The sequence below is a fragment of the Dyadobacter sp. CY345 genome (assembly GCF_021502725.1).
In the GTDB taxonomy this organism is placed as follows: domain Bacteria; phylum Bacteroidota; class Bacteroidia; order Cytophagales; family Spirosomataceae; genus Dyadobacter.
The window spans coordinates 115,344-230,686 of record NZ_JAKFFS010000007.1; the positions used below are offsets into that span (position 1 = coordinate 115,344).

104 protein-coding genes and 1 tRNA gene (2 of these 105 cut by a window edge) are annotated in these 115,343 nt (G+C 39.9%); 75 read left to right on the plus strand and 30 right to left on the minus strand.

The window, feature by feature from the left end:
• The 5 genes from tilS to L0657_RS25815 all read left to right on the plus strand — a co-directional run.
• Nucleotides 1–384 carry the 3' end of a tRNA lysidine(34) synthetase TilS gene (gene tilS, locus L0657_RS25795; protein WP_235153669.1) on the plus strand. The gene continues 966 nt to the left of window position 1, outside the view, so 384 of the gene's 1,350 nt are visible here — the last part of the coding sequence; the start codon falls outside the window, past its left edge; it ends in the stop codon at nucleotides 382–384.
• A 177-nt stretch (nucleotides 385–561) separates the two neighbouring features.
• Nucleotides 562–646, plus strand: a tRNA-Ser gene (locus tag L0657_RS25800).
• A 757-nt stretch (nucleotides 647–1,403) separates the two neighbouring features.
• Nucleotides 1,404–1,679: a carboxypeptidase-like regulatory domain-containing protein gene (locus L0657_RS25805; RefSeq protein WP_235153670.1), complete on the plus strand. Its 276-nt coding sequence runs from the start codon at nucleotides 1,404–1,406 to the stop codon at nucleotides 1,677–1,679.
• A gap of 54 nt (nucleotides 1,680–1,733) precedes the next feature.
• Nucleotides 1,734–2,063, plus strand: a complete 330-nt coding sequence (locus L0657_RS25810) for a hypothetical protein (protein WP_235153671.1) — start codon at nucleotides 1,734–1,736, stop codon at nucleotides 2,061–2,063.
• Between the two features lie 210 nt (nucleotides 2,064–2,273).
• Entirely contained in the window at nucleotides 2,274–2,681 is a 408-nt protein-coding gene (locus L0657_RS25815; RefSeq protein WP_235153672.1) for a hypothetical protein, read from the plus strand.
• A 284-nt stretch (nucleotides 2,682–2,965) separates the two neighbouring features.
• On the opposite strand, the gene L0657_RS25820 is transcribed toward L0657_RS25815, so the two are convergent.
• The 5 genes from L0657_RS25820 to L0657_RS25840 all read right to left on the minus strand — a co-directional run bounded on the left by L0657_RS25820 (nucleotide 2,966) and on the right by L0657_RS25840 (nucleotide 9,472).
• Nucleotides 2,966–3,670, minus strand: a complete 705-nt coding sequence (locus tag L0657_RS25820) for a LytTR family DNA-binding domain-containing protein (RefSeq protein ID WP_235153673.1) — start codon at nucleotides 3,668–3,670, stop codon at nucleotides 2,966–2,968.
• Nucleotide 3,671: 1 nt separating this feature from the next.
• Nucleotides 3,672–4,793 (minus strand): sensor histidine kinase, encoded by a 1,122-nt coding sequence (locus L0657_RS25825; protein ID WP_235153674.1) that lies wholly within the window; start codon nucleotides 4,791–4,793, stop codon nucleotides 3,672–3,674.
• Nucleotides 4,794–4,869: 76 nt separating this feature from the next.
• Nucleotides 4,870–5,805 (minus strand): DUF4249 domain-containing protein, encoded by a 936-nt coding sequence (locus L0657_RS25830; RefSeq protein WP_235153675.1) that lies wholly within the window; start codon nucleotides 5,803–5,805, stop codon nucleotides 4,870–4,872.
• Nucleotides 5,806–5,822: 17 nt separating this feature from the next.
• The gene (locus L0657_RS25835) at nucleotides 5,823–8,225 is read right to left on the minus strand and encodes a TonB-dependent receptor (RefSeq protein WP_235153676.1); all 2,403 of its coding nucleotides are present in this window, start codon (nucleotides 8,223–8,225) and stop codon (nucleotides 5,823–5,825) included.
• Complete coding sequence (locus tag L0657_RS25840; RefSeq protein ID WP_235153677.1) at nucleotides 8,222–9,472, minus strand: hypothetical protein; 1,251 nt, start codon at nucleotides 9,470–9,472, stop codon at nucleotides 8,222–8,224. Before L0657_RS25840 ends, L0657_RS25835 begins: the two co-directional genes overlap by 4 nt.
• A 207-nt stretch (nucleotides 9,473–9,679) precedes the next feature.
• Between L0657_RS25840 and L0657_RS25845 the strand changes: the two genes are divergently transcribed.
• Complete coding sequence (locus L0657_RS25845) at nucleotides 9,680–10,048, plus strand: DUF4180 domain-containing protein (protein ID WP_235153678.1); 369 nt, start codon at nucleotides 9,680–9,682, stop codon at nucleotides 10,046–10,048.
• A gap of 70 nt (nucleotides 10,049–10,118) precedes the next feature.
• Here the strand turns inward: L0657_RS25845 and L0657_RS25850 are convergent, their stop codons facing one another.
• Complete coding sequence (locus L0657_RS25850) at nucleotides 10,119–10,736, minus strand: hypothetical protein (protein WP_235153679.1); 618 nt, start codon at nucleotides 10,734–10,736, stop codon at nucleotides 10,119–10,121.
• Nucleotides 10,737–10,888: 152 nt separating this feature from the next.
• On the opposite strand from L0657_RS25850, the gene L0657_RS25855 reads away from it, so the two are divergent.
• The 7 genes from L0657_RS25855 (at nucleotide 10,889) to L0657_RS25885 (ending at nucleotide 19,906) form a co-directional block, all read left to right on the plus strand.
• Entirely contained in the window at nucleotides 10,889–11,068 is a 180-nt protein-coding gene (locus tag L0657_RS25855) for a hypothetical protein (RefSeq protein ID WP_235153680.1), read from the plus strand.
• A 141-nt stretch (nucleotides 11,069–11,209) separates the two neighbouring features.
• Nucleotides 11,210–11,611 carry a hypothetical protein gene (locus tag L0657_RS25860; protein ID WP_235153681.1) on the plus strand — a complete coding sequence of 134 codons (402 nt, stop codon included), beginning with the start codon at nucleotides 11,210–11,212 and terminating at the stop codon, nucleotides 11,609–11,611.
• A 228-nt stretch (nucleotides 11,612–11,839) separates the two neighbouring features.
• The gene (treZ, locus tag L0657_RS25865; protein WP_235153682.1) at nucleotides 11,840–13,687 is read left to right on the plus strand and encodes a malto-oligosyltrehalose trehalohydrolase; all 1,848 of its coding nucleotides are present in this window, start codon (nucleotides 11,840–11,842) and stop codon (nucleotides 13,685–13,687) included.
• Nucleotides 13,680–17,903: a malto-oligosyltrehalose synthase gene (treY, locus tag L0657_RS25870; RefSeq protein WP_235153683.1), complete on the plus strand. Its 4,224-nt coding sequence runs from the start codon at nucleotides 13,680–13,682 to the stop codon at nucleotides 17,901–17,903. The genes treZ and treY overlap by 8 nt, the downstream gene beginning before the upstream one ends.
• A 26-nt stretch (nucleotides 17,904–17,929) precedes the next feature.
• A complete protein-coding gene (locus L0657_RS25875; RefSeq protein WP_235153684.1) occupies nucleotides 17,930–19,132 on the plus strand; it encodes a DUF748 domain-containing protein in 1,203 nt (400 codons plus the stop codon).
• Between the two features lie 21 nt (nucleotides 19,133–19,153).
• Nucleotides 19,154–19,330, plus strand: coding sequence for a hypothetical protein (locus L0657_RS25880; RefSeq protein ID WP_235153685.1), 177 nt, complete (start codon nucleotides 19,154–19,156; stop codon nucleotides 19,328–19,330).
• A 33-nt stretch (nucleotides 19,331–19,363) separates the two neighbouring features.
• Nucleotides 19,364–19,906 carry a hypothetical protein gene (locus L0657_RS25885; protein WP_235153686.1) on the plus strand — a complete coding sequence of 181 codons (543 nt, stop codon included), beginning with the start codon at nucleotides 19,364–19,366 and terminating at the stop codon, nucleotides 19,904–19,906.
• A 13-nt stretch (nucleotides 19,907–19,919) separates the two neighbouring features.
• On the opposite strand, the gene L0657_RS25890 is transcribed toward L0657_RS25885, so the two are convergent.
• On the minus strand, nucleotides 19,920–20,852 hold the full coding sequence (locus L0657_RS25890; RefSeq protein ID WP_235153687.1) for a glycerophosphodiester phosphodiesterase family protein: 933 nt from the start codon (nucleotides 20,850–20,852) through the stop codon (nucleotides 19,920–19,922).
• A gap of 314 nt (nucleotides 20,853–21,166) precedes the next feature.
• Between L0657_RS25890 and L0657_RS25895 the strand changes: the two genes are divergently transcribed.
• Nucleotides 21,167–21,859 (plus strand): hypothetical protein, encoded by a 693-nt coding sequence (locus L0657_RS25895; RefSeq protein WP_235153688.1) that lies wholly within the window; start codon nucleotides 21,167–21,169, stop codon nucleotides 21,857–21,859.
• Between the two features lie 32 nt (nucleotides 21,860–21,891).
• Here the strand turns inward: L0657_RS25895 and L0657_RS25900 are convergent, their stop codons facing one another.
• Nucleotides 21,892–24,186 (minus strand): hypothetical protein, encoded by a 2,295-nt coding sequence (locus tag L0657_RS25900; protein ID WP_235153689.1) that lies wholly within the window; start codon nucleotides 24,184–24,186, stop codon nucleotides 21,892–21,894.
• A 198-nt stretch (nucleotides 24,187–24,384) separates the two neighbouring features.
• On the opposite strand from L0657_RS25900, the gene L0657_RS25905 reads away from it, so the two are divergent.
• The 12 genes from L0657_RS25905 to L0657_RS25960 all read left to right on the plus strand — a co-directional run bounded on the left by L0657_RS25905 (nucleotide 24,385) and on the right by L0657_RS25960 (nucleotide 38,379).
• Nucleotides 24,385–24,894 (plus strand): RNA polymerase sigma factor, encoded by a 510-nt coding sequence (locus L0657_RS25905; RefSeq protein WP_235153690.1) that lies wholly within the window; start codon nucleotides 24,385–24,387, stop codon nucleotides 24,892–24,894.
• A 3-nt stretch (nucleotides 24,895–24,897) separates the two neighbouring features.
• A complete protein-coding gene (locus L0657_RS25910; protein ID WP_235153691.1) occupies nucleotides 24,898–25,470 on the plus strand; it encodes a hypothetical protein in 573 nt (190 codons plus the stop codon).
• A 9-nt stretch (nucleotides 25,471–25,479) separates the two neighbouring features.
• Nucleotides 25,480–26,388 carry a hypothetical protein gene (locus tag L0657_RS25915; RefSeq protein WP_235153692.1) on the plus strand — a complete coding sequence of 303 codons (909 nt, stop codon included), beginning with the start codon at nucleotides 25,480–25,482 and terminating at the stop codon, nucleotides 26,386–26,388.
• Nucleotides 26,389–26,415: 27 nt separating this feature from the next.
• Nucleotides 26,416–27,678, plus strand: a complete 1,263-nt coding sequence (locus L0657_RS25920) for a hypothetical protein (RefSeq protein ID WP_235153693.1) — start codon at nucleotides 26,416–26,418, stop codon at nucleotides 27,676–27,678.
• 28 nt (nucleotides 27,679–27,706) lie between these two features.
• Nucleotides 27,707–29,008 (plus strand): hypothetical protein, encoded by a 1,302-nt coding sequence (locus L0657_RS25925; RefSeq protein WP_235153694.1) that lies wholly within the window; start codon nucleotides 27,707–27,709, stop codon nucleotides 29,006–29,008.
• Between the two features lie 172 nt (nucleotides 29,009–29,180).
• Nucleotides 29,181–29,570, plus strand: coding sequence for a hypothetical protein (locus tag L0657_RS25930; protein ID WP_235153695.1), 390 nt, complete (start codon nucleotides 29,181–29,183; stop codon nucleotides 29,568–29,570).
• A 268-nt stretch (nucleotides 29,571–29,838) separates the two neighbouring features.
• Complete coding sequence (locus tag L0657_RS25935) at nucleotides 29,839–30,393, plus strand: RNA polymerase sigma factor (protein WP_235153696.1); 555 nt, start codon at nucleotides 29,839–29,841, stop codon at nucleotides 30,391–30,393.
• Nucleotides 30,371–31,114 carry a hypothetical protein gene (locus L0657_RS25940; protein WP_235153697.1) on the plus strand — a complete coding sequence of 248 codons (744 nt, stop codon included), beginning with the start codon at nucleotides 30,371–30,373 and terminating at the stop codon, nucleotides 31,112–31,114. The genes L0657_RS25935 and L0657_RS25940 overlap by 23 nt, the downstream gene beginning before the upstream one ends.
• A 36-nt stretch (nucleotides 31,115–31,150) precedes the next feature.
• The gene (locus L0657_RS25945) at nucleotides 31,151–32,221 is read left to right on the plus strand and encodes a hypothetical protein (RefSeq protein ID WP_235153698.1); all 1,071 of its coding nucleotides are present in this window, start codon (nucleotides 31,151–31,153) and stop codon (nucleotides 32,219–32,221) included.
• Nucleotides 32,222–32,806: 585 nt separating this feature from the next.
• Entirely contained in the window at nucleotides 32,807–36,937 is a 4,131-nt protein-coding gene (locus L0657_RS25950; protein WP_235153699.1) for a PAS domain-containing protein, read from the plus strand.
• Nucleotides 36,934–37,365, plus strand: coding sequence for a response regulator (locus L0657_RS25955; protein WP_235153700.1), 432 nt, complete (start codon nucleotides 36,934–36,936; stop codon nucleotides 37,363–37,365). The genes L0657_RS25950 and L0657_RS25955 overlap by 4 nt, the downstream gene beginning before the upstream one ends.
• A 6-nt stretch (nucleotides 37,366–37,371) precedes the next feature.
• Nucleotides 37,372–38,379: a PAS domain S-box protein gene (locus L0657_RS25960; RefSeq protein WP_235153701.1), complete on the plus strand. Its 1,008-nt coding sequence runs from the start codon at nucleotides 37,372–37,374 to the stop codon at nucleotides 38,377–38,379.
• 36 nt (nucleotides 38,380–38,415) lie between these two features.
• Here the strand turns inward: L0657_RS25960 and L0657_RS25965 are convergent, their stop codons facing one another.
• Nucleotides 38,416–38,931, minus strand: coding sequence for a DinB family protein (locus tag L0657_RS25965; protein WP_235153702.1), 516 nt, complete (start codon nucleotides 38,929–38,931; stop codon nucleotides 38,416–38,418).
• Between the two features lie 332 nt (nucleotides 38,932–39,263).
• On the opposite strand from L0657_RS25965, the gene L0657_RS25970 reads away from it, so the two are divergent.
• The 3 genes from L0657_RS25970 (at nucleotide 39,264) to L0657_RS25980 (ending at nucleotide 44,533) form a co-directional block, all read left to right on the plus strand.
• Nucleotides 39,264–43,412, plus strand: a complete 4,149-nt coding sequence (locus L0657_RS25970; protein WP_235153703.1) for a hybrid sensor histidine kinase/response regulator — start codon at nucleotides 39,264–39,266, stop codon at nucleotides 43,410–43,412.
• A 229-nt stretch (nucleotides 43,413–43,641) separates the two neighbouring features.
• Complete coding sequence (locus L0657_RS25975; RefSeq protein ID WP_235153704.1) at nucleotides 43,642–43,944, plus strand: Ada metal-binding domain-containing protein; 303 nt, start codon at nucleotides 43,642–43,644, stop codon at nucleotides 43,942–43,944.
• Nucleotides 43,945–43,951: 7 nt separating this feature from the next.
• The gene (locus L0657_RS25980) at nucleotides 43,952–44,533 is read left to right on the plus strand and encodes an alpha-ketoglutarate-dependent dioxygenase AlkB (protein WP_235153705.1); all 582 of its coding nucleotides are present in this window, start codon (nucleotides 43,952–43,954) and stop codon (nucleotides 44,531–44,533) included.
• A 6-nt stretch (nucleotides 44,534–44,539) separates the two neighbouring features.
• On the opposite strand, the gene L0657_RS25985 is transcribed toward L0657_RS25980, so the two are convergent.
• The 3 genes from L0657_RS25985 to L0657_RS25995 form a co-directional block, all read right to left on the minus strand.
• Nucleotides 44,540–45,439 (minus strand): DNA-3-methyladenine glycosylase, encoded by a 900-nt coding sequence (locus L0657_RS25985; RefSeq protein ID WP_235153706.1) that lies wholly within the window; start codon nucleotides 45,437–45,439, stop codon nucleotides 44,540–44,542.
• A gap of 163 nt (nucleotides 45,440–45,602) precedes the next feature.
• Nucleotides 45,603–46,649 (minus strand): Atu2307/SP_0267 family LLM class monooxygenase, encoded by a 1,047-nt coding sequence (locus tag L0657_RS25990; RefSeq protein ID WP_235153707.1) that lies wholly within the window; start codon nucleotides 46,647–46,649, stop codon nucleotides 45,603–45,605.
• 344 nt (nucleotides 46,650–46,993) lie between these two features.
• Nucleotides 46,994–47,188, minus strand: a complete 195-nt coding sequence (locus L0657_RS25995; protein ID WP_235153708.1) for a hypothetical protein — start codon at nucleotides 47,186–47,188, stop codon at nucleotides 46,994–46,996.
• A 406-nt stretch (nucleotides 47,189–47,594) separates the two neighbouring features.
• Here L0657_RS25995 and L0657_RS26000 point away from each other — a divergent pair, with 406 nt between their 5' ends.
• From L0657_RS26000 to L0657_RS26060, 13 genes are all read left to right on the plus strand, one after another.
• Entirely contained in the window at nucleotides 47,595–48,197 is a 603-nt protein-coding gene (locus L0657_RS26000) for a TetR/AcrR family transcriptional regulator (protein ID WP_235153709.1), read from the plus strand.
• Between the two features lie 649 nt (nucleotides 48,198–48,846).
• Complete coding sequence (gene spt, locus L0657_RS26005) at nucleotides 48,847–50,052, plus strand: serine palmitoyltransferase (protein WP_235153710.1); 1,206 nt, start codon at nucleotides 48,847–48,849, stop codon at nucleotides 50,050–50,052.
• A complete protein-coding gene (locus tag L0657_RS26010) occupies nucleotides 50,049–51,173 on the plus strand; it encodes a hypothetical protein (RefSeq protein WP_235153711.1) in 1,125 nt (374 codons plus the stop codon). The genes spt and L0657_RS26010 overlap by 4 nt, the downstream gene beginning before the upstream one ends.
• Complete coding sequence (locus L0657_RS26015) at nucleotides 51,170–52,162, plus strand: NAD(P)-dependent oxidoreductase (protein ID WP_235153712.1); 993 nt, start codon at nucleotides 51,170–51,172, stop codon at nucleotides 52,160–52,162. The genes L0657_RS26010 and L0657_RS26015 overlap by 4 nt, the downstream gene beginning before the upstream one ends.
• A 194-nt stretch (nucleotides 52,163–52,356) precedes the next feature.
• Nucleotides 52,357–52,815: a phosphatidylglycerophosphatase A gene (locus L0657_RS26020; protein WP_235153713.1), complete on the plus strand. Its 459-nt coding sequence runs from the start codon at nucleotides 52,357–52,359 to the stop codon at nucleotides 52,813–52,815.
• Nucleotide 52,816: 1 nt separating this feature from the next.
• Complete coding sequence (locus L0657_RS26025) at nucleotides 52,817–53,188, plus strand: GtrA family protein (protein ID WP_235153714.1); 372 nt, start codon at nucleotides 52,817–52,819, stop codon at nucleotides 53,186–53,188.
• A gap of 74 nt (nucleotides 53,189–53,262) precedes the next feature.
• Nucleotides 53,263–55,818: a DUF5686 and carboxypeptidase-like regulatory domain-containing protein gene (locus L0657_RS26030; RefSeq protein ID WP_235153715.1), complete on the plus strand. Its 2,556-nt coding sequence runs from the start codon at nucleotides 53,263–53,265 to the stop codon at nucleotides 55,816–55,818.
• A gap of 16 nt (nucleotides 55,819–55,834) precedes the next feature.
• Nucleotides 55,835–56,566 (plus strand): CDP-alcohol phosphatidyltransferase family protein, encoded by a 732-nt coding sequence (locus tag L0657_RS26035; protein WP_235153716.1) that lies wholly within the window; start codon nucleotides 55,835–55,837, stop codon nucleotides 56,564–56,566.
• Nucleotides 56,544–57,113, plus strand: coding sequence for a DUF4833 domain-containing protein (locus tag L0657_RS26040; RefSeq protein WP_235153717.1), 570 nt, complete (start codon nucleotides 56,544–56,546; stop codon nucleotides 57,111–57,113). The genes L0657_RS26035 and L0657_RS26040 overlap by 23 nt, the downstream gene beginning before the upstream one ends.
• A 7-nt stretch (nucleotides 57,114–57,120) precedes the next feature.
• Nucleotides 57,121–57,756: a sterol desaturase family protein gene (locus tag L0657_RS26045; RefSeq protein ID WP_235153718.1), complete on the plus strand. Its 636-nt coding sequence runs from the start codon at nucleotides 57,121–57,123 to the stop codon at nucleotides 57,754–57,756.
• Nucleotides 57,749–58,672, plus strand: a complete 924-nt coding sequence (locus tag L0657_RS26050) for a phosphatase PAP2 family protein (RefSeq protein ID WP_235153719.1) — start codon at nucleotides 57,749–57,751, stop codon at nucleotides 58,670–58,672. Before L0657_RS26045 ends, L0657_RS26050 begins: the two co-directional genes overlap by 8 nt.
• Nucleotides 58,673–58,806: 134 nt before the next feature.
• A complete protein-coding gene (locus tag L0657_RS26055) occupies nucleotides 58,807–60,195 on the plus strand; it encodes a hypothetical protein (RefSeq protein ID WP_235153720.1) in 1,389 nt (462 codons plus the stop codon).
• An 81-nt stretch (nucleotides 60,196–60,276) separates the two neighbouring features.
• Nucleotides 60,277–61,170: a glycosyltransferase gene (locus L0657_RS26060; RefSeq protein WP_235153721.1), complete on the plus strand. Its 894-nt coding sequence runs from the start codon at nucleotides 60,277–60,279 to the stop codon at nucleotides 61,168–61,170.
• Here the strand turns inward: L0657_RS26060 and L0657_RS26065 are convergent, their stop codons facing one another.
• The 3 genes from L0657_RS26065 to L0657_RS26075 are packed head-to-tail and all read right to left on the minus strand — an operon-like array spanning nucleotide 61,171 to nucleotide 64,956.
• Nucleotides 61,171–62,133 (minus strand): glycosyltransferase, encoded by a 963-nt coding sequence (locus L0657_RS26065; protein ID WP_235153722.1) that lies wholly within the window; start codon nucleotides 62,131–62,133, stop codon nucleotides 61,171–61,173.
• Nucleotides 62,134–62,193: 60 nt separating this feature from the next.
• A complete protein-coding gene (locus L0657_RS26070) occupies nucleotides 62,194–63,129 on the minus strand; it encodes a glycosyltransferase family 2 protein (RefSeq protein ID WP_235153723.1) in 936 nt (311 codons plus the stop codon).
• Entirely contained in the window at nucleotides 63,130–64,956 is a 1,827-nt protein-coding gene (locus L0657_RS26075; RefSeq protein WP_235153724.1) for an ABC transporter ATP-binding protein, read from the minus strand.
• Between the two features lie 258 nt (nucleotides 64,957–65,214).
• Between L0657_RS26075 and L0657_RS26080 the strand changes: the two genes are divergently transcribed.
• Both L0657_RS26080 and L0657_RS26085 read left to right on the plus strand, forming a co-directional pair.
• Nucleotides 65,215–66,144 (plus strand): aldo/keto reductase, encoded by a 930-nt coding sequence (locus L0657_RS26080; RefSeq protein ID WP_235153725.1) that lies wholly within the window; start codon nucleotides 65,215–65,217, stop codon nucleotides 66,142–66,144.
• 274 nt (nucleotides 66,145–66,418) lie between these two features.
• Entirely contained in the window at nucleotides 66,419–68,512 is a 2,094-nt protein-coding gene (locus L0657_RS26085) for a M43 family zinc metalloprotease (protein WP_235153726.1), read from the plus strand.
• A gap of 125 nt (nucleotides 68,513–68,637) precedes the next feature.
• Here the strand turns inward: L0657_RS26085 and dinB are convergent, their stop codons facing one another.
• From dinB to L0657_RS26100, 3 genes are all read right to left on the minus strand, one after another.
• On the minus strand, nucleotides 68,638–69,741 hold the full coding sequence (gene dinB, locus L0657_RS26090; protein ID WP_235153727.1) for a DNA polymerase IV: 1,104 nt from the start codon (nucleotides 69,739–69,741) through the stop codon (nucleotides 68,638–68,640).
• Nucleotides 69,742–69,765: 24 nt separating this feature from the next.
• Complete coding sequence (locus L0657_RS26095; protein WP_235153728.1) at nucleotides 69,766–70,368, minus strand: DUF1684 domain-containing protein; 603 nt, start codon at nucleotides 70,366–70,368, stop codon at nucleotides 69,766–69,768.
• Between the two features lie 94 nt (nucleotides 70,369–70,462).
• Nucleotides 70,463–70,993, minus strand: coding sequence for a hypothetical protein (locus tag L0657_RS26100; RefSeq protein WP_235153729.1), 531 nt, complete (start codon nucleotides 70,991–70,993; stop codon nucleotides 70,463–70,465).
• Between the two features lie 251 nt (nucleotides 70,994–71,244).
• Between L0657_RS26100 and L0657_RS26105 the strand changes: the two genes are divergently transcribed.
• Complete coding sequence (locus L0657_RS26105; protein WP_235153730.1) at nucleotides 71,245–71,667, plus strand: OsmC family protein; 423 nt, start codon at nucleotides 71,245–71,247, stop codon at nucleotides 71,665–71,667.
• 66 nt (nucleotides 71,668–71,733) lie between these two features.
• Here the strand turns inward: L0657_RS26105 and L0657_RS26110 are convergent, their stop codons facing one another.
• Nucleotides 71,734–72,231 (minus strand): DinB family protein, encoded by a 498-nt coding sequence (locus L0657_RS26110; protein ID WP_235153731.1) that lies wholly within the window; start codon nucleotides 72,229–72,231, stop codon nucleotides 71,734–71,736.
• Nucleotides 72,232–72,617: 386 nt separating this feature from the next.
• On the opposite strand from L0657_RS26110, the gene L0657_RS26115 reads away from it, so the two are divergent.
• Nucleotides 72,618–74,072, plus strand: a complete 1,455-nt coding sequence (locus L0657_RS26115; RefSeq protein WP_235153732.1) for a choice-of-anchor A family protein — start codon at nucleotides 72,618–72,620, stop codon at nucleotides 74,070–74,072.
• Between the two features lie 80 nt (nucleotides 74,073–74,152).
• Here L0657_RS26115 and hemW read toward each other — a convergent pair whose 3' ends face one another.
• The gene (gene hemW / locus L0657_RS26120) at nucleotides 74,153–75,277 is read right to left on the minus strand and encodes a radical SAM family heme chaperone HemW (RefSeq protein WP_235153733.1); all 1,125 of its coding nucleotides are present in this window, start codon (nucleotides 75,275–75,277) and stop codon (nucleotides 74,153–74,155) included.
• Between the two features lie 181 nt (nucleotides 75,278–75,458).
• Nucleotides 75,459–77,525: a TonB-dependent receptor gene (locus L0657_RS26125; protein ID WP_235153734.1), complete on the minus strand. Its 2,067-nt coding sequence runs from the start codon at nucleotides 77,523–77,525 to the stop codon at nucleotides 75,459–75,461.
• Between the two features lie 283 nt (nucleotides 77,526–77,808).
• Between L0657_RS26125 and L0657_RS26130 the strand changes: the two genes are divergently transcribed.
• On the plus strand, nucleotides 77,809–78,267 hold the full coding sequence (locus L0657_RS26130) for a hypothetical protein (protein ID WP_235153735.1): 459 nt from the start codon (nucleotides 77,809–77,811) through the stop codon (nucleotides 78,265–78,267).
• A gap of 61 nt (nucleotides 78,268–78,328) precedes the next feature.
• On the opposite strand, the gene ctlX is transcribed toward L0657_RS26130, so the two are convergent.
• Together ctlX and L0657_RS26140 are read right to left on the minus strand one after the other, a co-directional pair.
• Entirely contained in the window at nucleotides 78,329–79,285 is a 957-nt protein-coding gene (ctlX, locus tag L0657_RS26135; protein ID WP_235153736.1) for a citrulline utilization hydrolase CtlX, read from the minus strand.
• A gap of 74 nt (nucleotides 79,286–79,359) precedes the next feature.
• On the minus strand, nucleotides 79,360–80,811 hold the full coding sequence (locus L0657_RS26140) for an arginine deiminase family protein (protein ID WP_235153737.1): 1,452 nt from the start codon (nucleotides 80,809–80,811) through the stop codon (nucleotides 79,360–79,362).
• Nucleotides 80,812–81,077: 266 nt separating this feature from the next.
• Here L0657_RS26140 and sufC point away from each other — a divergent pair, with 266 nt between their 5' ends.
• From sufC to L0657_RS26180, 9 genes are all read left to right on the plus strand, one after another.
• Nucleotides 81,078–81,845, plus strand: coding sequence for a Fe-S cluster assembly ATPase SufC (sufC, locus tag L0657_RS26145; protein ID WP_235153738.1), 768 nt, complete (start codon nucleotides 81,078–81,080; stop codon nucleotides 81,843–81,845).
• A 78-nt stretch (nucleotides 81,846–81,923) separates the two neighbouring features.
• Nucleotides 81,924–83,243 (plus strand): Fe-S cluster assembly protein SufD, encoded by a 1,320-nt coding sequence (sufD, locus tag L0657_RS26150; RefSeq protein WP_235153739.1) that lies wholly within the window; start codon nucleotides 81,924–81,926, stop codon nucleotides 83,241–83,243.
• A gap of 87 nt (nucleotides 83,244–83,330) precedes the next feature.
• Nucleotides 83,331–84,557 carry a cysteine desulfurase gene (locus tag L0657_RS26155; RefSeq protein WP_235153740.1) on the plus strand — a complete coding sequence of 409 codons (1,227 nt, stop codon included), beginning with the start codon at nucleotides 83,331–83,333 and terminating at the stop codon, nucleotides 84,555–84,557.
• Between the two features lie 58 nt (nucleotides 84,558–84,615).
• On the plus strand, nucleotides 84,616–84,804 hold the full coding sequence (locus tag L0657_RS26160) for a hypothetical protein (protein ID WP_235153741.1): 189 nt from the start codon (nucleotides 84,616–84,618) through the stop codon (nucleotides 84,802–84,804).
• Nucleotides 84,792–85,082, plus strand: coding sequence for a type II toxin-antitoxin system RelE/ParE family toxin (locus L0657_RS28220; RefSeq protein WP_409015104.1), 291 nt, complete (start codon nucleotides 84,792–84,794; stop codon nucleotides 85,080–85,082). Before L0657_RS26160 ends, L0657_RS28220 begins: the two co-directional genes overlap by 13 nt.
• A 3-nt stretch (nucleotides 85,083–85,085) precedes the next feature.
• The gene (locus L0657_RS26165; RefSeq protein WP_235153742.1) at nucleotides 85,086–85,505 is read left to right on the plus strand and encodes a SufE family protein; all 420 of its coding nucleotides are present in this window, start codon (nucleotides 85,086–85,088) and stop codon (nucleotides 85,503–85,505) included.
• A 59-nt stretch (nucleotides 85,506–85,564) separates the two neighbouring features.
• A complete protein-coding gene (locus L0657_RS26170; RefSeq protein ID WP_234647503.1) occupies nucleotides 85,565–85,876 on the plus strand; it encodes an SUF system Fe-S cluster assembly protein in 312 nt (103 codons plus the stop codon).
• A gap of 112 nt (nucleotides 85,877–85,988) precedes the next feature.
• The gene (locus tag L0657_RS26175) at nucleotides 85,989–86,417 is read left to right on the plus strand and encodes a BrxA/BrxB family bacilliredoxin (protein WP_235153743.1); all 429 of its coding nucleotides are present in this window, start codon (nucleotides 85,989–85,991) and stop codon (nucleotides 86,415–86,417) included.
• A gap of 94 nt (nucleotides 86,418–86,511) precedes the next feature.
• Nucleotides 86,512–87,621: a VWA domain-containing protein gene (locus L0657_RS26180; protein ID WP_235153744.1), complete on the plus strand. Its 1,110-nt coding sequence runs from the start codon at nucleotides 86,512–86,514 to the stop codon at nucleotides 87,619–87,621.
• A 24-nt stretch (nucleotides 87,622–87,645) separates the two neighbouring features.
• Here L0657_RS26180 and L0657_RS26185 read toward each other — a convergent pair whose 3' ends face one another.
• Nucleotides 87,646–90,123, minus strand: coding sequence for a PIG-L family deacetylase (locus L0657_RS26185; RefSeq protein WP_235153745.1), 2,478 nt, complete (start codon nucleotides 90,121–90,123; stop codon nucleotides 87,646–87,648).
• A 68-nt stretch (nucleotides 90,124–90,191) separates the two neighbouring features.
• A complete protein-coding gene (locus tag L0657_RS26190) occupies nucleotides 90,192–90,815 on the minus strand; it encodes a 4'-phosphopantetheinyl transferase superfamily protein (RefSeq protein WP_235153746.1) in 624 nt (207 codons plus the stop codon).
• Nucleotides 90,816–90,901: 86 nt separating this feature from the next.
• On the opposite strand from L0657_RS26190, the gene L0657_RS26195 reads away from it, so the two are divergent.
• The 16 genes from L0657_RS26195 (at nucleotide 90,902) to L0657_RS28225 (ending at nucleotide 104,938) form a co-directional block, all read left to right on the plus strand.
• Entirely contained in the window at nucleotides 90,902–92,587 is a 1,686-nt protein-coding gene (locus L0657_RS26195; protein WP_235153747.1) for a C45 family peptidase, read from the plus strand.
• A 31-nt stretch (nucleotides 92,588–92,618) separates the two neighbouring features.
• Nucleotides 92,619–93,878, plus strand: coding sequence for a phenylacetate--CoA ligase family protein (locus tag L0657_RS26200; protein WP_235153748.1), 1,260 nt, complete (start codon nucleotides 92,619–92,621; stop codon nucleotides 93,876–93,878).
• A gap of 164 nt (nucleotides 93,879–94,042) precedes the next feature.
• Entirely contained in the window at nucleotides 94,043–94,672 is a 630-nt protein-coding gene (locus tag L0657_RS26205; protein ID WP_235153749.1) for a hypothetical protein, read from the plus strand.
• A gap of 121 nt (nucleotides 94,673–94,793) precedes the next feature.
• Nucleotides 94,794–95,516 (plus strand): YdcF family protein, encoded by a 723-nt coding sequence (locus tag L0657_RS26210; protein ID WP_235153750.1) that lies wholly within the window; start codon nucleotides 94,794–94,796, stop codon nucleotides 95,514–95,516.
• Between the two features lie 8 nt (nucleotides 95,517–95,524).
• Nucleotides 95,525–96,586: a methyltransferase gene (locus tag L0657_RS26215; RefSeq protein WP_235153751.1), complete on the plus strand. Its 1,062-nt coding sequence runs from the start codon at nucleotides 95,525–95,527 to the stop codon at nucleotides 96,584–96,586.
• Nucleotides 96,587–96,643: 57 nt separating this feature from the next.
• Nucleotides 96,644–97,126 carry a hypothetical protein gene (locus L0657_RS26220; RefSeq protein WP_235153752.1) on the plus strand — a complete coding sequence of 161 codons (483 nt, stop codon included), beginning with the start codon at nucleotides 96,644–96,646 and terminating at the stop codon, nucleotides 97,124–97,126.
• Nucleotides 97,127–97,156: 30 nt separating this feature from the next.
• Entirely contained in the window at nucleotides 97,157–98,059 is a 903-nt protein-coding gene (locus L0657_RS26225) for a hypothetical protein (protein WP_235153753.1), read from the plus strand.
• Between the two features lie 60 nt (nucleotides 98,060–98,119).
• Nucleotides 98,120–99,262: a beta-ketoacyl-ACP synthase III gene (locus tag L0657_RS26230; protein ID WP_235153754.1), complete on the plus strand. Its 1,143-nt coding sequence runs from the start codon at nucleotides 98,120–98,122 to the stop codon at nucleotides 99,260–99,262.
• Nucleotides 99,263–99,291: 29 nt separating this feature from the next.
• Entirely contained in the window at nucleotides 99,292–99,690 is a 399-nt protein-coding gene (locus tag L0657_RS26235) for a hypothetical protein (RefSeq protein WP_235153755.1), read from the plus strand.
• A gap of 4 nt (nucleotides 99,691–99,694) precedes the next feature.
• Nucleotides 99,695–100,726 carry a BtrH N-terminal domain-containing protein gene (locus L0657_RS28090; protein ID WP_235153756.1) on the plus strand — a complete coding sequence of 344 codons (1,032 nt, stop codon included), beginning with the start codon at nucleotides 99,695–99,697 and terminating at the stop codon, nucleotides 100,724–100,726.
• A 28-nt stretch (nucleotides 100,727–100,754) separates the two neighbouring features.
• Nucleotides 100,755–101,504, plus strand: coding sequence for an ABC transporter ATP-binding protein (locus L0657_RS26245; RefSeq protein ID WP_235153757.1), 750 nt, complete (start codon nucleotides 100,755–100,757; stop codon nucleotides 101,502–101,504).
• 4 nt (nucleotides 101,505–101,508) lie between these two features.
• Nucleotides 101,509–102,786 (plus strand): ABC transporter permease, encoded by a 1,278-nt coding sequence (locus L0657_RS26250; RefSeq protein ID WP_235153758.1) that lies wholly within the window; start codon nucleotides 101,509–101,511, stop codon nucleotides 102,784–102,786.
• 5 nt (nucleotides 102,787–102,791) lie between these two features.
• A complete protein-coding gene (locus tag L0657_RS26255) occupies nucleotides 102,792–103,058 on the plus strand; it encodes a phosphopantetheine-binding protein (protein WP_090334929.1) in 267 nt (88 codons plus the stop codon).
• Complete coding sequence (locus tag L0657_RS26260; protein ID WP_235153759.1) at nucleotides 103,042–104,262, plus strand: beta-ketoacyl-[acyl-carrier-protein] synthase family protein; 1,221 nt, start codon at nucleotides 103,042–103,044, stop codon at nucleotides 104,260–104,262. The genes L0657_RS26255 and L0657_RS26260 overlap by 17 nt, the downstream gene beginning before the upstream one ends.
• Nucleotides 104,263–104,328: 66 nt before the next feature.
• Entirely contained in the window at nucleotides 104,329–104,538 is a 210-nt protein-coding gene (locus L0657_RS26265; RefSeq protein WP_235153760.1) for a hypothetical protein, read from the plus strand.
• Complete coding sequence (locus L0657_RS28225; protein WP_409015105.1) at nucleotides 104,528–104,938, plus strand: PIN domain-containing protein; 411 nt, start codon at nucleotides 104,528–104,530, stop codon at nucleotides 104,936–104,938. Before L0657_RS26265 ends, L0657_RS28225 begins: the two co-directional genes overlap by 11 nt.
• 3 nt (nucleotides 104,939–104,941) lie before the next feature.
• Here L0657_RS28225 and scpA read toward each other — a convergent pair whose 3' ends face one another.
• Nucleotides 104,942–107,086, minus strand: a complete 2,145-nt coding sequence (gene scpA / locus L0657_RS26270) for a methylmalonyl-CoA mutase (RefSeq protein WP_235153761.1) — start codon at nucleotides 107,084–107,086, stop codon at nucleotides 104,942–104,944.
• Nucleotides 107,087–107,131: 45 nt separating this feature from the next.
• Nucleotides 107,132–108,505 carry a methylmalonyl-CoA mutase family protein gene (locus L0657_RS26275; RefSeq protein ID WP_235153762.1) on the minus strand — a complete coding sequence of 458 codons (1,374 nt, stop codon included), beginning with the start codon at nucleotides 108,503–108,505 and terminating at the stop codon, nucleotides 107,132–107,134.
• 253 nt (nucleotides 108,506–108,758) lie between these two features.
• Here L0657_RS26275 and dnaA point away from each other — a divergent pair, with 253 nt between their 5' ends.
• Entirely contained in the window at nucleotides 108,759–110,213 is a 1,455-nt protein-coding gene (dnaA, locus tag L0657_RS26280; RefSeq protein WP_235153763.1) for a chromosomal replication initiator protein DnaA, read from the plus strand.
• A 6-nt stretch (nucleotides 110,214–110,219) separates the two neighbouring features.
• Entirely contained in the window at nucleotides 110,220–111,224 is a 1,005-nt protein-coding gene (locus L0657_RS26285; RefSeq protein ID WP_235153764.1) for a GNAT family N-acetyltransferase, read from the plus strand.
• Here L0657_RS26285 and L0657_RS26290 read toward each other — a convergent pair.
• The 3 genes from L0657_RS26290 to L0657_RS26300 form a co-directional block, all read right to left on the minus strand.
• Complete coding sequence (locus L0657_RS26290; protein ID WP_235153765.1) at nucleotides 111,190–111,987, minus strand: DUF3108 domain-containing protein; 798 nt, start codon at nucleotides 111,985–111,987, stop codon at nucleotides 111,190–111,192. The two genes, L0657_RS26285 and L0657_RS26290, sit on opposite strands and share 35 nt — an antisense overlap.
• Nucleotides 111,988–111,999: 12 nt before the next feature.
• Nucleotides 112,000–113,064 (minus strand): aminopeptidase, encoded by a 1,065-nt coding sequence (locus tag L0657_RS26295; protein WP_255718390.1) that lies wholly within the window; start codon nucleotides 113,062–113,064, stop codon nucleotides 112,000–112,002.
• Between the two features lie 148 nt (nucleotides 113,065–113,212).
• On the minus strand, nucleotides 113,213–113,959 hold the full coding sequence (locus tag L0657_RS26300; protein WP_235153766.1) for an acyl-CoA desaturase: 747 nt from the start codon (nucleotides 113,957–113,959) through the stop codon (nucleotides 113,213–113,215).
• A 226-nt stretch (nucleotides 113,960–114,185) separates the two neighbouring features.
• On the opposite strand from L0657_RS26300, the gene L0657_RS26305 reads away from it, so the two are divergent.
• On the plus strand, nucleotides 114,186–115,343 hold the 5' portion of the coding sequence (locus tag L0657_RS26305; RefSeq protein ID WP_235153767.1) for a hypothetical protein. The gene runs 327 nt beyond the window's last position; 1,158 of the gene's 1,485 nt are visible here — the first part of the coding sequence; the start codon lies at nucleotides 114,186–114,188; the stop codon falls past the right edge of the window.

A 115,343-nucleotide genomic window follows, 5' to 3' on the forward strand; every position in this document is an offset into this window, starting at 1 on the left:
CGACCTTCCGGAGAATATCAAATGGGGGATGTTGTTTTTTTATTAAACGCCATATCAAATATCCCGGATCTCACACCGGGATCAGATAAATCCATGGCGTATTTGAACCTGGACAAACTCGAATTTCCTTTGTCTATCAGATCCTGGGAAAAGGGAGACAGCTTTTGCCCGTTTGGTATGGCCGGTAAAAGAAAAAAAGTCAGCGACCTTATGATTGATTTAAAATTAAGCCTAAATGAAAAGCAAAAAGTGAAAGTTTTGGTAAATAAAAACGGGGATATTGTTTGGGTCGTCGGATTTAGGCTCGATGATCGATATAAAGTTGTGAAAGAGGCAACTGAAATTTTATTGATTACGCAACAATTGAATAGTGCGGCGCCATGAAAAACATAATTTAATATTTTCATAAAAATATTTTTCCAGAAGGTGTTAAAAAACAAGTGCTTAACCGCGGAGACAGCCTTTTGTCGAAAAAAACATTTCGAATTATTTTCCTCCACTATTGCAAGTATAACTTTTCTTTCTACCTTTGCACCACGTTTCGGATACGCCGAAGCACACAGAGAGATGGCAGAGTGGTCGAATGCGGCGGTCTTGAAAACCGTTGTAGGGTAACCTACCGGGGGTTCGAATCCCTCTCTCTCTGCATTTTTACCATCATGAGGCGTAATCGCGATCTAAACCACATATGCAAGTATGTGGTTTTCTTTGTTTTAAGCCAATTCTTAAAAAGAAAATTCCCTAGGTTCTGGGATCAGTCAAAAATTTATGGAGCTTATATGATTCTTCTTGGTTTGTGTTATAAATCAAACCTATTTGTCTTAGAAAATTTCTTGCCCCTTATTGAGTAAATCTTACCAAATTTTATAATTCAAAATTACGTACTGACTCATGTAAAGAAGTCAGAATGGCTCTTTTGAAAGAGTCAATGGCAAAGACCTTTTACGTCAGTTCCGTGGTTTTAAAGATTGGGACCAAAGAGGTCATGAAAAAAAGGCTTCTTTAACTCAAGAACCTAGGTCAACTCCTTTCGATTGATGCAACCAGTGTTTCTCGTGGTGAACTTTACACAATTCTAACAAACAAATCTGCAAAAGGTGGTAATGGAAATATAGTTGCCATTGTGGCTGGCGGCAAGACAGAAATTGGATATAGCAACCAGTACAGGACCATTAGCCAAAGAATGTTTTCCAAAAAGCACTGCAAATGACAGACGCTTTCCTGTGCAGCAGTTAAATATGGACGCTTTTCAAGAAATCCGAATAATATGTCGCTGGGATGCTCTGGATGAAGAAAACAGTGCTATTGCTTGAGTTGCTTTTAGAACGACCATTTAACTGGCACAAATACAATTGTACTTGGTGAATTGCCTATCTTTATGAGCCCATAACTAGGAAAATTACATGATACGATTTGCCATCTTTTACCTCTCATTGTTTGCATTTAATATCACCTGCGCGCAAACCAATACGGGCCAGATTGAATTAAAAGGAGTACTGGTTGATGAAAAAGATCGGACGCCCTTGTCGTATGTAAATATTGGTGTTCTCAATAAATCACTCATAACAATCTCCAACACTACCGGCAGATTCTCTTTGAATCTGAAAGAGGAAAATTTGACAGACAAGTTGCAGATCAGTCGCATTGGATATCATACAATTAAGGTTTTTGTTAATTAAGAAACTACTGAGGTGGTGGGTAGAACCAAATCAGGTGGATTTATTCAAATAGCCATGCATCCCAAGAAACAGATTGTGCTGGGTACAGAAATTGGAATGAGGTTCCAGCCAGAAAAATTTCCGGCAGTGATAAAAGATTTCAGTTGGTTTTTTTCTGCAAATAATTTCAGCAAGATCAAGCTGCATGTGAATATTTATTCACTAAAAAACAATTTTCCCGACAAGCAACTTCTTAATACGGATTTGTATGTCGACATTGTAGATTTTAAGACAAGCTGGATCAAAGTTGATATGGTGAGTACAATGTTGTTTTTGAAACCGATTTTGCTATCTCCATACAATACAATGGCTGGAGCACACCATCAAAGAAGGAGAGAATGCTAAAATATTTATTCCCGGAGCAATGTCATCTGGTAATTCCAGTTATTTTCGAATTGCAAGGCAGGATAAATGGACGAAAACAAAAATGAATCTTTGCTACTTTGTTACTTTACTGAACTAATGAGGCCGTTATCGATTATAGCAACGGTTAAAGTACGTATGCTCTTTATTTTGCTAGGTTTACAAACGATTTGTTGCGGACAGGAGTGTTTAATGTTTCAAAAAAATAGGGGAAGAACTGCTTTTTATAAAAAAGGTGATCCAATCAGTTTTCGCCTTCATAACGATAAAACGACATATACGTTTCAGATTTTAGGATTTGAGGATAGCGTATTCGTTGTCAGTAATTACAAAATCAATCCCAAGGAAATCAGTCACCTATATGTCGACGAGAAAACGAAGATATGGTATGTTTTTAAATATAAGTACGAGAAGATTTTCTTTCTGGCTAGTATAGGTTACTTCTTAGCGAGTGTGATAAACGAGAAAACGGTGACCAAGGAAGCTGCCACCATCAGTGGTAGTTTAGGAGGAGCGGCTATACTAGCCCGATTGCTCGTGAATAATAAAATACGAATAAAAGGTAAAAGAAGGTTGGTAATTTCAGATAATTGTCCATAACGACCTTAACAGCAAACTGGCCAGCCGGCACTTACATCATCAAACATGGCGACTTGTCGAAGAAGATCTTTATAGTGAAATAGACCATTATCAACAGTTTTTTTTAATATCAGACAACAGAAGGCCGTTCGGTGTTACGAACCGCCTTTTGTTGTTCATATGAAGTTGTTTTTATTAATGATTGTTTAGAAAGGTAACATTTTCAATTATCGGGACGGAGAAATTTGGGGATCTTGGTTTTTATTCTGGCCGGGACTAATTTAAAAATTAACAAAATACCTTTATCATTTTTTTGATTGGTAAATGGTATTGAAATTGTTGGAGAACTGGTTTCCAACAGGTATCTCTTTGTCAGTAATCCATATTTTTCTCTTTTGAAATGCTTCGATTTTTTCGATAGACACGATGTATGATTGATGCACCCGGCAGAAAAGATTAGCTGGGAGGAGCGAAAGAATTCCTTTTACGTTCATCCTTGTAAGCAACGGGGCAGATCTCGAAATGGTAAATATTTTAACGTAATCCTTCAAACCTTCAATATACAAAATATCAGAATGAAGAATTTTAATTGTCTGATATTCAGACTTGACAAATAGCGCTGCCAGCGGATCTGCTGAATGCTGTTGGGGTATTTTTAATTGACGCATTGAAAGCGCTTTGTCGGCTGCTGCGATGAGCCTTTCAAAAGAAATTGGTTTCAGCAAGTAGTCGATAACATTTAGTTCGAATGCCTTAACTGCATATTGCTCGAAAGCAGTTGTAAGAATCACCATCGGTGGCTTTTGCATTTGCGATAGCAGTTGTAATCCGGACAGTCCAGGCATTTGTATATCTAAAAAGATAAGATCAAAATCCATATAATCAAGAACCCTCCTGGCATCCGATGCGCTTCGACATGTTCTGACCAGATCCAGCGTTTTAATTTTGCTGATGTCATCCGCCAGGATTTCTAATGCAAATGGCTCATCATCGACCGCCATACACCTCATTTTATTCATGTTTCAAGCTTAATTTCAATTCAACAGAAAAAAAATGTTCGTCGTGATTTATCGTTAAAGTGTGCGTTTGGGGATAATGAAGTTCAAGCCTTTTTTTTACATTTAGCAGTCCCTGGCCAGTTCCGGTTATTTCTTCATCATTTGCCAACTCAAAACACTGATTTTTGCATCTAAATAAAAGTTCATAATCTTTCACTGATAAGTAAATTGATATTTTTGGGGAATGGTCAGGATGCAGCCCAAATTTGAAAGCATTTTCGACAAAAGGCATGAAAAGAAGAGGTTCAATCCTAACGTCCTGATGATCACCAACACAGGAAATATCGATTTCCGCCTTGGGATGAATTCTTAATTTTTGCAGATTTACGTACCTTTTCAAATACATAATTTCATCGTGCAGATTCACCTGATGATGCGTTACCTGAAAAAGCATATATCTGAGTATTTCAGATAATTCCATCACCGAAGTTTCAGCCAGATCAGACTTAATCCGCGTGAGCCAGCGAATATTATTGAGTGTGTTAAAAAGAAAATGTGGACTGATCTGAAGACGAAGTACCGCCAATTCCGCGCTTGTTTTTTCATACAACATTTGCTGACTAAATTCCTGCTGACGCATTCGGTCTGTCAAAACTGCCCACAACGAACTGGAAAGTATGATCAGCGCAAACATGATCAGATTAGCGAAAAACTGGGGCGAAGTAAAAATAGTATTTTCATTCAAATCCCTAAAAAATAAATCGTTTTCAACTATATCCGAAAAATACATTTGCAGATCATTTTTGATATTTCTTAGCAGCAGGTTATCCAGCAGTATCATCATCGAAAATAATACTGCGAGATATAATAAAAATTGGATTAAGCTTCTGTTTAACAGCAATTTAGGTGTTAAACGAAGAAGGTTAAGATAAAAAATTCCAACGAGTATCAGGTTGATTATAACTCTGGTAATGAACAGATAATTGACATAATATTCTGGCAGATGCTCAAAAATAGGAATAGGCAAAATTAAGGGAGCAGCGAAAAACGCAGACCAACCGGTTACATGTAACCAAAACCGATAATCTAACAGAAAGCGCTTTTGGGTAAGCCGTTGCCCGTCTAAAATGGCCATAATCAAAAGATAATTTGTTGCCTGTACCTGTTAAATGCTCATTCTGTTGCAAAGTCTTGAATTGTAGTTACTAAAATCAGAAGTAAAATTTCTTCCCCAATCCTGATACGGCAGCCACGTTAAAAAAGCCGACAACCAAAGATCCGTTCGGATTTGAATTCACAATGTTTGTTGATACGTTGGCCAATGGAGCTGAAGTGAACAATTCTGAAATTCCACCCATTCTGTCCGCCTGCGAAACGACTTCGGCCAGATAGTTAAATGATACGAGATTGATCGAATGAATTTCTACATAAATTGAATCTCCATTGGCCAAGGGAGATTCCGGCCTGTCGTCTTCATCAAAGTCGTTTGCGTTGATCCCGATTCTGATTGGTGAAATGAAAGTTACACCATCGAAGCCGCTTCCCGAAGAAGTTCCGGCGTCGTATGCTGTTGTAACTTCACTCGCTTTATTAAGCAGCTGCCCGTTTTTGTATGCCCGGATCCAATAGCTATCACCTTTGCCTGACGGATCTGTTGCCCAAAACTCTGCGCGGTAACTGTCGTCCATCATTCCCTGTCCCTCCTGATACGACAAGGTAAGACTGTCTACGGGCGGGACGCGCTTCATGACAGATGTAGCCGTGAACGTTTCGCCATTATAGACAACATTTAAAGTATAGCTTTTGCCGACATTACCTAGTTTTCCACCCTTGCCCGGCTGCCAGCTGTAGGCGCCGTTTACATTGTTACTTTCTTCGGTAAATTCATAAATGTTCCCTTCATCGTCTGTAACGGTCACTTTTGCTCCGCGAACTACCGGCGGAAGACTGTTATTTTCGAAATAATCCTGAGTGAACGTCAGATAAATACGCTGGGTTTCGGGCTTGTCGTTTATCCAGGCATCTATGTTGATTATTGGATCAGCCGAAGAAACTGTCAAATCAATTTCGTCGTCACAAGCCCATAAAAAAGGGATGGTGAGTAAGCATAGATGTCGTAAACAGATGCGAATGGCTTTGGATGACATATTAAATGTAAGGCTTTTTAGAATTTAAAATTGTAAGAAACGGACGGCACCATGGATCCAATGATCGATACCCGGTGCGCCTGCGTTTGTATGGCCTGAGATGAAGTAACCCTATCAGACGATTGCGTGAAATAAGTTGAAAAGGCATTTCTACGCCCGTAAGCATTGTAAATTGAGAAAACCCAGTAATCCCGGTTCTTTCTTATCTGACCATTATTTTTGTGTGTTTTTCCTTCCATTCTAAGTGAAAGGTCAAGACGGTGGTAAGGTGTTAATCTTGCGTCGTTTCTGGAATTGTTTGTGTTATAAGGTATCAGAATGCCCTGTGAGAGATATCGCTGATTGGGGTAGGTGGTAGGAGTTCCGGTTGTAAATGCAAAATCCGCAGTGGTCGACCATTTTGGGTTGATCGTATAAGAGCCGACGATTTTCAGGTTATGGGTTTGGTCAAAACGGGTCGGGTACCAGCTCCCGTTGTTGACCCCATCTACTTTGAGTTCCGAGCGGCTCAGCGTGTAACTTACCCAACCCGTGATCAGTCCCTTTTTCTTTTGCAGGTAAAGTTCCAGACCGTATGCCCTTCCGTTTCCGCTCAGCAAATCACCTTCCAGACGGTCGTTGTTCAAAAGCTCAGCGCCATTGATATAGTCGATTTCGTTAACTGTATTGCGGTAAAACATTTCCGCAGAAAACTCATACTCCGCATTTTTACCCAAATCGCTGAAATAGCCAAGCGTGTATTGATTGCCAACGGCCGGCTTAATATTGTTGGTGCTCGGTGTCCAGATATTGAGCGGGTTTGAAGCACTGGTGTTTGAAATAAAATGTACATATTGAGCCGTTCTGCTGAAACTCGCTTTTAGTGAAGTTCTTTCGTTTAGCTGATATTTTGCTGATATCCTTGGTTCCGGATTATTATACGATGCGATTGACTCTCCGCTTTTGTATTGCCGCTCAGCGATTGCCGTACGCTTTCTACCAGGAATGGTGTCGTTGTAAGTATATGCTGTCCCTGGTCCAAGATAGTTAAAATAAGAAAACCGAATTCCATATTGAACTTCCAAATTTGAACCCACTTTCAGCCGATGGCTTACGTAACCAGCCAGTTCCAAAGCATATTTTTTCGGCTGACTGCTATCAACAGTTTCTCCATTCGTAGTTCCCACAGTTTTCGAAGGGTTGAACTGATAATAAGAACTTTCCAGACCAAATTTTAACTCTGAATTGCTATTGATGAAATAACTAAAATCCGGTTTGAATACATAATTGCTGATAGAGGAATTCCAGCTGTACTTATTGTTCTCATCCTGATTGAAGCCAAGGTTATAATTGTAATTGCTGAATATGGCGGAAACGTTAGCGAACAACTTGCTATTGATAACCGTGTTCCAACGCAGCGTTCCGGATTTATTTCCCCAGTTAAATTTTGCATCATCCGACAGACCGAAATTGTCGCGACCGAAGAAACCTGAAAGATATAACCGGTTTTTCTGGTTTAAAGTATAGTTTGTTTTTAGGGTTATATCATAAAAATTCAAACCGAAATTGTTACTGGTCAGCAGCGTGGACAGACCATCAATGTAGGATCTTCGCACTGCAATCAGATAGGAAGATTTGTCTTTCACAAGCGGTCCCTGAATGGCCAGCCTGCTGAAAATAAAACCTACGCCACCATCTACCTCGGTTTTTTTGTTGTTTCCTTCCTTCAATCGAACATCGAGCACGGAACTGATCCGACCGCCATATTCGGCCGGAATTGCGCCTTTATATAATTTTACATCCTTAACGGCATCGGGATTAAAGACCGAAAAGAAGCCGAGCATGTGGGAGGAATTGTAGACTGGCGCCTCGTCGAGTAATACAAGATTCTGTCCGACACTGCCTCCCCGGACATTAAAACCTGACGAACCTTCGCCAACCTGGCTTACTCCTGGCAGAAACTGCAAACTTTTGACAATATCAACCTCACCCATAAGTGCCGGGAGTTTCTGAATAGTTTTGATATCCATCTTATTGACGCTCATTTCAAAATTACGAGAAGTGGAAATTCTGCTTTCGTCAACAACTTTGACTTCATCCAGCACTCTTGATAATACCGGCAATTCTATGTCCACAATGGTATTACTCGTCAGAACAATTTTTTTGACTACCTTCTCATAACCCAGATACGAATATTCCAGTGTGTAAGAACCTTGCGGCAGCGTAACTGAATAAAACCCGTAAACATTGGTAACAGCGCCCGATGACTGGCTTTCCATTACAAAAATGCTTGCTCCAATCAGCGTTTCTCCGTTGGATTTATCTTTCATTGTTCCACTGATGGTAAATTTGTTTTGTCCAAAGGCCGTGGTGGCTACGATGAAAAGCAGTAAGAAACTGCTACCGATACTTCGAAAAAAGAAAATAGAATACTTGTTCATTTTTTGTTACTAAGTGGAAACGGAAGCTTTTTGAGACTGTTGGCGTTAATAATGTAACCCAAACCGACATTGAGATTAAATCCTCGTATAGCGTCGACCTTGCCGGCACTTTCAAAATTTGCGGAGTGTATGTAGCGAACGTGAGCACCAAACGTGAAACGCTTTGCAAACCTGAGATCAACGCCGGTGCCGATTGTGGTGTGGAAAACCATTCGCATTTCAGCATTAAAATTCGGTCTGGCGCCTGAAGTCATGGCACCGGGATTTAGCCTGCCGCCGAAAACCATAACCTGCATGATACCTGACCCTAACATAAAATAAGGATGGGCCCTGACTCTTGGAAGTGCATATTTGAGACCAATTGTGAGCGGCATAATCATTCCGCCGCCTGTTCTGATACTTCCGCCTGTGGTGGCCTCCTGTGTTTGCGGCACACTCAGTCTGCCGATATCAATAAACCAGGCGATTGAATCATTCATCCATTTCGTCAAATGTATATCTAACAAGGAGTGAGCGTTGTACAACTTGGCATAGGTCCCGTCTGAAATCCCAGTCTTCACAGAGCCTAACATGGCAAAACCGCCGTATCTCATTTCAAGAACCAATCTGTTATGCAACCGGTAACCTTTCAGAGAATCTATCGGATCCATCTTTCTTTTCACCATAGGATCGTCCCATAGCGAGTATGTTGTATCGGTTTTAACCGTTTTATTCAGCAGATTCTGAACATTGTTGAGAGCTAGTAGACTGTCATTCTCAATACCATTTTTCCATCTTTCGAAAGCGTTAACCACTTTTGGATACTGCTGCTGAAACTTTTTGACAACACATTCACTATCCTTGTCGCTAACAATAAATACGCGGTTTCGGTTGTGGTGGAAATTGTTATAAGTTTCCGTAAGAATGAACTTTAAAAACTGTACGTCATTATCAAGCGAGGCCTCGTCCTGGCAATTCCATGTGCTTTTGACGGCGTTCGGAAAAATTAGGATAGTCGGCTCTTTCAGCGATTTCCAGGCTGCATTAGAGAAAGCATCTCTGGCGGTTTTTCCATTTTTATGTAAAACAATTACAACAGGTTTGTTGCTGTTATAATCGTTGTTGATGGAGTTGGAATAATGCAGGTGACTGCGGTTTACGCCGCCAATAACATTCACAAAAACACGTTGTGCCGAACTTTCAACTGAAATGAAAACGAGTAAAAATAGTAAGATTCGCGCTTGCTGCTTGTTTAGAAATAGCGGCATAAGTAAAGGATATAGTATTGCTTGATTCAATATCCACAGGTACTTACTTTCAATCCTGATTCGTTAAATGTGTAGATAAGCAAAGATTAAGTGTAGATATACGACTCCCCAATATCGAATCAGATGACTCCTTTGTCCGGCAATGAATATACCTTTATTGTATTATTCCGTTTTGCCAATTTGAAATAATCAAATGAAAATCTTAGTATGACCATTGAAGAACATCAAGTTGGCGATTTAAAAGTTGCCGAAATTATTTCCAACAAACTCGTCGTAGCGTCTGTAGAGGATTGCCTGGAACTGCTGGGGAATTTGTATTACCAGGGATTCGATAGGAATATTCTTGACGCAGAAAATATCACACAGGATTTTTTTGATCTCAAAACAGGAATGGCCGGAGAGATTCTTCAAAAATTTTCCAATTACCGCATGGGGCTTGCTATTATTGGTAATTTTGATACTATCGGCAGTAAAAGCTTGAATGACTTTATCTGTGAGAGTAATAAACTGGGGCACATCAACTTCGTGAATTCCACAGCGGAAGCCATTAAGCGATTTTCTAAAAAACAGCTATAATTCTATTATAATAAAGATTGTTAATGAGTGGAAACGTTGAGTTTTGATAATAGACAATTAACTTAATTTATTAATCATTATTTCGCACAAGCCCGTCGGTAAGGCTTTGCCATTGGATTTTGGAAAAGGCAAGAATTCCTGCTGTTCCGGTCAAAATGTTTCTTATTTTATCAAGAAAGCTTTGATCGTCTGTATTGGGTTTGGTATTCCGGTCGAAAACTGCTGCGGTCACGGTGGTATTTTCACGTGTAACTGTAAAAGTACTTGTCGTTTGAGCCGAATAGAAATGAGCAACTTCCTTGTCATTATTTGTTGGATTCGGAGCCGGCCTTACGCGTATACCCAAACTTTCTATATCTTCCAGCTGATACTCACTGATTTTTTCGACCTTCACCCAATCGAAACCATCACCCGTTTCGGAGCCCGGACCAGGGATATCAATTCGAAAAAACATTCCCTCTTCAACCGGACCGGTCATCAGATTTCCCTTCGAATCACAAAGCTTGAAGTCTGCTACCGGGTATTCCGAAATTTCTTTCCAGCGGTTGACGTCTAACAGTCTTTTTCTCGCCAGTGTAAATAATTCTTTTGCAGCAGCCAGGTTGTGTAATTCCACAACTCTCTCTGCATTGATATTCCCGCCATCAAATTTTTCGGGAATTGTCTTGGTGTAATTTTTCTCTTCCATAGATTAAAATTTTTTGCGGGTGGTTACTAAAAATCTGTGCCATCCATATGTGGGATTACGTGTTGATTTTAAGATAGTTATTTTATGATATAGCAAACATAGCCTGGCATTATTTTAATTAGCACTGGCATACAAACTTTAATAAAAAAAATATGAAACCAACGGATATTCCCGACAATGGCGCTCTTGTTAAATTCAGAAGAATGGATGAAGATCAGTGGAGGGATGGAGAATTTGATCTTGAAAATCAGATGTACATTGAAATATATTCTGCTGAATTAACTACCCACAATTTAAATGATATCGCAGAATGGAAATATATCAAGGAATAGGAAAAAACAGCCCTTTTACTCAGATTTTATGATATCAGATTGCAGTTCATCGACAGAGAATGAAAATTTCGTAAAGCAGAAATATGTGTTTTGTAAGGCATACTTTTTTTAACATGACCTGACATCTAAAACTTTAACGTCATGGCAACAGCAACAGCTAAAAATACAAAGCAGTCTTCTGAAACAGACAAACCAAAGGCAGCAGCTAAAAAAACGACGGATAAAAAGACAACTGCAAAGGCGAGCACAAAAAAAGAATCGGCTGATGCTAAATCTCTGACCACAAGGGATCATAAAAAAATTCAGAAGTGGGTAGAAAAACGAGGCGGAAAACCAGCCACCGTTAAAGGAACGGAGGAGAAAGATGAAACCGGAATTTTGAGGATTGATTTTCCGGGGTATTCAGGAAAAGATTCCCTTGAAGAAATAAATTGGGAAGACTTCTTCGCAAAGTTTGACGAAAGTAACTTGGAATTTTTATATCAGGAAAAAACAGCCGACGGGAAGGAAAGCCGGTTTAGCAAATTTGTCTCGAAAAAATAAGGTAGTGAAAGTCTGATTCGTTGGGCTGAGAACAGGTTGAGGAGATTTTTTCGATTCAAGTAATGTGTGATTTCGTAGGTAGTTAACAGGAAGGCTAATTTAGCTTTCCTGTTTTTTTTGAAAATTGGTAACATACGCTTTGGCATGAAGTAAGTACCTGACTGGCACAGTAATTTATTACGCACACCATGGCTGAGCATCGATAAAATTCAGTCATAAGCATATCGTATGGAAAAAATTGATGTAGACAAACGCAAATTAGGAGTAAATTTTAACGAAAACGGACAGGCCGAAATCGTCCTATGGGCGCCTAAAGTTGAGCTCGTCGAGATATATTATGTTAATGAAAATAGAAGCGAGCCGCTTTTCGGTGGTGAGCAGGGATTATGGACACTAACGTCGGATGCCCTAAAACCCGGAGATCTTTATTTTTTTAAGCTGGACGGAAAAGTTCAATTTCCTGATCCGGCTACACTTTCCCAGCCAGATGGCGTACACGGCGCATCACAAGCAACTGATATCGAAGAATTCAGCTGGACAGATGATAAATGGAAAAACATCGGACTGAAAGATTATATATTTTATGAACTGCATGTAGGCACTTTCACCGATGAAGGTACTTTTGCTGCCCTTGAAGAAAAACTGGATTATCTGATTGATCTGGGTGTTACGGCGATTGAAATTATGCCGGTAGCACAGTTTTCAGGAGAACGGAACTGGGGATACGACGGCGTTTTTCCGTTCAGTGTTCAGAGCTCTTACGGTGGAGCAAAAGGGTTGCAACAACTTGTCAATACTTGCCATAATAAAGGCCTCGCAGTAGTTCTTGATGTTGTATATAATCACATCGGTCCGGAAGGAAATCATTTCGAAAATTTTGGGCATTATTTTACCGAGAAATATCACACGCCCTGGGGAAACGCTATCAATTTTGATGATGCCTGGTGTGACCATGTGCGGAATTATTTCATTGAAAATACACTGATGTGGTTCCGGGATTTTCATATTGACGGGTTGCGTATGGACGCCGTTCATGCCATCAAGGATTTTAGTGCGCTTCATATTTTACAAGAAATAAAGTTGCATGTCGACGAGCTGATCCAAAAGACCGGACGGAATCATTATCTGATTGCCGAGCTTGATTTAAATGATACACGATACATAAATCCGATCAGTAAAGGAGGATTTGGGCTCGATACACAATGGATCGATGAGTTTCATCATGCTTTGCGGGTAAGCTCGGGCCAACCGCAAACCGGATATTATTCAGATTTTGAAGGTGTTGTTTCACTGGCCAAATCATACGAAGATGCTTACGTATACGATGGCGGTTATTCTGAACATCGCAAGAAAAAATTTGGGACAAAAGCGACTGAAAATCCGGGACAGCAGTTTGTCGTTTTTTCTCAAAATCATGACCAGACGGGCAACCGTATGCTTGGCGAGCGGACCAGTGCTTTGGTGAGTTTTGAAATGCAGAAGTTACTCGCCGGAGCGGTATTGGTCAGTCCATATTTGCCCATGTTGTTCATGGGAGAAGAATATGGAGAAACCAATCCATTCCAATATTTCGTAAGCCATACCGACCCGGAACTTGCGGAAGCAGTGCGAAAAGGACGAAAAAAAGAATTTGAAGCATTTCATATTGAGGGTGAGGCACCTGATCCAATGTCTGAAGAAACCTTCATGAATTCGAAACTTCAATGGCAGTTGATTGAGCAGGAACCGCATAAAACCATGCTCAGCTTTTATAAAAAATTAATTACACTTAGAAAAGAGCAGGCAGCTTTGCATGTGCTTAACCGGAAAGATGTTTCGGTAGAATGCATGGCTGAACAGGAGGTGATTATTTTACAAAGACAGCATAAAATTCAGCATACGATCTGTATGATGAATTTTTCAAAACTTCCACAGCAGGTTAAAGTTCCGGTTTATTCGCCGGTTTGGCACAAATTAATCGCGTCATCCGATCTGAAATGGAAAGGACCAGAAGATTTGCCCAGAACAATTGCAGAAGAAATTTCCCTGGTTTTACCACCAGAATCTTTTACCCTTTACAGCAACGAGCATGAATAATCCAATCGCTACATATCGCTTACAATTTCATAAGGAGTTTACTTTTAATAATATTGAAAAGCTTATTCCATATTTAAAAAAGCTTGGAGTCAGTACGATCTACGCCTCACCGATTTTTAACTCCACTGCCGGCAGTATGCATGGTTATGATGGTGTGAACCCAAATAAAATTGATCCTGAAATCGGGAGTCTGGATAGTTTGAAATCAATCAGTGGGCAGCTGAAAAATGAAGGAATGGGTTGGCTTCAGGACATTGTACCTAATCACATGGCATTCCATTCTGAAAATTCCTGGCTGATGGATATTCTGGAAAAGGGAGAACAATCCATGTATTCAACGTTTTTCGACGTGGCCTGGAATAGCCGGCTTTTTCAAGGAAAATTGATGGTTCCTTTTCTTAGCTCAGATCTTGATGAATTAATTCAAAAAGGGGAAGTTAAAGCTGAATATGATTCCAACCGTCTGGTAATCAGATATGAAGAATCAGTATTTCCTGTTAACCCAAAATCCTATCTGACGATCTTGTCCGAAGAGCCTGTTTCGGAAAATCAGGCAGTTCAGCAGATTATCTCTCAAATTAAGGAAGCCCGGGAAATTGAGGAGTCATATTTATTTTCGCAGCGATGGAATGAAATTCTTCTTCAATTGAAATCTTTGCTGACAGACGAAAAAGTTAAAAACTGGCTTGACGAAAAACTGGCTAAAACCAATGCTGACGAGGCAAAACTTCGTGAGCTTATTGATCATCAGACTTACGCCTTATGCCACTGGCAGAAAACGGAGCAGCAGATTAATTTTCGCCGTTTTTTTACTGTAAACGGTTTGATTTGTTTGAATATCCAGAATGAAGAGGTTTTTAATGAATATCATCAACTGACGAAAACGCTGATTGACGAAGGAGTTTTTCAAGGTATTAGGATCGATCACATCGATGGATTATTTGATCCTGATCTATATCTGGAAGAATTGCGGGCATTGGCTGGAGAAGAATCTTATATTGTGGTTGAAAAGATTCTTGGGCAGGACGAAAAAATGCCTGAAAACTGGCCTATCCAGGGAACGACAGGTTATGAATTTTTGGCATCTGTTAATAACGTTTTAACCAATAACGCGGCTGAAAAGCAATTCACTGATTTTTACCACGAACTGACAGGAGAGCAGGACAAGCCGAAAAGCCAGCTGCTGGAAAAAAAGGCGATCATCCTGTACGAACACATGGGTGGAGAGCTTGAAAATTTATATCAGCTCTTTGTTGAATTAAATTTGACTCAACCTGAAAACATTGAGAAGCTGGGCAAGGAAAATGTCAAAAATGCCATCGGTGAGTTTCTGATCCACTGTCCCGTTTACCGTTATTATGGATCAATTCCATTTGAAAAGGATGTGAAAACAGCGCTGGGAAATATTTTCAAAGATGTAAGGACAGTTCATCCCCAATTGGCTGACGCTGTCTCATTACTGGAATCCTGTTTTCTTTCGGTATCCGAATTGGGCGATGAAAATTATAACGAAAGGCTGTTGGAATTTTATCATCGTTGCATGCAATTCACCGGCCCGATTATGGCAAAAGGCGGTGAAGATACTTTGATGTATACCTACAACCGCTTTATCGGTCATAGCGATGTTGGAGATTCGCCGGAAAGCTTTGGTATGACTGTGGAGGATTTTCATAAAAAGATGAAATACCGGCAAAAAAACTGGCCATTATCTCAGAATACAACCTCAACGCATGATACAAAAAGGGGAGAAGATGTGCGGACCCGATTAAATGTGCTGACTGATCTTGGCGAAGACTGGTTTTCAAATGTGAGAGAATGGCAAAAACTCAATGCTCCGCTTAAACAAAAGTATTTTTCGCCGGATACGAATGATGAATATTTTATATATCAAAACCTGGTCGGAGCCTATCCAATGCCGGACGAAGATGAGGATGATTTTGGAAACCGTTTTGAAGAGTATCTTGAAAAAGCATTTCGGGAAGCTAAGGTTAATACCAATTATACCGAGCCCAACGAAGCATACGAAGCAGGTGTCAAGAGTTTCGCAAAAGAACTGCTAAACAAACAAAACCCGTTTTGGGAGAAGTTTTCAGCTTTCCAGGAACAGATTGTAGACCATGGTATTATAAATTCACTAAGCCAGCATTTATTGAAATTTACATGTCCGGGTATACCAGATGTCTATCAGGGATGCGAAATGTGGGACCTGAGTCTGGTTGATCCGGATAACCGCAGGCCGGTGGATTATGCAAAGAGACAGCAGATTTTAAGTGAATTTGATCATTATGACGATCATGGTAAATTGCTGGATAAGCTGTGGGAAAGCAGAACAAATGGCGCTGTCAAACTTTGGCTGACGCACCAGCTTTTCAATTTACGTAAACACAACGCAGCACTTTTTGCCGAGGGAAATTATGTTTCATTGAAGGTTGAAGGACTTTACAAGAAAAATATTCTTGCGTTCGCGCGTGCTCACAAAGAGTCGATTGTGGTTACGGTGGTGCCATTACATACAGCGGCGCTTTGCAAGGAACAGAACACGGATTGTTTTAGTCTGGATTGGGGAAATACGAAAGTCGTATTGCCGGAAGGTTTCAATAGTGACTGGGAAAATATAGTTTCAGGAATTCGGGAAGAGTATCAGCATAAAATTGGCGCAGGAGAATTATTCAAACAACTTCCGGTTGCATTACTAAAAGGAACCAAGGTCGATAACGAGCGTGGTGCTGGCATTTTAATCCATATTTCTTCGCTGGCTTCACCGTTCGGCATTGGTGACCTTGGACCTGAGGCTTATGCTTTTGCCGATTTTTTACAACGGAGTAACCAGAAAGTATGGCAACTGCTTCCGCTGAATCCTACCGAATCTGCGCAGGGGAATTCTCCTTATAGTGCGCTTTCCAGTCGGGCTGGGAATCCGGTTCTGATCAGCCCAGAAATGCTCGCAAAGGACGGTCTCTTGCCGGATGTTGATCTTACTAAATATCATTTACCCGAAACAGACAAGGTCGATTACAATGCTTCGGAAAAAATAAAAATGGAGCTTCTGGAAAAAGCGTATGTTGTTTTCAACCAAACTAATAATACCGTCGATACGGCAGATTTCGAAAAATTCTGTGAGGATAACGTAGAATGGCTGGATGATTTTTCTATGTATATGGTCATCAGAAACCACCATGACGAAAAACCCTGGATCGAGTGGGAAGATAATTTTAAACTTCGGGATACTGAAACTCTGGAAACTTTAAAACAGACGGACGCTGAGAATATCCGTTTTGTGAAATGGGTTCAATATATTTTTGACAAACAATGGAAAGCGCTGAGGAAATATTGTAATGAAAATAATATTGAATTTCTCGGAGACCTTCCGTTTTATGTCAGTTATAATTCTGCGGATGTCTGGGCTCACCGGGATTTGTTTTTGCTGGATGAAAACGGAAAAATAACCGGAGTTGCCGGCGTTCCACCTGACGCCTTTTCAGAAACCGGGCAATTATGGGGCATGCCCGTTTTTGACTGGGAAGCGTTGAAAGAGCAGCAATATCAATGGTGGATCGACAGGCTGAAAAAAAATATCGAGCTTTTTGATTTTATCAGGCTAGACCATTTTCGCGCTTTCGCCGATTACTGGGTCGTATCCGGAGATGAGGATACTGCTGAAAATGGCGAATGGAAACCAGGGCCGGGTGAAGAATTTTTCGAAGTACTAAAATCTGCGCTGGGTAGTTTGCCTTTTGTGGCCGAGGACCTGGGGGAAAGCAGCCCGGCTGTGTCCGCGCTTCGTGATAAGCTAAATCTTCCTGGCATGAAAGTATTGCAGTTTGCTTTTGAGGAGAATATGTCGCAGTCAGAATATATCCCTCATCGCTATAAACCCAATTGCATAGTCTACACAGGCACACATGATAATAATACAATCCGTGGATGGTTTAGGCAAGGTATTGATGGTGAGACGAAAACAAGGCTGGAAAGTTATGTAGGAATGCCTTTGAATGAGGAAAACATTTATTCAGTTATGGCAAGACTTGCATACTCCTCAGTAGCCGAAACTGCAATTTTGCCAATTCAGGACGTTTTAAATCTTGACGAAAATAGCAAAATGAACAGCCCTGGTTCGCAGGATGGAAATTGGCTATGGCGACTTACACCCGGTCAAGTTAAGCAGGAGAGCGAAGATTTTTTAAAACAATTAACCATATTATTTGATCGCGATTGAATATTCAGGAACAAAACTGACAGACTATGGAAACACGCAAGCCAAGGCATCGCAAACGAAAGGCATTTTATTTCTTTATTGGATTCATCGTATTGATGGTAATTGTCAGAATAATTTTGCCCTATGTGGTACTTCATCTCGTGAATAAAAATCTGGCGACCATGAAAGGTTACTATGGTCACGTGAAGGATATCGACCTGGAAATAATCCGCGGTGCCTACAAGGTTGATAGCATTTATCTGGATAAAAAAGACACTATAACAAATAAACAAACACCATTTTTTGCAGCTTCCATGATTGATCTTTCCGTTGAATGGAAAGCTTTGTTCAAAGGGTCGATTGTTGGTGAGGTGGCGATGCAGGAGCCGATGATACGGTTTACCAAAGATAAGGTGGAACCCAAAGATCTGGCTAAGGATTCGTCAGCTTTAAAAGAATTGCTGGATGATTTTATGCCGCTTCAAATTAACCGGTGTGAAATTAATAATGGCAGACTCCAGTATATTGACGAATCAACAAAACCAAAGGTAGATCTTCAAATGACAGATCTTCACCTACTGGCTGAAAATTTACGGAATAGTTACGACTCGGCTGTCGTCTTGCCAGCTACGATTGATGCGTCCGCGAATGTTTACGAAGGAACTTTGACATTTGATGCCAAGGCTAATCCGTTGTCCGTTTCCCCGACATTTGATATGAGTGCGGAACTGAAAAACACGAACATGGTCAAATTGAATGACTTTTTTCAGGCGTATGCGAAAATTGATGTGAACAAAGGTATTTTCGGATTGTATACTGAGGTTGCTGCAAAAGATAAAAAGTTTGCCGGATATGTAAAACCGATCATCAAAGACCTGGATGTGCTTGGAAAAGAGGACAGGAAAGATAATCTTTTGCAAAAATTATGGGAAGGCGCAGCAGGAACAGTAGCTGAAATTTTTGAAAATCAATCAAAGGACCAGCTTGCTACAAAAATTCCTTTCAAAGGTGACATGGATGAGCCGGATACGAATGTCTGGTATGCTTTATCAAATGTTTTGCAAAATGCATTTATTCACGCACTTCAACCGACGATCGACAATGAGATTACAATTGGCTCCGTGAAAGTCGGTAAGGATGAAAACAAAACTTTCCTGCAAAAAATCTTCTCAAAAAATGATAAGGGCAAGAAAAAGGATGATAAAAAGGAAAAAAAGAAAGACAAAAAGGATAACAAGAAAAACGATTAATCAACGAAAAACCATACGACTATGAGCAAGCCAACATTTGAAGAAGGAGCCTGGGTTAAAGAAAAAATGGGTACAAAAGGAATGACGGTTGTCAGTGTGAGCGATGGAGAAGTTCGCTGCTCATTCGACGACGAAGAAGGTGAGCCTATTGAAGAAACCTTTCGGGAGGAAGATCTGGAAGCACTTGACCAAAAATAATGATCTGGCCAACAATGATAAATTAAGAATTCTATGGCAAATTCTGGTTCTCCGGCTGGTACTCTCGGAACTGTCTCCGCAGTATTTTTCACAAAAAAAGATGCTGACAATGCTTACAATGCGCTACTTAAACGAGGACATACCCCTGACGACATTTCAGTATTAAAATCGGATGAAACGTTGAATAAGCCCGAAGACCAGGTTGTTCAAACTTCGGATGATCAGGGAGAACCAGAGCCTGCCATTAGAACGACTTCAGATGTTATTGCAGATACAATCGTATCGATCACGTCAATGATTTCACTTCCCGGATTGGGGATTGCTATTTCCAAAACTCTTTTTAAAAGAATTCCCATAAAAAGACCGGGGAAGGCAAACACAGAAATTGCCGATAAAGAATACTCAAAAGCAAAAGCGGAGAAAGCAGATCCTGCTGGGCTTAGTATGAAAGAAGGCGGCATAATAGTCAGCGTAGATCCCCGGAATTTTGAAGAAAAAAACGCTATCATAAAAGATTTTCATGATAATAACGGGCATGATATCCTTGGTGATGACGGTTATACGGAATTAGATTAGCAAGGCAAAATACTTACTCTTTTCCAAAGAATTTTTCCTTAGATTTCCCCCTTTTTTGAAATTCCCGGATGGCCTCAGCGGCTTCAATCGGCCTGTCAGATTCAAGAACTGATGCGCCGTCGTTCGCGATGGAAATATAGGCAACTTTACGCTCCTCGGGAGTTTTCAATTTATCGTAGGACGAAGCTGCTGAAATCATACACATGGTTCCCTTTTTATGCAGGAGCGCATACAACTCCCGATTTTCCGGTTTCACCAAAGGCCCGATATAGGCGATCATTTGTGAAAACGATACACCGGATTTTTCGTATTCTTGGAACTCCTTAACATTTCGGATGAATGCTGAAAACATTCGATCTTTGTTATCAGTGAGATAAAAATTTGCTTCGGCGAAACTGTGGACGGTCACCATCATGAAGGCGTCAGCCTTATGTTTTCTTAATAAGTCAGCCGTTATTTTTAGTGGTACATCTTTATGATCAAGATTCAAAACAGTCTTGCCACGAGCCCATGTTATGGTTTCTTCTAGGGTTGGTATGCCAAATTGGGTAACATTTCCTTCTGCATCTTTTAAACGAAATTGTTTCAGTTCTTCAAAAGTGTAGTCTGATAATTTCCCTTTTCCAGTCGTTGTTCTGTCCAGAGTGGCATCATGAAGTAACACAATCACACTATCTTTCGTCAGGCGCGGATCGATCTCGAAAAACGCTGGTGTGTGTTTGAGCGTATTTTCAAATGTTGCAATGGAGTTTTCAGGAAAACTTGTGACCATACCGCCTCTGTGCCCTGCAATTAATACAACATCATGATTCGTATAACTGAAAAGTTCGTGCAGATCTTTCGCAGTTCTTAATTTTAAAATATTCATTTTATCCTGCGCGTTCACGAACAAAGTTGAAGACAACAAAATGGATAAGGTTAATATTTTGAGCTTTAATATTTTCATTTATTAAGGTTTTGGCAATCGGTAAAGCACGCAATATTGCTATAATTTCGAAATGGCGGACGTTAACAAATTGTGATGGTTTAAAATAAGTTGAGGCTTAGCGCTTTGGATATTTACCGAAGTTGACAATTTCAATTCGTTTTCGCCAAACTGAATCACTTCGATGAAATTATATTTTTTAAAATAGAGTATAACACATTAAAATTCACATCCTTAAATAAAACCGCGCTTTTAGCATTAAAATTAGAAAAAGTACGAATAAGCATGCCTTTTTGATTTTCAGACCAACCTCTTAAAATTTAAATAGACTGATCATGAAACGGATAACTTTGCTTGTATGTATGCTTATTTTCTTTTCGCTGGTCTGCATTGCTGTCAAGCCAAAAAAAAGTTGCCCTGAGCTGAGTACTATGGAGATGGGCAAATATCAATTTAAGGAATTTAAGGAAGGGAAGGTTTATTTTAAGAACGGAAAATTCACGAAGGTAAAATTAAACTATAATTATCTCCACGGCGCGATTGAATATATTTCTCCAAACAAAGATACGCTGATTATGACGAATAAAGAGCGTATCGATTTTATTGCCCTCGATGAACGAATGTATTATGCTCAAAAAGAACATGGAGATATCGAGGTCGTGGCGGAGTTTGGCAAGGTTAAACTTGCGAAAAAAACGCATTTGGTTTTAAGAGGGAACAAAACAAATGCCTCAGAACAGAAATATTCGGCAAATCCTGAGAGCGCTACACCGACATCATTATTGATTTCAAATCAAGCCGGTGAATTTGGCTGGCAAAATACTACGACGAAGCCGGATTATAAATTTAAAACTGACTATTACTTAATTGATCAAAACCGAGTGTTTCATCCGGCTAAAAAATCAAGTTTTATGAAGGTATATGGCAAACAAAAGGACTCTTTGTCTTATTATTTCCATAAAAATAATGTTGATTTTAGCGATCCGGAGCAATTAAAATCGCTACTCCGGTTTTGTAATGACTTGTAATGGGCAAAACAGACAAACCTGTTCATTTTTTATTAATGCAGGAGTTTTAAACGTATCGCTTTAAGTCCTGAAAGGCCCTGCAAGTCTTCAATGTCAAAATTTTCTATTGTTTGATCCAGCATGTTTTCTGCCTGGAGTGTATTAATATATCCAACATATTCTTCCAAATGGCTTTCATTCGAATAAACGATTGTGATATGTCCAACCTGTGTAATCCGTTCGCTGGTTCCCGCGATACATGCCTTATCGATCCGTTTTTTTACAATCTCGAAACGCGTGTTATAACTTCCATGCACGTCAAAGCGCTTTTCATCCATCCGGAAACGGATGTCGATTGTCGAATGGTAAACCAAAATCAGTGTTGTGACGTCAAGTGGATAGGGTAGATAAGGTTTGATATGCGAATGGGCAATTTCCATTTCGCAAAGTACACGAAGCTGCCATAATCGAATTGCGTGAATCCTCTCTAAGTCAAATGGTATTTTGGGTGCGATTGATGGACCGATGTACAGGTTATGTTCGACACCATCCGTTTTAAAACGTTCATAGTAATGAGGATAAACAGACTGCGCGTCTATTTGTCGTTTATCAAGTATGGCCGCGACTTTATTGTTGATTTTGGAAATAGTCGTTTCATATTTTCTTCGCGCAATATGAAAATCTCCGTTTTCCTTTTGAGTCTGATATAGATAGTTCTGTATCAGCGGTACTAATTCCGGGTTGGAAATGCCTATGAGTTTCTGATAAATATCACCATCGAGATAATTGCTGATATATTGTTCAGTACTGGCCTTAACTGAGAGAGCCAACTCAGCAAGATAACTTTGGATGCGCTTTGTTTCAAGTTGAAATTTCTCAGCTGTTTCAGTATAATTATCAAATTCCTGTAAAATTAGAAGCAAAGATTTTAGCTGGTATTTCAGATCTTTTTTAACGCTCAGATTCCTGGCTTCAGAAGAACCTTTTATATCAATCTGGCCATAAAGCGGAAAAACGTCCGGAAAAGTAATTTCCTTCAATTCATATTCTTCTCCAACCTGACGGTGATCAATTAATTTTTGAGCTTCTGAATGAAATTTCCAAAATACGCTGTCGTGGATCGAAGTGTATTTGTCCTGGATCACAGCCTGAACCTGATTTTGCAATTCATAAGCTAGCCTTTCAATTGTGTCGACCAGAAACGGCATCACAATTTCAAGCTTTTTGACATTGACACTATGCAATTCTTTCTTGCGATGAGATACAACTTCCAATATCCCGAAGAGTCTCCCGTTTTTTGCGACCGGAGCTAAAATGAAACTTTGTATATTTTGAGATAAGAAATTTTTAGCCAGCGAACTGTGTGGTTTTTTAGCGAGAAATCCCTCCGTATCTGACACTGCAAAATCCTGTTGTTTTATAATTAGCATTTCCTTCGATTCATCACAAAGCATATTTCTGACATCAGCGGATTTGTTTTGTTGTAAAATAAAACTTGGCATCTGCTGACCAAATGTGTCCGGGCTCAATTTGTCTTCTTCGTGATTAAAAACAGTAAAGCCAACCTGAATTCCGGGTATTTGATAAATGGACTGAAAAATGGATTCGATGCTCTCCCGAAACCCGGAAGCGTTGATCGCGAGCAATTTTTCTTTGAGAAGAGAAACTGCACTTTCGATAGTAGCATCAAATAATGTCATGATGGAAAAACCTTTTAGCAGCCAGCTGTCTTTCGGAAATTTCGATTTCCACAAATCCAGATTGTCATAACTATCCATCAGCAAATCGATATCTTCCTGCGTAATAGGAAGCGATTTTTCAGTTGGAAAAATTTCCAGGAAGTCCCCATTGTACAGAATCCTGTAATGTTTTATTATTCCTTTCGCCGTAGGAATATCATAAAAAAATGGTCGGTTGAAATCAAGACTTGCGCCGTAATGGTCATACAATATCATACAGCAGCTGAAAACGTAGAATTGATGTTCATCAAAATCCCGGATGAGGATATTAAAATCAGGTCCCGCAGCTTTCAAAATATTTTTAAACCGCTGCGTGTGGTTGAAAACCATCTGCGCATAAGGAATATTAACTGCTTTTATCTCATTTAATGTAAGATCTTTGGCGAAGTACGGAGCAAGTAACCGGGCAATAATATCTTCATGCTCATTAATCTGGGACATGTCTGTAATGCCATTTCTTAACTCAGGATATTGCAGTACTTCATCCAGCAAAGCCTTGTCGCGTGCCTGATATTCATTTGCCGGATCAACAGCTGATTTTTCAAGTTTTTCGATAACCTGATCAAAGCAAAGTTGAAGTTTGAATGGAGTTTCTAATGGCAGATTCATGGCGGTGAAATTAACTTACCGGTAAAAGTATACCATAATTTGTCCGGTATGATAAAATTAAATATTTACCCGAACTTTAAAAAGTATATCTGAACAACCAAAATTCCATTTACAGGAGTTTTGGGAAATTATTTTTAGCCGCATACAACCATTTGGTATGCGGCCTGCCTCTTTGAAACAAATACTTAAAAACTTCCTATGACGACGGAGGCAGAATTGATTACTGGTTGCCTGTTACATGATCGGATTGCACAGCGGCACTTGTACGACCGGTACAAGAATGCGATGTATACGCTTGCTTACCGCATCACGGGCGATTACGATGATGCGAATGACGTGTTGCAGGATGCTTTTTTAGAAGTATTCAAACATCTTGACCAGTTCAGGGGAGAAGCGACCCTGGGCGCGTGGATCAAGCAGATTGTTATCAGGAAGTCAACAAAAAAGAAGAAAATAATTATTTGGCAAAATATCGAGGAAGAGCATGGTGAGAATATTGACTGGGCAGAAGTCGATATCAATGTTGCACATCTGCAAACGGCAATTTTATCGCTTTCCGACGGGTTTCGAACCATTTTTGTGCTGGCAGAAATTGAGGGATATACACACAGGGAAATTGCTGTGATGCTTAATATTTCGGAGGGCACATCGAAGTCGCAGCTCTTTCATGCCCGCAGAAAGTTACGCAGTATGCTAACGTCGAGATAACCTATGGAAAAGAATATCAATATTTTAAGAGAGGCGCTTTCGAAACTTCCATCATCCGGTCCTTCCGACTTTATATGGACTGAAATTGATCGGAAATTGAATGAAATTCCGCTTAAAAAAGCTCTGGAGAACCTGCCGGAATTTGAACCAGACGAATTTGTTTGGGAAGCCATTGAAAGCAAAACTGCGCGTTCGAAAGTTAAGAATACGCATTGGTGGTATGCTGCGGCTGTATTTCTCGTTGCTGGCATTGGCGGATTGTGGATGATACCTGGAAGTTATCCTACAATTGCCTTTTCACAGGAAGTGATTGATGTTCGTCTTCAGCCTAAAAATGAGCAGATTACCGACGAACAATATTCAAAACTGAAAGCCTATTGTGAAGCTGAGACAACGGTATGCAGCAATCAGAATTTTAAACGATTGCAGCAGGAGTATGAAACACTTCAAACGGCTGCGCACCAATTGCAGCAGGCAATGGGGCAATATAATACGGAGCCCGAATTGGTTCGTCAATTCAGTGTTGTGGAGCAGGAAAAAGCAGAAGTGTTGAATGAAATGGCTAAAATGATTTAAATCAGGATCATGAATTTGTATAAAAATATTTTTCGAAAACTCGCAGTTCTTACATTCCTCTTTTATTGGGTTGCTGTCAACGGTTTTCAGTTGGTTAAAGGTCAGGGCGTATTACAGGTTGCTACCAAATCAATTGAAAAGACCGTGACAGCGCATACTATACGCACACTTTTCATCAATGCTGAAAAAGCCGACATTGAACTTATTGCCTGGGATAAAGCGGAAATACTCGTCGTTATGGAATTATCCGCAAGGCATCCTGATAAGCGGACGGCAGCTTCGGATCTTGGAAAAATTCAATACATAGCCGATCGAAGCGGGAAGGATTATTTTTTAAGAAATTACATTTTGTTGAAAGAAGGGGAAAGTAAACCGTTATCAAACTTGAAAGCGCGTTATACGATTCATCTTCCGCCGACCTGTTCGGTAGATCTGAAAAATACGTTTGGAACAATTCAGATGAAAGGGCTGACCAACAACCTGAAACTGAGCGCTGATTTTTGCACAACCTCACTGGCGAACATTAAAGGAAAAGGACTTTTAGAAACAACTTTCGGAGAATTGAAAGCCATTGAAATTTCCGGGACTTTTTCATTTACAAGTGATCATACCAATCTCCAATTAGAGAACATAGGTGGTGTCGTACGCATGAACACTCTTTATGGAAACGTCGAAATTTCCCCTTCTGCCGGATTGACAAGCCTCGCAATTCAGTCGAAAAAGGCAGTGATAACAATGGTTACAAAAAACTGGCAGCGTTTTGATTATGATATCAACAGTGCCTATACGACGATGAAACTTCCGAACGGGTTTAAATGGAAACGTAATACGCCGGATTTTAAGGATGCTTTCTTTTCCAAAAACCGGCTCGCCAATGTGCAGATCAGCGCCGAATTTGGTAACCTGACCATTAAATAGTGCCCCGCTTACCCCTGACTATTAGCCATGAAAAAAAGTATCCTTTTTTTGATTTCATTATTTTTATTTAAATCAGTATTTGGACAAGATTCAACAAAAATCATTTTCACAGAAGAACCGGATACACTTGTAAAGCAACGTTTTATTGACAGGTATGACAATGTTTTCATGACGAAGGTACCGACGCGGCATATGTTTAAAATTGGGATTTCGCAGTATTATCAGCCAATTCAATTTTCGCTAAGTGACGATAAAATTCTAAATAACTCGTCGTTGATGCTCGGATATGAGTTTAAGTTTCTACCTGCTTTTTCCATTGCGCTTTCCAGTCATTTACCGGTTTATTCAGCAGAAATACCTTCCAGGTATATCGGATATAACTTTGTATATGATGCCCAATTAAAGTGGTTTTTTGATATGAAAAATAGAATCAGGGAGGGGAAAAGCGCAAACAATTTTAGTGGCAACTATATTGCTGTAAATTACACTTTGACAGGCGAGCCGGTAGATCGGAAAAATGATGAGACGATCGGCATAAAAGTTGGTTTTCAACGGAGGGTACTGAATTCTGGATTTCTTGACTTTGCGTTTGCTTTTCAACAGCAAGATATCGGATTCAGCTATGGCATTACCAAACTATGGCAATTTTCAACTCAAATAAGCTTCGGATATGCTTTTGGCGACTGGGTAAGCTCCAAAAAACGGCCATTGTGTGACATTCTGCTCTGTGAAGAAGAAATCGCAAATCAGTGGAAGATCAAAGTCCCTGAATTGACTTTTGGTTATTATCTGAATCGCATGAGATATGGTGTAGCGTATGAACACATGATCAAACGTACGCCATTTTCATTAAACTGGCAGTATGACCTTAATTTAATGCAGGGGTATAGCTATACAAAAGGTTCTGTATATCCCACTGTATTAGACACCTATGGCTCTGTTGTTACCAAAGAGATCACCCAATTTTTTACGTTGCAGCCACGATATTACTTTCTTCAGAAAAGAAATCAAAGGCGAGGGCGCAACACTAATTCACTATCGGGATTTTATGCAGGGATTAACGCCGAGTATGCAATGCATCACGGTCACCATAATACAATGAGCGGGCAACCTGATGTCAACTTGGCCAAATATACAATTTATTCCGGATTGCTATTAGGCATTCAACAACGTTTGTTCCAACATGGCTATCTGGATTTTAACACATCCTTTAATCATAAACACGAGTTTTCATCTTCCGTTAATTCTACCGGATTCAGAGGCAATCTGGGTCTTGGATTTGCCTTTTAACAATACTTAAAAATATCAACGTGATCCAATGGAAAAGATAGTAGCCCTGATTTTTTTTAGTTTGCTAATAAACATATCCTTCGCGCAGGATACCACGAGAATATTTTTTACAGAGGAAAGTGATACGCTTATAAAACAGCGTTTCATTGACAGGTATGAAAACGTTTTCATGACGAAGGTACCGACGCGGCATATGGTGAAGGTTGGTTTATCACAATACTACCAAGTGGTCCCTTACCCATTGACCGACGATAAGACATTGAATAACCTGTCGCTTCACGTCGGTTATGAGGTTAAATTCCTTCCTGCATTTTCATTGGCATTATCAGGTCATTTCCCTTTGTATGGAATTCAAAGACCCGTTAAAGAGTCTTTTCAAAATACTGTATTAGACGCGCAGCTGCGTTGGTTTGTCAATATGCGCAAAAGAATCAATATGGGCAAAAGCGCGAATAATTTTAGCGGCAACTATATGGCCCTCTTTTACAATATTCCAGGAACACTCAATAATGATCCCAAGGCAGGACTTAAATTTGGGTTTCAAAGAAGGTTTTTGAATCATGGATTTATGGACTTTTCATTTGCTGTGTTCAAACCCGTCTCTGATTACTACTCCTATGGGTTTGGAACCCTTGGGTTACAATTTTCAACACAAGCCAGCTTTGGCTTTGCTATTGGAGATTGGAAGAAATCATCTACCGCCCCATTTTGTGATATCTTACTCTGTGATGAGTTCCAGGGGCAGCAATGGAAAATCAGGCTTCCTGAACTTACTGTCGGCTATTATTTAAATAGAATTCAGACTGGTGTAGCTTTTGAACGGAAAATCAAAACTTCTCCCTGGACTATCAACGTGCAATTGGACGCAGCAATGAACAATGGCTTCAATTATCTTCGATATGACCATGAGGTAACAATTGGATATGGCAATAACGACCAACGCATTACGAAGATATTTCCTTATGCGAACGTTTATTCCCGCGAAAAAATCCTGATTCTGTCGTTGCAGCCAAGGTATTATTTTATGCAAAAAAGCAAAAGGCTCAAAGGAAAGGGAGGCAATGGACTTTCAGGTTGGTACGCCGGCTTGCATACTGAATATAACTATTATAAAGGCAAGCATAGTGGCTCGGCAATTCCAGACGAGGATTTGATCAGTGAAACAAATATTGTCCAGGCCGGCCCTTTGGTAGGCTTCCAACTTCGAGTATTCCGGCGCGGATATCTGGACATAAATACTTCCTACAACGTCAAAGACCAACTGAAAAGTGCGGAAACCTCATTCGGTTTAAGAACAAATATTGGCATCGGGTTAGCACTTGGACGTTAATAATAGAGACAACCGGTCAAATTAAAAGAAAGGGGAAAATCGTTGAATTAGCGAATCTGGCCAAGATTCTTTCATTACCGGTTTTGGATTAGCGTTTTAGTTTATATATGCATATTTCGTAAATTGAATGCCAAAGTTTTCCAGTTATACATTAGCCATAATCATTTTAATCATGCTGTCAGTAGTCACTTATTTACATAATCGGAGTGATGTTACGCCGCCGGTTAGCAAAAGAAATCCTAACGGATACAGATTTTATGCCGGGGTCACGAAGATTAATGAGTACCTTTTTCACCTTGGTAACGAATGCCGTCGAGGCCAGTTTGAAGTCGCCCAGAATACTTTCCTGGATATGCAGCAGGATTGGCAGCGGCTGGATGTGTTGGTTAAATCAATTCCGGATACAAGTTTTCAAAAAAATTACTGGCCGTCGGACAGTCTTCATAATCTTGAAAAATATCTGAATGAACTTTATTTGACGAATGATCGTGAGCAACAACCGATGACGATCATTAAAGAGATAAAACGAATAAATAGTAAAATTGACAGAATGCGGAAGTGAAAATTTTGTCTAAATGAGCTCAAAGATTTCAAATGTCTATTTCTTTTTCCAGACCCTTAATCCGAGTTTCAACTCATTGCGATTAAGGGTTTTTTTATGATAAAGTTTTTTACGATTCGAGATAAGGATTGTGTTGTCTTTAAAGGTTCTGAAAGTAGACTGATCCTATGCTATTTTTCAATCCAGTAGGTATTTAGATAGTTTTCCGTATACCAGGCAACCTTTTCTATTGCCCAATTCTTATTGTAGTAATTCGTCCCTGACAATTTTGATAACACTTTCCAACATTTACGATGCTCAAAAAAATGATGTTCGTGCGCATCGGATAATTTTTGATACCTATGGAAAGTCGCTATACCGGTTGGCAAAACGGTATTTATCCGTGTCTGACAAAGCTGAGGACGCAGTGGCGGAGTCATTTTTTATCATTCTAAAAAAGATAAATACTTGTCATTTTCTGGCAATACCTCCATTCGAAATGTGGATGAGGAAAATTGTTGTCAATGAATGTCTTAGAATTTTGAAGAAAGATAAACGATTTGAGATATTGTCCGAAACTGAGGATTTGAGTTTTGTTGTCGACGACGAAACAATTGAAAACCTAACCGCAGAGGAAATTTTAAAGGTTATCGGAGCGTTGCCGACAGGTTACCGTACAGTATTTAATCTGTATCAAATAGAAGGATATTCTCATTCGGAAATTGCTGAAATGTTGAATATTACGATTGGGACTTCGAAGTCTCAGTTGAGCAAGGCAAAGAGTTTATTGCAAAAGAAAATTATTGAGCTTGACCCGTCTTATGCAAAACGAAAAGTTATTTAAAAAAATAAAAGATATCGTGCTCCGGAAAACTAACGATTCAGACGATTGGGATCCGGAAAAGGTATGGCTGAAAATTGAAAAAAGGCAGAACCGGAAACTTGCGTGGCTTTGGTTATCAGCCCTTGCTGCCTGTCTGGTATTAGGTATTGGTATATCGTTTATTATTCTCAAAACAACTGATAATCAATTATCTAAGTCCAGTTTAGCCGGCAAAACCCCAGATGTTCTTAAACGGGAAAGACTTGTTAAAAACTTACCTGACAAGTCGAGTGAAACAATAAATGCAAAATTAAGACCCAGCCTTAAAGTAAGCCTTCGTCACTTGATCGCAGATGGAGATAAAGGACGCGGACGTCACTTGGTTCAAGAGAATGACTCTGCACAGGAAGACTCCTCTTATCGTGTTTTAGCAAGTTCTCTTCAAGTATTTGAGCCACCAAAAGACTCCATAACGAGGGCAGAGAATGAGCCGTCTGGCAATCTGTTCAGGCCGGAAAAAGTACTCATAGCAGAAATTGAACTTCCTAATGATAGGGCAGAAGAAGCACCATCAATAAGACGGATGTTTGAGACTGCAAAGAAGGAGCGGGAATCCAGAAAAATACGCGTGAACCTTGGCGCCCATAGAAAAAAAACGGCCCTGTGGTCATTTGTTCAGCATAGTTTTATCGAAAATTCTACTCATCCGGATTCAGGGTTTCTTTTTAAAAGAACATATTAAATTTTAGAAAACGCAACCACTTTTTACTTATTAGCCATGAAAATTTTATTATTATTTCTTTGTGCAGCGCTGCTTACACCTGCCCACGCAATCGTTCCTGACACTATCATTTTAAACGCCGGGAAAAACAGCAAGGTAATTTTCTACGGGAAATCGGCTCAGGACTTGAAAAATCTTGAAATGCTGGATCTCAACAAAATTATCAGGGAACTTAACCAGAGGCAAAATGGCGCTGATACGATTTCCAGACAGTTAGTGAAACTGGATGAGAAGGGTTATTTAAATCCATCACTCGGTGACCCAAAAATATCCTGGAAGCAAAAGTATATGGCAAACACGTACCTCAATCTTTATGTTGGCAGGGGAAATGACCACGGGCGATATATTTTTTTTCAGCCTCCACCGGCGCTCTTAAATCATCAGACTGCTAAATTGACAAGTGAAATTATCATGCAGAATAAGCTGAGCACTAGTTTAGCAGTTGTCCACGATATAATAATAGCAGATGGAACAAAATATACATTTGGGCTTCGTTACGGTTTGGGCGTTGGATTCAATTTGAATCGTTATGTTCATTGGACATTATTACAGTCTGTCGGCAGTGCCGAGGTCGTTGAAATTGCTCAAAGATCTCAGAATTTGATTAAAAATGAAAAAATAGAGGCTTTGCAATCTGATTTCAGTGCTTTTCAAAGTTACTTTCAGATTGCTCCAAAACTTTCAATTAAGAATTTGAAAGGGCAAACGACCTTCTTCCTGAGCGCAGGAGCCAGATTAAATTATGACAGGTTTTTTGAAAATGTTAATCCAGCAGCTTATTCGTCAGGTATGTCTATAAATTCCACGCGAGGAGTGATTACCACTTCACACGGTCCCGTTATAAGTGGTGGAAGATATAGCGCTTATAGTGAAAAAAACAGTGTTGGCCTGAGTTATATGGCAGAAGTCGGTTACAAGTGGATTGGCATATTTGTCAACCTCTATCCTGAAAATGTGATTTTGACAACCAGGCTAATGGACAAGACTGATCGTCCTGAATCAGGTTTCGTTAAAGACAAAAAGGGGAAAATAGGTTATATTTCTTTTGGTATCAAATTAGGACGCTAACAATAATCTTCCAATTAACATAGGTTAAGTTATTCCCTCTATTCTCATCACTATTACAGTGAAATAAATTTCAGTTTAACCTATAACAGTTTAACTGAAATTTGTCTTATTCCTCGTCTTATGCTTCTTGATCAGTCGCAGAGCATTTACATAAATACTCCTTGAAGGAGTAAGGTTAACATAAACATGGCTCAAAATCGTTAGTAAAGTGTATTCAGGACACTATTTATAACGCTCTTTATTTCTTTTCGTATATAGCATAGCGGTAATTTCTGTTAAGCTGTTTTTGTATTTTAGAAGTATTCTGTTTTTGGTTTACGATCAGGATGCTAACGTGTTATATAGTGCAACTTGAATTTTGGAGATTTTCTAAATAAGACGAAACTTAGGTTATGTTTGGATATTATACGCTAATAATCTATTTAATTCCTAAATTCGTACTACGTCGGATAGAAAAAGTTTTATGCAAACTTTTTTAATTTTAATCTTTATGATATTATTACGTAGAAAATGTTTGCGCTTTACCCACTGATGAAGATACTTATTGAATAGTTGAAATTGCTTTGCGATTAACAAGGAAAAAAAATGGTGGACCAGAATTTTTCGAACTCGGTATTTAAAGCCCTGCCGACGCCGACGATTGTTTTACTGCCAGATGCTCCTACATTCACTGTTGTCTGTGCGAATGATGCTTATCTGGAAATGGTGCAACTGGGCGAATCCGACCTGGAAGGGAAAGGTTTTTTTGATGCTTTTCCAAACCATCCTTATGTGAAACCGCCGGAGTGGAAAAGCCTTTTTGAAAAACTTCTACAAGACAAACTTCCAAATAAAACACCTGTTTTTGAATTTCCGGTGCCTGATAAGGCGACGCACCTTTTGCAAATCAGAAACCTTATTTCATCAAATACGCCGATATTTGATGATAACAATGAGGTAAAATATATCATCCGTTCAGTGTCTGATATCACGGAGCTCGTAAAAACGGAGATAAATGAAAAAACGTCGGCAGCCAGCCTGGATAAAAATGAAAAGTTTCTGATAGAGACGCAAAGAATAGCAAAAGTTGGAAGTTGGGAGGTTGATATGGAAAGCCGCTTATTGAAGTGGACGGATGTCGCTCGGGAAATTCATGAGGTTGAATCGGGGAATGAGATTGATTTTGATACAGTAAGTAGTTTTTACAGTCAGGGAAAAGACTGGGAAGCCCTGAGTTTTGTCATCCAGCGAGCCGCTCAGCAGGGAGAGTTTTTCGATCTGGAGGTAAGTATGATCAGCGCGAAAGGAAATTTGAGGTGGGTGCGGACAACAGGTCTTGGAGAACTGAAAGACGGTAGGTTCGCTCGTTTGTATGGCACTATGCAGGATATTACTGATCGCAAGGTCATTGAAGAAGAACTTCTGGAAGCAAAAAACAAATTCGAATCACTGATTCAAACCGTTGATGGAATTGTTTGGGAAACGGATGTTGTTACGCATGAATTTACATTTGTAAGCAATCAGGTCAAAACAATTCTTGGTTATTCTCCGCAAGAGTGGATGGATACTCCTCATTTTTGGGAGAATCACATCCACGTGGATGACCGTGAAGAAGCCATTCGATTTTGCATAGAAAAGTCGAAGATATCCCGAAATTATGATTTCGATTATCGGATGATTCATGCGAACGGAAGTCTTGTCTGGATAAAGGACATGGTTTCGGTGATTCAGGAAGGTGGAAAAAATACGAAACTGCGCGGAGTAATGATTGACATTACCGAAGCGAAACGTTTTACGGAATTGGAGCGACTGGAAAAAACCGTTCTAGAACTTAATTCTCAGAAAAATTCTACAATCACCGAAGTTTTGACGACTTACATTTTAGGGATAGAACAAATTTTCCCAAAAATGCTTTGTTCCATTCTCCAGGTTAAGAACAGGCAACTTTATAACTGGGCCTCTCCCTCATTGCCTGCGGTTTATATTGAATCCATCGAAGGTATTCCGGCGTTAGAAAATGTCGGATCATGCGGAACGGCGGCTTTTCTTAAAGAAATAGTAATTGCCAGTGATATAGAAAATGACAGCCGCTGGGCCGGATTCAAACAATTGGCACTTCCTTTTCAACTTCGTGCTTGCTGGTCTCATCCGGTTATTAATTCCGAGGGAGAGGTGATGGCTACTTTTGGAATTTATTATAATGAAATAAGATCGCCGCAATCAGAGGAAGTTGAGACAATTGATCGGTTTACGGCGATCCTAAGAATTATTTTGGAAAACAGGCATAATTCCGATCTTTTGGAGGAAAACACCCAGTTGATGAAACAGGGACAGGAACTGGCTCATTTTGGCAACTGGCAATGGGATTTTTACAATGATAAAGCAACCTGGTCTGATTCGCTTTTCGCAATTTATGGACTCGATAAGGTCAATTTCAAAGCTTCATTTCAAAGTTATCAGGAGATTTTACATCCAGACGACAGGCAAAATGTAGTGGACAAAATTAAGGGCGTCCTGAATACAAGAAAAGATATTGTTTTTGAAGAAAGAGTCATACGTCCGACTGGCGAGATCCGTCATTTAAAATCCTGGGGCCGACTAAAAACTGATTTGAACGGGATGCCGGTAAAAATGATTGGCGCTTGTCTGGATATTACAGAAGGAAAAAAGGTCCAAAGGGATTTGAAAGCAAGCGAATCCCGCCTATTGACGCTCGTAGAGGAGTTAAAATCAAGTAATGCCAGATATGAATACGTGAACAAAGCCACGCGTGATGCTATTTATGACTGGAACATGGCGACAGATCATATTGCCTGGGGTGATGGTTTTAACCGGCTATTTGGCTATGAAGTAAATCGTGAGCGGTATCCTGTTAATAAATGGGCGAGCCTGATACATGAGTCTGATGTCGATTTTGTTGGTAAAAGTTTATCAGCTGCATTGCAAAATCGAACTCAACATAACTGGCGTGCTGAGTATCAATTCCGAAAAGCGGATGGCACGTATGCTTTTGTTCAGGAGAATGGTTATATAATTCGTAACCCGGAGGGGGATGTCATCCGGATGATCGGAGTGCTTCGGGACGTGTCACAAAGGAAAAAAACGCAGCTAAAATTAGTTCGAAAATCGGCGTTGCTTGCTGCAATAGCTGAGGTTAATAGCAGTCTTCTGCAATATGATAACTGGCTCAACGCAATTGATCATTCCTTCGCCATTGTTGGTGCTGCCATAAATGTGGACAGGGTTTATTATTTTGAGAATTTCACAGATCCTGTATCAGGGAAAATTTACTGTAATCAGCGGCTGGAATGGAATTCCGGCAGATTTGAGTCTCAGGCGAATAATCCGGAATTGCAAAACGTGCCCCACGAAACGCTGGCGGATCTTGTTTCACCTCTCGAAAAAAACAAGCCCTATATTGGAATCGTAAGCAACTTGCCGGATTCGGAATTCAAAAGTAGCTTGATAGCGCAAGAGATTAAATCGCTTTTGATATTTCCGGTTTTTGCGAAAAACAAATTTTACGGATATATCGGTTTTGACGATTGTCAAAACGAAAGGAAATGGGACGAGGACGAAAGGTCTTTTTTGAAAACCATCGCAGTAAATCTTGCCAAAGCAATCGAAACGGATGAGGCCGATAAGGCACTTGTGTCCGCTTTTGAAGAGAAAAACAGAATACTGGAAAGTATCCAGGATGGGTTTTTCGCAGTATCGAAGGACTGGATCGTCACTTACTGGAATAAGGAAGCTGAAAGTCTCACAGGTATCAAACGCGAAGAAATTGTCGGTAAAAGTATCTGGAAGACCTATTACCGCAACATACCGCTGCGATTTTACAATTTGTATCTTAAAGCCACGCAGGAAAATATTCCTGTACGTTTTGAAGAACAGCTTCTTCGCCTGGATAAGTGGTTCGAGGTCAATGCCTATCCAACAACCGACGGCCTTACGGTTTATTTTAAAGACATTACGGAAAGGAAAATAACAGAGGCTCAGTTAAAAGAAATGCATCAGGAACTTGAAAAACATATAAAAGTTTTGGCAGTTTCAAACGCTGAACTGGAACAGTTTGCTTACGTAGCGTCGCATGATTTACAGGAACCATTGCGTATGGTTACCAGTTTTTTGACCTTGCTCGAAAAAAAATATGGAGAGTCGCTTGATGAAAAAGCCAGGGTATATATCTATTACGCGGTGGACGGCGCCAAGAGGATGCGCCAGATAATTCTGGATTTACTGGATTTTTCCAGAGTAGGAAAAAACAAGGAAAATCCGGAAAAAGTGAATGTTGATGAGGTGATCTGTGAGATTCTTACTTTGTATCAAAAAAAGATAAAAGACAAAAAAGCTAAAATCGAATATTCCGAAATGCCACAAATCATGGCATTCAAGGCTCCCTTGCGGCAGGTCTTTCAAAATCTGATTAGTAACGCTTTAAAATACCAAAGAAAAGACCAGAGCCCGCATGTCAAAATTGTCAGTATAGACACGCCGACGCATTGGAAATTCAGTGTGACTGATAATGGATTAGGCATTAATAATGAGTATTTCGAAAAGATTTTCGTTATCTTTCAACGTCTTCACAACCGGGAAGATTATTCCGGAACTGGAATGGGGCTGGCAATCACGAAAAAGATTGTGGAAAGCCTGGATGGTGAAATTTGGGTGGAATCAGAAGAGGGAAAGGGAAGTACTTTTTATTTTACTATTGCTAAGCATTTTACAACGTTATGAACGGTATTCATATTTTATTGGTAGAAGATAATGAAGGTGACATTTTGCTGACCACCGAGGCATTGCAGGAAGGAAAGGTATCCAATAAAGTCAGTGTTGTCCGCGATGGAGAAGAAGCTCTGGATTTTCTTGATAAAAAGGGTAAGTATGCGTCGGAGGAAGTGCCGGATTTGATTTTATTGGACGTAAATCTTCCAAGAAAAAACGGTCATGAGGTGCTGCAATATGTAAAAACAAACGAGAATATCAAGCATATCCCCGTGATTATGCTTACAACTTCTTCTTCGAACGATGACGTTAGAAAGTCATATAACAATCATGCGAACTGCTACATTACCAAGCCGGTAGAGTCAGAGGGCTTTTTAAATGTCCTGAATAGCATAGAAAATTTTTGGATGAATGTCGTAAAACTTCCTTCAATCAGATAACAGATTATGGAAAAGGACAAAAATCCGTACCGTATTTTGGTTATTGAGGACAATCCAGGAGACTTTACGCTGATAGAAGATTTTTTGGAAGATCAGATTTATCTGCCTCAGATTTATCAGGCCAAAACCTTTAAAGAAGGGGAGCTGTTTTTGACGGAATCTGGTGAACATGTGCATGTCATCTTGCTCGATCTTTCTTTACCAGACAAAAGCGGGGAAGAATTAATCACGGAGATTCTTGGTATAAGCTCAGGAATTCCAATTGTAATTCTGACGGGGTATCCAGATGTGGCTTTTAGCGTAAAGTCGCTGTCTCTGGGCGTAGCTGATTATTTGGTAAAGGACGATCTGTCGGCATCATCTCTGTTTAAAAGTATCCTTTATAGCATTGAAAGGAAAAAGAAAACCCAGGAGCTTGAAGAATCTCAACGACGTTATAGTGACCTTTTTCAACTCAGTCCGCAGCCCATGTGGGTTTATGATACGCAAACGTTGAGATTTTTGAATGTCAATAGTGCCGCAATTAAGCATTACGGATATAGTTTTGAAGAGTTTCTATCCATGACCATCAGGGATATAAGGCCCATTGAAGAGCTTCCGAAACTTGATGAACAGTTAGAACGGCTGCATCAAAACGAAAACAGCGCTTTCAGTGGTGTTTATCGTCACTGTAAGAAAAATGGCGAAATAGTGTGGGCAGAGATTCAGAGTAATGTCGTGATTCTTGATAACATTTCTGCGCGGGTCGTCTTGGTAAATGATGTCACCGAACGTCTGAAATATATTCAGGAAATTGAAGAGAAAAATAAAAAATTACAGGAAATTGCCTGGATGCACTCCCATGTTTTTCGGGCACCTGTTGCCAGATTGATGAGCCTGATCGACCTGGCGACGAATTATGAAAATTCAGAGACGGAGCAGCGGGAGTTTCTCGACCGGATGCTTGCTTCTGTTCAGGAGTTGGACAAGGTCATTCGATGTATTGCGGGAAAGACAGACGAAATCGATCAATAGCCCGGTTTAAATTGGGCTATTGATCGATTCTAATTATTAACTTCTATCCCAGAATGCGGGTGGTTCGATACCGAGCGCACGCAGATAAACATAACCCTGTCCACGGTGATGTATTTCGTTATCGATGACGTAGAACAACATGTATTGGATCGTGCCCTCGTACATACCAAATGCCAGATCATTTTCCTGAAACCTGCCAACTGGAATCTGCGGCCAGAGCGTATTGATTTCGTCAGTAACCGAATCCCATAATGTCAGAATCTCGTTTTTTGTTGCAGGTGGCGGCGTGGAAAAATCGAATGGAAATTTTTCCGAAGTCCAGTTTCCTGAAACGATTCCGTTAATACCAGGAGCTGACAAAACGATCATTTCCATCGTCAGTTGCGCAAAAGAGCGCATTCCACCGATTGAAAAGTTATAAAGATCGTTTTCCGGGAAAGCTTCAATTACCCGACGGGTTAGGCGGCGATGTGCTTGCCAATGTTCCAGTAACAAATCGGGAGTGATAATAACTTGCTGTGATGATTCCGGCGAATTGACATTTGTTTCCATGATTCTTTATCTTGATTTATAATGATATACAAAAGACACATCCGGCAATGACAACAGTATGTCAGTAGTAAAAAATAATTTTACGATTATATTTTAGTGGCAGCGTAGTCTTATTTTTGTTAGTATTTTATTGTAAAAAGATAGTATTATTATTTAAAGGGACCCGGTAATTCGGTATGAATCGTTAAATAAAATATTAATAGATAATGCGACTGCTCGATTTTGAGAATTGAGAAATTTTTGTCAAATTAAGATCAATTAGATATATTCTTATCCTGATTTGAATACACGTTTATTCTCGTTACGTACAGCAGACACATTGGTCACACTATATGAAAATAATATTATCATTTACCGTTTTCTGGCTGCTATTTTCAGGAATTTGCTCCTCTTTCGGGCAAACGCAAAATTTCAGATTTAAACACTTAACCACGAATGACGGATTGTCTCAAAGCCAGGTTAGCGCTATCTTGAAGGATAAGCGTGGGTTTATGTGGTTTGGAAGTGAAGATGGTCTGAACAAGTACGACGGTTATAAATTCACACATTACAAGCATGACCCCAATGACGAGGCAAGCATAGCCGATAGTTACATTCAGGATCTCCTTGAAGATAACGCAGGAAATTTATGGATCGCCACTTCAAACGGCCTCGATCGTTTTGACCGGGATAAAAATTGTTTTATCCATTATAACGATAGGTCTGTACAGTACGATATTCAGGATATCTTTCAGGATAGTAAAAATAGAATCTGGCTTGCTACAAATCAGGGTTTATTTTTATTAAATACTCAAACCGGCGCATTTAAGTCTTATCAGCATGTGGGGAAAAGAAAGTATGGCTTAGCCTACCCTTACGTATACAATGTCAAAGAAGATAATAACGGGGCTTTGTGGTTAGGAACGGACGAGGGTTTATTTCGTTTTGATGTGCAAACAGGAAAGGTTAAGGAATATTTCAAAGGTGACGGAGATGAAAAAAGCCTGGTCAGTGATTGGGTTATGGCTTTGTACAAGGACCAAAAGGGTAATATTTGGGTTGGAACACATGGGGGCGGTGTATCATTGTACAATTTCAAAACAGATGATTTCAGAACTTTTCTCAATAATCCCAGGGATAATAATAGCCTGGCCCATAATGATATTCTTTGTATCAATGAAGGATTTGACGGCAAAATATGGATTGGTACTGAAAATGGGGGTTTGAGTATTCTTAATCCTGACAAAAATATATTTTCAAACTTCGCTCATAATCCCAACGATCCGGCAACACTCAGCAACAATTCGATTTACTCTATTTACAACGATGATGCAGGGAACGTTTGGCTCGGGACATACGCAGGTGGAGTAAATTTCTTGCCGAACTTCGGAGAAAAATTTACTTCGTATCACGAAATTTCAGGTAACCCAAATAGTTTGAGCAACAACACAGTATTGGCCATACAAGGGGACGCTGACGGAGACAAAATTTGGATTGGAACGGATGGTGGCGGCCTGAATTTATTTCACAGAAAAACCAAAACGTTTAAACAATTCCGGAACGACCCAAACAACAAAAATTCTATAAGCAACGACTATGTAATTTCTATTATTCAGGTCAGCCGCGATGTGCTTGGGCTCGGTTTTCATAATGGCGGCTTTGACCTCTTTAATGTAAAAACGGGAATTGCTGAACACCATATTTCGATAGAAAACGATCAGAACACGCTGTCTATTTCAGATGTCAATAATATGTTTAAGGATCGTGATGGAAATATTTGGCTTGGAACCTGGAAGGGAGGACTTAATTTTTTCGATGTCAAGACTGGGAAAGTGACGCGTTACAGACACAATCCACTTGCTAAGACCAGTTTGAGCGGCGACATTGTAACCACTGTTTTTCAGGATAAGACCGGCAATATCTGGGTCGGTACATACAACGGTCTTAATCTGCTAAGTTCTGATCGGAAGCAGTTTATGCATTATCAACACATTATGGGGGACAAAAATGGTCTGTCACATAATAAAATCCAGTCGATTCTGGAAGATGAAAAAGGCAATTTATGGCTGGGAACCGTAGGAGGTGGATTAAATTATTTTAATCGTTCAACGAAGACTTTTACAGCATACACTGAAAAAAATGGATTGCCCAGTAATGTTGTTTTCGCTATTCAGCGAGATGCCAAAAATAATCTGTGGCTAAGCACGAACAAAGGGATTTCCTGTTTTAACCCACAGAAAAAAACGTTTAAAAATTTCACAACTTCTGACGGATTGCAGGGAAATGAATTTCGGGATAATTCGGCTTACCAGGCCTCGGACGGACAAATGTTTTTTGGAGGAGTGAACGGTTTCAGTACTTTTTACCCGGATAGTTTGAAAGAAAATAATTTTATTCCTCCGATTTACATAACAGGCTTTCAGATATTTAACAAGCCAGTTACAGTAGGTGACAAGAGCGGGACGCTCGAAAAAGACATTACTGAAACAAAAAAGATAATGCTAACCTACGACCAGTCTGTGTTCACATTTGAATTTGCAGCGCTGAGTTACTCTGTCCCGGGCAAAAATCAGTATGCGTATAAATTGGAGGGTTTTGATAAGGTATGGAATTATATCGGCGGCAACCGAACAGCGACCTATACCAATTTAAATCCGGGAACCTATACGTTTAGAGTTAAAGGTTCTAATAATGATGGTGTCTGGAATGAGCTTGGGAATTCTGTTGAAGTGATTATCATGCCACCGTTTTGGTTGACGTGGTGGTTCAAGCTGGCGGGAATTTTGGTGTTGATCAGTGCGTCAATTGCCTTCTATCGTATGAGGACGTTCGCTATTCGGGAGCAGAAAAGGATACTGGAACGGCAGATCATGGAGAGGACAGAGCAACTCGAATTTTCGATCGCTGAAGAGAAAAAAGCAGTTCAAAAGGCAGAGTTGGCAAACAGAGCGAAAAGTGCATTTTTGGCCATTATGAGTCATGAGATCAGAACGCCAATGAATGGGGTGATTGGCATGGCAGCTTTGCTTGCCGAAACTCCTTTGAATGAAGAGCAGCAGAATTTTACAAAATCAATTCAGACTTGTGGACAGGATTTGCTGGTCGTTATCAATGATATTCTTGATTTTTCAAAAATTGAATCAGGGAATATGGAATTGGATAGAGGAGATTTTAGTTTGCGCACTTGTGTTGAAGAGGTTATGGATGTTTTTGCAGCCAGCGCCGCAGAAATGAAACTTGACCTGATTTATAAAATTGAAAATGATGTTCCGGTTTTTGTGATTGGTGACAGTCTCCGCCTTCGACAAGTACTTATCAATCTTGTTGGGAATGCTTTAAAGTTCACAAAGAAAGGGGAGATATTTCTTCGCATAGCCTTAGTTAAAACTGTTGATGACAGTCAGTTTGAAATTAGTTTTGAAGTGAGCGACACTGGGATTGGAATTCCAGAAGATAAAATGGATCGCCTTTTTAAGTCGTTCTCTCAGGTTGATTCATCCACAACCCGCCAGTATGGTGGAACCGGTCTTGGACTTGCAATTTGTGAAAGATTGGTTGGTCTGATGGGTGGAAATATTGCGGTGACGAGCGTTGAGGGTAAGGGCAGCACATTCTATTTTTCTATTATCGTCCAAAAAAGTAGTCTGCCGGTTAAGCAGGATACCCGCAATTTGGAAGAATTTAAAAATTACAAAATTCTTATCGTCGATGATAATCAGACGAGTTGTGATATCCTTGCAGAACAACTGAACAATCGGGGTTTTAAAACCGAAACTTCCTTGTCCGGAGCCAAAGCACTTCATATTTTAACCGAGAATAATGATTTCAGATTGGTGATCGCAGATTCCGAAATGCCAGAAATGGATGGTATTGAGCTTGGTCAGAAAATAAATAAATTATATAGCGATTTGCCAGTAATCTTATTGAGCACGAGGGGGAATGAAATACAAAATAATTATCCGGGAATATTTTGCGCAATTTTACCTAAACCTGTAAAGCAGGATATTCTTTTAGAAATACTAATCGATGAATTTAACAGACAAAAAACGTTAAGACGAACACTTCCTCTGAAATCGACCATTTCTAAAAATCTGTTACATAAAGATTTCTCTGCCAAACACCCGCTATCAATTCTTGTTGCAGAGGATAATAAGGTGAATCAGATTTTTATCATGAACGCGCTTGGAAAGCTTGGGTATAACGCCGATCTGGTAGTGGATGGCTCAGAGGCAATCAAATTTGCGGACCAAAAGAATTTCGATATTATTTTCATGGATATACAGATGCCTGTTATGGATGGCTTGGAAGCGACGGAGATAATCAAGAAAAAGCATCCTGTTCAACCTTATATTATTGCAATGACAGCAAATGCGTTGCACGAAGACAAAGAGCGTTGTCTTGCAGCTGGTATGGACGACTACATCAGTAAGCCCGTCAAATTGGAAGAGTTAATTGTAATGCTCGAAAAGTGGTCGATTCAATTGCAGACTGAATCACCCTGAGTATTTATCAAATGCAAATAATTTAAAATTCATTAAGTCGGTTGTTTCCGTACAGAGTTGTCTGTTTAATCTTTTTAGCATATTCCTTTGTTTTAACAGTGTCTCATTTTTGCTTTAAAGTTTTGTCAAGACCGTGTAACGCCGGTGCTACATTTGATTTTTATTGTGGTATGAATAATTATATTTTTAGCAAGATTCAGGTTTGGCCAGATTAAAGGATTTTCTATTTTTGAGAGAATTATTTGAGGGAATTATGATCAGACATATCGGGCTGGGAGAGAATCCGGAAGATCGGAAAAGCCGTCTGGCTAAGCTGATCAGGCAGGGCGAGGTGACTTTGGGTGGATACAGAAAAACGAAAATCTACGGGACTTTACATTGTGGTTCGGGCAAGCGAATGAAATTAGAAAATCGCGTTTTTTTCAAAGATGAACATGAAGCAATAAGTGAAGGATATCGCCCGTGCGGAAATTGTTTATCCGAAAAATATAAAATTTGGAAAAGCAAATCAAAATATAATTTGATACTGTAAGACCTTTATGAGACCAGAAAATTTATTGCCGCAGGATGGTGAAGTATATTTTTATCCTCAATTTTTTAGTGAACAGGAAAGTGCTGATTTTTTCAAGACATTGCAGGATACCATCAACTGGAAGCAGGAGCCAATAAAAATCATGGGTCGTGAGATTATGCAGCCGAGGCTTACGGCCTGGTACGGTGAGCCAAAAGCCTATCGATATTCAGGAATTACAATGACGCCACAGCCCTGGACAGAGGAATTAATGACAATCAAATATCGAATTGAAGAAGAGTCCGGCTGCTATTTCACGAATGTTTTGTTGAATTATTATCGAAACGGAAATGATAGTATGGGCTGGCACAAAGACAATGAAAAAGAGTTGGGAATAAATCCTGTGATAGGCTCAGTCAGTTTCGGTGTTTCCAGAAGTTTCAATTTTAAAAATCAATCGGATAAAAATTTGAAAGAAAAACTGGTGCTGACCGACGGAAGTTTTTTGCTTATGGCTGGAAACACGCAGCATCATTGGTATCACAGTATACCCAAAGAGCCCAAAATTTCGGGAGCGCGGATCAATTTGACTTTCAGAAAAATTATTTAGCAAAGATCATTTCTTTGACAGACTTCTCCATAAATAAAAAACGAGATAACTCTCCCAGCCGGCGTAATGTTCGAAAAACTTCATGACAGGAACTGTATCCTTTTTGTGATCAATGATTTGATGGTTGAATAAGGCCTGCATTAATCCCGTGTCTCCGTAAGGAATGCTGGTTTGTTCTTTCAGACTTTTCATCAAAGCATAATTGGCGGTCCAGATTCCGATTCCTCTGATGGATATCAGCGTTTTTTGACGTGAGGCCAGATCAGGTAAGTTTTTTAATAGGCCCTTACTCAGTTTTCCATTTTTAAAGATTTCAGCCAGTCCGACAATATACTCCGCTTTCTTAGAAGAAAATTGCATCCCTTTCAAATCTTCCGGATCAACTGCTGAAAGTCCTTCAACGCTCGGAAAAATGTGATAAACTTCATTTTCAAATTCTGTGCGTGTTCCAAATTTTTCTACGAGCCTTCGTTTTAATCTGTAAGCGAAAGTTAGATTTATTTGTTGTCCGATAATACCCCAGCACAACGCCTCAAAGAGATCAGGTATGCCAACAAGTCTTAAACCTTCGAAGGATTGCTCCATGTAAGAAAGGCGTTCATCCTCTCTGAGCAGTTCATAAAAAGGAGAAATATCCCGGTCAATATCCAGCCATTCTTTAACATAAGCGAGCAGTTCAGATTTATCTTCCTCCTGATAGTCACCCCGGAGGATTTTTATCTGCAAAAAATCGTCCTTTTGTACAATTTCAATCAGAATCGGTTTGTTGTTTATCAGCAGTGCTTTTCTAACTCGATTTTCAAAAACAGTATGGAGGCAATCGTCAAAATTCCGGTTTAAAAACCATAAGGATTCATTGAAATTGAATGTGGAAGCAATCGGTATCAAAAGAATATTGTCCGGCATGAGCGGTGTAAAATACGAGCTAAGTTGAACTCTAAAATTAACTGATTTCTCTTTGATTAATAACCCGAATCTTGCGCTGATAACTCTAAAACTATTTCATCTTAATTGCAAATTTTGCTCTAAAAAACCGTATCAGGCAAAATTTGCAATCTGAACCAAACTCTTAGGCTGTTTTTGCCACGACGTTCAGCTCCTTCCTAATGACGGGCGCCACTTTCGTTCCATATAACTCAATGGCGCGCAATACATTTTTATGGGGAATATATCCTGTTACCAATTGAGCTAAAAAGCGGGTATTGTTGAAGAGTTGGTGTTGGTAAAGAATTTTGTCAATCACTTGTTGTTCGTTTCCAACCATAAGTGGACCGTCGCTTCGCATATATTCAAACTGGGGACGGCTCAAAGGTGACCAACCTCTTTCGCGGCCAACACGATTCATCAAAATTTCATAAGAAGGATAAAATTCTTCGACAGCACGTTGCTCGTTATCAGCCACGTAAAATTGTGAACTGATCGCTAATTGTAACTTGCTGACGTCATGACCGGCATTTTTTGCAGTCTCCCTGTAAAGATTCACAAAAGGAACGAACTGGTCAGCTCTGCCGCCTAGTAGCGCAACCGTCATCGGAAGATTCAATTTTCCTGCCCGAATCGCAGACGCGGGCGTTCCTCCGACTGCGAGCCATATCGGTAACTTTTCCTGCAAAGGCCTTGGATATACCCCTTTGTTATCAATCGGTGCGCGTAATTTACCTTTCCAGGATACCTTCTCGCTTTGATTAATTTTAATGAGCAAATCGAGCTTCTCAGTAAATAATTCATCATAATCATTCAGATCATAACCGAAAAGTGGGAACGATTCTATAAAAGAACCGCGGCCTGCCATAATTTCTGCGCGGCCGTCTGACAAGAGGTCAACGGTTGCAAAATTTTGGAAAGTCCGGACAGGATCTGCGGAGCTCAGAACAGTCACGGAACTTGATAATTTTATATTTTTGGTAATCGCCGCCGCAGCACCAAGAATTACCTCTGGTGCTGAAATTACAAAGTCGGGACGGTGATGCTCTCCAAATGCGAAAACGTCGAGACCTACTTCGTCAGCAAGTTTGACTTCCTCTAATAATTCCTTCATGCGCTGGTGCGCATTGAAAGCTTTTCCGGAAACACCATCTGGTTTTACCTCTCCAAAAGTACTTATACCTAATTCCATTGTCGTAATAATCGTAAGTGGCAGTCTAAACTTTTGCCAAAATTCAAAATTTCTGTATTACGACAACACAAAGTGTATTATGTCAGTTTAGTTTGAACAGTAAAATTTTATGAGGGCAGGAAATATTCTGGTATGGTTTGGGAAGAGCATTTGGCGGGAGTTGCTAAAAACGGCTGGCAGATCGGCCTAAATTCAAGATTTGTTATTTCAAGGAAGAATAATGTGATAGCGAAATGAATTTTGGGGAATATCTGAGAAAGGCAAATTATTGAGGAATTTGATATGGTTTGAATCAAACTCAGAAAGTATAGTGTGTGCTAAGTGCTCTGAGTGTTATTGGTCTGTTAGCTTAGTGCTTCGGATGTTTTTTTCAGCCTGCCGCCTGGGACAAATTCCCCTTCGATCCAGCGAACAAAATTTTTCGCATGCGTTAGATAAATGTTAGCTGCAAGTGGCTTCAATTCGGACGACTCAATTTCGGTCATGTACGTTTCGAGGAGCCGATTAATTTCGGTAAATGATGTTTCGTCAGTTTTCATACGTCTGGGTTAAATAGTTAAAATGGTTACCTGTACTTTATCAAGAATATTGCTGGTTTTGAATTAAGCGTCAATTTGGATTTTATTTATTTAATTGCCTAACCGTTAAATAACTAGGGTTACTTATTTGCTGGTTTTTTAGCACAATTGAGTCATTCTCGTCAACTTTCTAAAAGTCGATTTCACAATACTACACACCATTTAGAAGGAATTTTACGTGCAAACCTCCGCTGTGCATAAGTACTATTACGGAAAGGATTTGATTTTTCGTTTTTAATAATCAGGAGACTTTTTTGCACTTTACTTATAATGATCGAAATTATTATGAAAAGTATATTGTTCTGTTCAGCGTATGAGTTAATTTTAGACCGTAATACGGTTTTAGTCGAAAAAATAGTTAAGACCAATGTCAAATAAGGATGAAATAATTAAGGCGAAAATTTTGGAGGGTGCTGACAAGTTATTCCAGCGATATGGTTTAAATAAGACCACAATGGAAGATATTGCCAAGGATGCCGGGAAGGGGAAAAGCACGCTTTATTATTATTTCAAAAGCAAAGAAGAGATTTTCGACGCCATTATCGGCCGGGAAAAAGATGAGTTTTTCCAGATGTTAAAAGGCGAAATTTCAAAAGCTCCGACTGCGCTTGAAAAGTTCAAAACGTTTTATGTAAAGCGTTTTGAAATGATGAAGAAAATGGCCAATCTATACACCGTTCTGGTGTCGGAAACCAGGGACGCGATGTTTTCGGTTGGAGGAGATTGCACCTGGCGAAAAAAATATGATGAGAAGGAGATGATTATCCTGAAAAGTATTCTTGAATACGGAATGATCAGCGGAGAGTTTAGGATATTAAGTGAAAACGAACTTGAAAAATTAGCGTTTGTCCTGGCCAGTGCTCAAAGGGGAATTGAGTTCGATCTTCTCATGTACGATAAACTGGAAGAAATGCATGACTATCTAAGTTTGCTTATGGAGCTGATCATGAATGGTATTAAGAAATCATAGTTCGAAGAAGATTCGTCTAAGTTATTTTATAAATTGTCATTTCCGGACAAGGACCGCCAGCTTTTTTTTACAGGTTTCATTTTTACTTCGAAATTAAATAGATATTAAAATAACCATAATCTAACGTATTAAACGGGTTTAGTAATTTAAATGCGTTTTCTTTGTCGGTTAATAAATTCTTATTGATTAGTTAATATTGTTTTCAGTGAGAAACGAATTAATTGAAGTATGGAACGTATTAAAATACAATTTATCTATCTTTGCAGTTACTGTATTATAACACTTCTAAATAGTGATATTTCATAGCAAAAATAATAGGTAATTCCGTGATTATGACTGCTATTTAAGCCAAGTAATGTGTAAACAGCTATTTATGAAGTCAATGGGAAAGACGATAAATTGTCTTAAAACAATTCGTTAATTTTCCCGGTATTTCAATAAAAACTGTTTTTGTTATAAATTTTTTAAATAAATCAATTCAAGTAAAAACCTTTATTGAAGTAAACATGTTAGGTAATGCAGGCGAAACGTTGCGTTAATATTGCCGAAATCTGATAAAATTACTTTTTTAATGACGAACATGATACATAACCCGCTTGAACGAGTTGAAAATCTGGAAGTAGGTGCATGTTTCTGACACTAAATATTTATGGGGAATAAACTACATGCCCGGGTTTCTGAATTTAGAGACTCGAAGGTAATTAAGGAGAAGGGGCTGTACCCTTATTTTAGACCAATTGAGTCAGGTCAGGATACTGAGGTAATCATCCACGGCAAAAAGGTGCTGATGTTTGGTTCAAATTCATATCTCGGATTGACGAACCACCCAAAGGTTGTGGAAGCAGCTCGTGAAGCGATCACTAAATACGGAACAGGGTGCGCAGGTTCCCGCTTCTTAAATGGTACGCTTGATATCCATGAAGAATTAGAGGAGAAATTGGCAGTATACACTGGCAAAGGCGCTGCTGTGCTTTTCAGTACAGGTTTTCAGGCTAATTTAGGTGCTTTGTCCTGTATTACAGGCAGAAATGATTATTTGATTCTCGACGACGCCAACCACGCATCTATCATCGATGGCAGCCGTTTGTCGTTTTCAAAAGTGGTTAAGTATCAGCATAATAATATGGCCGATCTTAGAAATAAGCTTCGGAATCTTCCTGAGGATGCCATTAAATTAATAGCGACTGATGGTATCTTTAGTATGGAAGGCGATATCGTGAAACTTCCTGAAATGGTTAAAGTTGCGGAGGAATTCGGGGCAAATATCATGGTAGATGACGCACACAGTTTGGGTGTTATCGGTACTGACGGTGCCGGAACTGCTTCGCATTTTGGTCTGACTGACAAGGCGGATCTTATTATGGGTACATTCAGCAAGTCTTTTGCATCCCTTGGTGGATTTATTGCTGCTGATGCCGAAACGATAGAGTTTTTGAAACACCGTGCCCGCTCATTGATGTTCAGTGCGAGTATGACGCCTTCGTCAGTTGCAAGCGTTTTGGCTTGTCTTGAAATTGTACAGACTGAACCTGAACATATAGAAAAGCTTTGGGCAAATACACATTATGCCAAGAAATTATTGCTTGAATGCGGATTTGATCTTGGTCGCACCGAAAGTCCTATTTTGCCGATTTATATTCGTGATAACGAAAAGACTTTCCATATCACAAAACTATTGCAGGAAGACGGTGTATTTGTTAATCCGGTAGTATCGCCAGCTGTTCATACTTCTGACTCATTAATTCGGTTCTCATTGATGGCTACCCACACTTTTGACCAAATTGAAGAGGCTGTCGATAAAATGGCGAAGGCTTACAAACAAATATATTCGTATCCCGTTACTGAAACCGTATGACCAGAGTTTTACCCGTTACCTCTAAAAAGGATTTAGACCGGTTCGTTGATTTTCCTCATGACCTATATAAGGACGATGTAAATTACGTACCGGAAATTTTTATCGGACAAAGAGATCTTCTAACACCTGGTAAACATCCTTTTTACGAACATTCAAAAGCGCAGTTATTTTTGGCTTTTGATGGCGAGAAGATAACGGGACGAATTGCTGCGATAAATAATAGAAATCATAACGAATTTATTGGTGCCAAGGACGGTTTTTTTGGCTTTTTCGATTGTATTGACGACCAGGAAACAGCTAATTTGTTGTTTGAAAGTGCAATTAATTGGTTGAAAAGCGAGGGGCTTAATAGAATACAAGGACCTGCAAATCCTTCCACAAATGACGTTTGTGGAATGTTGGTAGAGGGTTTCGATATGCCGCCCGTTGCAATGATGCCCTACAATGCTCCGTATTATCTGAGGCTTGTAGAGAATATTGGTTTGAAGAAAAAAACAGATTTGCTCGCTTATAGAGTAATGCATGAATCTGTAAATGATAAGGCGATCAGAATGTTGGATACGCTTCAAAATCGTTTGCTGGAAAGACATGGAATCGTGATTCGTAAGGTAAATCTGAAAGATTTCAAAAATGAGGTAGTTAAGATCCGGGAGATATATAACATCGCTTGGGCCGAAAACCTTGGGTTTGTACCAACGACAGAAGCAGAATTTGAATATTTGGCAAAAGATCTGAAAATGATCCTGAACCCTGATTATTGTCTGCTTGCTGAGAAGGATAATAAGATCGTAGGTTTTATTCTGGCCATCCCGGATATAAACCAGATTTTGATAAAGATTAAAAAAGGACGATTGCTGCCAACTGGTATCTTCAAACTTCTGTTTTTGAAGAAAAATATTGATATGTTACGCATACTCACGCTGGGGGTAATTGACGGTTATCGAAAAATGGGTATCGAGGCGTGTTTGTATGGTGGGATCATCAAAAATTCGAAGGGCACTAAAATCAAAGGCGGAGAGTGCTCCTGGATGCTGGAAGATAACCACATGATGAACCGTGCACTGGATCAGATGAACGGAGAGCTTTATAAACGTTACCGGCTTTTTGAAAAGGAAATATGAGCGAAAGAATCCTGATAACTGGTGCTAGCGGTTTTATAGGATATCATCTTATAAAAGCTGCAAAAAAGGCGGGCCTGGAAGTCCATGCTGCCGTGCGTGCTTCAAGCAAGTTATCACAACTGGATTCTCTTTCTCCAAAATATGTATACCTTGATTTCAGGTCGAAAGATTCGCTTATTAAAAGTCTGGAAGATGGACAATACGAATACATCGTTCATGCTGCCGGAGCTACGAAAGCAAAAGACGAAATGGAGTATAATCTTATCAATGCTGACTACACCAAAAATCTGGCGTTAGCAGCGGCGGAAGCAAATATTCCGCTTAAAAAATTTGTATTTTTAAGTAGCCTTGCGGCTCTGGGGCCGTCTGCATATCACGACCATCATCTTTTTAAAGAAGACAGAACACCGAATCCGGTAACTGCTTATGGTAAAAGTAAGCTTTTAGCCGAGCAATATTTAAAGGAAATTAATTTACCAAAAGCTGTGTTGCGACCAACAGCTGTCTACGGGCCGGGAGAAAAAGATCTGTTCATTGTTTTTAAAATGTTGCAGGATGGCCTTGATGCCTACATTGGCGATAGTCCGCAGCGTTTCAGTTTCGTGTATGTGCAGGACTTAGTAAATGCCACAATGTTGTCATTGAAGGCTGAAAATAATAAGGAGTATACCTATAATATTTCGGACGGTAATGTTTACAACCGATATGAACTCGCGGATACTTTTAAGGATCTGACAGGTAAAAAAACGATGCGTTTGCACATTCCCGAAGGTGTAGTGAAAGTAGTGGCAAATATTCTGGAACTGGCTTATTTAAATTCCAGGAAAATGCCGGTTCTAAATCAGGAAAAGTTGAATGAACTAACGGCGCCAAATTGGGCTTGTAGTATTGAAGCAGCGAAAAAAGATCTGAATTATCGGCCTGTTTATAATTTGAAAACAGGATTGGCGGAGTCGTTGCCTTGGTATACAGAGAAAAAATGGCTTTAAAATCACCTCTTATTTGAAAATTTATGATTGATCCAGACCAGCACATCAGACCACCGGGAATCTAACCCCAATTATGCTTCCCTGACTTGGGGCATAATGATCATGAAATAGAAAAAAAGGTCAGTGAAAAAAGATTGGTTCGCTTGCTCGTATGAGATGCCGGAACCTTGTAGTGCAGAATTAACCTGAAAATAATGAGTCAGTTGCATAAATTAATTGCAACATCCTTAGGAATAGGATACGTCGGAAAAGGTGGAGGGACAGTTGCCGCTGTTTTCACATGTATTTGCTGGTATTTTTGGCATGAGCATTTTGTGCCTGGCCAGTGGCTGACCTTGGGAGTAACGCTTGTTATAACTATAATCGGAATAATATCTTCGGATGCTGTTGAGCCTTTTTGGGGAAAAGATGATAAAAAAGTGGTGATCGATGAGGTCGCGGGGATGTGTGTCAGTTTATTATTTTTACCTGCATCAATAGCTTATATCGCCGCTGGGCTGGTACTATTCAGGTTCTTTGATATTGTAAAACCTTTGTATATCAGCAAGGCAGAAAAATTACCCGGTGGGTTGGGCGTTATGCTTGATGACGTGTTGGCTGGTATTTGCGCGAACATTCTTCTACAAATCGTATTCAGATTCAATCTCTTGTAAAATGTTAACGTTTATCAAGGCGCAAGCTTCTTCTTTGACAGCAACATTTATCGACTTTTCGACTACAATCGTTCTGGTGAACTTTTTTTTACAAGAACCGTTTATGAGTAGTGTAGTCGGTACAACCTGTGGAGGCTTAGCTAATTTCATAATAAACCGTTATTGGGTTTTCGACGCGACAGAGAATAAAATAAGTACTCAGGCTTTCAAATATTTTCTCGTTTGGGTCGGGAATTTGGCATTTAATGCCTCAGGTATGTATTTGATCTTACACGTTACAGAATGGAATTACGTAGTTTCAAAGGCATTGGTAGCACTTGTTGTAGGTTTTGGCTATAACTATGTCTTTCAGAAAAAGCTTGTTTTCAGATAGCACATGAATAATGAAATCAGATGAAGGTGCTCCTGCCTTAAAGCCCGCAGCAGGAGACGCAAAAAAAAATAGAAATGTTAGTACGATTTAAAACAATTGCCCTATTCTTCCTGATTCTGTTTGGAGCAGACGTTGTCAGCGCACAAACTACAATCATCAGGGGAGTACTGACCGACTCCGCATCAAAGGAGACGTTACCTTACGCGAATGTCCTGATACCAGGGACCACGATTGGTGTGCTGGCTGATGACGAAGGCCGTTACGCTATCAAGCTAGAAGGTACTTATTCGAAAATTCAGTTTGGTTATATTGGTTACAACACCGCCGTGAGAGCGATTGAGCCTGGTAAAGAGCAGGTTATCAATGTAAAACTGAGCGTTAATACTTCCATGCTTACTGAGGTTGTTATCAAAGGCAAGGCGCGTTACAGAAACCGTAATAATCCTGCTGTTGAACTTATCCAGAAAGTGATTGACCACAAGAAGGAAAATCAGATGGAGGCGAATGAGTATGTTCAGTATGAGCAATATGAGAAAATATCGCTGGCACTGAGTAACTTATCTGATAAATTTCGTGAAAAAAGAATTTTCAGAAACTATCAGTTCCTTTTCACAGAACAGGATTCAAGTACCATTGGCGGTAAGAATATGCTGCCTGCTTATTTAAGAGAACGTCTTTCGCAGATATATTATCGTAAAAATCCATACAAAAAGAAGCAGCGCGTTCTGGCCGATCAACGGGCAGAGTATGACGCGCGATTCATTGATAACGATGGTCTGAGTACTTATTTTAATCGGCTTTATGAAGATATTAATATTTACAATAATAACATTTCGGTAGTTACTAACCTGTTGCTCAGTCCGATAGCAAACAGCTCGCCGACTTTCTACAAGTTTTTTATTACTGATACGATCAAAACCCAGCAGCCCTGGTTAATTGAGCTGAGTTTTATTCCCCGTAATAAAACGGATCTTCTTTTTCAAGGTAAATTATATATTACCCTGGACGGCCATTACGGTGTTCAACACGCGTATCTGACAGTAAATAAGGATATTAACCTAAACTTCATGCGTGACCTTGAAGCCAAACTTGAATTTGAAAAGAGTTCGGACGGTAGGTATCACATGAGTAAAAGCACGCTCGGGATGGAATTTGCCTTTGGAGACAAGGGCGGAGGGCTATATGGTGAGCGCACGGTTACTTTTAAGGATTACGAGATAAATAAAGCGCAGAAGGATAGTGTTTATCAGGGGCCGGCTGAGGAAATCATGTATAATCCTGAAGAAAAGAAGAATCCGGACTTCTGGGTGAACTCACGCCACATCCCGCTGGAACGCCGCGAAGTTGAAATTTATAAAAACGTAGATACGCTTCAGACAATAAAATCCTTTAAACGTACAATGGATATCGGTACGTTATTGTTTGCGGGTTACAAGTCCCTCGGACCACTCGAAATCGGGCCGGTCAACACATTTTACAGCTTTAATCCAGTTGAAGGTTTAAGGTTACGTTTTGGCGGAAGAACGACGCCACAGTTCAGTAAAAGACTTTATTTTGAGACTTATGCCGCGTACGGGTTTAAGGATATGAAATGGAAATATTTTGTGAGCGGTACGTATTCACTGAACAATAAATCTGTATATCATTTTCCACTTCATTACTTCCGGGTAAGTTACCAGCATGACACCAAAATACCGGGACAGGAATTACAGTTTGTTCAAGAAGACAATTTTCTTTTGTCATTTAAAAGAGGAAATAACGATCGCTGGTTATACAACGACATATACAAATTTGAATACGTCAGAGAATTCCCAAGCCGAGTTTCATATAAATTTGGCTTTACACAGTGGGCTCAGAGCCCTGCCGGAGCTTTGGAATACCAGCGATATGACACAACGAGCGATGGATTGATCAATATTCCTAAATTATCCAATTCGGAGGCAAGTTTGGAACTTCGGTATGCGCCGAAAGAACAATACTATCAGGGGAAATTATATCGTATTCCAATTCCTAACAAATATCCTGTTTTCACCTTCCGTTATGCAGCGGGTATCAAAGGTCTGCTCGACGGTGAAACGAGCTATCATAATTTCACAGGAAATATCGCCAAACGATTTTTCCTTTCACAGTTCGGTTATGCCGACGTGACCGCAGAAGGTGGATATTTGATTGGCAAGAATATTCCTTTCCCGTTACTGACAATCCATCGGGCAAACCAGAGTTATGCATATCAGCTGAGTTCTTACAATCTTATGAACTTTTTAGAGTTTGTCAGCGATCATTATGCAAGTTTAGGTGTTGAATATTATCTGAATGGATTTCTTTTTAATAAAATACCTCTGTTGAAAAGATTAAAACTTAGAGAAGTCGTAGCATTCAAAGGGTTATATGGCGGATTAAGAAATGAGAACAATCCGGCTAATAATCCGGAATTATACCGCTTTTTGAGAAATGATGACGGGACATTAGCCACATATTCTCTCAATAAAGAACCTTATATGGAAGGAAGTGTAGGGATCGCGAACATTTTTAAATTATTAAGAGTTGATTTGGTTAAGCGCTTCAACTATCTTGACAACCCTAATGTTTCAGAATGGGGAATTAGGGCAAGAGTAAAGTTGGATTTTTAGTATAAAACCAAGTAAGATGAATAAGGACGAGTTAAGAGTAGCTTTACAACAAGGCATATATAAAGTGATCAATCCGTTTGTCAGGTTTCTGATCAAAGCCGGACTTACACCCAACATGGTAACAACCATCGGTTTGGCCCTGAACATCGGGGTTGCGGTGATTTTTATCCTGGGTGTCGAAGAAGGAAACAGGGGAGATTTTGCCTATGTAGGCTGGGCTGGATTTCTGGTATTGTTCGCAGGAATCTTTGATATGCTCGACGGACAAGTGGCCAGACTGGGAAATATGAGCTCCACTTTCGGTGCTTTCTATGACTCTGTTTTGGACAGGTACAGTGAAATGGTGATGTTTTTGGGTATTTGTTATTATCTGGTAGGTCATCATTATTTCTTTAGTTCGCTGTTCGCATTTATCGCTTTGATCGGATCCGTAATGGTGAGCTACACGCGCGCCAGGGCAGAAGGCCTCAGAGTTGAATGCAAAGAAGGGCTAATGCAACGTCCTGAAAGGGTTGTTTTGGTAGGAATATCAGCAATTTCCTGCGGCGTGGCATCTGCCTATATTGGTGGGGATTACAAACTTTTTATCCCCGGAATACCTTTCCATGTATTTGAAACAATGTCAATTTTTACAATTCCCATTACAATCATGGCCGTTCTCACCAATATCACTGCTGTTAATCGATTGTTAAGTGTAAAAAAAATATTGGACAAAAAAGATTCCGATGAGATTTCTATTAATCGTTAGTTTGTTTGCTTTCTTCGCAACAACTAACAATGCCTTCGCAGACAAAAACAAACGGGAAAACGTAGCGGCTATGGCCGTAGATACTTTCCCGGTTCCAAGAGTTCCTAATCTTCTTTTTTATATTCAAAGAGATCCGAACACCAACACGATTTGTTATGAACTCAATGTTGATAACAAGGGCAAGTTAAATGAGGAAAACCCGGTTCACCCTTACTGGATACTATACCCAACAGGAGGAGCACGAAAAGAGCTGAACTATCTTCAGCGCAAATTTGCTTATGGTATTACAGTTAAAAAGTCGGGTAAAGATTTTTATCAGCTGAAATCAGTCGCTTACGCCAAAACTCCTTTATATCTTAGAAAAGGTACAAACAACAAATATCAGGTTTTCATGCAGATCAATCAAAAGCAATGCGTGCTTACCAAAATTTTTGTAAGAATCGATGGAGGGACTTTTTGGGTTCCCAACGTTAAGTATATCGAAGTAACTGGCACTGATCCCTCAAATGGTAAGACTGTTGTCGAACGTATTACCAAATTTTCCTGATGCTGTCATGCCGAAGAACTATGTATCCAACTCGAAAGAATCGGCTAGGATGTTCAAGAGCGATCTCCTCGAATCCGTTTCCAAAGTGCACTATTCCGTGCCATTATTTATTTTCGTTCCTGTAATAATTTATTTCGCCTGGAAAGCAATCTCTGAGCAGCAACTTTCGACACTTCAATTTTCAGGGTTTTATCTGTTAGGTTTGTTCGTATGGACACTGACGGAATATGTTATGCACCGTTTTATTTTTCATTGGGAACCCAAGAAAGGAAACAAGATATTTGAAAGAATCCATTTTATTTTCCATGGTGTTCATCATGACTATCCAAGTGACGCGCACCGTCTGGTCATGCCGCCGTCGGTAAGTATTCCGCTTTCGGCAGCTTTCTATTTCCTGTTCTCACTTTTTCTGGAAACCGGGCAATTAGCTGCATTTTTTTCAGCATTCATGACGGGTTATTTGTTTTATGACATGACCCATTATATGTTGCATCATGCTAACTTTAAAAATAAATTCTGGAAGAAACTGAAAAAACACCATATGTTGCACCATTATGATGATGCCACTAAGGGATATGGAGTGAGTTCTCCGTTGTGGGACAAAATTTTCAGCTCCGATTTTTTAAACAAGAAAAATGATTAACGATTTAGAGAGTCCGGTAACACGTATTTCGAGAAAAGATTTTTATGGGCCAAAAGCCCTCTTAACGATGCTCGGATTATCGGTAGGTTACCTTTTGCTATCCAGATATCTTATCGGGTTTCGCAGTGAACAGATTGTCTTGCTGGTTTTAACCAACGGATTTTATTTCTTTTCAGACGCTACCCGTAGATTCATTACCGCATTCTCGATCTTCATCGTATACTGGATTCTGTTCGATTATATGAAGGCTTTTCCTAATTATAATTACAATACAGTCCACATAAAAAGTTTATACGATCTTGAAAAATCGGTGTTTGGTATCCAGTCCGGTCCCTCGATTCTGACGCCAAATGAATTCTGGATCAAATATCAAAACCCTTTTCTCGATGTCATGTCGGGGCTGTTTTATCTGACTTGGATCCCTCTGCCGTTGTCATTGGCTGGGTATCTTTTCTTTAAAAACCGGCCTAAGTTTTTCACTTTTGCTTTCACGTTCTTGCTTGTCAATTTGATCGGTTTCGTGATTTATTATCTCTATCCGGCAGCGCCGCCCTGGTATAGCCAGCAATATGGATTTGAATTTATTGCCAACACTCCGGGAAATACAGCAGGATTATCAAGATTTGATTCGTTTTTTGATGTAGGGATTTTCAAATCAATTTATTCGAAGAGCTCAAATGTTTTCGCTGCAATGCCGTCGTTGCATTCGTCTTACCCTCTGATCGCCTTATATTATGCTGTAAAAAGTAGAATCAGTTTGGGGCTGACTATTCTTATTGGGATAACGATGCCGGGAATCTGGTTCGCTGCTGTTTATACCAGCCATCATTACGTTCTGGATGTTTTGGCAGGAATCAGCTGCGCGATCACAGGAATTATTCTGGTGAATTTATTTATAGCAAAAAGGTTTAGTTAGAATAAATTCAGATTTTACGCATCGAAAGTTGAGGATAAGCCATCTGGTTCGTTATCTTCAACTTTTTGTTTTAGGCCGAAGTCTGTCAGTTTCATCTTCGCGGTGAAATGTCTTGAAAAGTATCACGATTTGAAATGTATAATAAAAGCATTCAGCTTAAATGGTACCAAAAATTTGAAGAAAATAAAGGGATTATAAACATTTTGTTTTACTTTATCTTCGCCGCTGTAATCATCATCCCGCGGTGGTATTATCTTCAAAAATTTGGATTGTCTTTTCCATTCTGGGATCAGTGGGATGCCGAAGGTGAGGATGTTGTGAGGCCACTTGTTGAAGGGCGTTTTAAACTTTCAAATCTCTGGCTGCCTCACAACGAACACCGCGTTTTACCGACACGCATTGTTACATTAATTTGTTTCAAACTGACTGGTATCTGGAGCAATCTTAACGAAGCGAGAGTCAACGTGTTTATTGCCGCGTCCACACCTGTTTTGATTGTCTGGCTAATGCAGGTAAAAAAGCAATTGTTTGGTAGCAGATGTATCATTTTACTAATTATTTCCGCTCAGTTCGTACTTCCCTTTGGCTGGGAAAATATTTTAGTTGGGTTTCAAAGCCAGTTTTTCTTTTTGATGTTTTTTTCAATTGCTGGGTTTGCTTTGGCCACATTTCACTCTGAAAACTTCTGGGCGTTTGCGGGCGTTTTAAGTTTTAGCTTATTAGGTATTTTAACCATGGCATCCGGCATTCTTTTGCCACTGATAGCCTGCGGTATTTATATTTTTCACAGTATCGCCAATCGCAGAAATTATCTGCTGACACTGGTTTTTGTTATGCTTCTGTTGACAATAACCATCCTTGGTTACCAAATGGTGTCCCATGTCGATGGGCATGAACGGCTTCGAGCAGCAGATTTTAACGAGTTTTTTGAAGGATTTACAAGAGTTCTTAGCTGGCCATCCAGATTAAACCGCTGGCTGGGAATACCGCTTTGGCTCCCCGCTGTTATAGGAATTCCAATTATCCTGATCCGCAAAAATTTCACAAGATTTGATCTTTTAATGGCTGCATGTTTTGCCTGGACTTTTGCCCAGGTTTTGGCAATTTCTTATGGCAGAGGCCATGAATTGGATCAGGTTACGTCGCGGTATACTGATCTGCTGACGCCAGGACTTATTTCGGTCAGTTGGTTTTCGATACGATTGCTTGAGGAATTTGAAAGGAATGTGCGGGTCTGGGTTTTGATATTTGTTATTGGCTTGTCATTTTATCTGACATACTATAAAGCGCATAAACTCCGCTTTGTGGATGACATGACCGATATGAAAAATCAGTCTGAATTGATGTCTCTCGAAGTCAGAAATGTTGCGGAATATTATAAAACGCATGATAAATCAGCGCTGGATAAACCTCAGTTTGAGATACCATATCCGGACAAAGAACGGCTTCAACAAATGCTGGATCTTAAAACTTATCAGTCTGTGCTGCCACGGATTGATGATGGTAATAAAACTAAGGAGTAATTTAACGCCGAATTTAAACGTGATCGGGTCATTTGGTGATCAGCCGTTTTTAATCTTTTGTTTTCAAACTGTATTAATTTAATGATATCAATAGTAATCTGTTCTGCCAACGCAAATGATTTAAGGCTTGTTTCCCGAAATATCGAACAAACCATAGGCGTACCGTTTGAAATTATTTCATTCGATAATAGTGATGGAAAAAAGGGTATTTGTGAGTTATACAATATTGGTGCAAAAAAGGCGAAGTTTGATATCATTTGTTTCATGCACGAAGATATCAGGATCGATACGCCTGATTGGGGCAAAAATGTGCTGGACAAATTTGCAGGCCGTGCTGATATTGGTGTTGTCGGGGTTGCTGGCGGCGGTTACAAATCCTTGACGCCTTCCGGCTGGTATTGTCTCGAATACAAATCGGTGGACAGGTATTTTCAAAATCTTTTACAAGGTTTTAAACTTGATGAAAAGGATGAAATTCACGCTTATCACAACCCTTACGAACAAAAGGTATCAGAAGTTATATGCGTGGATGGTTTGTGGTTTTGTGTGAGAAAAGAAATTCTCGAGGAGAAGCCGTTTGATGAAGAGCTCCTGAAAGGTTTTCACGGCTATGACGTAGATTTTTGCCTGAACATTTATGGAAAGCACAAAATTGTCGTCGTTTACGACGTTCTGATGAAACATGCTTCCGAAGGAAATTTCAATAAAAACTGGCTTGACGAAATTTTAAAGGTTCACAAAAAATGGACGAAATCTCTTCCGCTTACGATCTCCGATGTGGCAGATATTGAATTATATGATACGGAAGAAGCAGCACTGAAAAATCTGGTTGAGCAGATGATTGAATGGAAATATTCATTTTACCAGATTCACCGGATGCTTTTGACGGTCGGGAAGTCTGGTAAAATGCCACTGAGATTATTTTTCAAGGGTTACGCTCACTTGGTTGAGCAAAAGCTGGGAATTGGGAAATGATTATCCAAAGATCCTGGTCCAAAGAAGTTTAGACTTCATGCCCCAGATATGTCGGTTTATAAATCCCTTTTTATTTGATTTTCTATATCTGGGAATGTAGTAAAGCGAATCATAATCTTCGCGCAGCAAACTTGAATATTCGAAGGAGAAAAATGTATCCAGACGTTCTTCAAACAACGTGACAAGTTTATTAACAAAATCAGGATACTTGTTGTATTTGTAACCGTTGCAATGTTTCAGCCATTTCAATTCTTTCCTCATTTTAACGATATCCCGGTTCTCGTGATATTTCTTGTTAATCTTTTTCCTCTTGTTTAAAATGTCCGTCGAGCTGGAACCATGTTGGCGATATTGCACCAGACATTGGTTGATCACAGCGATACTTCCAACATTCGCAGCAACGTAGGCGAGCCATTGGTCATGGAAAAAGTCTCTGTGAAAAGGTAAAGCCCATGGCAATAATTCTTTTTTGATCATGCAACTGTGGCCGGAAATGCAGTTGAAAAGCAGGAAAATTTTCGGATTGTCGCCGCTGTACAAATTGACAATATCTGACATTTTTTTATCCGCGTCATTTCCATCCTCGTCTATCAACGCAGAATCATGGTACACCAAAAGGCTGTCACCAATTGCTTCAACTTGCAACCTTATTTTGTCCAGATCCCAGATATCATCCTGGTCAGAAAGTGCAATTAAGTCGCCTTGACATAAGTTAACCGCCTTTTCGAAATTCTTCACATAGCCAAGATTTTGCTCGTTCTCGAAAATTTTAATGAAGGGAAATCGCTGCTGGTATTCCCGAACTATGCTAACTGAGCTGTCGCTGCTGCGATCATCCACGGCGATAATTTCAAGGTTGGGATAGGTTTGATTAACAAGTGAATCAAGTTGTTCGCGTAGGAATTTTTCTCCATTGTAAACACATAATGCAATGGAAACGAGGGGTGTATTAGGTTGATTCATCTTGGATACTTACTAATTTTTATACCGTTTTTTCAGCGGAAGGGAATTTAATTTACACAACTAAAAAACACGTTTTATACCTGTTCCCCATATTTTTCTTAATGTAAAAAAGAACCGGCTGACTTTATTCTTTTTCATTAAATACAAAAGCTTGTCCTGATGTTTCCAGATTTCGAGTCCATAAGCAGGACTTGCCAGAGAGGAATTTCGTTTTAAACTTAGTTGGTAAAGCTTGGTAATCAGGCTGCTATTTTGTTTTGAACTTTGCTCCATACAAATTTTCAGCCAGTCACTTTCCTGAGTCAGCTTCTCTATTTTTCTCTCCGTGCTATTTTTTCTGGGTGTTCTTATCGCCAGCAGATCGGTGCTGTTATGCTGATGCTGCCGATATTTCACCAGGGATTTTTCAATAAAATCAATTGATCCAATATTTGTGGCAATAAAAGCGATCCATTGATCGTAATGAAAGCCGACCGGAAACGGGAGAATATGAGTTATCATTGATTTTTGCATCAGAATACTATGCCCGGAAACGCAATTCATGAACAGAAATGGTCCCGGGTGATTTCCTCTGTAAAAGTTAAACTTATCAGAAATTTTAAGATTCATGGATTTTCCATGAGAATCAATGAATTCCGAATCATGATAAATCATCAGATTTTGCCCAATCGCCTCGACCTGTAATTTGATTTTGTCTTTATCCCAGATATCATCCTGGTCACATGGCGCAATAAATTCTCCGGAGCAAAGGCCCATAGCCTTCTCAAAGTTTTTATTGTAGCCTAAATTATCCGGATTTTGAACAAGTCGAATAAACGGATATCGATTACAATAAGCATTGATGATATCGATGGTCTTATCCGAAGAGCAATCGTCTACAACAATAATTTCAATATTTTTATACGTCTGGGCCAGCAAGGAATCCATGAGTTCTTCAAGGAATTCTTCACCATTGTACGTACATAAAGCAATAGAAATTAATGGCAGACTATCCATTTATGCTTCCGTAAACTGTTGCATATCGATCAGCTTTTTATACAAACCATGGCTTGCCATAAGCTGAGCATGTGTGCCGGTTTCGATGATTTGTCCGTCCTCCAAAACCACAATCATATCCGCATTTTGGATTGTACTCAACCTGTGGGCTATTACCAGCGAAGTTCTGTTTTTCATCAGGTTATTAAGCGCTTCCTGCACCAATTTCTCTGATTCAGTATCCAAAGCCGATGTTGCTTCATCCAAAAGCATAATCGGAGGGTTTTTCAAAACAGCTCTTGCAATACAGATTCGTTGTTTCTGCCCACCGGAAAGTTTCATTCCACGGTCACCGATATTACTTTCATAACCGTTGTCTGTGTTAAGAATAAAATCATGAGCGTTGGCAACCCTCGCAGCGTTTTCCACTTCCTGCTGTGTTGCATCCGGCATACCAAAGGCAATGTTGTTAAAAATCGTGTCATTAAATAGCATCGATTCCTGGTTCACCACACCGACCATGGACCACAACGATTCCATTTTCAGTTTTTTGACATCAACATTATCAATCGTTACGCGGCCACTTTCTGCATCAATAAACCTTGGTATCAAATCCATCAAAGTAGATTTTCCTCCTCCCGAAGGCCCAACCAAAGCAATGGTTTTTCCTTTCGGGATTGTCAGATTAATCGATTTTAATACTTGTCTTTCTGAATACGAGAAAGACAGATTTTCCAGGCGAATTGCTTCATTGAAGGAGGTGAGGGCAATGGCGTCAGGAGCGTCAGTAATTTCTGGTTTTTCATCAATCAATGCAAGAACACGTTCTCCTGCTGCTATACCTGTATGTATATTGCTGAACGATTCCGTCAATGCCTTTGCTGGGCGCATCACCTGAGAAAAAAGTGCGATATAAGAAACAAACGCAGGTCCTGTAAGATCTGACTCATTATTCAGAATTAGTGACCCTCCATAAAGAACAATAGTTGCAACCATGGCGACTCCCAGAGTTTCTGAAACCGGCCCACCAAGTTGCTGCCTACGCGCCATTTTACGGCCTAAGTCAGAATAACGTACATTTTCCGAATCAAATTTAGTTTTGATTGCTTCTGTCGCGTTGAACGATTTTATGATCTTGATGCCGGACAAAGCTTCATCCAAGTAGCTGATCATTAGGCCAAACATGTGTTGCGCCATAGCTGCCTGTTCTTTTAATCGCTTTACGATTTTCGAAATTATAAATGCCGAAACAGGAATTACAAGGATAGCGAATATGGTGAGCTTAAAAGAAATTGAGAAAAGCATGAACACATAAGCAAGAAGCTGCAAAGGTTCTTTGAAAACGACCTGTAAAGTGGCTGTTACGGAGAATTGAACAGCGCCAACATCTGATGCTATTTTTGCAATAATATCCCCTTTTCGTTGGTTGTTGAAGTATCCTACATGAAGATTCATGACATTATTAAAAACCGTTTTCCGAAGGTTTAACAATGTGTGAATGCGGAGGTTTTCCATTATTCGCTGAGAAAAGTATCGGAAAACGTTTCCTAAAAGAACAGCTAACACAATAATTCCGCAAACGTACTTTAAGGCATCAAATGGGCCGTAATTAATACTAATCTGTTGAGAATAATAATTTAAATAACCAGTAATGTCAACCCAGCTTTTCGGCTCTTCGAGCGGGGTTGCATTACTCGCTCCACTGATAAACAACGTGTTTAACAATGGAGAAAGAAGTGCTAACTGAAGGGTACTGAAAATAACACCTAAAACAGTAAACATTACATATGGAATGGCGAATTTTTCAATCGGCCTGGCAAAGGATAATAATCGGAAGTATGTTTTCATTTTTTATATAAAGGCACAAAGATACGTTTTTATGCCGTTCTGTAAAGATCCGGGTGCGAATCCGTTATTTGTTTAGTTGGGATAAGATATTATGTAACGCAAAAAATCAGTTTTTAATTTTAAAATGCTCACCGGTTTTTGTGTTTTTCCTGGAACTGCGTATAGTACTTTGACCCATAATCCGCTAAAAGGTTGGAACAGGCTTTTAAAATCATTATTTTGAGGATCGGTTTTTTTATGTCACCAGATAAAAAAGATATGAAAAATCATTTGTCCAGACGAGAAGCTTTAAATCATATTGGGGCTTTAACGTCGGCTGCTTTACTCAATTCTTCTGAGTTGATGGCTATTAATCAACAAACTATGCTTCAAAGAGAAATTCCATCCTCGAAAGAAAAATTACCGGTTGTCGGGCTGGGATCCTGGATACAGTTTGATGTCGGAAAATCTGCAAATGAAAGCCAGGGATTGGTTCAGGTTTTAAAAAGTATGAATAAACAGGGCGGGAAATTAATTGATTCTTCGCCTATGTATGGACGAGCAGAAGAGGTTATTGGCGATTTAACAGCAGCGTCCGGCGAGGCGGATAAATTTTTTTACGCGACGAAAGTCTGGACCACCGGCAAACAGGCTGGTATCGACCAGATGAACAGCTCCTTTAAAAAGATGAAACGTCAGAAAATGGATCTGATGCAGATCCATAACTTACAGGACTGGCAAACTCATATCAAGACCCTCAAAGACTGGAAGGAGCAGGGGAAGATCCGGTATATCGGTATTACGCATTACACCGCTTCTGCTCATGACGAACTTGAACGGATTGTAAAATCCGGAGTTGTAGATTTCGTACAGTTTAATTATTCGATAAAAGTCAGAAACGCAGAGAAAAGCCTTTTGAAAGCAGCGAAAGAATCTGGTGTCGCCGTTATAATCAATGAACCTTTCGATAGCGGTAATTTATTCAAACTCGTAAAAGGAAAAACCTTGCCGGCTTGGGTCGCGGATTATGATATCAATAGCTGGGCTCAGTTTTTCCTCAAATATATTTTGGCAAACACTGCTGTCAATTGTGTAATTCCCGGAACTTCGGATGAAAAACATCTTATTGACAATATGCGGGCAGGTTATGGGAAGTTGCCGGATCAGGCTGGCCTGAAAAAGATGATCGATTTTGTAGAATCCCTTTGAAGAATTAATTCGATTTCTCGTGAACGTAAAAATTACCATGCCGGTTACATAGCTGTTCGCTCTTTGAAATCAGGCTTCTTTTGTATTAAAGAATAATTAAATGACTCGGTTGTTGCATCAACCCGGGTCTTTTTTTCGTAAATACTGGGTAACTGGCTTGCAGTAAAAATAGAAACCTGAACGAGATAAAATCGAAACTTATTTACGCCCTGAAATGAACAAATTGTATTTTAATGTGATATATTTTTCCAGACTGTTTTTTCTTTTTTCTTTTTTGACGATTCATTTTTTTGCCGAAGCGCAGGAAAGGTGTGCGACAATAGAACTTCTTGAACAGAAATTTTCAGCAAATCCTGCTTTGAAACTTAGATTCAGCGCTCGGGAAAGTCGGTTTCAGGATATGGTCAGGCAAAGGATAGCCAGTCGAAAATCTTCAAAAACTGCGGAGTTGATAACAGTTCCTGTCGTCTTTCATATTGTAATGAATAATCAGTCGGCTGTATCGGATCAACAGATTATGGCCCAGCTTGATACAATTAATAAGGATTACGCGGGCTTAAATGCAGGTTCTGCAAGAATTCCTTCCTATTTTCAGTCGCTTTTTGGTCAGTCGGGTATTCAGTTTTGCCTTGCACAACGAACACCTTCGGACGAACCTACCACAGGAATTGTCAGGTATAATACGTCCCAAACATCTTTCGACTTTACAAATAATTTTGTGAAACATCCTGCGATGGGAGGAGCCGATGCCTGGGATCCAAACAGTTATTTGAATATATGGGTTTGCGCGCTGGACAATGAAACGCTCGGTTATGCCACATTCCCCAACGATGGCGCCGAGGATGAGCAAGGCGTTGTAATTGCGTATAACAGTCTTCCGGGAGGATCTGCAACTAACTTCAATGCAGGGAAAACACTTACCCATGAAATCGGTCATTATTTTAATTTATACCACATCTGGGGTGATGACCGTGGTGCTTGTAACGGAACTGATTTCGTAAGCGATACGCCGAATCAGGGAAACAGTACGACAACCTGCCGTACGGGCGTGGTGACGGACAATTGTAGTCCGGCGTCTCCCGGAATTATGTATCAGAATTTCATGGATTATTCGCCTGATAATTGTCTGATCATGTTCACCAATGAACAGGTGGCGCGGATGGAAACTGCTTATGCAACATATCGTTCGCTGTTAAGCGAATCCAGAGGATGTCTGCCTTTGGATTTGAAGCGTAAAGATGCGTCCATAAGGCAGATTACCCAGCCAGATCAACGACTTTGTGCCAATACATTTACTCCGTCAGTTATTTTAAGAAACAGGGGAAGTGAGATTTTGACTTCTGTGACAATCAACGTTAGTATTGATAATGGTTCCGTTACCAGTTATCGCTGGACAGGTTCTTTAAAAAGTTATGGGGAAGTATCTGTAACGCTGCCATCTATGACAACCACAGAAGGTAATCACGTATTGACCGTTACCTCCGTTAATCCAAACGGTGGGGCAGATGAAGATACTTCCAATGATACCCAAAGCTTCGACTTTATTTATTATTTGCCTTCGATTCCGCCAGTTAGTGAAGGCTTTGAAGGAACATTCCCGGCAACGGCCTGGGATATTGTGAATCCGGATGGTGGTCAAACCTGGGAGAAAACAAATGTTGCTGCAAAAACAGGGAATGGTGCGGCGCGAATGAGAAATTTTGATTACTTGTCGATCGGCCAAAAAGATTATTTGAGGACGCCAACGGTTAATATTTCCGGCGTCGATTCCGCCTTTGTTTCTTTTCAGGTAGCTGCGGCAACTTATACCAATTCAACCAATTTTAGCACCAGCGCATGGGATACCTTACAGGTTTTGGTAAGTACAGATTGCGGGCTTAGTTATACAAGTATTTATAAAAAATGGGGGCCAAATCTGGTGACAAGAACGGCTGCCACCCGGATTGCTTTTACTCCTTCTGCCGAGGAATGGAGAAGGGAGGAGCTTGATATCAGTGATTTTATCAGCCAGGGAAATGTTCTGATTGCTTTCCAGAATATTAATGGGAACGAAAATGATGTATATCTCGACGATATTAATATCCGTACGGTCACTGTTAATCCAAATTTGAAAGAGGCAGGATTTTTAGTTACCCCGAATCCAACAAGTGGTGAGATATCGGTTCAGTTTTACCCACATCCAACAGGGTTGAGATCGATTCAGATTTATAATATCAGCGGGCAGGAAGTAGCACTGCTTACGCTGCCAGAGGGAGAAGTTGATACAAATATTTTCAACTTTAACCTGCAAAATTATGCGGCTGGGATGTATATCGTTAAAGCTGTATTTGATGATAAAACACTGACGAAGAAAATTGTAAAATATTAAATTGGCTATCGGCGGTCGGCTATCGGCAGTCAGTTATTGGCTGTGAGAAATATTTTGAAATCGGAAAATGTTAAAACGCTTTATCTGGCTTTTCGTCAGTGAAGCGTTTTTTATTTGAATCAAGATCAGAATAATTCCAACTGTTCAGGATCGCGCGGTTTTCTTGGTTTTATCTCTGGTTCTCCAAAATTGGAAAGTGAAATTCCGAGTAATCTAACGGGTTTTTCTTCCCTGTCCACTTTTTCCAGAAGCTGTTTGGCCGTATTGAAAATAGTTTCAAAATCGCCGACCGGATGAGGGTATGAATGATTTCTTGTGATTTGGGTAAAATCGTTATACTTGATTTTCAAAGTGATAGTTCGTCCTTTCAGTTGTTTTTTCTGCAAGCGATTGAAAACGGTCTCCGCAATCAGATCAAGTTCCTTGTGCATTTCTTCGACCGTAACCAGATCATAAGTAAATGTGTCTTCGGCTCCCAAAGATTTGGTTTCCCGGTGCGGCTGTACCTCCCGCTCATCAATTCCCCGGACAATTTTATAGTAAAAATACCCAGATTTTCCGAAATGTTTAACGAGTTCTATTTCCGGTAATTTTCGCAGATCCGCACCTGTAAACAATTGCATACTGTTCATTTTTTGCGCCGTCACTTTGCCAACGCCAAAAAATCTTTCTACCGGAAGATTGTTGATAAAAGATTCAATCTTTGAAGGGCCAATGAAAGTCAGTCCATCAGGTTTGTTGATATCAGAAGCAATTTTCGCTACAAATTTATTTGTCGAAACACCGGCTGAAGCGGTAAGATTTAATTCATCTTTGATAGCTTTTTTTATCTGCTGCGCGATTTCCAGCGCCGATCCGATATTCTGTTTATCATTCGTAACATCCAGAAATGCTTCGTCCAGGGAAAGCGGCTCGATGATATCCGTATAACGCTCAAATATTTCCCGGATACTTCGTGAAACTGATTTGTAGGCTTCAAATCTTGGATAAACAAAGATAATGTTGGGGCATAACTGAATTGCCCGGCGGGACGACATTGCCGAACGGACACCAAATTTTCTTGCTTCATAACTCGCCGTTGCCACCACACCGCGGCCGGTTGGGGAGCCTCCAACTGCCAGAGGTTTACCCTGATACTGTGGAAAATCACGCTGCTCAACCGACGCGTAAAATGCGTCCATATCAATATGGATGATTTTGCGATGGGAAGGTTTTGGCGTATCCGACATTACTCTAAAACCAAAAAAAGGATCTTAATGTTCTTTACCAAAATTTTTCTCTCCGGCCTCAATTTTGGCAGAAAGGTGATTAGCAGCAGGAGGAATGGGGCAGTGGTAACCGTCGCTGTATGCGCAGTATGGATTATAGGCTTTGTTAAAATCTAGGATAACGACGTTTTCCTTAATATCTCCGGTTCTCAGATCAATATAACGCCCACCGCCATAAGATTCAACGCCGTTCGTTTTGTCTTTAAAAGGTAAAAACAAATAATCTCGGTATTGCGGAAGTGATTGCAGACTTAAACTGCGATAGACGGTGAGTGATTGCTTTTTACCATGAAGTCGGAATTTCAGTTCACCATATTTTACATACGTTTTGTTGGTATCACTGTAAGTCGGCATTTCAAAAGGCCGGCTTTTCTCAATTTTTTTGAAAACAGCAGTCACACGATAAGTCGAATCGGGCTCAAAAAAGCGGAGGTATGACAGATCGTCTTTCTTTAACGGAGAATTTTTCGATTTTAAAAAATCTTCTTTGTAGTGATTTCTGAAATTTTCAGTTTCCTCATTGAAATTCTGTGCGATAACGTTGGTACAGAGTAAAAGAAGAATCGTTAGGTTGAGCAAGCTTTTCATATTGTATTCAAAAAAATAAATCCGGCAAAAATTACCGGATTTTTGTGATATTGTCAATACTGTTCCACCTGTCGTTCAACAGATGTCTGAATATTTATTTCGCTTTAATCTTGATTATTTTACTTTCGTCGATATTATAGTAATTTTTTACCGCTTCGTAATTATTCACATCCACAGAACCGCTTTTTCTGGTATTGAAATCAGAAGGGATGACCACAACACGGATAGTTTGATCTTCTAAGGTTGCGCTGTTCAATGAACCTTTGTTGTAATTTGGATCATCTGCATCAATAAATACACTGAAATCTGTCGGCGTATAATCAAAATTATACCTTACTGAGGTCGTAATCGCCTGTGGTAATAATCGCCAGATCGGCGCAGAGCCGTTTACGTCCCAAAGAATGTAGACTAGAACCGCATCAGATTCCACTACCTGAAGATTTGGGACATCAGCAAACCTGATCGTGTAGGTATATAAATTCGCTGCTGTGAAATTGATATTTTCGGCTTCAAAGGTAGTACCGACAACATTGACACCATCGGCACCGGGTGCACCATCATCTCCTTTACATCCTGCAAAAAGCACTGAAATTACTAACAACAGGGGAATGAGTTTTTTCATCATGAGTTTAAATTGGCTAAGTGAATTTTACTGGTAACAAACGTATGTTATGTTTTTTAATTGCCCTAATAATTTCGGGCCATTAACTTTTCATTGACAAAATGAAACTAGTCTTGCGCGGTATCAGTTGGGTAGTTGAGGACGAAAATACGGCTGTTGATTAACAAATAATTAATTTGCAATGAATAGAGTAAGATAGTATTTTTCTGACTTGTAATATCAAAACAATTATTTATCCAAAAAATAAGAAGGATATGATCAACCGTAGAGCAAATGCCGTTTGGAAAGGTACAGGAAAAGAAGGTACCGGGGTAATGAGTACTCAAAGTACTGTCCTTGAAAATACACAATATTCTTTCAATACACGTTTTGCTGATGGCGTTGGAACAAATCCTGAGGAGCTGATCGCGGCTGCTCATGCGGGATGTTTTGCCATGCAATTGAGCTTTCTTTTGAATGAAGCAGGTTTTACAGCTGACGAACTGAATGTTTCTGCTACCATTACTCTTGATCCTTCGCAAGGCGCAATTACTAAAAGTGCATTGATACTGAAAGGTAAAGTTCCGGGTATCACGGCTGAACAATTTGATGAAATTGCGCACGCGGCCAAAGAAAAATGTCCTGTTTCAAAAGTTTTGAATGCGGAGAAAACTTTAGAGATTGAATTTATTTCCTAATACCAATAGAAAATAAAAATGGGGCTGAGAAAAAATTTCTCTGCCCCATTTTTTTAGCCAAGTTCTTTAAAACTTCTGCTCGTCCGCACTCGGGCCGTAACTTCCCGGAATGGGAATATCCAGAAGTCTCAGGTAAACACCCAGCTGTGCCCGGTGATGAACCACCTGGCTAAAAGTGATCCTGATAAATTCCGATTTGGAGGTTTTACTTAAAATCATTTCTCCGTTTCTTAACACCCAGATATCATCAAGCTGTTTTTCATTTGCAGCTTCAAGCGCGTTCTTGCCTTCGGTCAATGATTTTTCAAAGAATTCCAATAATGCAGGAGTGTCCTTAATATCCTGAGGATTGTATGGACTGCTTGCAAAGTCAAGTTCATCGGTGTTGAGGACCAAAGATATCCATGTGGGTAATTCCGCAATATGTGTTGTTAACTGTTGGATCGTCATGCTTTTAGAATGCGGTTGCCAGTCAAATTTATCTGTTGGTACGCGTTCCAACATTTTGCGCGTCGTTACTGATTCCTGTTCCAACTCTTTTAGAAAAACCGATATCATTTCCATTACTTTTCTGTTTAGTGATGCTGCAAATCAAATAGCGGCTAGTGACAACCCTATGTCAGTTGGGCTTAATTTTTTTTCCTAAACTCTAATTCAGGAGTTTGTCAATCGTAATCTACATCGAGGTTTAATCTTGTAGTATTATATGTAAAGTGCAATACTACATAGTTAATGTATTGTCAAATTAACGTCATTATTATAATAAAAAACCATAATTGTTTCCTGAGTTTCATATATATTTGAATCTATTAACTGTCTGTAAAATAGGTAGTTATTGTTTTGTAGAATATGTTTCCAACGTTGAGTCAGAAGGGTAAAACTACTAGACAGTAACATTAAACATTTTCTACAAGATTCAAATAATTCAATTATTATTAAACCCAGACTCTATGAAATCGTGTTCAAAAAAAATCGCAAGCTTTTTTAGTTTAGCAGTCATCAGTGTTTTCTTTTTATCTTCAAATGTCGCTTTCGCACAATGCAATGGGAACACTGTGCTCACAGTTCCTGAGACCTATCTCAGCGATGCGTTGGTAGGAAATGGAAATTTCAATGCCATAATTTTCGGCAATTTGGTTGCCACCGGAGGTGACAGCGAAGGTCGACTTGTTGTCGCCGGCGATTTTACTGCTCCTGGCAGTTATAGTGTTGGTTCTGGTGGTGGACGGGATGCAACGCCAAACACTGACAATTTCATCGTTAATGGAAAATTCACAAACGCGAACAACTGGGGGATGACCGGGAACTTTGTATACAATGAAACAGGTGTAAATACGCAGAATCCAACGCATCCGGCGGGTACGGGAACAAATAAAGGACCTGGAATCACGGATCTGCTGGCCTATAATAATTTGAAAACGTACTTTACAGATCTGTCTGTCAGCCTTTCAAATCTCACTTCGAATGGAAACGTGACTTATGCGCCTTATAGTTTTGTAACCATTGATCTTGTCGGCACCAGTACGAGTCTTAATATTTTTTCAGTAACATTGCCGGAGGATAAGCCCTTCGGTATCAACATAAATGTTCCGGCTAATTCTGCTGTTTTAATTAACGTAACTAATAAAAATGTGGTTGTAGATGGAGGATCAATCAATGGAGGACAAACAGAAAAGACGTTGTTTAATTTTCCCGTCGCGACCAATATTTCTTTAAAGAGTTTTGCCTTACAGGGGCAATTACTTGCGCCTCTCGCAAATCTCGCAGGAAGTGGTGGGAATATTAACGGGCAGGCTATAATCGGAGGTAATGTCACACAGGACAATGGTTTTGAATTCCATAATTATTGCTCAACTTTCGCTATGCCAACTGTAACACCGCTTCCCGTAACGCTGACTTCGTTCACTGTTGGAAAAGAGGGAACTCAGGTGGTTTTGAATTGGGAAACAACGCTGGAAACGAACAGTGATCGTTTTGAGATACAGCGTAGTGTTAATGCCAAGGATTGGAGTCTGGCAGGTACGGTAACTTCAACGGGTGAAAGCAAGAATTTAGTACGTTACCAATTTGTTGACGCAAGTCCTGTAAATGGCCAAAATTATTATCGCTTAAAAATGATTGATCGGGATGCGACATTTGCATTAAGTCGCTTTCAGAACGTTTTCATGAACGTTACACCGACTGTAACAATTTTTCCGAACCCCGTTGTAAACGATCTTACCATTGAAACTCAGGACAGGAAACAGGTAAGCGGAATTTATCTGATCAACGCGGCGGGCCAAAAAGTGGCGATGCCGATTTCAGCAGACAAAGTTGATATGTCCAAAGTCCGGGCTGGTATTTACGTCATTCAGGTAAATCAGTCAGACGGAATGGTCAGCACTACGAAAGTTGTGAAGCAATAAAAGATAACTGACTGATCTGACCACATTTAATCAACAAAAAGGGCGCATGATTTTCGATTGTGCCCTTTTATTGTTTTGTGTCAATCAATAAACAATTCACTTGCTAGACGGTCGGCAAACAATTTGCCGGCCCGGGTAAGTAAAATTGTTCCGTTGTCAGTATACAGCCAACCCTTTTGAGCCATCTCGGAAATTTCCGCACGGTTTCGCTCTTGAAATTGATAACCGGATAGTTGCTCTAATGTCGACAGTTCACATCCCCATTTCGTACGCAATCCAGTCAACAGATATTCATTGGTTTGATCAGCAGCGGAAAGAATTTCAATGGTCGAAGGAATAGTATTCTGCTGAATTGCAGAAAGGTATTGGGCGTTGTTGGAAATGTTATACTCGCGACTCACCCGGTTGTAGGAGTGCGCGCTCGGCCCGACACCAAGATATGGGCGCTGTTTCCAATATGCGCTGTTGTGGTTGCTATACTGTGCATTTCTCGCAAAATTGGAGATTTCATATTGCTCATATCCTTTTTCAGAAAGTCCGGCGATGAGTATTTCGAATTGCTGTGCAGCAAATTCTTCATCAATAGGTTTGATTTTCTTCTTTTTAAGCCAGCTTCCAAAAGCAGTCTGCGGCTCAATCGTGAGGCAGTAAGCTGAAATATGGGAAACATCCAGATCAAATGCTTTCTGCATATCCAAGTTCAAAATGGAATGATCCGGCGCCGGTATGGCATAAATCAAATCAATGGAAATATTGTTAATGCCCGCGTCCTGAGCAATTTTGACGCAACTTCCAGCTTCGTAAGCGTCGTGAACCCTGTTGAGGAATTTCAGATGCGGTTCGTGAAAAGATTGTATACCTATGCTTAACCGATTGATCCCTGCGTTTTTTAGCTGAACGAGTTTTTGCGGATCAAGATCATCAGGGTTGGCCTCCAATGTAATTTCGGCAGTAGGGTTTACTGTAAAATTGGAGTAGATCGTATTCAACAATAAGTCCAGCTCCGAGGTGTCCAGGAGAGAAGGTGTACCTCCGCCAAAATAAATGGTTTCTATATTGTTTGAATCAAGATAATCTTTCCTTAAAACAATCTCCTTTGCTATGGCTTCAACAATAGCCCGCTTATTTTTTGTATTTGTGCTAAAATGAAAATCACAATAATGGCAAGCCTGTCTGCAAAAGGGGATATGGATGTAGAGATGCAATTTTTTAATTGTTAATTGTTAAGGATTAATGGGTTTGCGTTAATCTGCTTGATTGAAGTTTAAGATTTGTATTACAACGAATAGAGTCCCAAAAGTTCACAACATCTCTTGTCAAAACGTGTGAATGGTCAGTGATATAACAAATTTCCATCATTAACCCTTAACAATTGACAATTGATAATTATTTCTTCCCCCATTCCCAGCCAACCTTAACGCCTGCCCAAAGATTATTTTTTGGAGCGGAATTATAGTAGCGATTTCCGAAAGCGTTCAGGTCGTAACCAAGGCTGTAAATTCCGGCATTAACTTTTTCGGCAGACGCAGAAAGTTCGCTGTAAAGATGTTGTCCCCAGCTTTTTTTCCAGGCAACGCGTGCCGTAAATTGGTGGTAAGGTGTATTTTTCAAAGTATTTGCGTCATTCAGGAAGAGGGAAGTTCCATGCTGATACGTTGCGAAAAGCGAAAGACCATACCTGAAAATTGCATCGATACCGGTCGTTTGAATGAAGCGCGGAATGCCCGGAATAATTTTCCCGGTCAGATCGACATCTGCCTGCTGGTAATTTTCATAGGTATATTTGGTATAAGTACCGGAATTCCAGATACGTAGAGCAACAGGAATTTTAGGATTCGAAACTAAGTCGTAGCCCAAATTCCATTCAAGTCCCAATTGTTTGGTCTTTCCTGCATTTACGAAAAACTCAGAACCCGCTTCATCACTTCTTCTTACAATCGTTTCCTTCAAACCAAAATGATAAGCGCTGATTTCTGCCGTAAAATGTTCAGTAATCTTGCGAATTCCCACTTCCGTATTCATACCGCGTTCTGCTTCCAGGTCTTTCCTAAACCCGCCGGCAGAAGGGCGGACTTCTTGCAAGGTAGGAGGGGAAAAGCCGCTGCTATATGATGCGGTAACGGCCCAGGTTTTCGCGATTATCTTATTAAGGGCAAATCTGGGAACAAATATTCCGTCGAAAGTTCTCTGCTCTTTGCTGTACGGAAGCACGAAAAACCGTTCGTATTTATATTTTGATGTATTATAACTTAGACCAACCGTAGCTGTCAGATCTGAAAATAAGACGGCTTCAAGCTGGCTGAATGCCGTTAGATTCGTGGTGCGAACATCTTCCACCGTTTGCTGTTTGCCAGGCGTTCCGCCAAGATTATCATAGTTTCTTTGCGCTGAACGGCCATATTGCCATTCAAAACCTGACGTCCAGTTGGTCTTTATATCGCCGATCTGCGATATATTTTTCCAGATATTTCTTCCACCGATGCCCTGCTCGTCTCTTTTCTCATAGTTACTGATAAATGGATTGGCAAAATCGTTTACAGTTAAATACAGCGCCGTGCTTTGCGTCCAGTTATCAGAAAGTGCGAGAGAATAATTTCCACCCAAAAGTGCGAATTTCGTATAAATAGAAGCGTTTTGCGCCTCACTTCCGGGAACCGTCGCGGTAGATTGTCTCGCCTGTGTCGGATCCGCCTGATACTGTGCAAGCGTAATTCCACCCGGCGTTTGATAGGATAAATCTGAATACATTCCAAGTAGGGACAAAGTGCCTTTCTCGCCAATTTTTGAGGTTGATGTAAATCGGATCGCATCACGTTTCATGGCGCTTTGCTTACGATATCCGTCTTGTTCCTGATGTCCGTACTGAATGGAAATATCACCGACCTGCAAAGTCGTGCTTCTACTCTGGAAGCCATATTTCCCATAACCAACACTTTGCTCAATACGGTTTAGCGCAGGATTATCGGTGCGGCTTTGCATTAAAACAACACCGCCGGTTCCGGCACCGTAAAGACTGCTTCCTGGCCCTTTAATGACTTCCATACTCTGGATTGCACCAAAGTCGACCGAGTTTAGAGGTGTATTTCCACCTGCATCCGTGAAGGGAATTCCATTCCAGTAAAATTTAACATTTCGTATTCCAAAGGGCGAACGGATCATACTTCCGCGTACGGAAAATCTGTAACTGCCGGGAGATCTTTCTTCCATTCTAACGCCGGCAATCGCATTTACAGCGTTGGTCCAGGTAGTTGCAGAAAATCTTTCTAATGATTTGGGGGTAAGCAAACCTACGGTTGCGGTTGTAGCCAGCCGGTTCGTTTTGGTTTCAAAGGCATTGATTGTAATCTCTTCTAATTGTTTTGGCTGTATCGTGTCAACAGTTGCTGAATTTTGCCCAAAAGTTTTAGATATTATTAGAAAAGAAAAAAAGTAGACAGATAAATATCGAATCATATTATTATTTGAATAGGAATATGTGACAAATCTCTTGATTAAAGAGGATAGTAACAAATCAGTGTTACGCTGCGGAGCTTTTTTGTGACTAAAATTGTGCTACCACGTATTTGATAATATGAATTTCAAATTGGGTGATGATCGGCGATATTGCCTAAGGTCTGAGTACTTAATTCCCCAATAAGATGCTGCTTTAATACGTATACACGTGTGGTAGGATATTTTTGACGTATATAATGATTTATTCACTTGATTGACAATTATTAATCTAAACACAAAAAAAATGAAAAAGATCAGTTTGCTTGTAGCTTCTATGCTTACACTAGGAATGTTGACTTTTAGCAGTTGTTCAGAGAAAACGAAAGATTCAGCAGAAGAAACTGTTGAAGGAGCTAAGGAAGATACAGAAGAAGCTCTCGATGAAACGAAGGCAGATGCCAAAGAAGCAGGAGATGATTTCAAGTCGAAGTTGAATGAAGATAAGGAGGCATTAAAAACTGATATCGACGAGGCAATAAGTAAAATCGATAACAAAATTGAAGACGCTGACGCCAAAATGGACAAAGCGACGGAAAAAGAAAAGGAAAAATGGAAGGCTCGTAAAAAGGAGTTACAGGAAGAAAAGGATGAACTTAAAGTTTCCCTTAACAAACTTCAAGCAGAAACAGACGCGAAATGGGATAATTTCAAAACTGAAACCAGAACTAAAATTGACAAAGTTAAGGCTGACCTTAACGACTAATCAATTCGTCAAATAAGTGAAGCCCGGATAATTTTAATGTTTATCCGGGCTTTCTTTTTTATTACCTAAGAGGTAAATGAATTTCCGTCATCATACATCTCGCCGAACCTCCGCCGTATCCTTCAATAATGGATAGATCAGTATGGATAATTCTGGCATAGTCTAATAGAGATTTTCGCTGAATCTCAGTGAGTGAATCAAACGCCTGTGTAGACATCATCAAAAATTTATTTCCTTTCAGATTTCTGACCATCAGCATATTGCCTGCAAAATGTCTTACCTGCTCCAATGAAATTTCAACAATGTATTTGTTCGTTTCTTCAAGGGCAGCCCTGACCAGTTGTCTTTCATCAGGATTTTTTATGGCTTCCAGACAGACAATCGCAAATATATCACCCACGCACATCAGTACATTTGTGTGATAAACCGGCTTATCATTTTCGTCCGAAGCTGAAAACGTTACTAGTTCATATCCCATAGCTTCCGCAAAAGCATCCAGAACTTCCGGATGCGTACGCGGCGACAGGCAGGCGTAAGCGATTTTATACCGCCGGTCCAAAACCATACTTCCGGTACCTTCTAAAAACTTTCCTTCTTTTTCAAAATGGGTAAGATCGATAATTTCCTCAACCAAAAAATCTTTTTTCAGGGTTTCGATGATATCCATGCGGCGTTCCGCACGACGATTTTCTGCCATCATTGGATAGAGCACTACTTTTCCGCTCTGGTGAAAAGAAACCCAGTTATTAGAAAAAACGGCGTCAGGTTTGTATACATCGTCCGTGTCTTCAAAGATATGAAGATCCAGTCCTGTCAGCTGAAGCTGTGAAATCATCAGGTCGAATTCTTCGCGGGCTTTTTCCTGAGCAAGGTCATGCGTCTGTGCCGCCAGTTCTTTCTGCTGGAATTCATTGCTTCCGGCAGTTTCTGCATTAAACCCAAACTGAACCGGCCGGATCATCATAATTCTGGCTGTGGATTGCGGCTGTATATGGGCAGTGGTTGATATCGTACGCATAAGATTATTTGATTCAATAAGCTGAGAAGTATATAATGCAATTTACAACCGAATTGGTGAGTTTGCAATCGATTTTAATCTCTTAATATCGGCATACTCATGCAGTGGGACCCTCCACGTGCTCTTGACAATTCCGCGGATGGCAGGGTGATAAATGTGTCTGTCAAAGTTTCAGGCGAAAGCTCCCCGCTCTCGAATTTTTCAAGCAGATCCTTTGCCTTGATAATCCTGAATCCCTTATTTCTGAAAGCATCAAGGGTTTTATCATTACGATCATAACCAATCACTACGCCATCTTTTAACGCAAGAAGATTACAGGAATCCGTCCATTGTTCCCGTTCGCCATAGGGAAACTGATTATTTCCCGAATAAATAAACTGAACCTCTTCTCTGCTTCCAAGATCATTACGGCTAATGTCGGCGAGCAGATCTTCAAGATTTTCAATCTCAATCGGTTTATGTTCCAAACCTTTAATAAATTGAAGAATCTGAAATTGCGGGTTTGTTTCTTTTGGTGCAAAAAAATGCAGAACATCTTTTTTCTTCGCTTCATCGCCTAACCTTCCCAGACTACTTAGCAATACCCAAACATTTTTTTTGACTTGCGTGAAAATGGTGTCAATATGCATGTAATCCCGCTTTTTCGGAATTTTAATAATCGTAATAGTATCCACCACATTTTTCTCAAACAGAATTTTCATAACCTCCTGAGCAGCATAAACCGAAGTTCGCTCGCTGCAACCTATCAGCAAATGTCTGGGAGCAACCATCATAACATCGCCACCTTCCAGCGTGCAACGATGAAATTCACTTCCTTTCTCATCGTCTGGAAGTAAAAAATGCCTTCCGTTTTCAGGTATTTCGATAATATTTTCCTTCATATCAGCAAACATCGGATGATGAAAGAAAACAAACTGAGCCAGGATAGATTCTCTCGTTCTTGCCGACTTGGCTGGTTTATTGAGCAAAATATGGTCGTTGATCACAATCCCGATATCCCGCATGAATATCAGATTGGGCAACGGCGCAAATAACATGCGCTTGTCTGAAAGCGAACCGGAAATGAATATTTTCGCCAATTCAATCGGATCAAATGTATTCAATTCGTTTTGTGTCTGGTATGAACAACGCTCGATACCGCAGATTGCGGCCGTAAGTTTTATTCGGACATTTTCATCCTGTAAAATTTCTGCGAGAAGTTTTTGAATGTCAACGACTTTGTCGGAATTAAAATAATTTTCAGAGCCAGGGATATAAAACGACCTTGAAATATCGGAATCAATTTCTCTTAATTTCCCTTTAATTTTCTCAGGATCAAGAAAATACAAAAGCAGCTTTACATAAAAATCATATTCACCTTTGCGCATCGTATCCAGGTGAACGATATCTTCAAATAGCCAATCCTGAGCCTTGGAGGGTATAACTTTTCCAAGGCCGCGGTCTGGACTATGAATTAAAAGCCTTCTTAATGTGCCAACTTCTGATGACACGTTTATCGTCGAGGAGATTGATTTGTCTGATTTCATAAACTTAAAGTCTTAAAGCACCTGCCGCAAAGTAATGCGGATAATTCATATTAAAGTCATTTGTTAATTGCTTTGTCTACATTTATATAGACTATGTTGGAAATTCATCCCGGATGATGGAACATACGTGCCTGTAAAAAGGTTAATAAAGATGTATAAAGATAATGTTTGCTTTGCACGGGGTTGGTAATTTTCATATACGACCAAAGCTTACTACTTTTGCGGTAAATTTACCAAGAACTACATATACAAGTATAAATTTAGTTATGCTCTCAATTAATGGATTACGCGCCTCAATCGAAGGCAAAGAAATATTAAAAGGCATCAATCTGGGAATCAAACCAGGTGAAGTGCATGCCATCATGGGGCCGAATGGATCGGGAAAGAGTACTTTGGCATCTGTTTTGGCAGGAAGAGAGGAGTATGAGGTTACTGGGGGAAGTGTAACTTTTAACGGAATAGATCTCTTGGAACTTGCAGCGGAAGAAAGAGCTGCCGAAGGGATTTTTCTTGCATTCCAATATCCTGTCGAAATTCCTGGTGTTACAACCATCAACTTTTTGAAAACTGCTGTTAACGAAATTCGTAAATATAACGGAGAAGAACCTTTGGATGCGGCACGTTTCCTGAAAATGGTACGTGAGAAAGCGAAATTGGTTAGCATGAACGATTCTCTGCTGAAACGTGCTTTGAATGAGGGTTTTTCAGGTGGTGAGAAAAAAAGAAATGAAATCTTCCAGATGGCGGTTCTTGAACCAAAACTGGCAATTTTGGATGAAACAGATTCAGGGCTTGATATTGATGCGTTGCGTATTGTAGCAGAAGGTGTTAATTCACTTCGTTCTCCTGATCGTTCTGCCATTGTTGTGACTCACTATCAGCGCCTTTTGGATTATATAGTACCTGATTTTGTCCACGTACTTTACAAAGGAAGAATTGTTAAATCCGGCGGAAAAGAACTGGCTTTTGAATTGGAAGAAAAAGGATACGACTGGATTAAGGCCGAAGTTGAGGCTGCGGAAGTAAATCAATAATCTGACTTAAATTCTCAGGTTATTGTCGGATTGGCCGACAGGGCAATCAAGTAAAATCACTTTCAATACCAATAAGGAATGACTTTCGAAACAATAGATTTAAAAACGAAGTTAATCACAGATTTTCACGCACGGGAATCCGTGATGAATGGTGAGGCTAAGTCTGCCTTTCACCAGAAAAAACGTGCTGCACTGGCTCAGTTTGATACGTTGGGATTTCCGACGATCCAAAATGAGGAGTGGAAATACAGCAATGTTCGTGATCTGATCAGCGCTTCTTATAATTTTAACACAAGCGATACGCTTTCGGCAGAGGATCTGGTGGATCTGAAAATGCCGGAGCAGGCTGCCAATATATTGTATTTTGTAAACGGTCATTACAATGCCGCTTTGTCTACAATGGTTTCTTCTACTGATCAGATCATTATAGATTCTTTGCAAAATGCCTACAAGAATAATCCTGAGCTTGTTAATTCATATTTTGATGAGCTTGTAAAGGATGATACCGATGCCTTCACATCTTTGAATACAGCTTTCGCTCATGACGGCGTTTTTATCCATATTCCGGATAATAAAACGGTTGAGCATCCGGTAATTTTGCGATTTGTGAGTGACGCCCGCCAGGAAAACATTGGAAGCCAGCCTCGTAATATTATTGCAGTTGGTAAAAATGCACATGTGAAAATTGCGGAAGCTTTCAGAACTATTGGAGAGCAGCGCTCTTTCACCAATGTTGTCACTGAAATCAATGTTGGAGAAGAAGCTGGCGTCGAATATTACAAAGTTCAGAATGAAAGTGAAAATGCATACCATATCGGAACTACGCAAGTTCGGATGCTGGAAAAGTCACACTTTTATGCAGCGACCGTGACGTTAAACGGAAAGTTTACCAGAAATAACCTGAACATCGTTATTGACGGAGAACATTGTGAAGCGTACATGTATGGGTTGTATTTTCCGGACGGATCTCAGCATGTTGATAATCATACCGTTGCAGATCACCGCAAGCCTAATTCAGAGAGTAACGAATTATATAAAGGAATTTTGCGCGACAGGTCGAAAGGCGTTTTCAATGGCAAGATTTTTGTTCGTCCTGATGCTCAGAAAACGAATGCGTTTCAGTCTTGCAAAAACATCGTTTTATCTACTGACGCGACGATGTATACAAAACCTCAGCTTGAAATTTTTGCTGACGACGTGAAATGTTCGCATGGAACGACAACCGGGCAGATTGACGAGGAAGCATTGTTCTATATGCGTTCTCGGGGAATTTCAAAGCCGGAAGCAATGTCACTATTGATGTTTGCTTTTTGTGCCGATGTTGTTTCACAGATTAAAATTGATTCGATTCGTGAATACCTTGAAAATGTAATTGCAGAGAAACTTTCCAGGAGCTAATATTCGTTCTGTCTTTACAAATACTTATTTTAATGCCCAACCTTCTCTTCAATTGGGTTGGGCATTTCTCTTTAATACTGAAAAGAAATGAATAATTTCCCAGATATAGCGTCTATCCGAAATGATTTCCCCATTCTAAATGAAATCGTTAACGGAAAACAACTTGTGTATTTCGACAATGCCGCTACAACGCAAAAACCTCGTATTGTACTAGACGCGCTGTCGGGATATTATGAGCATTATAACGCCAACATCCACCGTGGTATTCATCATCTTGCGGAAAAAGCGACAGGTGCTTTCGAAGATACGCGGCGCCGTGTTCAGAAATTTATCAATGCTCCTTTGTCTGAGGAGGTCATTTTTACGTACGGCACAACGGATAGCATTAACCTCGTGGCTCAGTCTTATGGTCGGAAATTTTTGAAAGCAGGTGATGAAATCATCATTTCGACGATGGAGCATCACTCGAATATTGTGCCCTGGCAGATGCTTTGTGAAGAAAAAGGCTGTGTTCTGAGAGTCATCCCGATTAATGAAGAAGGAGAGCTTTTGATGGATGAATATGAAAAAATGCTTTCTGAGAAAACGAAGATTGTTTCGGTAGTGCATGCTTCCAATGCTTTGGGTACAATCAATCCGGTTGTTGAGATTATTGAAAAAGCGCATAAGGTTGGAGCGAAGGTATTGCTGGACGGAGCTCAGGCCAGTTCACATTTGTTTTTGGATGTTCAGGCACTTGACGTAGATTTTTACGCTTTTTCGCTTCATAAAATTTACGGTCCGACCGGAATGGGTATTCTGTTTGGTAAAAAGGAATTGTTGGACTCGATGCCTCCATACCGTGGCGGCGGAGAGATGATCAAAGAAGTAACATTTGAGAAGACGACTTATAATGAGTTGCCTTATAAATTTGAAGCTGGTACTCCGAATATCGCAGACGTAGTTGCTGCCAAATATGCTCTCGATTACGTGGATAAGTTGGGGAAAGAGAATATTGTGAACCATGAAAGTGCGTTATTGAAATATGCTACCGAAGCTGTCCGAGAGATTTCCGGGCTTAGGATTATTGGTCAGGCAAAAGAAAAGGTAAGTGTGTTATCGTTTGTTATTGACGGCATGCATCATCAGGATATTGCCGTGATCCTGGATAATCAGGGAATAGCGGTTCGTACGGGACATCACTGCACTCAACCTTTAATGTCGCGTTTAGGAATTTTAGGAACCACACGTGCATCATTTGCTGTTTATAACACGATTGAAGAAATTGATAGTTTGATCAAAGGACTTCATAAGGCCAAGAAGATGTTGGGTTAATCTGAATTTGTCCAATTATTTGTATATTCAAAAGCATAAACTATTTAACATTAAGAAAATGGAGACAATTCCAAAAAATGTATTGATAGAATCGCTTAAAACAATGCCAGATAATTTGGAAGTAGAACAAGTAATTGAACAGATCATTTTGTTATCCAAAATCGAGCGTTCAAGAAAGCAATTGGATAGTGGAGCGTTTCAGATGCATGATGATGTGAAAAATGCCTATAAAAAATGGCTGGAATAAGGTGGTCTTTTGAGGCTAGACAGGATTTGGATACTATTTTTTTAAAACTAAGTTCAGAATCTGTGTCATATTCCCAAAAATGGATTAATGATGTTTTTAACAAAACTGAGCTGCTTGAAAAATTTCCAAATATGGGTCGAACCCTTCCGGAAACGAGATTATCCAGTATCAGGGAGATTTTAGTTGGGAAGTATCGGATAATATATAACGTTGCAAAAGATAATACAATTGAGATTATGGCAATCAGGCATTCATCACGGCCATTATCAGAATATTAAATTATGACAATTAACGAAGCACAAGACGAACTAATCGAAGATTTTGAATTGTTTGACGATTGGGAAAGTAAGTATGAGTATATTATTGATCTCGGAAAACAATTTCCTCCGTTGGAAGAACAATATAAAACCGAAGAAAATATTATCAAAGGCTGCCAGTCCAGAGTTTGGTTAAACGCTTATATGGATGGTGATCTTCTCAAATTTGAAGCAGATAGTGATGCCATCATTGTGAGAGGATTGGTAAGTATGCTGGTAAAAGTTTTGTCAGGCCACACGCCAGAAGAAATTTCCAAAGCAGATCTTTATTTCATGGAACGAGTTGGTTTGCACCAGCATTTGGCTCAAACACGCTCTAATGGATTAGCGTCAATGTTAAAACAAATGAGAACTTACGGCATCGCTTACCAGGCAGCTGATTAAAAAAATATCAAAAGTAAAAACTAACAGCACTCAGTTACTGTTATCCTAAATAAAAAGAAATGAGCGAATCAGAATTGCGTGAAGAGGTTGTTAAAGCGATCAAAATGGTTTACGATCCGGAAATTCCGGTTGATGTTTACGAGCTTGGCCTCATATACGATTTGAAAATATTTCCTGTTAATAATGTTTTTGTCTCAATGACCTTAACTTCGCCTTCGTGTCCGTCTGCGGGTACTCTGCCAGGAGAAGTTGAACAAAAGATCAGAGAAGTGGAAGGTGTGAATGATGTTAGTATAGAACTTACTTTCGATCCTCCTTATACGACTGAAATGATGTCGGAAGAAGCGAAACTGGAACTTGGATTTATGTAAAAGTGGCCATCGGCTTTCGGCTACTAAACTAAAATAAAAATAATTAAATAGTCGGACACGAAAGTGCTCTGACTAGGAGCTAATCAATTTTAACTTTAAACTTTAAGAAAATATGTATCCTCCACAGTTAGTAGCGCCTATGAAGGCGGAGTTGACTAATGTCGGTTTTCAGGATTTGACAAGTGCGGAAGAAGTAGACAACTTCATGCAGAATATGAAAGGCACTGCTTTGGTAGTGATCAATTCAGTTTGCGGTTGTGCTGCTGGTGCTGCCCGTCCGGGTGTGAGAGCATCTTTGGAACGCAGTGAAGTGAAACCAGATCAACTGGCGACTGTTTTTGCAGGTTTCGATTCTGAGGCTGTTGCGAAAATGCGCGAATATACTTTGCCATATCCTCCGTCATCTCCTGCGGTAGCTCTTTTCAAGGATGGTGAATTGATCCATTTTGTTGAACGTCATCATATCGAAGGCCGTTCTGCTGAAATGATTGCACAGCATTTGCAAATGGCATTTGAAGAATTTTGCGTTGAAGAAGCGTAAATCAATTCTTTTTTGATATTTTAAACGGCTACTTTCAAAATAATTCGAAAGTAGCCGTCTGTTTTTTTAAGATTTATTTTCAGATCTGAATTTTATGCAAGGACATCGTTTCACCAAATTTGTACCAGCAGAGCAAACAGGAAATAGTAAGTTTGATCAGCTTTTTGATATTTTTCAGCAGTTACTGCTGATGACGTCAGGTGATGTTAGCGAGGCTATGTCCTGGCTAAGTGAGCTCGACAGGCAATATAATCTGACCAATGATTCTTACGGAATTGGTGATTTTTTCGATGATTTAAAGAAAAAAGGATATATCACCGAGGAAAAAGGGGAGGGAGAGAGTAAATTAATCATGACGCCAAAGGCAGAAAAAAGCATCCGGAAAAGTGCTTTAGATGAGATTTTTGGTAAACTGAAAAGATCGAAATCAGGAGGAAATCACCACACGCCTTACATGGGATCGGGTGACGAATTAAGCAGCGATATCCGTCAGTTTCAATTTGGCGATACGCTCGATCAGATTGCCATGACAGAATCCATCAAAAATGCACAGGTAAATCACGGAATTGGTGATTTTATGCTGATGGAGAATGATCTTGAAGTCGTTGAACGCGAGCAAAAAACGACAACGGCCACGGTTGTGATGATTGATATAAGCCATTCAATGATCTTATATGGTGAAGACAGAATTACTCCCGCAAAAAAAGTGGCATTGGCTTTGGCGGAATTGATCCGGTCAAAATACCCAAAGGATTCATTAGATATTATCGTTTTTGGAAATGATGCCTGGCAGATTCAGTTGAAAGATTTGCCTTATCTCGAAGTCGGTCCTTACCATACCAATACTGTTGCAGGTCTGGAACTTGCGATGGATATCCTTCGTCGTAAAAAGACTCGTAACAAGCAGATTTTTATGATTACCGATGGGAAACCAACATGTTTGAAAGAAGGTATTAAATATTACAAAAATAGTTTCGGACTTGACCGGAAAATTATTAGTAAAACTTTGACTCTGGCCGCACAGTGCCGACGTCTGGAAATTCCGGTTACTACTTTTATGATTGCAACGGATCCTTATTTAAAACAGTTTGTTCAGGATTTTACCAAAGTAAATAATGGACGGGCCTATTATAGTAATCTCCAAGGTTTAGGCGGATTTGTACTGGAAGATTTCCAAAGAAACCGTAGAAAGAATATGAAATAACCGGTCGTTCAACCGGTTATTTTTTTATTTCTTGCCGACCGAAATCATATTGGCAAAAAGCCGATAAGCTCCTGTCACGCCAGCTGGAAGTTCACGGAAAAATGAAAGTCCAGTATAGATGTAGTGGCCTTTGCCATATTGCGCATATAACACACTTCCTTCTTTCAAGCTTTCGTCTGTGTCGTTACTGGAAAAAATAGCTTCGTATTTCGTTTTGTCCCAGTCGCTCGCAAAGTACAAGCCCCGTTCCTGAATCCAACCCTTAAAATCATTCTGGGTGATCTTGTTGGGATAATTTAATAAATCGTGGTTAGGTTTCAAGAACCGAATGTCAGCATCTTCTTCTGCAACCCTGTCATGACTTAGCTGAATTGGATATGGGCCAATTTGTTTGACCATCAAACGTGCAGGAATTGTATACTGGACAACCATGGTTCCTCCGTTTTTTACATAATCCATCAGTTTTTCCTGGTAGTAAGCCAGGCGGGTTTCTGTGTTATAAGCACGAATTCCAACGATAATCGCCTCATATTCGCTTAGATCCTTTGAGAGTGCAGCTTCATTGAGCATAGTTACAGAGCACCCCATTTGCCTCAGCGCCATAGGCACATCATCGCCGGCTCCGGCAATATATCCAATTCGTGTGACGGTAGTTTTAACATCTACCCGGGCAAGTTTTGCCTCAGCAGGCGGAAATAGTGTCTGGCTCGGAATATGCCTATAATTGATCGTACGGATGGATTTATCATACGTTTTACCATTTGCAACTGCTATGGATTTAATCACTGCTTCCTCGTTTTTTGCCGGAGGTGTTATTGTAAAAGAGAAATTCTGTTCCTGATATTTTTCGGCAAGATTGAACTCTGCTTTCGCTGGCTCTGATTTCCAGCCTTTTGGCATTTCAAGTTTGACTTCACCTTTCATGTTGGACTTTTGCGCCTCCACCATAACAGTCAACGTTTTTGGATCCTGGTTGGCGAAGATGAAAACCGGTTCATTAATATTTGTGGTAACCGCCGGGCGGATTTCAAAAGGACGATAAATTTCCCCAACAGCCGGATCTGTAAATTTATATACCCACGACCTGGTATACGTAAATTTCTGTCCGTCGATTTCGAATGTAAAATCCGTTTTCGTTTCAGGCCTGTTTTCAGGGTAACCAATATCCTGCTGATCATCGATTTGAAAAATGCCTTTATCAATAGGCTTTTCGAGCCAGTATGGCTGGGTAGTATGCAAATTTTCCGGTAAACGTGCTTTAATTGAGAAAGCATTCATTTCATTAGAACCCAGAGTTATGTTAAGACTGCTGTCGGCTTTGATACCCGTCCAACGCAGGGAGGTTAGTTTTAAAGGATATGCCGAGCGCTTCACGATCGTGATTTTTACATCTGTCAAATCACCAGCGACCGCAGAAAATTCCGTAGGATTTGTTTCAAAAAATAATCCGACACATTGAGCGAGCAAATCACAGATTTCCTGTTTTTTTGCTTTTACATAAATATTTGCAGTATCCAGTTTATTCAGTTCAGTATTAATTTTTAGCAAAACAGGAACAGAAGCCGACGGATTCGCGATCTCATACTTCTTGATAGCGTCTGTAACAAGTGACTGAACTTTCTGACTTCCCGGCACACGCTTCCAGGTAATGTCAACATCGTCAAACAGATTTTGTTTTGCCGGAATTCCTTCTTTATGTAGAAAATAATCAATTCGTTCGCCGCGGGTCGGCGCGCTGCCAAATCCCTGGCTCTTGTGCTGACTACGGCTTTCAGCTGCAATCTCGGTATAAGATTTTCCCAGAATCTGATTATAACCCCCGATCTCTAATGAAATAAATGGATTTTTTTCGCCTTCGGGTTGTTTGTTGGTGAAACCAGGCGTGAATGTGTTCCATACCAGACGTTTTGCCTGCCAGATTTTTACATATTTCAATTGATCCGGATATGCTTTCGGGTCAGCTGCAAGTTTGAATGCCTCTTCGCCAAGGTATGCAGATGTCTGATGGTGACCGTGCCCGGCCCTTGGATCTGGCGGGAAACGGGTAATGATAACATCTGGCTGAAATTTCCGGATCATCCATACAACATCACCTAATACTTTATTTTGATCCCAGAAATTCAGAGTTTCTTTTCTCGTTTTTGAGAAGCCAAAATCATAAGCACGTGAGAAAAATTGTTGTGCGCCATCTATTTTTCTCGCTCCCAAAAGTTCTTGCGTGCGAATTACGCCAATATTATAACCCTGTTCAGCACCAATAAGGTTTTGTCCGCCATCACCACGCGTTAGAGAAAGGTAGCCCGTACGCACGAGCTGATCTTTCGACATGTAAGAAAGCATCAGCGTATTTTCATCGTCAGGATGCGCCGCAATGTGCAGAACTGAACCAAGAACGTTTAATTTTTTGATACCCTGATAAATTTCACTGGAAGATAGTGTGGGGACCTGAGCACTAATTTCATACGAAGCTAAAAGAAATAGGAGGAATGTGAATTTTTTCATAAAAAATATCAAATGGGCTTAGCTTTGAGGAGCATACGTTTGCTAAATCGAAATACGCACCGTTTCATTTACAATGTACGTGTAAGCACGTAATCTTCAAAGACTTCATAATGAATTGACAGAATTTCATGTTTATAATTACGGATAATTACCTCAATCTCTCCGGTGGACTTCGCTTCAAACGAATTACAGAAAATCTGGTTTCGGATATCCAGTTCGTAGGAAGAGACGTATTTAAAAACCGATTCTTTACATGACCACAAAATATTCAGTGTAATAAAATCTGTTTCGTCAACCCATAATTGCTCCTGATTGTTCAGGAAATAATCAATTCCTTTGGAAATGTCCGGTTTTATTTTTTGAATATCCACCCCAACAGGACTTTCCTTGTTTAGATAAACCGCTGAGTAACTACCGGAATGCGAAATTGAGATATGATAGTCTCCGCTTTCCAGTACCGGTTTTCCGAGTTTGTCATAAAGGATCTCAGACTGCGCTGGTAACATACTTTTAGCCAGACATCGAGCCGAAAGCCATTCTTTTTTACGTTTGTCACTGACTTTTTTTGATAAAATTTCCTTCTCAGTCGCAGAAAGATTTGCGGTTAAAAGCAACTCCTGTACAGATTCTGATATTTCCCAGAGTCCCAGCAGGGTATCCTCCGACAATATCTTTTTATATACCAAGCCCATTTATTTGTAATTTTACGCGTTAATTACTTGGAGGAAGACCAAATGTCGTCCATTTTCTCCTCTGAAATTATCATTCCCAGCGAAATATGTGGCCAAAAAATAGATCATTACGTATCCTTTTCAAATTTCTAAGTATCACTTTTTTGCTGGCCGGACTTGCCTTTGGCGTGTTCATTTGGCTGGTAAAATTGCCAACACCAGAGATCAGCAGTACAAAAACAACGCAAAGCTACAAACGTGTGCAACTTGGACCGAATTCCTATAAGGTTGACAACTGCTGGCTTAGAAAAAATAAAAATGGAATCTGGGAAATGTATCTGGAAGGTGCACCTTATGAACGTGGGCTAATTTACGGTGTTTTGGCCAAAGAATTAATGGAAAAACAGGAAGTCCATTTCGTTGCTCAAATCAAGGAAATTATTCCTAATGCATTCTTTCTTCAAGTTCTGAAAGGATTCGTGGCGTGGTTCAATAAAGATATTTATAAATACATACAGGATGAAAATTTACAAGAAATCTACGGAGTTTCCCAATCATTTTCTGATCGTTTCAATTACATAGGCCCGAAATATTACAGGATTTTAAATTATCACGCGGCGCACGATATCGGCCATGCGCTGACAGATTTAAACATGGTCGGATGCACTTCGTTCGCGGTTAATAACACGCTTTCAGAAGACTCTACTTTATTGATTGGAAGAAATTTTGATTTTTATATGGGTGATGCTTTTGCGGAAGACAAGCTCATTGTTTTTATAAATCCGGATAAAGGATACAAATTTGCGTCTTATGCCTGGGCGGGCTTAACCGGCGTCGTTTCAGGAATCAATGAAAAAGGAATTACGGTTACACTGAATGCCTCAAAATCAGATATTCCATACGGAGCAAAAGAGCCGATTTCACTATTGGCCAGAGAAATTTTGCAATATGCTGGGACCATTGAACAAGCCGACTCCATTGCGAAAAAGAGAGACACATTTGTTTCTGAATCCTTACTGATTGGTTCAGCCCATGATAACAAGGCGGTTATAATAGAGAAGTCGCCTAAAAAAATGGATGTTTATTCTTCTGGAAAAGATTATCTGGTTTGCGCCAATCATTATCAGGGATCTGCTTTTATTAAGGATTCTGTCAATATTAAAAATCTGGATGAGACGGATTCAAAAGCCCGTTTTGAGCGAATGACCCAATTGATGGGGCGGAATTATCCACTTGATGTTAATAAAGCGGCTGAAATTCTGCGTGATAAAAAAGGCCTGAACGATACTTTCATCGGTTATGGCAATTCACGATCGCTTAATCAGCTTATTGCCCATCATGGCGTCATCTTCAAACCTGCTGAGCGAAAAGTATGGATATCAACCCCACCTTACCAGTTAGGAGAATTTATCTGTTATGACCTTGACGATGCATTTTCCAATACCAAAACTTTTCATGCGATTGATTCACTGGCCATTAGAGCGGATACCTTTTTGCTTTCTAATGATTACAAGAAATTCGAAGCTTTTAAAGTCACCAAGCAGAAAATTCACAAATATGTGATGTTAGGCATTCCGTTCAAACTTACAACTGCTGAGGAGTTTGCGATGGTTAAAAATAATCCTGGAAGTTATGTCACCTACCTGACGCTGGGTGATTATTTTGAGAAGGAAAAGAACTTTGATAAGGCCATTGGATATTATCAGGAATCATTGCAGCATGTGGTTTCTTCCAAAAATGAGATTAATGCGATTAAAGCGAAGATTGAAACTTGCAAAAAGGAGAAATCCTGAAAACGAATAGACTGACTAGAAAATCACCCCTATGACCAAGGAAATTTTAGAATCACAAAGTAAAAAGTTGGAAGAAATTCTTCAGTATGTTAATACCAATTCTTCCTACTACAATCGTATTTTTCAGGAAAATGGAATTGATATTTCGTTGATAAAATCACCAGGAGATCTTTCCGTAATTCCGTTTACTACAAAAGACGACCTTGCGCGCTATAATGATGATTTTCTTTGTGTACCTAAAACTAAAATAGCCGATTTTGTCACAACCTCCGGAACTTTAAGCGACCCAGTTGCTTTTTACCTGACGGATAAAGATGTGCAAAGGCTTGCCAATAATGAAGCAGAAGCTTTTCGTTGCGCGAACGGAAGTGAAAACGATATATACCAGTTAATGACCACCATCGACCGGCGTTTCATGGCTGGCCTGGCTTATTGGATGGGAGCGAGAAAAATGGGTGCTGGAATGATCAGGGTGGGTCCGGGAGCTCCTTTTTTACAATGGGAATCAATTCAGAGATTTTCGCCTACGGTGCTCATTGCCATTCCCTCGTTCATCCCAAGATTAATCGAGTATGCCGAGGCAAACGGAATTGACTATAAATCTTCGTCGGTGAAATCAGTATTATGCATTGGAGAACCGATCCGTAATCCGGATTTTACCTATAATGAATTGGGAAAAAGGATCACGTCGCAGTGGGACGTGCAATTGTTTTCCACCTATGCGTCAACGGAAATGGGCGCGGCCTTTACCGAATGCCAAGAGGGCAAAGGCGGACACTTGAATCCTGACCTGCTGATACTGGAGGTAGTAGACGAATCCGGAAATGTAGTCGGAGAGGGAGAAATGGGGGAAGTCGTAGTGACGACGTTGGGCGTAGAAGGTATGCCATTATTGCGTTACAGAACCGGTGATTTATGTCATGTTTATTATCAACCTTGTGATTGCGGAAGATCTTCAACGAGGCTCGGGCCGGTTGTCGGGCGAAAACAGCAGATGATAAAATTCAAGGGCACAACCATTTTTCCGCCTGCGCTTTTTGATGTTTTGGATATGGTCCCAGAGATTGATTTATACCAGGTTGTTGTTTCCAAAAATGAGTTTGGAAACGACGAAATTACGATACTTCTGACCATGAATCTCGAAACCGCATTATTTAAAGAAAAGCTTCATTCTTTATTTAAATCGCGCTTACGAGTGACGCCAGCGTTGCAATTCATCACCGCTCAAGAACTAAACCACCTAATATTTAAACAGGAAAAAAGAAAACCTGAAAAGTTGATATATCTTTGATTGTTAGTCAATACTAATTCTCAAAAGTTTGAAATATTCGCTCGCCAGAGTTTTGATAAAAAATTCAAATAATTACAATATTCTTTAATTTTGAAAATATGAAGCTTTCAATGAAGTCCCTCATATTTTCAACAAGTTGTCCAACTCTTCTAAATACAATGTTCATGAAAAAGTTTACGTTATTTATAACCTTACTATTTGTGGCAGGTCAGGTTTCTGCCCAGAATACGTTATCCGATCTATACAGCGGAAAAGCAAAACTTACTTTTCTTGGTCTGGATTTTACACAGGCAAAATATATCGGGCGAATTGGGTTTACGGATCCAGCTGCCATTAAAAACCAACATATGGTAAGCTGGAATAATCTTATTGAGTATGAACCTAAAAAATTCTCCCTGCAAGAGGCATTCCGATTAAAACCGGAACAATATCAATCAAAAGTTACGGATATGATCAAGCTGAATGAGTCGGCTGATGTGAAAGACAATATAATTGAAGAACCATACACCATCACCGAAGATCAGGTCAAAAAATCCGTTGCCAAGTATTCCTTAACTGAAAAGGATGGTATCGGTTTGGTTTACGTAGTTGAAAGCCTGAACAAAAATGCGGAAAAAATGTGCGCATGGGTTACCTTTATTGATCTGAAAACGAAAAAGGTTCTTTATACAGAAAAACTTGAAGGCGCAGCGGCCGGTTTTGGCTTCCGTAATTACTGGGCCGGAGCTGTTTATAAAATTAACAAATCGATTAACTCAAAATATTACAAGCAGTGGAGTAATGCTGCTAAATAACATAACGTGAAGATTTTTTCTTCATTTCGCTATACTAAATCGTTGACAGAATAACGGAAGCTGTGCAAGATCCTTTTTAAAAAGGACTTTGCACAGCTTCCTCCTTAAATAATAATCCGGCTTGAAACGAATTTTCATCTTATCGGTTTTCAGTATATTCCTGTTCTCGGGATGTTCGAAAATGTACTATCGCTCGGCTGCCAAAGCATTTCAGGAAGGTTTGAAGGGACAGCCTTACGACATCATCATCGTTCCCGGTTTCCCTTACAGTGGGCAGGAGTGGGATATGGTGCATAAAATGAGAATTCACTGGGCGAAGTATCTTTATACTAATGGTGTAGCCAAAAATATAATTTTTTCAGGTTCAGCTGTCGCAACGCCTTACATTGAAAGCCGGGTGATGAGCATGTATGCAGAAGCACTGGGTGTGCCCAAAGAAAATATATTTACCGAAGAAAAAGCGGAACATAGTACTGAAAACGTTTATTATTCTTATCGGAAGGCAAAGGAGATGGGCTTTACTAAAATTGCATTGGCGACGGATCCTTTTCAGAGCCGGTATATGGGAAAGTTTATGCGGAAATTTGAAATCCCGGTTGCACTTTTGCCAACCGTTATAGATACTTTAAAAGTCCTGAATTTATATGAGCCCAATATCGATCCGGAATCGGCGATAAAGAAAGACTTTGTAAAGCTATCACACCGGGAAAACCTCTTCGAACGTCTGAAAGGGACAATGGGGAAATATATTATCTGGCACGAAGAGGATCTAAAAAAGAAAAGATACAGAAGGCGATTTAAAGATAGAATGGTGCCGGACTCAGCATCGAATAAAGAACATTAATCAGTACAATGAAAAAAGAAATTTCGGCAATTGATGCCAAGTATGAAGCACAAAAAATAGCTTTTGGGCCAATATATTTTCAGTCGGTCATTGCACTCAGAGATCTGGGAATTCTTGAATTTATAAATAATAACAGAAAAGGCGTCGCCATTTCGACAATTATTGAAAAACTGGATGTTTCGGAATATGGCGTCGAGCTGTTGATTGAAGCGGCAGAAATTCTTGGGGTGGTGGAGTGTTTTGGAGACGGAATGGTCAAAATTACTAAGATCGGTTTTTTTCTCCTGAAAGATGAGATGACAAAAGTGAATGTAAATTTCATGAACGATGTCTGTTATCTTGGTGCTAAGGCTATGACTGACAGTATCAGAAATGGAAAACCGGAGGGATTAAAAGTGCTGGGTGACTGGCCAACCATTTACGAAGGATTGTCCATTCTGCCGGAACCTGCAAAGAAATCCTGGTTTGACTTCGATCATTATTATTCGGATGGTGCGTTTCCTTCTGCGCTTAAAATAGTATTTAGTAAACCTACGGGTACAATTTTTGATGTGGGTGGAAATACCGGAAAATGGTCTTTTGCGTGTTGTGCGTATGATCCTGATGTCAAAATTAAAATACTGGATTTGCCCGTACAACTGAATGTTGCAAAACAAAATGCAACAGAAAAAGGTCTGACAAACCGTATAGAGTTTTATCCAATTAACCTGCTCGACACGGATCAAAAAATTCCGCAGGGAGCAGACGTCATCTGGATGAGCCAGTTTTTGGATTGTTTTTCAAAGGATGAAATTGTTTGTATCTTGAAGAATGCATATCAGGCGGCTTCGGCGGAAACAAGGTTATATATTTTAGAACCGTTTTTTGACAACCAGAATTACCCTGCGGCTCATTTCAGTTTGGTAGCCACTTCGCTGTATTTTACGATTATGGCCAATGGGAACAGTAAAATGTACAGCATCCATGTGATGAAATCGCTTGTAGCCGAAGCTGGTTTTGAAGTTGTCGAAACTTATCCGTTGATTGGTGACAGTTACCATACCATTCTGGAATGTAGAAAAAAAATATAGTTTGATAAGTCATTTCCTGACAATTTCGAGGGCTTTTTATAAGAAAAATATAACGTTATGAACCCAGTCAAGATTTTTGGCTTTATCTTTATTATTCTTTTTTCATCTTTTGTAAATCCCGCGGTCGACAAAGGTGCGTTTTACAAAGTTTTCGGAAGCAATAATCCGGGTGAAATTGATGAAATGATAGCTTTGTTGGAAAAAGAAAAATCTTCATCCTTGACGAATGCATTTCTCGGAGCCCTTCATACGAAAAAGGCGGGCTTTCTGAAAGGAGCTAATGAGAAGATAAAGATTTTCAAAAAAGGTGCAAGTATGCTGGAGGTGGAGATTGCAAAGAAACCTGCCAATACGGAGTACCGGTTTTTAAGATTGGCGATTCAAGAACACGCGCCGAAAATATTGAAATATAATAAAAATAAGGACGCTGATAAAAAGGCGATTATTGAAGGTTATAAAAATTTGGATCCGGAGTTGCAGAAGATTATCAAAAATTATGCATCCGGTTCAGCAACACTTAAAGTGGATGACTTGCAGTAACTGCAAAGAAAAATTGAATAAAATAGTGGAATGAAAAAGGTGCTTGTAATAAATTATTCGCAGTCAGGACAGCTAAATGAGATTATTGACAATTTTTTATTGCCATTTAGTTCTGCTGAAATTGAAAGAAAACAGATAGAAACTGTTAAACCATTCCGGTTTCCCTGGACAAGCGAAGTATTTTATGATACAATGCCCGAATGCGTAAATGAAGAGCCCGTTGCATTACAGCCGATCCAATATGCCTCGGGAAAATACGATCTTATAATCCTTGGCTATCAACCATGGTTTTTATCTCCCTCCCTACCGATAACTTCGCTTTTGCAAGATCCTGTATTTCAGCAAAAAATGAAGGATACGCCCATTGTAACTGTTATTGGTGGTCGGAATATGTGGCTAAATTCACAGGAAAGTGTGAAGGCCTATATAAAAAAAGCAGGAGGAATTTTAGTTGGAAATGTTCCTTTGATGGACCGGGAACCGAATTTGATCAGCGTTTTGACGATCTTTCATTGGATGCTCACGGGCAAAAAAGAGAGAAAGTGGAATCTGCTTCCGGTACCGGGCGTTAGTCAGGAAGATATAACAAGTGCAGACAGATTCGGAGCCATTGTGCATACCGGGCTTGTAAATAATGATTTCAGTGATTTACAAAATAAAATACTATCTCTCTGCCTTATCAATATTCCAACGGACATTTGGTTTATCGAAATGCGGGGCAAAAAGATTTTCAGGATTTGGGCAGGGCTGATCAAGAAGAAAGGGACAACACCGGAAAAGAGAAAGTTTTTCGTTAATCTTTTTAAATATTACCTGTTGATAGCATTGTTTGTTGCATCACCAATTATTTTGACCGTTTACTTCCTTTTGATTGCCCCGTTTAGTCAAAAATCGATTAAAAAATCTAAGGAATATTACTACGGTGTAAGTTAAGCCGAGTTAAATTTAGGATTAACAACTGCATCAACTTTTTAATAATCAATTTTTATTGCAATGTCAGAAGCGTTTATTACCAGAGTTTCAAAATTCGTACCCAATCAGGCGGTTGCGAATGAAGAAATGGAAGAGTATCTAGGATTTATTAACGGAAAATCTTCTAAGTCAAAATCGATCGTTCTTAGAAATAACAAAATAAAGAGTCGTTATTACGCATATACCAAAGAGGGTGTTCCTACGCATACCAATGCTGAAATGGCCTCTGAGGCTGTCAGGCAGCTTTTTAAGGAATCTCCTGAAGAGTTAAAAGAAGTAGATTTACTGAGCGCAGGTACATCTAGTCCAGATCAGATCATGCCTTCACACGGCGTTATGATTCATGGATGGCTACCTGAAACCGGAACGATAGAAGTGGTGTCTCCCTCGGGAGTATGCTGCGCCGGTATGCATGCGCTTAAATATGCATATATGTCTGTAAAGCTGGAAGATAAGGAAAAGGCAGTTGCGGTAGCTTCTGAGCGTTTTTCCCCTTCTCTTCGTGCAGAACAGTTCGAAGAAGAAGTTCAGGAATTGATCCGTTTGGAGCAGAATCCGTATGTATCCTTTGACAAAGATTTCCTTCGCTGGATGCTTTCGGACGGTGCCGGTGCTTTTTTGGTTGAGGGAAAGCCCAATGAAACAGGAATCTCTTTGAAAATTGAATGGATTGATGGCTGTTCTTTTGCCAATGAGAAAGAGGCTTGTATGTATATGGGTGCGCACAAGGAGGAGGATGGCAGTTTGAAAAGCTTCAAAGATTTTACAAATGAGGAGATTTTTAACAAATCTATTTTTAGTATAAAGCAGGATGTGAAGCTGTTGAGCGAAAATATCGTAAAACTTGGCTTCAACAATTTGAAGCAAATACTGGACAAAAAAGGATTTGACATGAATGAGGTGGATTATTTCCTTCCGCACATTTCAAGTTACTTTTTTGAAAGCAAAATTGAAGATGTTCTGATTGAAAATGGTATCCCGGTTCCAAAAGAAAAATGGTTTACAAACCTGGCGACTATGGGAAATGTGGGAGCTGCTTCGATTTATATGATGGTTGAAGAAATTTTCAACAGCGGAAAACTTAAAAAGGGCGAAAAAATATTACTGGCCGTTCCAGAGAGTTCAAGATTCTCGTATATGTTCTGCCTGCTTACTGTTTGTTAATTGTCAACAGGTTTTAAGACTCATTCCTTATGAAAAAAGAAGATCTACCGCAGGAACCAGGCGCACTTTCGAGGCTGACACGGGAGCTGTGTTATGTCAAAAATGAAGAAGGGAAATATGAAACGGCGTTAAGCAAGGGCTGGGATATTAAAAAGGAAGCGCTTGACAGCGCCTGGGTGGAAGTAAATGATCGGGTGGAAGAGGCTAGAAAGGCGGTCGTTAGTGGAGAGAAAAGTCCGATATACTATTTCATGGAACTGAACCTGATGGATCTTGGCGTACTTTCGGGATATACCGGGTTCTTCACTTTTTTTGTAAAAAGGCATCTTAAACCTTCGGTGTTTAAAACACTAAGCGACAAAAAATTGGAAAAGTATGCCCAGGCGTTTGATATATCCGTCAGCGAATTAAAAAATTTTAAAGGTTAAGTAAGTGAATATCGATACCAAAACAGAAGAATTTCATCACGTCCATGCTGCGCATTGCGAAAATGGCGTCACGACGGCTTTGTTGCGTCATCATGGTCTCGATTTCATGACTGAACCCCTGGCATTTGGTATGGGTTCTGGTCTTTTTTATATACAGGTTCCGTTTCTGACCATAAATAATGGCCCGGCTATTTCTTTCCGTACAATGCCGGGGGCAATTTTTAAACGTACTTGCAGATCGCTGGGCGTAGAGGTTACCCGAAATAAATTCAGGGATCCTGCGAAGGCGCAATTATTTTTAGATAAAAAAATTAAAGAAGGGAATCCTGTGGGTTGTCAGGTCGGGGTTTTTCATCTATCCTATTTCCCAAAAGAATATCGGTTTCATTTCAATGCGCATAATCTCATTGTATATGGACAAGAAGACAACCGATATCTGATCAGTGATCCGATTATGGAGGAAGTCACTTCTTTATCACCTGAGGAGCTTTCCCGCGTCCGTTTTGCGCAGGGGCCGCTTGCTCCAAAAGGACATATTTATTTTCCTGAAAAAGTTGGCGTGATTACCGATGACTTGATCCGTAAAGGAATCGTGACTGGTATCAAACGCAACGTTCGGGATATGATCGGTATTCCGGGTAATTTCGCAGGTGTCAACGGAATCCGTTACACATCCAATAGTGTTCGCAAATGGAGAGATAAACTTGGGTTGAAAAAAGCTGGTTTATATCTCGGTCAGATCGTACGGATGCAGGAAGAAATCGGGACAGGAGGCGGAGGTTTTCGTTTTCTCTACGGTGCATTTCTTGAAGAAGCGGCTGCTCATTTGCAGGATGACCGTTTGATCGGTATTTCTGAGGAGTTTACAAAATCAGGTGATATGTGGCGGGCAAGTGCGATCCAGATGGCTGGTGTTTACAAAGGCAGATTGACAGAACAGCAGAGTTTTGGCGAAATCGCGGACCGACTTTTAGAAATACGTTCTGTTGAAAAAGAGGCCTTTTTGAAACTCTCTAAATTGAATCTGGGAAAATAGTTGTTTTCTCATTCAACGTTGCTGCAAAATGTATAAAGGTCCGTCCATTCAAATTGAAAATATTACCCAAAGATATAAATCCGCTCAGGAGGACAGTCTCAGTAATGTTACGCTGCAAATCAATGAAGGGGATGTCTATGGTTTATTAGGACCAAATGGTGCCGGAAAAACGACGCTTATCTCCATTCTCTGCGGAATTATTCCACCTTCATACGGAAATGTAAATTATTATATCGGCGGAAAAAAAATTGATGAGCAGGAGCGAAGAAGCCTTTTGGGTTTTGTGCCTCAGGAATATGCCTTTTATCAGGAACTTACGCCGAAGCAAAATCTCGATTACTTTGGAGCGATGTACAATTTGTCCAGAGCTGAACTATCCGTTCGTATCGATGAATTGCTTGAAGAACTTGGTCTGACCAAAGTAGCAAACAAAGAAGTTTCTACTTTTTCTGGTGGTATGAAACGGCGTGTCAATCTTGCAATTGGATTGATCCATAATCCAGTAATATTATTTCTGGACGAACCTACCGTTGGCGTTGACGTTCAAAGTAAGAACGCAATTATCAAATATCTTGAAGAAATTAACAGAACTGGCACAACGATTGTGTATACTTCTCATCACATGTCGGAAGCGGAAGAATTCTGTAATCGCATCGCTCTGATCGACCATGGTAAGGTTGTTGCGGAAGGCGGAATGAGCGAATTGTTAGAAAAAAACAGCGCTTCGAGTTTACAGGATTTATTTATCAAATTGACAGGAGAGGAGTACCGGGACTAGGCCTATGTTTAAAGTTTTCTCATCGATTCGTAAAGAATTTCTTCTACTTGTCAGCGACAAAGTTGGGTTAGCGCTTATGTTTGTGATGCCGCTTTTACTCGTTTTTATCATTACAATTATTCAGGATAGCGCCTACAAAATTGTGAATGAAAATGAGATACCGATGCTGGTTGTCAACCACGACGAAGGGAGTGGGGGAGAAAAACTACTGAACTTGCTCTCTAATTCCAGACTTTTCAAAATTGATACGTTTAATAGTCTTCCGGAAAGTGCTTTGAAGAAGGAGCTGCTTGCACGGGGCAAAATGATCGCACTGTTTATTCCACCCAACTTTACAAGCGGACTCGAAAGTAATACCGGTGAGATCAGTCACATGATGATGCGGGATATGGGCCTGGAAACCGATTCATCTGATGTGAATACGGAAAAAATGCCGGTTTTGTCTTTTTATCACGATCCGGTTTTACAGGAAAATTATAGCGCATCCGTGCGTGGTGTTGTGGATTCTTATCTTGGCATGATTGAAAAAACAATGATGATTGAGAGGATATATGCGGATATGGATATTGCCTCAAAATCAATCACATTAAGCGAAAAAATGGCAAGCAATCGGGTTAAGATCAATCAGATCGTTGCGACAAACAGCAATTCAGTTGCCGTCCCCAATTCAACACAGCATAACGTGCCAGCCTGGACTATTTTTGCGATGTTTTTTATGGTGGTATCACTCGGAAGCAACATTGTAAAAGAGCGTATTAACGGGAGTTTTTTGAGATTAAAGACAATGCCGACGAGTTTTATGTTGGTAATGCTTAGCAAAATGGCGGTTTATGTCGTTGTGGCAATCTTGCAGGTTGCATTGACATTTTCCATCGGTGTCTGGATTCTCCCCAAAATCGGTCTACCCGAATTGACAATCCCAACCAACTTTCCTGCATTTGCCACAGTGGTGTTGATCAGCAGTCTGGCAGCAGTGAGTTATGCACTTTTAATAGGTTCGTGGGCAAAAACGCAGGAACAGGCGAATGGATTTGGTGCAATATCCATCATCATTTTTGGGGCCATTGGCGGGATTTTAGTACCAGCTTTTGTAATGCCGGAATATATGCAGTTCGCCAGTAAATTTTCCCCGTTACATTGGTGTCTGGAAGGATTTTATATTCTTTTTCTCAAAGGCGGAAGTTGGCACGAGCTCAGGTCGGTCGTGTTATTTTTGGGAGTATTCATTTTGATTTGCCAACTTTGCACTTATATTAAACTTAGAATAGAAAAAATTATCTGATACTGATGGAAATTGAAAGCTTAAAACCAGTTATAAAAGGACAAATAGTACAATACTTAAATTTGTTGGATATTAATCCGGAAGACATTAAAGATGATGAACCACTTTTTGGCGGTGATTTAGGTCTGGATTCTATTGATTCCCTGGAACTGGTAGTTTTGTTGGAAAGAGAGTATGGTATCAAAATAACCAACCCTGCCGAAGGAAGAAAGATTTTGGTTGATGTGAACCACATGGCAGAGTATATTATCAAAAATGCGAAAACAGCATAATAAGCCGGTAAGAGTTTTTGTGACAGGTATGGGCATAATTTCCGCATTAGGTGATGATGTCCAAAAAAACCACGATAGCCTGGTCAATAGTCGAGCTGGAATAAGAAAAGCTGTTCATTTCAAATCTCATTATGCTTCTTTGCTGCCTTTTGGAGAGATAGAAATGAGCAATGAGAACATAAAAGAAATACTGAATCTGAAAGAGGAGCCGGGATACACCCGGACTTGTCTTTTGGCAGCGAAGGCCTTCGATGAAGCAGTTGTAGATTCCGGAATAACTTCTGCTGATTTATCTTCTTTTGACACTGCATTCATTTCCGCAAGTACTGTCGGTGGCATGTGCCTCACGGATCAGTTGTATGAAGATGCCAATCAAAAATCCGAAGGTTCCGAATATCTGGAATCCTACGGGCCCGGATCGCATACTTTGAAACTTGTAGAAAGATATAATATTAACGGATTTACAGACACAATCAACACTGCCTGCTCTTCCTCTGCGAATGCAATTATGTTGGGTGCCAGACTGATTAAATCAGGACGCGCAACCCGGTCAGTCGTCGGCGGCGTAGATGCTCTGGCGAAGTATACCGTCAATGGATTTAATGCATTAAAAATCCTCTCAGAAAATCCCTGTAAACCGTTTGACGAAAATAGGGATGGCTTAAATCTTGGAGAGGCTGCGGCATATCTTGTTTTGGAATCAGAGGAAGTTGTCGGTGATAAAAAGGTATACGCTGAAATTTTGGGATACGGAAATTCCAATGATGCGCACCACCCATCTGCCATGTCGGACGACGCAGTCGGAGCGATAAGATCGATGAGAGAGGCAATAGAAACAGCTGGAATAGGAGCAGAAAGAATCGATTATGTAAATGCACACGGAACTGGAACTCCAAATAATGACAGCGTCGAGCTAACCGGAATGACCAAGGTTTTTGAGAGAGTGCCGCTGTTCAGTTCAACGAAATCGTTTACCGGGCATACACTGGCTGCCGCGGGCGTTGTGGAAGCGATATTCAGTATTTTAAGTATAAATCATTCGGAGATTTATCCAAGCCTGCATATTGAAACAGATATGGTGGATTTCGAAGATTTTCCTGTCAGGCGTTATCGATCCGGGGTTCAGGTAAATTACGTGCTGTCCAATTCATTCGGTTTTGGAGGGAATTGTACCTCGTTGGTATTTGGGAAGGTTATCAAATAGAGTTACTTAGGTAATTGTCATGAAAATTTGTAGCTTTATTTATCAAACACCGTTAAAGATGGTACCATGATTCGAACTATTATTACGCCTAAGCAACAGACTGTATCTCTCGAAATTCCAAGAGATTACGTTGGGAAACAAATCGAGGTGATCGTTTTTGCAAAAGACGAGGTAACTTTTGAGGAAGGGATATTCGGTAAAAATGTTTCATTCGATGCCCTATCAATAGACACGAGAAACTATAAATTTGATCGTGAGGAGGCTAATGAAAGATAGATTCTTTTTGGATACCAATATATTAATTTACTCTTATTCAAATTCTGAGTTAGAAAAACAGTTGATTGCACGACGCATTATTACAGAAAATCTTACTGTTATAAGTACACAGGTCTTGCAGGAGTTATGCAATGTGGTAACCCGAAAATTTAAGTTTTCCTACGAGCAGGCCGAACAGTGCATTCGGGAGTGTTCTCTCAATAATAAAGTCTATATCAATTCTGATAACACTATTTTAGGTGCTTGTCGAATAGCTAATGTTTACGGTTTTTCATTCTACGATAGTATCATAATATCAGCCGCAATTGAAAGCGAATGCTCAATTTTATTTTCCGAAGATCTGCACCATGGACAGAACATCGAAAACGTCTTGACCATACTTAATCCATTCAAGGTTTAGTAATCAACCTTCCATCAACTCCTTTAAAATCTTCTGCGCTGCCACAGAAATAATTGTTCCTGGTCCGAAAATTCCTTTCACGCCTGCGTCATATAAAAACTTGTAATCCTGCGATGGAATTACGCCACCGGCAATTACTAATATATCCTCGCGACCCAGTTTTTTCAATTCATCAAGAAGTTGCGGGATTAAGGTTTTATGCCCGGCTGCCAGGCTGGATGCGCCAACTATGTGAACATCATTTTCCGCGGCATGTGTAGCCACTTCTGCCGGCGTCTGAAAAAGCGGGCCGATATCTACATCAAAACCCAGATCAGCAAAACTGGTGGCGATAATTTTCGCACCACGGTCATGGCCGTCCTGACCCATTTTCGCGACCAAAATTCGAGGCCTTCTTCCATCCAGCTCTTCAAATTGATCGGCCATTTCTTTCGCTATCCGAAAATTTTCGTCGTCAGAAACTTCAGACTGATATATTCCGGAAACGGAGCGGATTACTGCTTTATAGCGTCCAAATTCTTTTTCCATAGCATCAGATATTTCACCTAATGTAGCTCTTTTCCTCGCGGCATCTACGGCCATAGCCAATAAGTTGTTGCTAAAATCTTTACCTCCTTTTTCTTTGCAAGCGGTTGTAATCGCTTGTAATGCAGCGTTAGTTTCAAGTGAATTTCTTTCTTTTCTTATCCGTCCAAGTCGGGCGATCTGCTCAGTTCTCACGCTTTCATTATCGATTTCCAGAATGTCAAAAACATCTTTAATTTCAGTTTTATATTTATTCACACCAACTACAATATCACGTCCTGAATCAATTCTTGCCTGTTTTCGGGCAGCGGCTTCCTCAATTCGCATTTTAGGTAATCCAGTCTCTATCGCCTTGGTCATTCCCCCAAGAGCCTCAACTTCCTGAATTAATTCCCAGGCTTTTTCGATCAGTTCTTTGGTCAGGTATTCCACGTAATAAGAACCTCCCCAAGGATCTACCGCTTTGCATACATCCGTTTCGTGTTGCAAAAAAAGCTGTGTGTTTCTGGCAATTCTGGCCGTAGAATCGGTAGGCAGGGCAATAGCTTCATCTAGCGAGTTGGTATGTAAGGATTGGGTATGCCCAAACACCGCCGCGAGGGCTTCTACGCATGTCCTGGCGACATTATTATAAGGATCCTGCTCTGTAAGGCTGTAACCGCTTGTCTGACAATGTGCGCGCAAGGCCAGGGATTTGTCCAATTTCGGTTCGAACTGCTTTACTATTTTGGCCCATAACATTCTCCCGGCACGCATCTTTGCAATTTCCATGAAATGATTCATCCCAATGCCCCAGAAAAATGACAATCTTGGCGCGAACTCGTCAATTTTAATTCCGGCGCGCAGTCCGGTTCGGATATATTCCAAACCATCAGCAAGGGTATAGGCAAGTTCAAGATGAGCGGGTGCACCAGCTTCATGCATATGGTAGCCACTAATGCTGATCGAATTGAATTTTGGCATAAACTGGCTTGTATATGCAAAAATATCGCCAATGATCCGCATCGATGGTTCTGGCGGATAAATGTAAGTATTCCGGACCATGAACTCTTTCAGAATATCATTTTGAATTGTCCCCGAAAGCTTGTCTGCTGCTACCCCTTGTTCTTCCGCAGCGACGATAAAAAATGCCAAAATGGGAATAACAGCACCGTTCATCGTCATGGAGACCGACATTTCATCCAGTGGAATCTGATCAAAAAGAATTTTCATGTCTTCGACCGAATCAATTGAAACGCCGGCCTTACCAACGTCTCCCACGACTCTCGGGTGATCTGAATCATATCCCCGATGCGTAGCCAGATCGAAAGCCACAGAAAGTCCTTTCTGTCCGCCTGCCAGGTTCTTTCGATAAAACGCGTTGGAGTCTTTTGCCGTAGAAAATCCAGCATATTGCCGAATCGTCCAGGGTCTGTCGAGATACATACTGGCATAGGGCCCACGCAGAAAGGGAGGTACTCCTGCACCAAAACCTATATGGTCAGCCTCAGCAATATAATATGAGCTATAACCTGAATTAATATGAATTCCTTCCTGAGTCTGGAACGACTTAATTGGCTTTTCAGATTCGTCGGTTGGAACAGCAGATTTCTGAAGCACAATATTTTTAAAATCCGGCTTCATAGGTTCGGTTGGTTTGGAATTATAAAAGAATCAGCTTGGTGAAATTTACCAGTGTTCGGATAAATTTTTAGGCACCAGCCATTTTATTTCTTCTGAATTACTGGTTTCCGGGGAATCTGGCTTATTAGGTATGTCAGTCGTTTTCTCAGTGCGGTATTTATTTACACCCACAAATATTTTATCCTTTTGGAGCTCTTCCTGTTTTTGTTGCCACGATTTGTCAATTTCCTTTTGAATAAATCCCGTTTCAAAACAAGGAATTATTCCGCCTTTCTCTTCTGTTTCTAAAAATAATTCCCAGGCGGCATCGGCCATTTTAATTGTCATTGTTTCAAGCTGATACGAACCAGCAGCCGGGTCTGCAACACGATCCAGATAACTTTCTGCCGACAACAAAGAAGAAACATTACGTGCAACACGTTCACTGAATTCTGTTGTCTCTTCAAAAGATTGATTATACGGCAAAACTGTCAGTGCGTCACAACCACCTATGACTGCGCTCATTGCTTCACTGGTTGAACGGACGATGTTTGTCTTCAGGTCGTATTTTGCATTGTAAAAAGTTGAGGTCTGTGCTTGTATGAAGGTGTTACAAAGTTCCGGAGGTACCTGATATGCCATTCCTATTTTTTTGTGGAGATAGCGAAGAGCTCTCAATTTCGCGATTTCCGTCAAGTATTCTGGTCCGATCGAAATGGAATAAAAAAAACGGTTCAAGGCATGCAACGGCGATATACCGGCGTCTGTAAGTTTATCCAGATAATAAACAGTTGAAGCGAGCAAAAAAGCCAGTTCCTGAACAGGGTTTGCGCCAGCATTATGATATACATGACTTTCCACCATCAACGGCCGGAATTCACGCATCATTTTTGTCTTGTTTAAAGTCGCACAGACATTTTTGACAGGCTCAGAAAAGGCACTTCCATTTCGCATCCAGTTAGCCAAAGGATCATTGGCAATTCCTCCTTTCATGTAATAGCCGGCTCCGCGGGAAACTTCCTCAAATATTTTTTCAGAATTTATTTCTGTTTTAAAAAAGATGGGCGTGTCGCAAAGTTTTACAGCATACAATGTTTTCGAAAGCTCATTTTTGAACAGATCAGGTTCGGTCAGATGAAGCAAAACAGCATCGGCTCCGGCATTAAGTGCGAAGGTTATTTTGTTATTTGTTGTTCGTGGATTGTCAAATTTTATGAGCGGAGTATTTAACCATCCAGGTATCTTTTTCTGACAATTTTGCAGCGCTGATATTTGTTCAGGATTCAGGTCGTTTGCTGAATAATATGCTTCCAAAGTTAAATCAGGCGCGATTTTGAAATTATTTATTTTTTCATATTTACCGGCTAGCTCATTTTCAGCCTGCTTTTTCCAGGCATTTTTATCGCAAAATTCAAATTCAGAAAACAAGGAAGGCGACATATTTTCTACTGTTGATGAGACATTTTTTTACCAGTTGAACGACCCGGTTTCGCGACATGAACAAAGCTACAAATTTGAGATTACATTTTTTTAATTGTTACGTTACTGTTAACCCAAGCTGGCGTCTATAACGTAGGATTATTCTAATGGATTTAGTTGATGGCTTGGTAATCGTACAGATTGGATTTAAATTGAACACTGGTTTAATCTGCAGAGACCATCTATTTTCTTATCTTTGCCGTCCTTTTGATTTATGATATCTGATTACGCAAATTTGACATTGGAAAGAGTAACCGCACATAGAGAAGTAGACCAAATATGGGATAGTTGCCTTCGGGTGATTAAGCAACATATTCCTGATGAGAGTTTTAGAACGTGGTTCGAGCCAATCCGACCGCTAAAAATCTATGGAAAAGTGCTTACGATCCAGGTTCCAAGCCAGTTCTTTTACGAATGGCTGGAAGACAATTATGTCAATTTGTTAAGAAAGGCGCTGGATTATGCAATCGGACGTGACGGCCTGCTGGAGTATTCGATCATCGTGGACAAGGGAAATGAGAAACACCAACCGTTGACGATGAACGTTTCGACTGTTAAAACGCCGAAATATGCGGGTCCTGACAATTTTGCAAATGATCCGAGAATGGGTTCAAATCTGGTGGTTAAGGACCAGGATTCCATGAATCTTGATACGTATCTGAACCCCAATTATTCTTTTGACAACTTTATTGAAGGCGATTGTAACCGACTTGCTCGTTCCGCTGGCTTTGCGGTAGCTCAGCGTCCCGGTCTGACGTCTTTCAATCCTTTGATGATGTATGGAGGTGTAGGTTTAGGTAAAACCCACTTAGTGCAGGCGATCGGAAACTATATCAGAAACCATTTTGACAATAAGCTGGTACTTTACGTTTCTTCGGAAAAATTTACAAACCAGTTTATTAATTCGATTAAAAATAATACGCTTCAGAACTTTACCGACTTTTATATGAAGGTGGACGTTCTGGCTATTGATGACGTGCAGTTTTTGTCCGGAAAAGAGAAAACTCAGGATACTTTTTTCCATATTTTTAACCACCTTCATCAACTAGGCAAGCAAATTATTATGACCAGCGACCGGCCGCCACGTGAGCTGGAAGGATTGCAGGATCGTTTGCTTTCCCGCTTCAAATGGGGGCTGACAGCAGATTTGCAAACGCCTGATTTTGAGACTCGTATTGCAATTATTCAGAAAAAAATCCAGGCAGAAGGAATTCAGATAGACTACGATGTAATTGAATATATCGCTCATAGCGTCAATTCTAACGTCCGTGAGTTGGAAGGGGTGATTGTTTCCCTAATGGCGCAGGCTTCCCTGACGCGTCGTGAAATTGATGTTGAACTAGCGAAAAACACGCTTAAAAACATCGTAATGAACGAGGATAAGGAAGTTACCATCGATACAATTCAGGAGATCGTAGCAGATTATTTTAAGGTTACAATTGCTGATCTAAAAAGTAAGAGCAGAAAAAAAGAGGTTGTATACCCACGCCAACTTGCTATGTTTTTGGCAAAAGAGTATACAGACTTGCCGCTGAAATCAATTGGATATCATTTTGGTGGTCGTGATCATAGCACCGTGATTCACTCGATTCAAAGTGTAAATTTGCTGATGGATGAAACGCCCGACGTAGAGGAAACTTTGCAAAAGCTTCGCAGTTACTTTAAATAATTTGTCATGACGGCGCCGTTGTTACTTTCAAGAAATGAAATTGACGACGTTCTCTGGAATGAATTGGTGAAAAATTCTCAGCAACAGATCATTTACGCCTATTCTTGGTATCTGGATGTTGTTTGTGATCATTGGCAGGCCTTCGTCTGGCCATCGGTAGAAGATTATCAGGTTATAATGCCATTACCTTTCAAGCGGAAATGGCTCATTGAAGTTATTGAACAGCCTTTGTTTTGCCAATATTTAGGCATTTTTTCTCTTCATGATCTCTCGGCAACGGTGACTGAAAAATTCCTGAAATCCCTCGCGAATAAATTCTCATATATTTCTTCTTATCACTTCAATCCTTTAAATACCGCAATTCTCCGACTCGCGTTACCGAATTTTTCCGCTTTCCGGATAAGAGAAAATACCACTTTCTGGTTGTCTCTTTCTGTTTCATATGAAGATATTTTTGCAGAATATTCACCAGACAGGAAGCTTAACCTAAAACGAAGTTTTGCAGAAAAATGGAGTATAAAGAAAAGTGAAGATATTAATCCTTTGATAGAATTATTTCAGCGAAACCACGAATCAAAAATCCAGGGTGGCGTGAGAAAAAGTGCCTACAAATTATTAAGTGACTTGCTTATACAAATTAATAAGCATGAGTCAGCCACACTTTTCTACGCCCTTCGAAATGGTTCGATCCATGCAGGTGTATTGATTATTAAATCAGGAGATAAGGCAATTTATCTATTTAATGCTGCGGACGAAGCAGGACGTAGAGGAAATGCGCGCACTTTTTTACTGGATAATTTTTTTCAGTACAATTCAGGCTCGCCTATATTTTTGGATTTTGAAAGCCCGGAAGTTCGGTCTATTGCGAAGTTTTACCAAGGTTTCGGAGCTAAACCGATGCGATTCTTAGAAATCGGAAAAAATACTCTTCCATCTCCTCTTAGGCAGATACAAAATTGGCGGATAAAAAAGTTGGTTAGTACCAGGCAAGCTCCTTTCGAAGATTTTTGACAGATTTAATATCCATTTCAAGGGATCCAACTGCCAGTTCGACTTCGGCTTTAAGGGGAATTTTGTTAGTATCGTCCGATACCCAAAGTTTAACAGCACCTTCGCCCTTAAATAATTTATTGTCAGGAATGAGCGGGTTTAATCGTAAAACCCTGATTCTGCCAAATTTTGTTTTAATTACATCCTTTCCTACATATCGGATTCGAAGTTTGTAAACCTCGCCGTCAAAGAAAGTAGGTACCTCGATAATATCTCCCTCAGCTACTCTGTCAAAATTGATAGTCCGCAAATAGAAATAACCGCTGATAATGTCGTGAATATTGTTGGGCGTTTTGAAGGTTTTTGTTTCTTCCTTTACAGTAGAAACAGCCTGGTCTCTATCATGGTTGAAAACGATTGTTTCCTCTTTTCGATATTTGTTTTCCTGGATATTTAGGTAAAACATTTGCGGTACAATAGCAACGGTGTCAACATACGAACGCCAGTTGTCTCTTACCCGGGAGATTAAATCGAAGGCACCAGTTGTACGGCCAGTCACATTGATTTTGAAACAAGGCTTATTATTGACCACAGATATGTTTTTGGCAATTTCTACCCTTGCCTCGGCGGCATTAATAAATCCGTAGTGAACCCGGTATTCGACCCTTTCACCAAAACTGAAACTTTTGTTTACGATAACTCTATTCTGCTCATATTGCTTAAATGCAAGGATGGTGACAAGGGATAAAACGGCAATTATCGTAATTTTCAATCTCTTCATCATGTGCGATAGTATCTACAACGAGGGATATTTTTCTTTTAAATAAGATAGATATTTTTTAAAGTCCTGGCCGAACTCCGTCTCAAATTCTGCCCTGAACTGATTTTGTTTCGATTTATAAGTTTGATAACCGATGAAGTAAGCATTATTTGGAACATTTTTTTCTGTCCACCTACTTTTGGGTTTCAACGTAATTTGGTCTGCAAACAGTGTGTCCGCATCATTAAGTATTTTTAAAATCACCTGATTTTTAAGATAATCTTTTCTGCTGCTGTCTGGGTTTTTGTAACTGAATGTCTTGTACAGACTGTCAAGTTTACTGATTCCCCGCAACATGTGCTGTGCATATGCATCGTTATACTTTTTCGAAAACTCATATGCTTTAAGCTGTTTTGAATCAGATCCATACTTCTGGGTTAAAAACCTTATCGCTCCCAAATCTCCGACGAAGCTGGCCAGATTCTCATTCAGTTCAAGATTATTTTTCACAAAAAGTGTACCATGCGTCAGTTCATGCAGGATCAGATTTGCCAGACTGCCTTCTCGTCGCCTCAACATACTAGATAAAATTGGATCTTTGAGATAGCCCAAAGTTGACCAGGCGGAAGCTTCTCCAATATCGGTATCCAGACCGGATTTAATTAATTCCTGCTCCTCACGTATTGCTCGTGTTGAGTCAAAATAGCCTTTGTAAGGGAAGCTGCCGATGATTGGAAAAGTCCATTTGTGGGCTTTAATCTGGTAGCGTTCAGAAGCATTGATCACCCACATCAATGGTTTGTTATGCTGGTTATAAAAAGTTGTGTAATTTTTTGAAGGACTCAATCCAAGGGAATCAACACCGAATTGTTTAATTTCTTCAATGAGCCGGATTCGGGCTTTCAAAGAATCTGGGAACGTAGGATCTTGTAAAACATCTTCAACATCCTGAACATTCAGCAAAATTGTAGCCTGGCCTTTTGCCTGCATCCAGCCATAACTAATTAGATCACGGTAGTAAAAACCAAGCAGGAGCAGAATAATAAATAATGCAGCTAATATTTTCCTCAACACCTGGAATGCAGTTTCGTGATTTTGCAAAACAATAAAGGCTGGTTATAGAACCAGCCTTTTTCTCGGACAAATATATAGAAAACCTGACGTATTAATTTTTATTGCCCCAATTTCTTAATGACCGGCATTTATTTGTTTACATGTCTTTTAAATTTTTACGTTGCCATTTGGGGTATCACATATAAAGCAGATCATTGTTTTTCTTCAATTTGATTATTTTCATTTTGTTCAACAGTAAAATAAAGGGGTAAGTCGGATCGAGTTCATGCCATTTGATTCCAAAATTCGCCCGGCCTCCAAATTTATGATGATTGTTATGATAGGATTCACCCATCATCAGAAAGTCAAATGGAAGCAGATTTTTGGCAGTATCATCAACTTTAAAATTTACGTAGCCATAACGGTGGGCGTACCAGTTAATGATCACACCGTGAACAGGACCCATCAAAAAATGAATCGGAAGTAAGAGAAACATCCACCAGGAGGTGGCAAACTGTATATAAAACAAGACATATAGCGTTCCCCAGCCAATTCTTGAAAGCCAGGAATCTCCGATTTTTTCCATTAATTCCCAATGCGGAACACCTTTTTTAAACTTGGGATCTATCTGGTCCGTACGGTGAACAATATTATTATAATAATTTTTTGTCTTCCACATCATGTCTGCGATACTGTCTGAAAAACTGGGTGAGTGCGGATCTAGTTCTGTATCGGCGTAAGCATGATGGAGCCGGTGCATCACGCCGTAGGCATATGGACTGAGAAATGATGAACCTTGAAATATCCAGGTTGCAGTATAGAAAAATTTCTCCCATACCGGACTCATTGTGAACATTTTATGGGCAGCATATCGATGCAGAAAGAATGTTTGCATTAGTAATGAAAGGTACCAGTGCGCAATAAAAAAGATTAAAATCTCCATGAAATAACTCAGAAAAAGACAATGTACTATTTTGACGGTGCAAAGTTATCCTCGGATATTAAGATAAAAGATGATGATTGTCAGTGTTTAAAGCTACTTCTGTTAGTTAGTACGCATGATGCCTGTAAGATATAACAGATAACCGTAAAATAATTTCGATTTGGATTTTTTGAATTTGGACCGTAAGTTTAAACTGTATTCCAATCTTTCCAAAACTTACGTCCTTATGAGTATCTATCTTCTCAGATGCATCAGTATTGGATATTTGCTTCTTCCAAATCTAATTTTCTTTATTTATTGGACCAGAACTTCAATTGCATTTTTTGGAGTTTTATTGTTGGGTTTTCTATTTTTAGAGGTTATCAAAAACGAGGATTTTAGTAAGTCCGAACTTCTTAATCAGAAAAATTTAATCACTTTGCTTACTGTTTCGTTGCTGGCTACATTAATTTCCGGAGTAAGCGGAATATGTTTTCAAACATTGGATCACTGGGCGCACAATACGAAACTCTATGAGCTGTTCATTTCAGACTGGCCGCAGCGGATTCCTTTGAAAGGTCCGGTAGTGTCTTATTATTACGGCTATTATGTTGTTCCCGTGCTTATATCAAAATTTGCTGGTCAGATTAGGGAAGACGTTATTTTTGTATGGAGTTACCTGGGCTTTTTTCTTGGATTGACGTGGGTGTATTTGGCATTAAATAAGAAAATTATTTTCGTACTTTTGGCCTTGTCTGTTGGAGATACGCCACGATTTGTCAAGTCGGTGCTAAGTTATTTTGCAGGTCCGCTATATACCCAAAGTGCATTCGCTATTGAACCTTGGTCTAATTTTGAGAACCTTCTTTGGGTTCCAAACCAGGTTATTCCAACAATGATCATTGCCGGTATGTTTGTTTATGTTCTGCGAAATAAATTGAATGTGGAATACATGGTGCTTCCGGTTGCCCTTGCCTTCTGGTGGGCAGTCTTTCCATCTGTCACAAGCGGCACGGTGATCGCCATCGTAGTGCTGCGAAAATGGATAATCAAACACCTTAAACTGGACTGGTTTTCGACTACAAAACTTGTAATCCTTCCATTTTTAGCTTGCCTGCCGGTATTGCTGTTTTATTTATCGCACAAAAATATGCCCGCTTCGGGTTTTATCTGGCAGTTTTCCGGGGATATCGCCAGCAGATTTGTTGAGTACGGCGTTAATATCGGCTTGAACCTAGTGATTTTTACGCTCGTCTATTTTTATTATAAACGATATAGCAAGAATTTCTTACCGATGTTTCCAATTTTTGTAACGCTTTGCGTTATTATGTTTTTCCCTCTTTATCGCATTGGCAAGCTGAATGACTTTCTTTTCAGGGGGATGATGCCCTGCTTATTAATTGCA

What these genes read in the sequence shown, in the direction of transcription:
- L0657_RS25805 (WP_235153670.1), top strand. Translation starts at nt 1,404, where the DNA reads ATGATACGATTTGCCATCTTTTACCTCTCATTGTTTGCATTTAATATC.
- L0657_RS25810 (WP_235153671.1), top strand. Translation starts at nt 1,734, where the DNA reads ATGCATCCCAAGAAACAGATTGTGCTGGGTACAGAAATTGGAATGAGG.
- L0657_RS25815 (WP_235153672.1), top strand. Translation starts at nt 2,274, where the DNA reads ATGTTTCAAAAAAATAGGGGAAGAACTGCTTTTTATAAAAAAGGTGAT.
- L0657_RS25820 (WP_235153673.1), bottom strand. Translation starts at nt 3,670, where the DNA reads ATGAGGTGTATGGCGGTCGATGATGAGCCATTTGCATTAGAAATCCTG.
- L0657_RS25825 (WP_235153674.1), bottom strand. Translation starts at nt 4,793, where the DNA reads ATGGCCATTTTAGACGGGCAACGGCTTACCCAAAAGCGCTTTCTGTTA.
- L0657_RS25830 (WP_235153675.1), bottom strand. Translation starts at nt 5,805, where the DNA reads ATGTCATCCAAAGCCATTCGCATCTGTTTACGACATCTATGCTTACTC.
- L0657_RS25835 (WP_235153676.1), bottom strand. Translation starts at nt 8,225, where the DNA reads ATGAACAAGTATTCTATTTTCTTTTTTCGAAGTATCGGTAGCAGTTTC.
- L0657_RS25840 (WP_235153677.1), bottom strand. Translation starts at nt 9,472, where the DNA reads ATGCCGCTATTTCTAAACAAGCAGCAAGCGCGAATCTTACTATTTTTA.
- L0657_RS25845 (WP_235153678.1), top strand. Translation starts at nt 9,680, where the DNA reads ATGACCATTGAAGAACATCAAGTTGGCGATTTAAAAGTTGCCGAAATT.
- L0657_RS25850 (WP_235153679.1), bottom strand. Translation starts at nt 10,736, where the DNA reads ATGGAAGAGAAAAATTACACCAAGACAATTCCCGAAAAATTTGATGGC.
- L0657_RS25855 (WP_235153680.1), top strand. Translation starts at nt 10,889, where the DNA reads ATGAAACCAACGGATATTCCCGACAATGGCGCTCTTGTTAAATTCAGA.
- L0657_RS25860 (WP_235153681.1), top strand. Translation starts at nt 11,210, where the DNA reads ATGGCAACAGCAACAGCTAAAAATACAAAGCAGTCTTCTGAAACAGAC.
- treZ (WP_235153682.1), top strand. Translation starts at nt 11,840, where the DNA reads ATGGAAAAAATTGATGTAGACAAACGCAAATTAGGAGTAAATTTTAAC.
- treY (WP_235153683.1), top strand. Translation starts at nt 13,680, where the DNA reads ATGAATAATCCAATCGCTACATATCGCTTACAATTTCATAAGGAGTTT.
- L0657_RS25875 (WP_235153684.1), top strand. Translation starts at nt 17,930, where the DNA reads ATGGAAACACGCAAGCCAAGGCATCGCAAACGAAAGGCATTTTATTTC.
- L0657_RS25880 (WP_235153685.1), top strand. Translation starts at nt 19,154, where the DNA reads ATGAGCAAGCCAACATTTGAAGAAGGAGCCTGGGTTAAAGAAAAAATG.
- L0657_RS25885 (WP_235153686.1), top strand. Translation starts at nt 19,364, where the DNA reads ATGGCAAATTCTGGTTCTCCGGCTGGTACTCTCGGAACTGTCTCCGCA.
- L0657_RS25890 (WP_235153687.1), bottom strand. Translation starts at nt 20,852, where the DNA reads ATGAAAATATTAAAGCTCAAAATATTAACCTTATCCATTTTGTTGTCT.
- L0657_RS25895 (WP_235153688.1), top strand. Translation starts at nt 21,167, where the DNA reads ATGAAACGGATAACTTTGCTTGTATGTATGCTTATTTTCTTTTCGCTG.
- L0657_RS25900 (WP_235153689.1), bottom strand. Translation starts at nt 24,186, where the DNA reads ATGAATCTGCCATTAGAAACTCCATTCAAACTTCAACTTTGCTTTGAT.
- L0657_RS25905 (WP_235153690.1), top strand. Translation starts at nt 24,385, where the DNA reads ATGACGACGGAGGCAGAATTGATTACTGGTTGCCTGTTACATGATCGG.
- L0657_RS25910 (WP_235153691.1), top strand. Translation starts at nt 24,898, where the DNA reads ATGGAAAAGAATATCAATATTTTAAGAGAGGCGCTTTCGAAACTTCCA.
- L0657_RS25915 (WP_235153692.1), top strand. Translation starts at nt 25,480, where the DNA reads ATGAATTTGTATAAAAATATTTTTCGAAAACTCGCAGTTCTTACATTC.
- L0657_RS25920 (WP_235153693.1), top strand. Translation starts at nt 26,416, where the DNA reads ATGAAAAAAAGTATCCTTTTTTTGATTTCATTATTTTTATTTAAATCA.
- L0657_RS25925 (WP_235153694.1), top strand. Translation starts at nt 27,707, where the DNA reads ATGGAAAAGATAGTAGCCCTGATTTTTTTTAGTTTGCTAATAAACATA.
- L0657_RS25930 (WP_235153695.1), top strand. Translation starts at nt 29,181, where the DNA reads ATGCTGTCAGTAGTCACTTATTTACATAATCGGAGTGATGTTACGCCG.
- L0657_RS25940 (WP_235153697.1), top strand. Translation starts at nt 30,371, where the DNA reads ATGCAAAACGAAAAGTTATTTAAAAAAATAAAAGATATCGTGCTCCGG.
- L0657_RS25945 (WP_235153698.1), top strand. Translation starts at nt 31,151, where the DNA reads ATGAAAATTTTATTATTATTTCTTTGTGCAGCGCTGCTTACACCTGCC.
- L0657_RS25950 (WP_235153699.1), top strand. Translation starts at nt 32,807, where the DNA reads ATGGTGGACCAGAATTTTTCGAACTCGGTATTTAAAGCCCTGCCGACG.
- L0657_RS25955 (WP_235153700.1), top strand. Translation starts at nt 36,934, where the DNA reads ATGAACGGTATTCATATTTTATTGGTAGAAGATAATGAAGGTGACATT.
- L0657_RS25960 (WP_235153701.1), top strand. Translation starts at nt 37,372, where the DNA reads ATGGAAAAGGACAAAAATCCGTACCGTATTTTGGTTATTGAGGACAAT.
- L0657_RS25965 (WP_235153702.1), bottom strand. Translation starts at nt 38,931, where the DNA reads ATGGAAACAAATGTCAATTCGCCGGAATCATCACAGCAAGTTATTATC.
- L0657_RS25970 (WP_235153703.1), top strand. Translation starts at nt 39,264, where the DNA reads ATGAAAATAATATTATCATTTACCGTTTTCTGGCTGCTATTTTCAGGA.
- L0657_RS25980 (WP_235153705.1), top strand. Translation starts at nt 43,952, where the DNA reads ATGAGACCAGAAAATTTATTGCCGCAGGATGGTGAAGTATATTTTTAT.
- L0657_RS25985 (WP_235153706.1), bottom strand. Translation starts at nt 45,439, where the DNA reads ATGCCGGACAATATTCTTTTGATACCGATTGCTTCCACATTCAATTTC.
- L0657_RS25990 (WP_235153707.1), bottom strand. Translation starts at nt 46,649, where the DNA reads ATGGAATTAGGTATAAGTACTTTTGGAGAGGTAAAACCAGATGGTGTT.
- L0657_RS25995 (WP_235153708.1), bottom strand. Translation starts at nt 47,188, where the DNA reads ATGAAAACTGACGAAACATCATTTACCGAAATTAATCGGCTCCTCGAA.
- L0657_RS26000 (WP_235153709.1), top strand. Translation starts at nt 47,595, where the DNA reads ATGTCAAATAAGGATGAAATAATTAAGGCGAAAATTTTGGAGGGTGCT.
- spt (WP_235153710.1), top strand. Translation starts at nt 48,847, where the DNA reads ATGGGGAATAAACTACATGCCCGGGTTTCTGAATTTAGAGACTCGAAG.
- L0657_RS26010 (WP_235153711.1), top strand. Translation starts at nt 50,049, where the DNA reads ATGACCAGAGTTTTACCCGTTACCTCTAAAAAGGATTTAGACCGGTTC.
- L0657_RS26015 (WP_235153712.1), top strand. Translation starts at nt 51,170, where the DNA reads ATGAGCGAAAGAATCCTGATAACTGGTGCTAGCGGTTTTATAGGATAT.
- L0657_RS26020 (WP_235153713.1), top strand. Translation starts at nt 52,357, where the DNA reads ATGAGTCAGTTGCATAAATTAATTGCAACATCCTTAGGAATAGGATAC.
- L0657_RS26025 (WP_235153714.1), top strand. Translation starts at nt 52,817, where the DNA reads ATGTTAACGTTTATCAAGGCGCAAGCTTCTTCTTTGACAGCAACATTT.
- L0657_RS26030 (WP_235153715.1), top strand. Translation starts at nt 53,263, where the DNA reads ATGTTAGTACGATTTAAAACAATTGCCCTATTCTTCCTGATTCTGTTT.
- L0657_RS26035 (WP_235153716.1), top strand. Translation starts at nt 55,835, where the DNA reads ATGAATAAGGACGAGTTAAGAGTAGCTTTACAACAAGGCATATATAAA.
- L0657_RS26040 (WP_235153717.1), top strand. Translation starts at nt 56,544, where the DNA reads ATGAGATTTCTATTAATCGTTAGTTTGTTTGCTTTCTTCGCAACAACT.
- L0657_RS26045 (WP_235153718.1), top strand. Translation starts at nt 57,121, where the DNA reads ATGCCGAAGAACTATGTATCCAACTCGAAAGAATCGGCTAGGATGTTC.
- L0657_RS26050 (WP_235153719.1), top strand. Translation starts at nt 57,749, where the DNA reads ATGATTAACGATTTAGAGAGTCCGGTAACACGTATTTCGAGAAAAGAT.
- L0657_RS26055 (WP_235153720.1), top strand. Translation starts at nt 58,807, where the DNA reads ATGTATAATAAAAGCATTCAGCTTAAATGGTACCAAAAATTTGAAGAA.
- L0657_RS26060 (WP_235153721.1), top strand. Translation starts at nt 60,277, where the DNA reads ATGATATCAATAGTAATCTGTTCTGCCAACGCAAATGATTTAAGGCTT.
- L0657_RS26065 (WP_235153722.1), bottom strand. Translation starts at nt 62,133, where the DNA reads ATGAATCAACCTAATACACCCCTCGTTTCCATTGCATTATGTGTTTAC.
- L0657_RS26070 (WP_235153723.1), bottom strand. Translation starts at nt 63,129, where the DNA reads ATGGATAGTCTGCCATTAATTTCTATTGCTTTATGTACGTACAATGGT.
- L0657_RS26075 (WP_235153724.1), bottom strand. Translation starts at nt 64,956, where the DNA reads ATGAAAACATACTTCCGATTATTATCCTTTGCCAGGCCGATTGAAAAA.
- L0657_RS26080 (WP_235153725.1), top strand. Translation starts at nt 65,215, where the DNA reads ATGAAAAATCATTTGTCCAGACGAGAAGCTTTAAATCATATTGGGGCT.
- dinB (WP_235153727.1), bottom strand. Translation starts at nt 69,741, where the DNA reads ATGTCGGATACGCCAAAACCTTCCCATCGCAAAATCATCCATATTGAT.
- L0657_RS26095 (WP_235153728.1), bottom strand. Translation starts at nt 70,368, where the DNA reads ATGAAAAGCTTGCTCAACCTAACGATTCTTCTTTTACTCTGTACCAAC.
- L0657_RS26100 (WP_235153729.1), bottom strand. Translation starts at nt 70,993, where the DNA reads ATGATGAAAAAACTCATTCCCCTGTTGTTAGTAATTTCAGTGCTTTTT.
- L0657_RS26105 (WP_235153730.1), top strand. Translation starts at nt 71,245, where the DNA reads ATGATCAACCGTAGAGCAAATGCCGTTTGGAAAGGTACAGGAAAAGAA.
- L0657_RS26110 (WP_235153731.1), bottom strand. Translation starts at nt 72,231, where the DNA reads ATGGAAATGATATCGGTTTTTCTAAAAGAGTTGGAACAGGAATCAGTA.
- L0657_RS26115 (WP_235153732.1), top strand. Translation starts at nt 72,618, where the DNA reads ATGAAATCGTGTTCAAAAAAAATCGCAAGCTTTTTTAGTTTAGCAGTC.
- L0657_RS26125 (WP_235153734.1), bottom strand. Translation starts at nt 77,525, where the DNA reads ATGATTCGATATTTATCTGTCTACTTTTTTTCTTTTCTAATAATATCT.
- L0657_RS26130 (WP_235153735.1), top strand. Translation starts at nt 77,809, where the DNA reads ATGAAAAAGATCAGTTTGCTTGTAGCTTCTATGCTTACACTAGGAATG.
- ctlX (WP_235153736.1), bottom strand. Translation starts at nt 79,285, where the DNA reads ATGCGTACGATATCAACCACTGCCCATATACAGCCGCAATCCACAGCC.
- L0657_RS26140 (WP_235153737.1), bottom strand. Translation starts at nt 80,811, where the DNA reads ATGAAATCAGACAAATCAATCTCCTCGACGATAAACGTGTCATCAGAA.
- sufC (WP_235153738.1), top strand. Translation starts at nt 81,078, where the DNA reads ATGCTCTCAATTAATGGATTACGCGCCTCAATCGAAGGCAAAGAAATA.
- sufD (WP_235153739.1), top strand. Translation starts at nt 81,924, where the DNA reads ATGACTTTCGAAACAATAGATTTAAAAACGAAGTTAATCACAGATTTT.
- L0657_RS26155 (WP_235153740.1), top strand. Translation starts at nt 83,331, where the DNA reads ATGAATAATTTCCCAGATATAGCGTCTATCCGAAATGATTTCCCCATT.
- L0657_RS26160 (WP_235153741.1), top strand. Translation starts at nt 84,616, where the DNA reads ATGGAGACAATTCCAAAAAATGTATTGATAGAATCGCTTAAAACAATG.
- L0657_RS28220 (WP_409015104.1), top strand. Translation starts at nt 84,792, where the DNA reads ATGGCTGGAATAAGGTGGTCTTTTGAGGCTAGACAGGATTTGGATACT.
- L0657_RS26165 (WP_235153742.1), top strand. Translation starts at nt 85,086, where the DNA reads ATGACAATTAACGAAGCACAAGACGAACTAATCGAAGATTTTGAATTG.
- L0657_RS26170 (WP_234647503.1), top strand. Translation starts at nt 85,565, where the DNA reads ATGAGCGAATCAGAATTGCGTGAAGAGGTTGTTAAAGCGATCAAAATG.
- L0657_RS26175 (WP_235153743.1), top strand. Translation starts at nt 85,989, where the DNA reads ATGTATCCTCCACAGTTAGTAGCGCCTATGAAGGCGGAGTTGACTAAT.
- L0657_RS26180 (WP_235153744.1), top strand. Translation starts at nt 86,512, where the DNA reads ATGCAAGGACATCGTTTCACCAAATTTGTACCAGCAGAGCAAACAGGA.
- L0657_RS26185 (WP_235153745.1), bottom strand. Translation starts at nt 90,123, where the DNA reads ATGAAAAAATTCACATTCCTCCTATTTCTTTTAGCTTCGTATGAAATT.
- L0657_RS26190 (WP_235153746.1), bottom strand. Translation starts at nt 90,815, where the DNA reads ATGGGCTTGGTATATAAAAAGATATTGTCGGAGGATACCCTGCTGGGA.
- L0657_RS26195 (WP_235153747.1), top strand. Translation starts at nt 90,902, where the DNA reads ATGTGGCCAAAAAATAGATCATTACGTATCCTTTTCAAATTTCTAAGT.
- L0657_RS26200 (WP_235153748.1), top strand. Translation starts at nt 92,619, where the DNA reads ATGACCAAGGAAATTTTAGAATCACAAAGTAAAAAGTTGGAAGAAATT.
- L0657_RS26205 (WP_235153749.1), top strand. Translation starts at nt 94,043, where the DNA reads ATGAAAAAGTTTACGTTATTTATAACCTTACTATTTGTGGCAGGTCAG.
- L0657_RS26215 (WP_235153751.1), top strand. Translation starts at nt 95,525, where the DNA reads ATGAAAAAAGAAATTTCGGCAATTGATGCCAAGTATGAAGCACAAAAA.
- L0657_RS26220 (WP_235153752.1), top strand. Translation starts at nt 96,644, where the DNA reads ATGAACCCAGTCAAGATTTTTGGCTTTATCTTTATTATTCTTTTTTCA.
- L0657_RS26225 (WP_235153753.1), top strand. Translation starts at nt 97,157, where the DNA reads ATGAAAAAGGTGCTTGTAATAAATTATTCGCAGTCAGGACAGCTAAAT.
- L0657_RS26230 (WP_235153754.1), top strand. Translation starts at nt 98,120, where the DNA reads ATGTCAGAAGCGTTTATTACCAGAGTTTCAAAATTCGTACCCAATCAG.
- L0657_RS26235 (WP_235153755.1), top strand. Translation starts at nt 99,292, where the DNA reads ATGAAAAAAGAAGATCTACCGCAGGAACCAGGCGCACTTTCGAGGCTG.
- L0657_RS26245 (WP_235153757.1), top strand. Translation starts at nt 100,755, where the DNA reads ATGTATAAAGGTCCGTCCATTCAAATTGAAAATATTACCCAAAGATAT.
- L0657_RS26250 (WP_235153758.1), top strand. Translation starts at nt 101,509, where the DNA reads ATGTTTAAAGTTTTCTCATCGATTCGTAAAGAATTTCTTCTACTTGTC.
- L0657_RS26255 (WP_090334929.1), top strand. Translation starts at nt 102,792, where the DNA reads ATGGAAATTGAAAGCTTAAAACCAGTTATAAAAGGACAAATAGTACAA.
- L0657_RS26260 (WP_235153759.1), top strand. Translation starts at nt 103,042, where the DNA reads ATGCGAAAACAGCATAATAAGCCGGTAAGAGTTTTTGTGACAGGTATG.
- L0657_RS26265 (WP_235153760.1), top strand. Translation starts at nt 104,329, where the DNA reads ATGATTCGAACTATTATTACGCCTAAGCAACAGACTGTATCTCTCGAA.
- L0657_RS28225 (WP_409015105.1), top strand. Translation starts at nt 104,528, where the DNA reads ATGAAAGATAGATTCTTTTTGGATACCAATATATTAATTTACTCTTAT.
- scpA (WP_235153761.1), bottom strand. Translation starts at nt 107,086, where the DNA reads ATGAAGCCGGATTTTAAAAATATTGTGCTTCAGAAATCTGCTGTTCCA.
- L0657_RS26275 (WP_235153762.1), bottom strand. Translation starts at nt 108,505, where the DNA reads ATGTCGCCTTCCTTGTTTTCTGAATTTGAATTTTGCGATAAAAATGCC.
- dnaA (WP_235153763.1), top strand. Translation starts at nt 108,759, where the DNA reads ATGATATCTGATTACGCAAATTTGACATTGGAAAGAGTAACCGCACAT.
- L0657_RS26285 (WP_235153764.1), top strand. Translation starts at nt 110,220, where the DNA reads ATGACGGCGCCGTTGTTACTTTCAAGAAATGAAATTGACGACGTTCTC.
- L0657_RS26290 (WP_235153765.1), bottom strand. Translation starts at nt 111,987, where the DNA reads ATGATGAAGAGATTGAAAATTACGATAATTGCCGTTTTATCCCTTGTC.
- L0657_RS26300 (WP_235153766.1), bottom strand. Translation starts at nt 113,959, where the DNA reads ATGGAGATTTTAATCTTTTTTATTGCGCACTGGTACCTTTCATTACTA.